The organism is Propionibacterium acidifaciens, from assembly GCF_003798325.1.
GTDB classification, from domain to species: Bacteria; Actinomycetota; Actinomycetes; order Propionibacteriales; family Propionibacteriaceae; genus Propionibacterium; species Propionibacterium acidifaciens.
The window spans coordinates 114,022-229,364 of the sequence record NZ_CP033719.1 but is presented as its reverse complement, the minus strand read 5'-3'; the positions used below and the strand labels follow the sequence as shown (position 1 = coordinate 229,364).

Sequence of the window (115,343 nt, the reverse complement as noted above, 5' to 3'; positions counted from 1 at the left end):
GTCCAGGTCGACGTGCTCGGCGACGAGCCCGCCGGCCCGCTCGACGAGGGCCCCGGCCCGTTCGCCCTGCTCGTCGGCGGTGACCAGGCCCAGATGGCGAGAGCCGACCCGGACCCGGTCCCGGGCGGGGATGCGTCCGAGGACGGGCAGCCCGAAGCGGGCGCAGCCGGCCTCGATCTCGTCGGCGACGCGCGGGCTCATCACCCGGTTGAGGATGACCCCGCCCACCGTGACGCGCTCGTCGAAGGCGGCCATGCCGGCGCAGACCGCGGCGCTCGTGCGCGAGGCGTGCGAGGTGTCGACGACGAGGACCACCGGGGCGCCGAGCTCGCGCGCCACGTGGGCGGTGGAGCCGAAGCCCACCGGGTCGTCGGTGCCGTCCGGCCAGGGGCCGAGCCTGCCGTCGAACATGCCCATGACCCCCTCGACGACCGCCGCGTCGGCCGGGGCCGGGGTCAGCGCGCCGTGCTCGAACAGTGGGACGATCCGCTCGGTGCCGCACAGCCAGGGGTCGAGGTTGCGGCCGGGGCGCCCGCAGGCCAGTGCGTGGTAGCCGGGGTCGATGTAGTCCGGGCCCACCTTGAAGCCGGTCACCGCCGTCCCGCGTGCGGCCAGCGCGGCCATGAGGCCGATCGCCACGGTCGTCTTGCCGGTGCTCGAGGCGGGCGCGCCGATGACGACGCGGGGGATCGCGAGGGTTTCGGGCCGGTTCACCATTCGATGCCCGCCTGGCCTCGTTCACCCTTGTCGTAGGGGTGCTTGAGCTTGTCCATCGAGGTGACCAGGTCGGCCGCGTCGATGATCTGCCGGGGGCAGCGGCGTCCGGTGATGACGACGTGCTGGACGCCCGGGCGCCCGGCGAGGAGGCGCGCGGCCTTGTCCGGGTCGACCCAGCCCTTGTCCAGTACGTGGGCGAACTCGTCGAGGATGTACAGGTCGTGGGCCTGCGCCCCGAGGAGGGCGCGCACGTGCTCCCAGCCGGCGCGCGCCATGGCGGCGTTGTCGGCCGGGTCGGCGCCCCGCAGCCAGCTGCGGCCGCGCCCGAAGCACTCCCATGTGACGGGCCCGCCGACGCCCTCGGCGTCGTGGAGGGCGCCGAGCCGCTCGTAGGCGAGCCGTTCTCCGGTGGGCCACCTGCCGGACTTGATGAACTGGAAGACCCCGATCGACCAGCCGCGCGCCCAGCCCCGCAGGCCCATGCCGAAGGCCGCCGTGGACTTGCCCTTGCCGTCGCCGGTGTTGACGATGAGGCGGGCCCTGCGGCGCAGCTGCGCGGTGCTCGGCCGGGCTGCGGCGCCGGTCCCGGCCGTCGCGTCGCCGGTCGTCGGGCCACCGGTGCCGGTCATCGGGCGCTCTCCTTCGCCAGCGCGAGCAGGGCGTCGACGTCGAGGTGCTCGGTCATCGCGTCGGCGAGCGTCTCGATCATCCGCTCGCGGCGCTGCGCGTAGCCGTCGGCCCGCTCGTCGGGGCTCCAGCCGGAGCCGGTGAGGGCCGCCACCTCGGACAGGAGGGCCCGGCGGAAGTCGTCGTTCTCGAGGCAGCCGTGCAGCATCGTGCCCCACGTGTTGGCGCTGCGCACGCCGTCGAGGAAGGGCTCGCCGCCGTCGATCCGGCACCGGCCGTGGTGGATCTCGTAGCCGGTGACGGCCGTCCCCCGATGGTCGTGGGTGGCCACCCGGACGGTCTTGTCGTCGTCGAAGAGCACCCGCACCGGCAGCAGGCCCAGGCCCGGGACGAGGCCGGAGCGGGACTCGACCCCGTCGTCCAGCTGCTCGGCGAGCATCTCGTAGCCGCCGCAGATGCCCAGCACCGGTCGGCCCTGCGCGTGGCGGCGGACGACGACCTCCCCGAGGCCGCGCCCGGCCAGCCAGGCGAGGTCGTCGACGGCGGCGCGGGAGCCCGGCAGGACGAGCAGATCGGCCCGTTCGGCCACCCGCGGGTCGTCGGTCACCTGCACGTCGACGCCGGGCTCGGCGGCCAGGGCCTCGACGTCGGTGGCGTTGGAGATGCGGGGCAGGCGGACGACCGCCACGTGGAGGGCGCTCCGCCCGGGGTCCTCGTCGCGGGCCCAGCGGTCGACCCGGAGGGAGTCCTCGCCGTCGATCCACACGTCGGGCAGCCAGGGCAGCACGCCGTAGTCCCTCATGCCGGTGCGCCGGTCGATCTCGTCGAGGCCGGGGTCCAGGATCGAGGCGTCGCCGCGGAACTTGTTGATGACGTAGCCGCGCAGCAGGGCCCGGTCGGCCTCCTCGAGCAGGGCCCAGGTGCCGTACAGGCAGGCCAGGACGCCGCCGCGGTCGATGTCCCCGATGATGACGGTGGGCAGGGTGAAGCGCCTCGCCAACCCCATGTTGACGTAGTCCCCGGAGCGCAGGTTGATCTCGGCCGGGCTGCCGGCGCCCTCGCAGAGGACGAGTTCGTGGCGGGCGGCCAGGTCGGCGTAGGCGTCGAAGGCGGCCTCGGCCAGGCGGCGGCGCCCGGTCGCGTACTCGCCGGCGTCGAGCTCGCCGGCGGGCGAGCCCATGAGCACGATGAAACTGCGCCGGTCGGTGCCGGGCTTGAGGAGCACCGGATTCATCCGTGCCTCGGGGACGACGCCCGCGGCGGTCGCCTGCAGGTACTGGGCGCGGCCGATCTCGGCGCCGTCGGGGCAGACCATCGAGTTGTTCGACATGTTCTGCGACTTGAAGGGCACGACGTCGATGCCGCGCCGGGCGGCCACCCGGCACAGGCCCGTGACGAGGGCGGACTTGCCCGCATCCGAGCTCGTCCCGGTCATGAGGAGACCACTCATGGCTGTCCTTTCCGATGACGTGCGCGCCGACGCCGGGTCCGGCCGGAGGCGACGGCACCGAGGCCGGCCAGCGCGCCGGCGGTGCCGCTGACCAGGTGGACGAGCCGGGCGGCGGCGCGCACGGCCGCACCGTCGGGACGGGGCCCGTCGCCGAGCAGGCCGCGGTGCTCGACGCGCCCGCCGGGGTAGACGTTGCGTCCGCCGAGCCGGACGCCGAGCGCGCCGGCCCAGGCCGCCTCGCACCAGCCGCCGTTCGGGCTGGGGTGGTCGGAGGCGTCCCGGACCATGACGCGTCCCGCCCGGCGGGGGTCGCCGCCGACGGCAGGGGCGAGCAGACAGGCCAGGGCCCCGGTGAGACGGGCGGGGACCAGGTCGAGGGCGTCGTCGAGGCGGGCCGAGGCGGTGCCGAAGCGGGCGTGGCGCTCGTCGCGGTGACCGACCATGGCGTCCAGCGTGTTGACGGCGCGGTGGACGAACATCGCGGGGACGCCGCCGACGGCCCCCCAGAACAGCGAGGCGACGGCGGAGTCCGCGGTGTTCTCGGCCATCGACTCGACGGCGGCGCGGGCCAGCTCGGGCCCGTCCAGCGCGCTCGCGAGGCGCCCGCACAGGTGCGGGAGCTGCGCACGGGCCCCCACCAGGTCGTCGTCCTCGAGCCGCTCTGCCATCGTCCGGCCCTCGCGGGCCAGGGAGTCCGCGCCGACGACCGTCCACGTCGCGAGGCCGGTGACGGCGGCGCGCGCGAGGACGCCGCGGCGACCGAGCGCCTCCAGGGCGAGGCCGGCCGCCGCGGCGGGCGCGCAGGAGACGAGGCAGTAGGCGGCGCCGCGGGCCCGGGAGTCGGCCCACATGCGGCGCTCCAGCCAGCCGGCCCAGCGCCCGAACCAGGCCACCGGGTGGCGGGCGTCCGGCGGGTCGGGGACGAGACGGTCGGCGACGACGCCGGCGACCAGCCCCAGCCCCCGGCCCGGACCGCCGAGCGGCGGGGGGAGTTCTCGACGCATCCGCCCGGTCATGGCCGCCACGCTCCGGTTAGGCTGCCGGCATGAGGCGTGGGCGTGTGGAGTTCGCACTGGTGCGGCACGGCGAGTCCGAGGGCAATCTCGGCGGACGCGTGCTCGGCGGGCAGCTGGGGCCCGACCTCACGGCCCGCGGCCGGACCCAGGCGCGTGCGGCGGCGCGGGAGCTCACCGACTGGGGAGCCGACGCCCTGTGGAGCTCCGACATGGTGCGCGCCCGTCGGACAGCCGAGCAGATCGCCCTGCGGACGGGGCTGCCGGTGAGGACGACGGGGCTGCTGCGCGAGCAGAACCACGGGCGCTTCGACGGCGCCGAGCCCGGGACGCTCGTCGCCGAGAAGACACCGCCGGGCCTGGACGTCACGGAGGTGCGCTGGGGCGGAGGGGAGTCGATCGTCGACGTGTACGCGAGGCTGCGCGTCTTCTGCGAGCAGATCGCCGCGGGGGCCGCCGAGCGCGTCATCGTGGTAGGCCACTCCGACATGGGCTGCTGCTTCACCTCGATGCTCGCCGGCCTCGACCACCGCCGGGTGCGCTGGAACCGCCTGCACCACGGCCAGGTGGCCTATCTGAGCTGGGTGCCCGGGCAGCAGGCGCTGCCCGTCTGAGAGGGCCGGCGGCCGCCCGCCCGGGGGCGGGACCGACGGGGGCGCGGGCCGCCTGCGCAGGGCGCCCGCGCATCGGGTGCGATCGTCGATCACCGGGCCGTCCTTCGCACAGCGGGGTCGGGAGGAACGGCTCGGGCCGCTCTCCTCGACCGGGAGTCGATTGCCGCCGCGTTCAGGCGACCGGGCTCGGGGCCCGGGGGCCCCATCACCGTTGCGGGACAGCGCCGGATTCGCACCGGCTTCGCTGGGAACGCGGCATCAGCCGTCGCCGGCTGACCAGACAGACCTTAGTACACCGCGGGCGGGCCACAAGGGCCCGGTCATCCGAGCGGTGCCGGCGGTCTGCGGGCCGTCCCGGGTTGCTCAGGCGCGCTCGGTGGTGACGCCCAGGTCGCGCAGGAAGTTCGAGGCCCACTCCTCGATGTCGTGCGTGAAGACCTGCTTGCGCATCGCCCGCATGCGGCGTGCGTGGTTGGCGAGGTCGTCGCCGCTGGCGCGCAGCAGCTGGTTCTTCATGCCGTTGAGGTCGTAGGGGTTGACGAGATAGGCCTGCTTGAGCTGGATGGCCGCGCCCGCGAACTCGCTGAGCACGAGGGCCCCGGCGTCGGAGTCGTGCGCGGCGATGTACTCCTTGGCCACGAGGTTCATGCCGTCGCGCAGCGGGGTGACGACGGCGACGTCGGCCGCGCGGTACATGGCGGCGAGGGTCGTCTTCGGGTAGCTGGAGTGGCGGTACTCGATGGGGCTGCGGCCGATGCGTCCCACTGAGGAGTTGATGCGCCCGACCATCTCGTCCAGCTGGGAGCGCAGCGCCTTGTACTGCGCGACTTTCTCGCGGGTCGGCGTGGCCACCTGGAGGTAGACGTTGCGCTCGGGGTCGAGCTGGCCGGAGGTGAACAGCTCGCCGAAGGCGCGCACCCTCCGGCGCAGGCCCTTGGTGTAGTCGAGCCGGTCGACGCCGAGGAAGATGTGCTCGGGGTCGCCCAGGTCGGCGCGCAGCTGGGCCGCCTCCTCGCGCACCTGCGGGCTGCGCGACAGGTTGAGCATCTCCTGCGCGTCGATGGAGATCGGGTAGTCGCGGGCGATGACCATGCGCCCGTCGGGCAGGTGGATCTCGCCGCGGCGCGGCCGCCCGCTCGTGATCATGCGGGACAGGCTCGTGAAGTTGTGGGCGGAGTTGGCCTCCTGGAAGCCGATGAGGTCGGCGCCGAGCAGGCCCTGGATCACCTGGGCGCGCCAGGGGAGCTGCCGGAACAGCTCGGACGGCGGGAACGGGATGTGGAGGAAGAAGCCGATGCGCAGGTCGGGGCGCATCTCGCGCAGCAGCTCGGGGACGTTCTGCAGCTGGTAGTCCTGGACCCACACGGTGGCGCCGGGGGCGGCCACCTCGGCGGCCGCGGCGGCGAAGCGCTCGTTGACCCGCATGTACGACTCCCACCACTCGCGGTGGTACTCGGGGTGCGCGACGCAGTCGTGGTAGAGCGGCCAGAAGGTGGTGTTCGACATGCCCTCGTAGTACTCGGCGACCTCCTCGGCGCTCAGCGGCACGGGGTGGACGCCGAAACCGTCGAAGGCGAAGGGCTCGATGGTCTCGTCGGCCGAGCCACCCCAGCCCACCCAGGTGCCGCCGTGCTCCTTCATGACGGGGATGAGGGCGGTCACGAGGCCGCCGGGGGAGGCCGCCCAGCCCTGCGAGCCGTCGTCGTTCGTCCGGCGGTCGACCGGCAGGCGGTTGGCGACGACGACGAACCGGGCGTCACCCCGAACCCCCATGTCGGCCGGACCCGCCGTGGCCGGAGCCGGGGCGCTGCTCACAGGGCTGCTCGTCGGGCCGATTGTCATTGCGAAGACCTCCCTGGCTTCAACCGCTTGGGCCCAGGATACAAGTCCCTCGCCAGATCCCGTTCCCCCGAAGCCCGGACGGACCGGCCGGCGGCGCGTCGGCGCCCTCTCTGGCACAGTGGTGCCATGAGCGCTCAGCAGTTCCCGAATCCCCTTGTTCAGCCTCGGACCGACTGGGCGCGGCGAACTCGGGCGGAGATTCTCGCCTCACCAGGGCGTTCGGTGCTCTGCCTCGACTTCGACGGCACGCTCGCTCCGATCGTCGAGCATCCCGAGGACGCCCGGCCGCTTCCGGCCGCACTGGACGCCGTCGACGCGCTGGCCGCCCGGCTCGGCTGCATCGCCGTCGTCACCGGCCGTCCCGTGCGCACGGTCCTGGAGCTGGGCGGCCTCGACCGCCTCACGAATGCGCGGGGGCTGCGCGTCTACGGCCAGTACGGCGCCGAGCGCTGGGACGGCGCGAGCGGCCGGGTCGTCGCGCCGGATCGGCCGGCGAGCATCGGACAGGCCGTCGAGCGGATCGGCGCCCTCGTCGAGGGGGCGGCCGCCGCCGGCGAGCCGGTCGAGGGCGCGCGCCTGGAGGACAAGGGCCTCGCCGTGGGCGTTCACACCCGCTCGTGCGCCGATCCGGCCGCCGCCCTGGGGGCGCTCGAGCCGGGGCTGCGGGCCCTGGCCGACGAGCTGGGGCTCGTCGTCGAGCCCGGCCGCAACGTCGTCGAGCTGCGCTCCAGCGCCCTGACCAAGGGCGACGCGGTGCGCGGGCTCGTCGGCGAGTTCGAGCCGACGGCGCTGGCCTTCTGCGGCGACGACGCCGGCGACATCGCGGGCTTCGACGCGGTGCGCGCCTGGCGCGGCGAGGGTCGTCCTGGGGCGGTGGTGGTCTCGGGCTCGGTCGAGGTACCCGTCCTGGCCGAGCGGGCCGACGTGCTGTGCGCCGGGCCGGCCGGGATCGCCGCCTGGCTCGGTTCCCTGGCCGACCGGCTGGCGGCCGGCGGACCGTCGTCGATCGGCTAGCCTGTGAACCGCCCGGCCGGGCAGGGGGCGTTAGCTCAGCAGGTCAGAGCAGGGGACTCATAATCCCTGGGTCGTGGGTTCGAGCCCCACACGCCCCACCGCCGCGCGGTCGGTCCGTTCCACGTGCCGTGCCCGCCGGCTCGACCGTCCCCGTGGCGGCAGGTGCCGAGTGACAGCAGGTGCCGGCCGCCGGGGCGGCGTTCGGAGGCGGCCCTCCGGAGAGCGCCCGGCACCCCGGTTCGTCCCCTGAATCCTTCCGGGGCGCCGAGCGCTCCTTAACACGGGGCCCTCCACTGGGTCATGATGGGGCCCGACGATGCACGATCCGATCCCCGGCCGGCCGGTCCGCGGCGACGCCGCCGCGGGCGGCGTTCGGTCGGGGTCGGGATCCCGGGCACCGCCGCCCGGGCCGGATCCACCAGTACCAGGAGGCTCCGATGAGCAGTGGCACGTACGTCCTCGGCATCGACTTCGGCACCCTGTCCGGGCGCGCCGTCGTCGTGGACGCCGCGACCGGCGAACAGCTCGGCACCCACGTCACCGAGTACCCGCACGGTGTCATGGACACCGCTCTCACGGCGGGCGACGGCCGCTCGTTGCCGCCCGAGTTCGCGCTCCAGGACCCCCGCGACTACGTCGAGGTGCTGCGCCGGTCCGTCCCCGCGGCCGTCGGGACGGCCGGCGTCGAGGCGTCCGACATCGTCGGGATCGGCATCGACGCCACCTCGGCGACCGTGCTCCTCACCGACCGGCACGGCACGCCGCTGTGCGAGAAGCCCGGCTTCGAGAACGACATCCACGCCTACGTCAAGCTGTGGAAGCACCACGGCGCCCAGAACCAGGCCACGCGGCTGGTGAAGATCGCCGAGGCCCGCCGCGAGCCGTGGCTCGCCCGCTACGGCGGCGTGCTCTCCTCCGAACTGCTCCTGCCGAAGGTGCTCGAGGTCTTCGAGATGGCTCCGCAGACCTACGCCGCCGCCGACGTCGTTGTCGACCTCGTCGACTGGCTCACTTGGCGCCTGACGGGCACGCTCACGGCAGCCGCCGGCGACTCCGGATACAAACGGATGCTCCAGGACGGCTCGTACCCCTCACGCGAGTACCTCGAGGCGGTCCGACCCGGCTTCGGCTCCGTCTACGAGGACAGGATGGACTACCCGGTCATCCCGCTCGGCGGGCGGGTCGGCGGCCTCACGGCCGAGTTCGCCGAACTCATGGGCCTGCCCGAGGGCATCTCCGTGGCCGCCGGGAACATCGACGCCCATGTCGTCGTGGCCGGCGCCAACGCCGTCCGCCCGGGTCAGCTCACGGCGATCCTCGGCACCTCCTCCTGCTACGTCCTCAACGACCGGCAGTACCACGACTGCCCGGGCGTCTTCGGGATCGTCGACGGCGGCGCCGTCGACGGCTCATGGGGCTTCGAGGCGGGCCAGACGGCCGTCGGCGACATCTTCGCCTGGTTCGTCGACCACTGCGTGCCCGCCGAGTACGAGCGCGAGGCCGCCGCCCGGGGGCTGTCGGCGCACGAGCTCCTCGTCGAGAAGGCGAGCGGCCAGGAGATCGGCGAGCACGGCCTCGTCGCGCTCGACTGGCACAACGGCAACCGGTCGATCCTCGCCGACGCACGGCTGTCGGGCCTCGTCCTGGGCCAGACGCTCGCGACCCGCCCCGAGGACGTCTACCGGGCGCTGCTGGAGGCCACCGCCTTCGGCTGCCGCGTCATCATCGAGAACTTCGAGGAGCACGGCATCGGGGTCGACGAGATCGTCGCCGCCGGGGGCCTGCTGAGGAACACCACCTACATGCAGCTGCTGGCCGACATCACCCGCCGGCCCATCTCCCTCTCGCTCGCCGAGCAGACCGGCGCCCTCGGGGCGGCCGTCTTCGCCGCGGTGGCGGCTGGCGTCCACCCCGACGTGTTCGTCGCGGCCGACGCCATGGCCTCCGTCGAGCGCAACGCCTACGTGCCCCGCGAGACGGTCTCGGAGCAGTACGACGCCCTCTACGACATTTACAAGGAGCTGCACGACCTCTTCGGGCGCTACAACGGAGTCAGCCCGATGCACCGTCTCAAGGAGATCCGCGCCCGCATCTTCCGGGACCGCGCACCGGCCGGCGCATGAGAGCCGCCGCACACGATCGACCACCGCACACGACACGAGAACGACACGACGCGAAGGGACATCACTGACATGGCAAGGATCGCCGCACTGGGCTCGGGAGTCATGGCCACCGCCCTGTCCTTCCCCATCTCCGAGAACGGCCACGACGTCCGTCTCGTCGGGACCTTCCTGGACCGCGAGATCATCGACTCGATCCAGCGGACCGGGGTGCACCCCGACCTGGGGCTCAGGGTCAACGACGGCGTCCGCGCCTTCCAGCTCGAGGACGCCGACGAGGCCATCGCCGACGCCGACGTCGTCCTGTGCGGCGTGAACTCCTTCGGCATCGAGTGGGCCGGCGAGCAGCTGGCACGGCTCATGCGGCCCGGGCAGAAGCTCCTGTGCGTCACGAAGGGCATGCGCGCCGACGAGGACGGCACGCTGCACATCCTGCCCGACGTGCTGCGCTCCTACTTCGACCCCCGGTTGGCCGAGCAGGTCTCGTGGAACGCCGTCGTCGGCCCCTCCATCGCCGGCGAGGTGGCCGTCCACCACGACACCTGCGTCGTCTTCTGCGGCCAGGACAGGGCCGACCTCGAGCAGCTCGCGGGGCTCTTCCGCACCGCCCACTACCACGTGTGGACGTCCACGGACTTCGTCGGGCACGAGACCGGCGCGGCGACGAAGAACGTCTACGCCTTCGCCGCCGGCTTCGCGCAGGGGCTGCTGCGCAGGGCCGGCAAGCAGGACGACCGCTACGTCATGTACAACTACGGCGCCGCCGTCTTCGCCCAGGGGCAGAAGGAGCTGCGCTCCTTCATCGCGCTCATGGGCGGCGACCCCGAGACAGGCGACGGTCTGGGCGGGGTGGGCGACATGTTCGTCACCTCGATGGGCGGGCGCAATGTGCGGGCGGGCGCCTTCGTCGGCGAGGGCATCCCGTTCTCCGAGGTGCGGGAGCAGCGCATGAAGGGCGTGACCCTCGAGGGCGTCGCCGCCATCGGGGTCATCGGCGGGGCCCTCGGGCCGTTGACCGAGCGCGGGGTCATCGGGGCGGACGAGTATCCGCTGTGCCGCTTCCTCCATTCGGTGGTGGCCCGGGACGCGCCGCTGGAGATGCCCTGGGACGAGTTCTTCCGCGACCTGAGGTAGCCGCGGTCCCGGTGCCGCCCCCGCTCTCGGCCGCGGAGCGCGGAGGACACGGGGCAGTGACGAGGACGAGCGGGCGCGCTCAGGGGGCCCTTCGTGCACGGGTGCGACGGGTCCCTCGTGCTGCGCGCGGGTGCGAGCCTCAGACCGTGCGCCGGTAGAAATTGCCGTCGAGGTCCGTCCAGCGCGCGGGTGCAAGATCGGCGACACGGCGATGCCGGGTGGGTGATAGAGGCCCTGGCCGGGCGCCGACGCGCCTGCGGTCCCGGTCTCGGGGCCGCAGGGACTGGCGCCGCCTGCGGTCCGGCTGCGCGTGCGGCCCGGCTGCGGGATCCCGCGACGCTGGACACAACGTCGCCCCGTCCTCCTGCGCGCATGATCGGTGCCGTCGAGCCGAGTGTCCAGGCCGGGAACCGGGGCGATCCCCGTGCGTGCGCGCGGACGGATGGATCGACCTCGGCGCGTCGAGCAGGAGAACGGTGTGCCGCGCGGGGAGTTCGCGGCCGTCCGGTTCCAAGGATGATCACAGCTTCAGTCGGCCGTCCACAGCGAAGTCCCGGTCGCCCACAGCTTCCCCTAGGGGTAGAACGATAGGTTCCCCTAGGGGTAAAGGTGTACCCCCGGTCGTCTACTCGCCCGATCGCAGCGCCAAGCAGCACTAAGGAGTGTGCGCAATGACCGTCAACCAGGGGCCTCAGGACGGGAGCCAGACTCCCGGCAACGGAGATCATTCGGCCCAGCCCGGCGGTATTCCCCCTCAGCCCGGCGGGGTCCCCGCCTACGCCAACGCCTTCCCGGCGCAGGGCGGCGGGGTTCCGCCCTGCAACGGCGGGTATTCGGGTGGGGTTCCGCCGTACCCGCCTCAGCAGGGCGGTTTCCCTCCCCAGCCCCCGCAGAAGAGGCCCGTCTACAAGCGGGTGTGGTTCTGGATCGTCATCGCCGCCGTTGTTCTCGCGCTGATCGGGGCGTTCATGAACGGGCCGGGCTCGGGTTCGAGCAGTAGTGGTACGGTCACCGCCGGTTCGGGTTCCCAGCCCCGTGAGCAGGGCAGGAATGACATTCAGCCTCTGACGGTGGTGGACTCCAACTACTCCCTCTCCAGCGGGTATGTGAAGTACGTGCTTGAGATCCAGAACACCAACACTGACTACAAGGCGCTCTTCGCCCATGTCAACATCGTGGGCAAGACCACCGATGGCTCCATCCGGTTCTCGGACGACTGGACGATCGGTGACATCGAGCCGGGGACCACCACCTTCTGGGCGAGTCAGGCGGGCAACGGGGATTCACTGGAGTCGGACACCGTCGAGATCACGGTGAGCGTTGACGACAGCGACTGGATCAAGAGCGATGGTGTGCCCGAGAACCTCTACACGATCACGAACACGACCGTGAACACCAACCCGTACGGCATGATCACCGCCACCGGGGAGATCACTCTCAATGAGGAGGGCGACACCTATCGCATGCCGATGATCGTCGTCGTGCTCAAGGATGCCGATGGAAAACTCGTCGGCGGGTTCGACGGATTCATCGACTCCGATTTGACCGTGGGTACGCAATCGACGTTCGAGGTCAATGATTTTGCGATGCATGCTGACTACGCCAGCTATGAGGTCTATGCCAATCCTTGGATGTGATCGGATGATTCCTCGTCCATCGTGCGGGAGTTGAGTGTCTCGTTGATCTTCGGGATCGGGTTCTGCGGACGTATTCGATCGCGCCTGCTGTGCCCATCTGCACTCCAGTGAACCAATGAGCAGTTCGTACGCCTCGCAGAACCCCGCCGTGCGCCTATGATGGGCCGGGCCCTGCGCCTCCAGCAGGCGATTCTCGCCTCACCGGGGCGTTCGGTGCTGTGCTTCGACTTCGACGGGGCGCCGGTGCCGATCGTTGAGCATCCCGGGGATGCCAGGCCGCTGCCTGCGGCGCTGGCCTTCTGCGGCGACGACGCCGGCGACATCGCGGGCTTCGACGCGGGCTTCGACGCGGTGCGCGCCTGGCGCGGCGAGGGTCGTCCTGGCGCGGTGGTGGTCTCGGGTTCGGTCGAGGTGCCCGTCCTGGCCGAGCGGGCCGACGTGCTGTGCGCCGGGCCGGCCGGGATCGCCGCCTGGCTCGGTTCCCTGGCCGACCGGCTGGCGGGCGGCGGGACGTCGTCGATCGGCTAGCCTGTGAACCGCCCGGCCGGGCAGGGGGCGTTAACTCAGCAGGTCAGATAACCCTGGATTTTTGTGCGGGTTACCCTGATTTAACCCTGTGCAAATATGGCTGTCATGGAGCAGGATCGTTTCTGGTTTCGCGGGGTGGGAGGTGCTCGAAGTCGTAGTCGACGGTGCGGCCGGCGATGTATGGGGCGGATGCTCCGAGGGTTTCTTCGGGGGTCTCGTGCTGGATGGTGGCGGTGTTGTTCTTGGCCGCGTTCTGGACGTGCTCGGCCGGGTTGTGGTCGGGCGCGTACGGCGGCGGATGGATCGGTGTGATGCGTTCCAGCAGCCGGCCGGGCTCGTGGAGGGCGGTCAATGCTTTCGCGTGGTGGGATCGTGCGTTGTCCGGGACGACCGCGGTCTTGCCGGCCTCGGTTTCTCGTTGGAGCCGGCCCGGTGCGAGGATTGTCTGCCAGGTGTTCTGGTTCTGCTCGGTCGGGTACGGCGTGACTGTTCTGCTGGTCGGGGAGAGCGCGCCGGGGAAGGACTGGGACGTCTTCTGCCGGTCCACGGACGGTCTGGTGCGTTGTCCTTTCGGGGGCTGCATGCGGCGGGTCCGGGCCTCGTGCTCGGGGCGGGCCTCGTCTGCCGTGTAGACCTTCCAGCCGGCGTCCAACAGGGCCTTGACTCGGGTCGTCGCCTCGGCCGCGCGTCTGGTGGTGGCTTTCTCGTTGCGGTGCTTGTCGAACGGGTCGGGCGGTTCGGGGTTCGGCCCGCACAGGGGCGGGAGCAGCCGGTGGGAGGGGTCCGACTGGTGTTCGGCGTCGGACAGGGTCTTCACGACCTCGCGCAGGGCCGGGGCGTCCCGGAACCCGGCGCGGGCACCCGTCCGGGAGGGCGGCCGGGCCAGGATGGCCTTGGGTTCCTGCTTCTGGGCGCGGGCGGGTTCCGCCGCGTCCTGGTTCCCCGGGGCGTGTTCAGTGGTCTGTGTAAGCCTTCGTTGAAGGACTGATACTGATGACTGTGACTGATGAGATGACTGGTCGCTCTGGTGGGCGCAGCGTGGTCGAGGACCTTGCTGCTTCTGGTGGCCTGGATGAGCTGTTTGAGCGGATCGATTCCGGCCAGGTGGAGCTGACGGGCAGCGACGGGCTGTTGCCGGCGCTGCTCAAGGAGACCCTCGAGCGCGGGTTGGCCGCCGAGCTGACCGAGCACCTTGGCTATGAGAAGGGCGAGCCCACCGCGGTGGCCCGTGGCAACGCGCGCAACGGCACCACGGCCAAGACCATCAGCTCCGAGGTCGGCTCGTTCGAGATCGAGGTTCCCCGCGACCGGGCGGGGTCGTTCACGCCCCGCTTGGTCAGGAAGGGGCAGCGGCGAATGGACGGGCTGGACGCGATGATCATCAGCCTGTACGCGGGCGGGATGACGGTGCGCGAGATCCGCCACCACCTGGACTCCACGCTCGGGGTGGAACTATCCGCCGGGACGATCAGCAAGATCACCGATGCCGTGCGCGACGCCGTCCTCGAGTGGCAGGACCGGCCGCTGGAGGAGTTCTACCCGGTGATCTACCTCGACGCGATCCGCGTCAAGATCCGCGACCAGGGGCGGGTGTCCAACCGGGCGGCCCATATCGCAGTCGGGGTGGACATGGAAGGCATCAAGCACGTCCTGGGGATCTGGGTGCAGGCCGACGAGGGCGCTTCCTTCTGGGCGCATGTGTGCGCCGAGCTCGCCAACAGGGGCGTGAATGACGTGCTCATCGTGTGCTGCGACGGGCTGACGGGCCTGGCCGAGGCCGTCGAGGCGACCTGGCCCGACTCGGTGGTCCAGACCTGCGTGGTGCACCTGATCCGCTCCTCCATGCGGTTCGTGGCCTACCAGGATCGCAAGAGGGTCGCCGCCGCCCTCAAGCCGGTCTACACCGCCGCCAGCGAGGACGCCGCTTCATCCGCTCTGGCCGAGTTCGCGGCCTCGCCGCTGGGGGCCCGCTACCCCGACACGGTGGGAGTGTGGGAGAGGGCGTGGGAGCGGTTCACGCCGTTCCTGGCGTTCCCGCCGGCCTTGCGCCGCGTCATCTACACGGCCAACAGTATCGAGTCGCTGAACTACCAACTCCGCAAGGTCTCCAAGAACCGGGGACACTTCCCCAACGACACCGCCGCCGTGAAACTACTGTGGCTGGCGATCTGCAACATCGAGGACAAACGCGCTCTCGAACGCGAACGAGACCGAGGCAAACCCGCCGGCAAGCGCAGGGCCAAGCCCCGCCTCGTCGAGGGCCAGACCACCACCAACTGGAAACAAGCCCTCGCCCAGCTGACCACCGCCTACCCAGACCGCATCAACCCCTACCTCTAACCAACCCCGCTTACACAAAAACATTGACAGGCTCGTTCCCCGCATGCCCGGCCGGGACCCGGCGCATCCTGGTGCCCCGCCACTCGGCCGGCCACTCCTGCACGGTCCTCTCCGTCCGCTCGACCATCCCAGCGATGACGCCCACGTCGACGCCACGGGAGGCGTGCAGGACCGCCTCGGTCTTCATCCGCACCAGCACATGATTGTCGGAACGCTTCCTCCCCCCCGACCAGGACGGCGGTCTCCTTCCGGGGCGACCCCGACCCGCACGCCCCCACCGCATCCGAAACAGCACAGGAAACCCACGAAACATACGATTCCGTTTCATGCCAGCCGTACAAACAGCCTTTTGAATAATCCTCTTGGTCGCAGCACTCTCTGCGAACACAGTGAAGCTTATTCACAGGAGTCGTCCGCAGGAGCGTTTCCCCTTGTCAGGTCTCGCCCTGTCGTGCTGTGAATAAACCTCCATGGATCCGCGGGCACCGTGAGCAGGCCTCGAGGCGTCGGGTGGGGTCGCCCGGCTGGAGCTGCGGGGGGCCCCGCGCATGGTCCCGGTCCGTGTGCTCTCGGGTGTCATCGGTCCGGTTCGGTGAGGACGGAGACGAGCTCGATGACGGTGACGGCACGAGCACCGGCGGGCCGGGTGACGGTGTCGGTCCCGGACCGGCCGGCGGCGGTCCATGAGACGTTCCAGGTACGGGTCGCTGTGACCGTGTACTCGCCGGTGTGTTCCCAGGCGTGCCCGCAGTACGGGGACGGGGCATTGACCCCGTCCGGGTTGCGGTACGGGACCGTACGGCGACAGGCCTGACGGCGGCCGTCGCCGGTGTCCACGGTGAGGATGCCGGGTGTGGCGGTGATGTCGATGGTCAGGCCATCAGCAGTGGCACTGGTGCGGAGAACACCCGGGTCGGGGGCGTGGAACCAGGTGTGGAACCCCACAGCGGTGGCGCCCCACTCGTTGGCGGCGGGGTCCGGGTCGAGAAGAAGACCCGGCTCGGTCAGGGTGAGCGAGGCGATCGCCCGGCGGGCGGCCTCGGCGGGGTCCACGGCCGGGCCGGCGGCCGGGGCGCCACCGGCCGGGGCGTCCGGGCCGGTGGTGCGGAAGACCGGGTAGAGGCAGCTGGTCGTGACGGCCGGGTCGGGATCGGCCACGAGCCGGCGGCACTCCTCGACACGAGCATCCCCACCGCCCCCGGAGCCGGCCGGGGCCCATCCCCCGGCCGCCGCCGGGGCCCACTGCCCGCCCGGCCCCTCGGAGACCACCGGAACGAACCCACCGGCACCGGCGGCATCACCGGCAGACCGATAAGCATCCGACGCCGACACCGAATAATCAGAACCAGAATCAGACGTCGACACAGAACCATCGAACCTGGATCGCGTGTCGTCAGAACATGAGGTAGAATCACACCCGTAGGTGATGGCGGGAAACACGACGTGGGCGAGACTGCACCCCGCTAAAATGATGCTGAAAGTCAGTTTTCTTCGCATGAATCAGTCGTTCCTTCGTTGCTGGAGTAGATCTTTAGTTTGCCGTCGACATCATATTTAAAAAACACTCTGCTCAAGTCGTATCCGCCGGCCACGAAATTCCCGTCGGCGTCGACGAGGGGACTCGCCGTGGAGTCGATGCACACGCTCAGGGAGACGAGGGAATCCGAGGGCGGGTCATCGGGCACCTGCTCCAGGACCGTGTACTGCGACCGCGTCCCTTCCTGCATCCGCACACGACGCTCGGCCATCTGGGCGAGGACCGTGTTCTCCGACTTCGCGTACCAACCCATGATGTACTGGTTCATCTCGACAGGGACACCATTGACCCCGCCCTCGAGAAAAGCCCGCTGCTCCAACTCGAAATACGCCCGGTAGACCCGCTCGGCCTCCGCGTACAACTCGTCCTGAGACAACGACGCCGACACCGACACAGACGACGCCGACGACGCCGGGCCGGCAGACCCCCGCCGGCCGCACGCCGACACCACGACCACCACGCAGAACACACCCAGGACCACAGCCCGGCACCATCGCCGACTCACGGAACAACCTCCACAGGGGGCGGGAAGCACACGACACCGCCATCGTCCCATGCCCGCCCCACCACCGGAAGACCTGTGGAAAACCCCACCGCCCACCAGCCGACCACCCCCGCAGACCCAACCGAACCCGACAACCAGCCTGGAGTGATGCTGCGTCCCGGGTTTGGTGGGGGCAGTGAATGCATGGAGGGGTCACTGTCATGAGTGCGCCCGAGGAAGTGTCCCGCCGGGTTGCGTGGGCGGGCCACGAGGATGGCCGTGCAGGCCCGTCGGGATCCTGACGGGCCCAAGGGGGCGGTCAAGAGGGTCGCCGATGAGCCGGGGGTCCATCCCGAGGCGCTGCGGGCCCGGGTCACCAGGGCCGAGACCGACGCCGGTGAGAGGGCCGGGACCACCACGGCCGATGCCCCGGGCGCATCCGGGCCCTGGAGGCCGGGAACCGCGGGCTGGGGCGGGCCGACGAGATCCTGCGCAAGACGAGCGCGTCTTCCGGCCCGGGCGGAGCCAGGCCGCCGGTAGGGGTCATCGACTCCTCCATCCATGACAGCAGAGCGGATCCCCGGGCCTGGCCGATCCGCGAGCCGCTGACCGGCGCCGGGGTCAGGATCACCCCCGTCCGCCTTCCACGCGGCCCGGTCCCGCCCGCCGTCGGCCAGGAGCGTGCACGACGAGACCCTCAAGACCGGGACCGCAAAGGTCCACGAGGCCGACTGCTCGGCGCCGGGAGCCCGCCAGATGCGCACGGCACTCAACCGCCCCGCCGTCCGCCGCGCGCACGGGCCGGCACGTGACCCGCTGCACCGCGGAGCGGCCCATGCGGGACATGATGGGCCCGCACGGCACCCGCCGCGCGAAGCCGCCCGGACCGGCCCGGACCACTCCACGGGAGCAGCACCCGGCAGACCTGATGGACCAGCACTTCACGACCCCCGGACCGAACGAATCGCGGATGGCGGACATCACCTCCGCGCGCACGTTCACGGAGCGGGTGCACGCCGCCTCCACCCGCCGACGCGCACCCGCGCCGGAACGTGGACCGGCAGGCCCCCACCGGCCTGCGCACCGACCCGGCCCCGGACGCCCCGACCACGGCAATCCGGCAGCACCGACGGCAGGGCGCCGACCCGACCGGGCCGATCCACCACCCCGACCACGGCGCGCAGTACCGGGCCATCCGCCACGAGCAGACCCTGTCCGATCGCGACGCGGTCGCCTCAACGGGATCCGAGGGGCGACTCCCACGACAATGCCCCGGCCCAGGCCCTGAACCCGCCGTACAAGACCGAACCGACCCGCAACCGCCCCCTCCCCCGACGAGCACGACTGGAGTGTTTGGTGTTTTTCGGGCGGTGGGTGGAAGTGATCGAGGTGGGGTTGGGTCGTGTCGGTGCCGGGATGCGGTGCGGGGTTTGAGGGGCGGGTCGTTCTCGGGGTCGTCCCGGGGGTCCGGGCCGGTGGCTGGGGTGGCCGGATCGTACGGTCTTGTGGCGCGGGCGGTCGGGGGCCGGGTCGCAGGATGGCGGAGGGAGTACCCCGGTCTCGGCGTTGATGCCGTGACCGTGGAGGGGCGCGCCGGGATCGGACGTCTGAGGGCGGGGCTCCGGGAGGCCCGCGTGGGGAACGGGTTCCTGGAGGGAGCGGTGGTCTTCTTCGCCCGGGGGTCCGGGTGGGCGTGGGACGCCGCCGCATCCGCCGCGGAGGAGGCGACCGCCCCGTCCGGTCCGTGTGCCGGTGGGTGGAGGTATCCGGGTCCGGCTGCTGCGCCCGGCGGAGCCGTCCCGGGTCCTCGACGGCCCGGCGGGGGAGGACCCGGCGGCCGTCATCGTCGGGTTCTTCGACGAGTCTCTGAACGGGCCTGCGGTTGCCGCCGGGTCCGCGCGGGGCCGGCCCGGAGCGGCGTCGAGGCCTCTCGCTCGGCGTGGTCCGCGGGATCGTGGTGGCGGCGGGTCCGGTTGCCCGTCGGCCTCGGGGACGGGCCGGGACGGATCGTGCCGGCGCCGGATCTTCCGGGCCGGCCGGGCCGGCTGGCCGGGGCGTCGTCGCCGCCGCGCCCGGGATGAGGCGGGTGGGCGGCGTCGCGCATGGTCCGGCCCGGCGGGGATTCGCCTACCTGGCGGTCGTCGTGGATTGCTCCCCGGGGGAGGGGTCGTCGGGGGCGCGATCGCCGGTCGCATGCGCGTCGGGCTCGTCGCCGGGGCCTCGGCCGTGGCCGTGCCGGGCCTGTCCGCCGATCCGTGGTGTTCAGGGTCCTCCGCTCGGGTCGGGGGCTCGATGCGCGTCGGCCGGATGCACGGGATTCATGGCCGGCCGCGGGGTCCTCCCGTCCGTCGGGCGGGCCGGTGGCTGCTGTGGCACTGCCGCCGCCGAATCGTTCACCGCGGTCTCGGGGAAGGAACTCGTGAACCGTGGGGTCCACTCGGCCCGGGACCATGCGATCCGGGACGTGACAGCCCGGACCGGGTCACGATGCGATCACGAGCGTCTCCACTCGGCGATCGACCACCGGACCCCCGACCAAGTCGACACAGAATGGAGACAACAGCACAAGGCAGCAGCCCGAGACCAACCATCAACCACTGCCTGAAAAACCTACATCACTCCAATGGCTGTGTGAGAATTTCCATCATCCAAGGACCTCGGTCCCTGTCACCATCCGGCCCAGCTCCCCAATTTTACACCCTCATCTGAGAAGAGCCGTGAATGCTTTGGAGGGGTCCGCCGCGCTGCGTGCGGCGGACCCCTCCTGCACGTCCGACTCGGGAGCCGAACGCCTCGCCGCTCCTCGGGGTCGGATTCTGCAGGGCCTACTCGATCGAGCCGATCGCTCCCGGGGGAGGGAGGCTGGACAGGTCACCGTCCGCGACGGCGGCGTACCCGGCGCCCCGTCGACGAGCTGTCCGGCGGTCAGCGCCAACGCGTCTGGGTGGCCATGGCACTCGCCCAGGAGACGCCTCTGCTGCTCCTCGACGAGCCCACCACCCAATCTCGACATCGCCCACCAGATCGACCTGCTCGAACTCTTCGCGGAGCTCAACCGGCAGGGCCGGACGATGGTGGCCGTGCTTCACGACCTCTCAACCAGGCCGCCCGCTACGCGGCGACGAGGGGCGGCGCCGTCGTCGCCCAGGGGACCCCGGCCGAGGTCGTCACCGCGCGGATCGTCGAGGAGGTCTTCGGCGTGGCGGTGCTCGTCGTCGACGACCCGGTGACCGGTACCCCGATGCATCGTGCCCTGTGGGCGGGGCCGGGGCGGCGGCCCCGGGGCCGAGGTTCGTCGGGCCCCCGGCGACCGGATGCCCGACGACTCCCCGGAGGCCCGGCGGGGTCGGGTCCGGCAGTGAGAAGGTGAGGCCCTGGGTGTGTCGCGCTCTCCGCGCGAGCGCCCCTGATACATTCCGTGGTGCTGGTCGACCCGCCTCGACACTAGATGTTGTGGTGGGGAGTGAAAAGGGAAGCCGGTGCGAATCCGGGACTGCCCCGCAGCGGTGAGAAGGAACGACATCGGCATGAGCACTGGGCCCCGGCCTGGGAAGCGCCGACCAGGAAGCCCCCTCGGGGAAGCGCCTTCGAGTCCGAAGACCTGCCAGCACCGGGCCGCGGCCCGGCACTCGACACCGCCTCGCGGGCGGCCGGGGGGAGGGTCCTCCCGTCCGCCGCGCGGCACGGGCCACGAGGAGGGGCCCCGTCGATGACGACATCCGTGCATTCCGGTGGCTCGATCACACGCCGCCCGCCCCGCCCCGCCCAGGGCGGCTCGGCCCTCATGGAGTCCCTGCGCGGCATCGCCGCCGCGGACACCGCGGCCAACGACGCCCTGAGGGAGAACGCCAACGTCGACGGCCAGTCCTCGATGGGCGCCATGCTCCGCTACGGCACCGAGAGCGCCAAGCACCTCAACCTCTCCGAGATCATCGCCCCCGAGTACGCGGCCGCCCACCGGCTCGGGGACATCCACATCCACGACCTCGACTTCTACACGCTCACGACGACCTGCTGCCAGATCAGCCTCACCGATCTGTTCCGCGGGGGCTTCTCGACCGGTCACGGCCACCTGCGCGAACCGCAGTCGATCGGTTCCTACGCGGCGCTCGCCTGCATCGCGATCCAGTCGAACCAGAACGACCAGCACGGCGGGCAGGCGATCCCCAACTTCGACGTCGACATGGCCCCCGGGGTCCGCAGGACCCTCGAGAGCCGGTTCCTGGAGAATGCGGACACGGCCGCCCGGCTCCTGGGCGTCGAACCCGTCGCGGTCTACCCGCCGCACGTCGTCCTCGAGCCCTCCGCGGCCCAGCTGCGCGACGAGCGCGCCTATCTGCGCGGCCTGCTCGGCGAGCGCGCCGACCTGGAGGCCCTGCACGCCCGGATCCGCGAGCGCTCCGTGCGCGAGACCGAACGACTCACCTACCAGGCGATGGAGGCCTTCATCGCCAACCTCAACACGATGAACTCTCGCGCCGGGGCGCAGACGCCGTTCTCCTCGATCAATTACGGCACGGACGTCTCGCCCGAGGCGAGGATGGTCGTGCGGCAGCTGCTCCTGGCGACCGAGGCGGGGCTGGGCAACGGCGAGACCGCGATCTTCCCCATCCAGATCTTCCGCGTCCAGAAGGGCGTCAACCTCGACCCCGGCGACCCCAACCACGACCTGCTGCAGCTGGCCTGCCGGGTCACTGCCGGGCGCCTCTTCCCGAACTTCTCGTTCCAGGACGCCCCCTTCAACAGGGTTCATCACGTCCCCGGCCGCCCCGAGACCGAGATCGCGTACATGGGCTGCCGCACGAGGGTCATGGCCAATGTCCACGACCCCGACCGGGCCGTCACCCACGGACGGGGGAACCTCTCCTTCACGACGATCAACCTGCCGCGCCTGGCGATCGAGGCCGACGGCGACGTCGACTGCTTCCTGTGCACGCTCGACGAGCGCATCCAGCTCGTCATCGGCCAGCTCATGGAGCGCTTCACGATCCAGGCCGGCAAGCGGGTGCGCAACTTCCCGTTCCTCATGGGGCAGGGGGTGTGGATCGACTCGGAGCGGCTCGGCGGCCAGGACCGGGTGCGCGAGGTCCTCAAGCACGGCACGCTGTCGGTCGGCTTCATCGGGCTCGCCGAGGCGGTGCACGCCCTCATCGGCGAGCATCACGGTCAGTCCCAGCGGGCGTGGGACCTCGCCTACTCCATCGTCGTGCGCATGCGCTGGCGGATGAACCAGGCCGCCGAGCGGACCGGTCTCAACTTCTCGCTCCTGGCCACCCCGGCCGAGGGCCTCGCCGGGCGCTTCGTGCGGATGGACCAGCGCCTCCACGGCATCATCCCGGGGGTCACCGACAAGGAGTACTACACGAACTCCTTCCACATCCCCGTCGGCTTCGACATCGGCCTCGCCGACAAGATCGCCAAGGAGGCGCCCTTCCACGCCCTGACGAACGCCGGGCACATCACCTACGTCGAGATCGACGGCGACCCCTCGAAGAACGTCGGGGCGATCGAGCAGATCGTCCGCTTCATGGCCGGGTCGGGCATCGGCTACGGCGCGATCAACCACCCCGTCGACCACGACCCGGTGTGCGGGTACACCGGTGTCATCGACGACCGGTGCCCCGGCTGCGGGCGGGCCGAGAGGAGGCGCCCTTTCGACCGGATCCGCCGCATCACCGGCTACCTCGTCGGCACGCTCGAGCGCTTCAACGACGCCAAGCGCGCCGAGGTCCGCGACCGGGTGACGCACGCGCTGTGAGACTGGCCGGGTTCACGACGAGCTCGATCGTCGACGGCCCGGGCGTCCGGGTCACCGTCTTCTGCCAGGGCTGCCCGCTGCGGTGCCCCGGGTGCCACAACCCGTCGACGCACGCCGTGGACGGCGGCCGCGAGGTCGGGGTCGGCGAGCTCGTCGACGTCATCGAGCACGAGCGCCTCGCCTCGGGGCTGACCCTGTCGGGCGGCGAGCCGACGGTCCAGGCTGCTGACTGCGCGGTCCTCGCGCGCGCCGCCAGGGGCCGCGGCTGGTCGGTGTGGTGCTACTCGGGGTACACCTGGCAGGTGCTCGTGCGGAGAGCCGCCCGCGACCCGGGGCTCGCCGAGCTCCTCCTCCTCGTGGACGTCATGGTCGCCGGGCCGTACGTCCGGGCCAGGAGGACCCTGTCCCTGCCCTGGCGGGGCAGCGCCAACCAGGTCCTCGTCGACGTCCCGGCCAGTCTCGGGTCCGGCGAGGAGCGCCGCCTGGACGTCTGAGCCGGCCGGCTCAGGGCCCGCCGAGCACTTCGCGCTCGACGACGGCGCCGACCGCCCCCTCGGTGTTGGCGCCCGCGACGGGGTAGCGCCCGTCGAGCAGGCTCGGGTGCGCGTTCGACATGACGTAGGGGTACCCGACCATGTCGAGCATGTCCGCGTCGTTCGGCATGTCGCCGAAGGCCATCGCCTCGGACGGGTCGACGCCCATCCGCTCCAGCACGTCCGCGAGCATCGCGGCCTTCGTGACGCCCGGGGCGCTGCACTCGACGAGCCCTTGGGCGCGCAGCGTCGAGAAGGTCACGTTGATGCGGCCCCCGGCGGCCCGGCGCGCGGCCTCGGCCAGGGCCTCGGTCGACGTACCGGGCGAGACGACGAGCAACTTCACGGCGGCGTCGAGGCCGAGCAGCTCCTCGAGCGGGGCGATGCTCGCCGGGCGGCGCCGGCCCTCCTCCAGCAGCCGCTCGTAGCGCGGGTCGGTGCCCCACTCGGCGTGCGCGTACTCGACGGCGAAGCAGACGTCGGGCACGCGCTCGGCGAGGGCGGCGGCGAAGCCGAGCGCATCGGCGACGTCGAGGTCGTGGTGGTCGAGCACCTCGTGACGGGCCAGGTCGTAGAGGACGGCGCCGTTGGTCGAGATGACCACCGGTTCGATGTCGGCGAGCGGGTCGAGGACGTCGACCCAGCGGGGCGGGCGGCCGGTCGCGAAGACGACGCCGAGACCGGAGCGGGCGGCGGCGCGGAAGGCCTCGACGCTGCGCGGGTGCAGCTCGGTCGCGCTCTTGAGGAAGGTGCCGTCCAGGTCGGTGACGATCGCGCGGACCGGTCGGCCCTCGGCCCGCGGGGAGCGCCCGGCCATGACTACAGCCTCGTCTGCTGCTGCGTCGGCTGGTCGGTGGCCGTCTGCGTGCCGGACCCGGAGACGTTCATCGACGGCGTCTTCGTCGGCGAGTCGTGCCCGCCGGGGCTCTGCGAGGCGTCGCTCGAGCTGTCGGAGGGGCTCGAGCTGGGCGAGCCCGACCCGGAGGACTCGGACTCGCTGGGGGAGCCGGAGGAGGAGTCGGACTCGCTCGGGGAGCCCGAGCTCGAGTCGCTGGAGTCGCTCGACGAGCTCGACGAGGCCGAACCGGTGACCGGCGCGTTCGGGGACTCCGGCGGCTGGTTCCGGAACAGCAGCACGGCCACGAGCAGGGCCGTCGAGGCCATGAGGACCATGAGCAGCCAGCTCGCCAGCAGCGGCAGCCAGCCGGCGCGGTCGCGGCGTCCGGGCCAGGGCAGCGGCCACAGCCGCCAGGCGCCGGGGCGCGTGTCGGATGACCAGGGGATCGAGAAGTCGGGGCCGCTGCGGGTGCCCAACTGCGGACTCGCCGACAGGTCGACGCTGCGCAGCAGGCGGTCGGCCTCGGCCAGCGCGTTCGGCGAGCCATCCCACACGAGCGCGACCCAGGGGGCCAGCGGGGCATGGTCGGGGCCCACCGGGTCGTCGTCCTCGCTGCGGAAGAGGTGGCCGAGGCGGCCCTCGTCCTGGTCCTGACCGCCGCGGGCGACGACGGTCCGGGAACTCATCTTGTTGACCTCGCCGGCCAACCGGTCGCGGGCGGCGGCGTCACGGGCGGCGCCGTCGGCGAGGATCACGAGCATCACCTGGTGCTCGGCGTCGGCGTGCGCGAGATAGGCGACGCCGGCCTCGGTGGCGGTCAGACGCGCGTCGATCCAGAAGTCGCCGATCTTCGGCGGATCAGTGGACAGCAGCGGAAAGGCCTCGACGCCCATGGGCGCCGAGGCGGGTGACGCGCTCGCGGGCTCGCCCCGCGCTGACTGGTCCTCGGACATCGCGCACCATCTCATCACACATCCGGCGCCCACCGAAGCGCATCGGCCTCCCCGGGCGCCGGTCGTGCACCCCGGATCGGGCCCTCCGGTACGCGCCCGCCGGGCTCCGGGGCCCGCGCACCGGTCCGCGGTAAGGTGGCCCTCGACGCCCTGGGGTGCGCCGCACCCCGTGACGAGCCCCTCAACCGAGCCCTGCAGGAGACACGAGTGAGTGAGAAGACCCAGGCCCCGTCGAGCGCCGAGGAGACGGCGACCCTTCTGGGCAAGGCCATCAGCCAGGTCCAGCAGGTGATCGTCGGCCAGGAGCACATGGTCGAACAGCTCATGGTCGGGCTGCTCGCCCGGGGCCACATCCTCCTCGAGGGCGTTCCCGGCACCGCCAAGACGCTCGCCGTGCGCACCTTCGCCACCGTCGTCGGCGGCACCTTCTCCCGCGTCCAGTTCACCCCCGACCTGGTGCCCTCGGACATCGTCGGCACCCGCGTCTACCAGGCCAGCAAGGAGACCTTCGACGTCGAGCTCGGCCCGGTCTTCACGAACTTCGTCCTCGCCGACGAGATCAACCGCGCCCCGGCCAAGGTGCAGGCCGCCATGCTCGAGCTCATGGCCGAGAAGCAGGTCTCGATCGCCGGCACGACCTACCCGATGAAGGACCCCTTCATCGTCATCGCCACCGAGAACCCGGTCGAGTCCGAGGGCGTCTACCCGCTGCCCGAGGCCCAGCGCGACCGCTTCCTGCTCAAGGTCGACGTGCCCTACCCGAAGGGCAACGAGGAGCTCGAGATCCTGCGCCGCATGTCGGTCAAGGCCCCCACGGCCACGCGGATCCTCGACCCGGAGCTCACCAGGTCGCTCCAGGACAGGGCCTCCAGCATCTTCGTCCACAACCTCGTCGCCGAGTACATCGTCCGCCTCATCCTGGCCACCCGGAACCCGGCCGACTTCAACATGCCCGACCTGGCGCGCGTCATCTCCATCGGCTGCTCCTCGCGGGCCACCCTGGGTCTGGTCGCCGCCGCGCGCGCCGTCGCCCTCATCCACGGCCGCGACTACGTGCTGCCGACCGACGTCCAGGCCATCGCCCCCGACGTCATGGCCCATCGCATCATGCTGAGCTTCGACGCCATCGCCGACGACGTGAGCGCCGCCCAGGTCGTCGAGCGCATCCTCGCTATGGTCCCCGCGCCCACCCCGGTCTGGAACAACCGGGCCCCGGCCGCCCCGAGGCGGCCGGTGGCCTCGGAGGTGCGCTAGCAGTGGATTCCGCCGCGCCGCAGTTCCTGCCGCCGCAGACGGACGCCCCGGCTCCCTCGTCCGGGGCGCAGGCCGTGCTGTCCGTGCTCAAGGAGCCCGCCGGCCCCACCGTGTCGCTGCGCCACCTGGCGCCCGAGGCGGCCCTGCGCCACCTCGAGCTGACGATCGTGCGCCGGCTCGACGGCTACCTGCAGGGCGACCACCTGGGCCTCATGCCGGGGCCCGGGTCCGACCTCAACGACGCCCGTCTCTACATGCCGGGCCAGGACGACGTGCGCCGCATGGACTGGGCGGTCACCGCCCGCACCACCGTGCCGCACGTGCGCGACACCATCGCCGACCGCGAGCTCGAGGTGTGGGCCCTGCTCGACGCCACCCCGTCGATGAACTGGGGCACCGGCGCCGTGACGAAGCGCGACCTGGGCATCGCCGCGGTGGCCACCTTCGGCTTCGTCACCCAGAAGATGGGCGACCGCTTCGGGGGCATGGTGCTGCACGGCGACGGCATCACCCGCATGAGGGCCCGCTCGGGGCGCAACGCCCTGTACGGGCTGCTCCGGAAGATGCTCGAGGACCCGATCGAGACCGACCGCTCCGGCGGCGGGTACGACCTGGCGGCCGGAATCGAGGCGATGGTGCGCACCCAGCAGCGCCGCGGTCTGCGCGTGGTCGTCTCCGACTTCCTCACCGCTGGCGACTCCGAGATCGACCCGGCCCGCCCGCCGGCCTGGGAACGCCCGCTGCGCCGTCTCGGCGTGCGCAGCCAGGTGGTCTGCGTCGAGGTCGTCGACGCCGCCGAGGTCGACTTCCCCGACGTCGGCGAGGTGCTCGTACGCGACCCCGAGTCCGACTTCACGCGGTTCGTCGACACGGGTGACGTCCGGGCCCGCCGCGCCGTGAGCGCCGCCTCGCGGGCCCAGCGCGAGCGCACCGCCGCGGCGATCCGCCGCGCCGGCGCCGGCCACGTCGTGCTGCGCACCGACCGGGACTGGGTCGCCGACATCGCCCGCTTCGTCCTGACCTACCGGCGGACGGCCGCCGTGATCTCCCAGCCGCAGAGGGAGGCGGGCGCATCATGAGCACGACGCACGTGCTGTGGTGGGACTTCTCCCACCCGGGGCGCCTGTGGGCGCTGCTCATCATCCCGGCGCTCGTCATCGCCTATCTCGTCATCATGCGGTTCGCGAGGAACCGCGGCATCCGGTACACGAACACGGGCATCGTCGGCGCCGTCGTGCCGCGCCAGCGCCAGTGGCACCGCCACGTCTGCGTGGCCCTGACGCTGTGCTCGCTCGCGACGATCACCGGCGCCTGGGCGGTCCCCGTCGGAGACACGAAGGTGCCGCGGGAGCGCGCGACGATCGTCCTCGTGCTCGACGTCTCCCAGTCGATGATGGCCGCCGACGTCGATCCGAGCCGTTTCGAGGCCGAGAAGAGCTCCGCGGTGAGCTTCGTCTCGAGCCTGCCGGCCGCCTACAACGTCTCGCTCGTGACCCTGTCGGGCCACCCGAACACGCTCGTGCCGCCCACCGTCGACAGGGGGGTGCTCATCCAGGCGATCAACTCGCTGAGCCTTCAGGACGGCACCGCCATCGCCGACTCGATCACCGACGGCCTCGCCGCGCTGAAGCAGGCCCCCGCCGGTGACGACGGCACCCAGGCGCCCGGCCTCATGGTGCTGCTGTCCGACGGCTCGGAGACCTCGGGCGGCGACCCGGTCGCCGCGGCCCAGCAGGCCGCGGCGGCCTCGGTGCCGATCAACACGATCGCCTTCGGCACCCAGAACGGCTACGTCGACCTGGACGGCGAGCGCTTCAACGTGGCGCCCGACACGAACCTGCTGGCGCAGGTCGCCTCCACCAGCGGGGGCCGGGCCCTCGACGCCTCCAGCTCCGACGAGCTCAACACCGTCTACAAGGACCTCAGCTCCGACATGGGCTACGAGACGCAGAAGACCGAGGTGACCGCCCGCTGGGTGCTCGTCTCGCTCATGTTCGGTGTCGTCGCCGCCTTCGGCGCGGTGGGCATGGCCGCGAGGTGGTCGTGATGATCCCGATGCTCAGCTTCATGAGCCCCCACAGACTGTGGTGGCTCGTCGTGCCGGTGCTCGTCGTGGCGCTCTACGCGGCGCTGCTCGTGCACCGCCGCGCCGCCGGCTCGAGCAGCCTGCTCGCCTCGATCCTGCCGCGCGACACGCGGCTCAGGCGCCACCTCTCGGTCGGTGCCGCGGCCCTGTCGCTCGTCATGCTCGTCATCGCCTACGCGCAGCCGCAGGCGATGACGCGGGTGCCGCGCGACCGCGCGACGGTCGTCGTCGTCATCGACGTGTCGCGCTCGATGATGGCCACCGACGTCACCCCGACGAGGCTCGACGCGGCGAAGGAGGGCGCCAAGGAGTTCGTCGACTCGCTGCCCGAGAGCTTCAACGTCGCGCTCGTGTCCTTCGCCGCGACGGCCGACATCAAGATGCCCCCGACGACCGACCGCTCGGCCCTCGAGAACGCCATCGACGCCCTCGAACTGGCGCCGTCGACGGCCATCGGTGAGGGCGTCTACACGGCCCTCGACGCCCTCAAACTGGCGCCCCAGGACCCGGACCACCCGGACGAGACCGCGCCCGGCGCGATCGTCCTGCTCTCGGACGGCGCGACGAACATGGGCCGCGCCTCCTCGGACGCCGCGACCGAGTCGAAGAAGCAGGGCGTGCCGGTCTACACGATCGCCTACGGCACCTCGAGCGGCTACGTCTACGAGAACGGCCACCGCCAGTCGGTGGCCGTCGACCACGCCGAGCTGTCCGAGGTGGCCAAGGACTCCGGCGGCAAGAAGTACTCCGCGGACTCGCTGAGCAGCCTGCAGGCCGTCTACCAGACGATCTCCCACCAGATCGGCTACGTGGACGAGTACCACGAGATCACCGCGCGCTTCGCCGGGGTCGCCCTCATCTTCGCCGTCCTCGCCTCGGCGGGTGTCATGTCGTTGGCTGCGAGGTGGCCATGATGTCGGATGATGGACCGGTGCCGGTGGACGGTTCGACCCGCGCGCGTGTGCAGCGGATGTGGGAGCGGCTGGGGCGGGCCTGCGAGGCCGCCGGGCGCGACCGCGACGAGGTGCGCCTCCTGCCGGTCAGCAAGCTGCACGACGTCGACGAGATCCGCGCCGTCCACGCCGCCCTGGCCGAGGTGAGCGGCGATGCCGGGCCCCGCAGCTACGGCGAGAACCACGTCCAGGAGATCGTCGCCAAGACCGCCCGGATCGGCCCCGACGAGGGCATCGACTTCACCCTCATCGGCCATCTGCAGACCAACAAGGTCAATGCCGTGCTGCCGCGCATCCGCGAGTTCCAGGCGCTCGACTCCCTGCGGCTGGCCGCCCGCCTCGACCGCCGGCTCACCGAGCTCGGCCGCACCCTGGACGTGCTCGTCGAGGTCAACACCTCGGGCGAGCGGACCAAGCACGGCGTCGGCCTCGACGAGGCCTTCGGCTTCTGCGAGGCCCTGGCCGACTACGAGGCGCTCGACGTGAAGGGCCTCATGACGGTGGCGGTCGACAGCCCCGACACCGCCCGTGTCGCGGCCTGCTTCGATGCGCTCGTCGCGCTGCGCGACCGGCTGCGCGGCCGGGCGGTGCTCGGTTCGACCTGGTGCGAGCTGTCGATGGGCATGAGCGGCGACTTCCCGCTGGCCATCGCCCATGGCGCGACGACGGTGCGCATCGGCACCGCCCTCTTCGGCCCCCGCGCCTACTGAGCGAGGCCCTCCGCCCCGGTCCGCCCGTCCGGGGCCGGCGGGTTCTCGAGCGGGGGCGCCGCGACGTCATCGGCCGGCTCGAAGCCGAAGAGCCGGGCGTAGAAGCCCAGCTCGCACTCCAGCACGCGGCGCCGCGTGGCCGGCAGCCGGAATCCGTGCCCCTCGCCCTCGAAGGTGACGAGTGCCACCGGGAGTCCCCGGGCCCGGAGCGCGTCGGCGAGCGCCTGCGACTGGTCGGGCGGGACGATCGGGTCGTCCAGCCCCTGGAACAGGAGCATCGGGGCGGTGAGCCCGTCGAGGTGGTTGATGGGGGAGCGCTCCTCGTAGCGGGCCCGCGCCTGCGGCCACGGTCCCAGCAGTCCGTCGTTGTAGCGGGCCTCGAACTTGTGGGTCCCGGCCTGCAGCGCGACGAGGTCGGCGACGCCGTAGCGCGAGACGCCCGCCGCGAACACGTCCGAGCGCTCCAGGGCGCTCAGCACGGTGAAGCCGCCGGCGCTGCCGCCGGTGATGACGACCCGGTGCGGGTCGGCCAGCCCGGCCCGCACCGCCCACCGGGCCGCATCGATGCAGTCGTCCACGTCGGCGACGCCCCACTGGCCGCGCAGGCGCTCGCGGACGGCGCGTCCGAAGCCGGCCGAGCCCGAGTAGTTGACCGCCATGACGGCGAAGCCGCGGCTGGTCCAGAACTGGGTGGCGGTCGAGTAGTCGTCGACCGTCATGCCGGTCGGCCCGCCGTGCACGGTGACGATGAGCGGCGGGCGGGACCCCGCCGGTCCCCGGAAGCGGGGGTTGCGCGGCGGCCAGAGGAGGCACTGGAAGCGGCCGTGGCGGTTCTCGTCGACCAGGTGCACCTCGCCGACGCTCGTGAGGGCCGGGTCGGGCGGCGCGGAGGGGCAGCGGAGGACCGCGCCGCCGGCGGCCACGTCGATGATCGCCGGGGGCGCGTCGGCCCGGCGGACGAGCGCCAGCACCCCCTGCTCGGTGGTGACGACCTGCTCCAGGTCGGCCACCGCGCCGAGGCGCCGCGACGGGCCTCCGGTCAGCGGGCAGTCGACCAGCTCGGCCACCCCGTCGACGTAGCGGGCGAACCACAGCCGGTCGTCGTAGACGGCGACGGGGCGGCGGGCCAGCTGCCAGACGGGAAGGTCCGCGTCGTGGGGCTCGGTGCTGACCGGCCGCGGGGCGGCGGGCCCGCCCGTCCAGCGCCACGGGTCCCACCAGCCGTGCGCGTCCGACATGAACAGCAGGGAGCCGTCCGGGGCCCACAGCGGGTGCTGCACGGCGATGCCGGAGGCCGGGTCGGGGCCGGCGCCGTCGACGAGCACCCGCTCCTCGACCAGGTGCGTCCCGTCGTCGTCGAGGCGGGCGACGACGAGCTGGGCCCCGTCCCAGGGCATGGCCGGCTGGTCCCACTGCACCCAGGCGCAGACGCCGTCGGCGCGCACGGCCGGGTCGGCGTAGAAGTCGTGCCCGGCGGCGAGCACGGTTCCCGGGTCGGGCGCGCCGCCGGGCCAGGGCAGGGCGACGAGGCTCGTGACGACGTCCTGCGGGTCGGTGTGGTCCTCGCGCACCGCCAGGACGACGCCGAACGCGGCGCACGGCGCGGGGGCCGCGTAGCGCATCAGGGGATCGGCCGGAGTGAGCGCCACCGGCCCGCGGCCCTCGAGCGTGCCGACCACCTGCTGGGCCGCGGCGTCGACCCAGACGACGATGCCGTCGCCGGCGGCCCAGGAGCCGCCTCCGTACTCGTTGACGCGCGCCCGCACGTCGGCCGGGGCTGGGGTCAGCTCGACGACGGTGTCGCCGGCCCGGCGCAGCAGCGTCATGCGGGAACCCTCCTCGGGGCGCGACTCGAGCCAGAGGGCGTTCCGGCCGTCGCCGCCGAGCTCGCGCATCGCGACCCCGGCGGCCAGCACGTCGTCCAGACCGATGGGGGAGTCCCACGATCCATGGGGGGCGGTGATCATCGCGTCGGAGGCCGGCGAACTCATGCTTCGAGAGTACGCGCGCCCGTCGGCGGGTCGCCCCCGTCGGGCCGGGACGTCCCGATGAGGCGGAGGAGAGCCAGGACGAATTTTCTTGTCAGCCGTGAACATTTAGCTTAGCCTGGCTTTTGTGATCGCATCCCGGGGCATGGATCACGCGCCCGCTGCGACGGCGCTCCCCCCTGCGTGCGAGCGGGCTGACCCTGTCGTGCCGGGGCCCGACGCTGCTGCGCGGGCTGTCCTTCGAGCTGCGATCCGACCGGGTCCTCGTCGTCACCGGAGCCTCGGGCGTCGGCAAGACGACCCTGCTGCGAGCCATCGCGGGTACGGCGGCCGAGGCGATCGCCGCCGCAGCGGTCGAGCGCTCCGGCCGGCTCGGCTACGTCTTCCAGGAGCCAGGAGCCGCGCCTACTGCCCTGATGCACCGCGCACAGGAACGTCGCCCTGCTGGCCGCCGATCGCGAGCACGCCGGTCGCGAGCACGCCGGCCGGGCCGCCGACGAGTGGCTCGGCCGGGCGGGGCTGGGTGATGCGGCCGGGCTGCACGCCGGGCAGCTATGCGCCAGCGGGTGTCCATCGCGCGCGCCATGGTCACCGCGCCCGATCTGCTCCTGGTGGACGAGCCCTTCTCGTCCCTTGACGGGGCGCTTGGCCGCGGAACTCCGCGGGCGGCTCGTGGGGATCATCGCCGTCGAGCACATCGACGCCGTCCGGGTGACGCACGACCCCGGCGAGGCCGAGGCCGTCTCGAGCCTGCGGCTGCGCCTGAGCGGTGATGAGGACGGGGCGTGGACGCTCGCGTGGGAACGAGAGGACCGGGCCCGACCGGCCGTTCCCTCACGGGCCTGGTCGGCCTGGGCTGTCTGATCGGACTGTGGTGGTGGCCTCGGGGAGACAGCCGGCCTATGCGCTGCCCAGCCCCGGGGGCACCTGGCGGGCCCTGGTGTCCATGGCGAGCACGGGGCCGACCGGTCTATGAGGGCGGCGGCCGCGGCGGGCCCTGGTGTCCATGGCGAGCACCGGCAGGCTGTGGGGATCGCTGGGCATCACGCTGCGCCGCACGGTGCTGGGGCTGGGGCTGGCCTGCCTCATCGGCATCGCCTGGGGGCGCTCAGCGCCGTCAGCGGCATCCTCGACGCCTTCACCCGATCGTGGTTGTCGCTGCTCATGGCGGTGCCGCCCATCGTCAGTCGTCATCGGCATGCTCGCCCTCGGTCCGACCGCCGGCGTCGTGCTGCTGGTCGTCGTGCTCGTCTCGGCGCCCCTGATCACCGCCTCGACGCGCGACGCCATCGGCCAGGTCGACCCCGACCTGCTCGAGATGGCCCACGCCTTCGGTCGCGGCCCTGCCTGGCGCGGGCGCCATACGATCCCCTCGAACCGGTCAGGGTTCCCCATCGAAGGAGATGCACCAATGAGAGCATCCCGACGCGACGTCCTGGCCTGGAGCGCCGCGGTGGCCGCCCTGGGGCTGGCCGGCTGCTCGTCCAGGGAGGGCGGGGCGGCCTCGTCGTCCTCGACCTCCAGTGGCCCCATCGACGATCTGCGCGTCTACGTGCCCACGACGCTGGCGTTCATGGCGCCCATGGCGGCGTTCGGCGACGAACTCAAGAGCGAGGGCGCGGTCGAGGAGGTCACGATCCGGAACTGGGCCGGCGTCGACGTGCTCACCTCGCTGCTGCTCGACCACGAGGCGGATGTCGCGGCCGTCCCCTCCTACGTGGGTGCCGATCCTTGCACCAAGGGGGACGATCTGCGGCTGGCGGCGATCACCGTGTGGGGCATGCTCTACGTCCTCGGTCCGAAGGAGGACGAGGGGGCCGACGACATGGGCCTGCTCACGGGCAGGAGGATCGGCGTGCCGCCGCCGAACGACATGCCCGATCTGGTCTTCCGCTATCTGCTCGCGCAGAAGGGCATCGACGCGGCCGGCATCGACATCGTCCCGTACCCCGACGCGCAGGAGCTGCTGAACGCCTTCGTGAGCGGACAGCTCGACTGGGCGGTGTGCCCGAGCGCCCCGCCGCTGTCGCCGTCGCCAAGTCCGCCCAGGCCGGCCGCCAGGTGGGGCGCGTCGTCGACATGCAGAGGATCTGGGCCGAGGTCACCGGCTCGGACGCCCGCTTCCCGATGGCGGGCATCGCCGTGCCGACCGCCGTCGCCGGCGACGAGAGCCTGCTCGGCGGCATCCTGGGCGACATGGAATCGGCCGTGAACACGGTCAACGCCGCCGGAGAGGAGATCATCGGTCGGATCGCCGCCTTCCACGCAGGTGGACGCTGCCATCGTCGGGCAGGTCATCCCTCGTCTGCAGCAGCAGATGGTCCCGGCGGCCCGGTGCAGGGACGGACTGGCCGATTTCTACGAGCGCCTGGCCGTCCTGAACCCCGACGTCATCGGGGGCAGGGTTCCCGACGACGCCTTCTTCCTCGCCGATCCGCGCGGATGAGCGTCAGCCGGAACGGATCCCCGGGACCCTCCCCGGACCGGGGGATCCCGGGGCCGGTGGGCTCCGCTTTGGCATCTCGGGCGGAACTGGTGCACAATCGCACCGACAACACCGGTCGCCGACCGGTCTCATCGCGCCGTGACGATCGTCCCGTGCAGGCTGCTGGGGAAGGCACACCTGAATGACGGGAGGAACCGGCATGGCTCAGAACGCACGTGGCGAGATCTTCATCCACTCGGCCACAGCGGCGCTGTGCCCGCACATCGAATGGGCGATCAGCGCCGTCGTCGGCGCGCCCGTCGCCCTCGAGTGGACGCCCCAAGGGGCCCAGCCCGGCACGATGCGCGCCGAGAGCATCTGGGAGGGCGACGAGGGCGTCTGCGCCCGGATCGTCTCGGCCCTCATGCGCTGCCACCGGCTGCGCTTCGAGGTGACCTCCCAGGCCCGCCCCGGCGGTTTCGGCGAGCGCTACTCCTACACGCCGGCCCTCGGCGTCTTCCACGCCGTCACCGACGAGTTCGGCGACATCCAGGTCAGCGAGAACCGGCTGCGCGCGGCCCTCTCAGAGCGGGGCTCCGGCGGCCGGGACGTCCGCGAGGCCATCGACGCCCTGCTCGGCGCCCCCTGGGACGACGAGCTCGAGATCTTCCGCCACGCCGGGGACGAGGCCCCCGTGCGGTGGCTCCACCGCGCGGTGTGACGGCCCCGAAGGTCCCTCGGACGCGGAGGGCGGGCCTTATGCTCGGGTGATGAACATCACAGCGCAGCAGCACAGCGCCTCCGAACCCCGCATCGAGGTCGGACGCCTCGACCGTCCCGACGGCGAGCGTCTCCTGGTGCGTGCCTGGCTCCCCGTCGGTGAGCCGCTGGCCGTCCTCCAGATCAGCCACGGCATGGCCGAGCACTCCAAGCGCTACGACCGCTTCGCCCGCGCCCTCACCGCGGCCGGCTGGGCCGTCTACGCCGGCGACCACCGGGGCCACGGCGGCACCGCCGGCCACCTCGAACGGGCCGGCATCTGGCCCCGCAACGGCTGGTCGGTCGTCACCGAGGACCTCCACGCGGTCCACGAGCTGGCCGTGCGCCGCCACCCGGGCGCCCCGCAGTTCCTCCTGGGGCACTCGATGGGCTCGGTCCTCGCCCGCGAGTACGCGATGCACTGGTCGCAGGAGCTGTCCGGCCTCATCCTGTCCGGTACGACGCCGAGCATGGGGCGCACCGGGGTGCCCGCCCGAGAGGCGGCCCGTGCCGAGGCCGGGCTGCGCGGCTGGGACAGTCCAAGCCGCCTCGTCCACGCGCTCGGCTTCGCCTCGTACAACCGGGCCTTCCGGCCGGCCCGGACCCCGTTCGACTGGCTCAGCCGCGACGAGGCCGAGGTCGACGCCTACGTCGCCGACCCCTGGTGCGGCTTCACCTGCTCCAACGGCCTCTTCGCGGAGATCATCGAGGGCCAGATCCGCGTCCACTCGCGCAGCCACGTCGCCCTCGTCGGCTGGGAGCTGCCGGTGCTCGTCGTCGGAGGCGGCGCCGACCCCGTCTGCGGCAATGGCCGCGCCGTCGAGGAGGTCGTCGGGGAGTACGGCATCGCCGGCCTCACCGACGTCGTCGGCAGGGTCTGGCCGGGCGCCCGCCACGAGCTGCTCAACGAGACCAACCGGGACGAGGTCACCGCCGGCCTCCTCGACTGGCTCGAGCGCCGCCGCACCGGCAGGATCTTCGACTGACGGGCCCGGGACGACGAGGGGGGCGCGGATCCCACGGCCCGCGCCCCCCTCGTCCCGCACCGGACGGGCCGGGATCACCCGGTGATGTTGTCGTTCGTGACGGCCACGGCGACGTTGTGCCCGCCGAAGCCGAAGGAGTTGTTCAGTGCGGCGAGGCGGCCCTCGGAGGGCAGCCCGACGGCCTCGTTCGCGGCGATGGTCACGCCCAAGTCGTCCTCGGGATCGTCGAGGTTGATCGTCGGAGGGACGATGCGCTCGTGGAGGGCCAGGAGGGTCGCCATGGTCTCGAGGGCGCCCGCGGCGCCCAGCAGGTGGCCGGTCATCGACTTGGTGCCGGTGACGACGACGTGGTCGGCGTCGTCGCCGAGCAGCTCGCGGATGCCGTGGGCCTCGGTGACGTCACCGGCCGGGGTCGAGGTGGCGTGGGCGTTGATGTGGTTGATGTCGGCGGGCGCCAGGTCGGCGTCGGCGAGGGCCTTGCGCATCGCGGCGCGCTGACCCCGGCCGCTCGGGTCGGGCTTGACCATGTCGTAGGAGTCGGCGCTGATGCCGGACCCGGCGATCGTGCCGTGGACGCGGGCGCCGCGGGCCGTGGCGTGCTCGAGGGTCTCGAGGACGAGCATGACCGAGCCCTCGCCCATGACGAAGCCGTCGCGGCCCCGGTCCCACGGGCGGGAGGCCCGTTGCGGCTCGTCGTTGCGCTTGGACAGCGCCTGCATCTGGGCGAACGAGACGATGGGCAGCGGGTGGATGAGCGCCTCGGCGCCGCCGACGAGGGCGATGTCCGCGCGTCCGGCGCGCAGCATGTCGAGGGCCAGGGAGATCGCCTCGTTCGAGGAGGCGCAGGCCGAGACGGTCGTGTGGACCCCGGCGCGGGCGCCGATGCGCAGGCCGACGTTGGCGGCCGGCGCGTTCGACATGAGCATCGGGACGGCGAAGGGGCTCACCCGGCGCTGGCCCTTGGTCTTCAAGATCTCCCACTGGGAGATCGTGCTCCGGAGACCACCGATGCCGGTGCCGACGACCGAGGCGGCCCGGTTCGGATCGATCTCGTTCTCGGGGGAGAAGGTGAGGCCCGCGTCCTCCCAGGCCTGCCGGGCCGCGATGACGGCCAGCTGGCTGGAGCGGTCCATGTGGCGGAGCTCGATGCGGGTCAGCTGGGAGTCGACGTCCACGTCGACCTGCCCGGCGAAGCGCACGGGCAGGTCGGCGGCCCACTCCTGCTCGATCGTGCCGATGCCGCTGCGGCCGCTGCGGAGCCCCTCCCAGGTGCTCGCAACGTCGTTGCCGAGCGGGGTCAGCGCCCCCAGGCCGGTGACGACGATGGTGCTCAATGTGTCCTCCAGTGCGGGTGTTCGAGTGTGGTGGGCGACGTGGAACGGTCGGTCGGGCTCAGGCCTTCTGGGCCTTCTCGACGTAGTCGACGGCGTCGGCGACGGTGCTCAGGCCCTTGACGTCCTCGTCGGGGATGTCGATGTTGAAGGCCTCCTGCAGGGCGTAGACGATCTCGACCATCGACAGGGAGTCGATGTCGAGGTCGTCGATGAAGCTCTTGTCGGGCTGGATGTCCTCGACCGGGACACCGGCGACGTCGTTGACGATCTCGGCGAGCTTGGTCAGGATCTCTTCGTTGGTAGCCATGGTCGGCCCTTTCTTGTTGGTGTTGTTGGGGGACAGGTCGTCAGACGAGGTCCGTTGTCGGCGCCGTGCGCCGGTTCCGTCAGGGTATGACGATGATCTGGCCGGCGTAGGTCAGACCCGCTCCGTAACCGATGATCAGGGCGGTCTGGCCGCTCGTCGCCCGGCCCTGGCGGATCATGTCGTCGAGGGCGATCGGGATGGAGGAGGCCGAGGTGTTGCCCATCTCGGCGATGTCGCGGCAGACCGTCACGTTCTCGGGCAGGTGCAGATGACGCACCAGCGCATCGGTGATGCGGTCGTTGGCCTGGTGGGGGAGGAAGATGTCGAGCTCCTCGGGCCGGATGCCGGCCAGCTCGATGGTGCGGGCGGCGTGCCGGGTGACCTCCGCCAGGGCCCACTTGAAGACCGTGCGGCCGTCCATCGTGATGAAGGGGTAGCCGGTGTCGTGCCCGGCGCCGCTCAGCCAGTGCTCGATCTCGATGGTCTCGACGTTCTCGGGCTTCGTGCCCCAGACGGTCGGGCTCACGCCGGGGGTCTGCGAGGGGCCGACGACGGCCGCGCCGGCGCCGTCCCCGAAGATGAACGCGGTGCCGCGGTCCGCGATGTTGATCATGTCGGACAGCCGCTCGACGCCCACGACGAGGACGAGGCCGTCGTCCCCGGCATGCCCGGCGCGGATGAGCGACTCGGCCAGCGCGACGCCGTAGCAGAAGCCGGCGCAGGCGGCGGAGATGTCGAAGGCCGCCGGATCGGTGCAGCCGAGCTCGCGGGCCAGGTAGTCGGCCAGGGCGGGCGACGGGTGGTGGTGCGAGACGGAGGCCAGGATGATGGCGCCGATCTGCTCGGGGCGCACGCCGGCCATGTCCATGGCGCTGCGGCAGGCCTGCACGGACATCGACAGAGGGGTCTCGCCCTCGACGGCCCAGTGGCGCTCCCGGATGCCGGTGCGCTGCTCGATCCACTCCGGGGTGGAGTCGATCATCGTGCACATCTCCTCATTGGTCACCACGCGGGAGCCGCGGTAGGAGCCGGTGCCGAGGATGCGCGCGTACCGCGCGCCGGTAGAGGTGGCCAGTGTCGTCATGGGTCAGACCTCCTGGGCGGTGGTGCCGGCGTGCCCCTGGCAGAAGGCCAGCGCCTCGTCGATCTGGTCGGGCGTGTTGAGGCTGAACAGCTCGACGCCCTTGAGATTGCGCTTGGCGATGCCCGTGAGGGTCTTGGCCGGGGGCAGTTCGAGCAGACCGGTGGCGCCGAGCCCGCGCATGGTGTCCATGCACAGGTCCCAGCGGACCGGAGTGGTGACCTGGGCGACCAGGCGCTCGAGGTACTCGGCGCCGGAGGCGACGACCTCGCCGTCGCGGTTGCTGAGCAGCCTGGTGATCGGGTCGGAGGTCGTCATCGTGGCCGCGAGCTCGGCCAGCCTCGGCCGGGCGGGGGCCATGTGGGCGGTGTGGAAGGCGCCGGCGACCGACAGCGGGATGACGCGGGCCCGGGCCGGCGGGTCGTCGCGGAGGGCTTGGAGCCGGTCGAGGGTGCCGGCGGCGACGATCTGGCCGGAGCCGTTGTTGTTGGCGGCGGTGAGGCCGCACTGCTCGATGCGGGCGAGGACCTCGTCCGGGTCCCCGGCGACGACGGCCGCCATGCCGGTGGGCTCGACGGCGGAGGCGTCCGCCATGCCGCGGCCGCGCTCGCGGATGAAGACCGCCGCCTGCAGCGGGTCGAGGACGCCCGTGCCGGCGGCGGCGGTGATCTCGCCGACGCTGTGGCCGGCGGCGACGTCGGCCAGCGAGAACAGCCCGTGGTCGAGCCGCGGGGCCGTCACGAGCGCCGCGTGGAGGCCGGCGCCCATGAGCAGCGGCTGCGCCACCGCGGTGTCCCTGATCGTCTCGGCGTCGGCGCCGGTGCCGAGACGGGCCAGGTCGAGGCCGGTGACCTCCGAGAGCCGGGCGAGGCCTTCGGCGAAGGCGTCGATCTCGAGCCAGGGGGCCAGGAATCCTGGCGTCTGAGCGCCCTGTCCAGGGGCAACGATCACAAGCATGGAACCATCCTGCCCCTGCGCGGTGGGGGCCCGTGCGACTTATCCCGACGAAAAACGATACCGGGCCGTTGGAGGAACTCCACAAAACGGGGCGGAGGGAGTACCGCTCGACCGTGCGGGATTTTATCGGGACCGGAGGATCGGCCCCTCACCGGGAGTCGGCGGCGGGGTTCGTCACCGTGAGCCGGCCCAGCGTGATCGCCAGGTGCAGCGCATAGGCCTGACGCGGGTCGAAGGGGCTCATCGCGGTGAGCTCCTCGACCTTGTGCAGGCGGTAGCGCACCGTGTTGGCGTGCACGAACAGGGCCCGCGCCGTGGGCTCGACGGCGCACCCGTTGTCGAGGAAGCCGATGGCCGTTGCGAGCAGCTCACCGCCGGCGGCGGCCAGCGGCCGGTAGACGTCGTCCACGAGCCGGCGGCGCGCGAGCGGATGGCCGGCCAGGGCCCGCTCCGGGAGCAGCTCGAACGAGGCGACGACGCGCGGGGCCTCGGGCCAGGCGTGGGCGACCCGGGCCGCCGACAGGGCGCCCTGGGCCGAGGCGGCGGCCTCGCGCAGGCCGGTGACGAGCGGACCGACGATGACCGTCCCCGAGGCGAAGAGCGCCTCGAGCTCGTGGGCGGCCCGCAGCGCGGCATCGGTGCCGGTCAGCTGCTCCCCGCCGATGATGACGATGATGCGCCCGCCCTGCTCGGAGGCGAGCGCGGCGAGCCCCCGGCCGGCGGCCGCGGCGCGCAGCTCGTCCAGGTCGGGCTCGTCGGGGCGCGGCCCGGCGATGACGCAGACCGGGCCGCGCGTGTTCCAACCGAGTGCCGAGGCGCGCGAGACGACGAGGTCATCGGTCTCGGCGCGCACGATCGCGTCGACGATGAGCGCCTCCATGCGCTCGTCCCAGCCGCCGCGCAGCTCGGCGGCGCGGGCGTAGACCTCGGCGGTCGCGAAGGCGACCTCGCGGGAGAAGTGGACGATCGACAGCTCGAGGACGGGCCGGTCCTGCGGCGGGACGAGCCCGCCGACCCGCTCGGCGACGACGTTGACCGTCGTGCGCACGAGGTCGACCGTCTGGTGCAGGGAGATCTTGCGGGTCAGCGAGCGCGGCGCGGCGTTGAACAGGGTTCCCGGGTCGGCCGCGCGGCCGGCATCGACGAACCACGCCAGGAAGTTGTCGATACCGGCTCGGGCGACGATGGTGATCCAGCTGCGGTCCTCGGCGCCGAGGCTCCGGAACCACCGGTGCCGGTCCTCCATGGCCCCGACCACCCGGGTCGTGAGCGTGCCGACCTGCTCCCTCAGACCGGCGACGATCTCGTCGCGGTGCTCGGGCGAGAGACCGTCCGGGCCCCAGGCGCCCCGCGCGGAGGGCCCGGACGGGGCGCCGTCAGCGCTTGATGCGGGCGTTGCCATTCCAGATGGTCCAGATCTGGTCCTCGTCGACGGGGACCGCGTAGTCGGTGAGGACGGTGGTGGCCAGGGCGCCGGAGGCCCAGCCGAACCGGAGGCAGCGCTCGGCGTCCCAGCCCTTGAGAAGGCCGTAGAGGATGCCGCCCACGGTGGCGTCGCCGCCGCCGATGCGGTCGAGCACCCCGATGGGACGCGGCTCGGCGACGTGGAACTCGCCGTCGTGCCACAGGATGGCGCCCCACAGGTGCTCATTGGCGTTGACGACCTCGCGCAGCGTCGTGGTGAAGTACTCGACGCCGCCGAAGCGCTCGTGGGCCTTCCCGATCATGCCCTTGAAGCCGTCGATCTTGCCGGCCAGGCCCCGGCCGCCGGCCTCGGGACCCTGGAGGCCGAGGGCCAGCTGGAAGTCCTCCTCGTTGCCGACGAGCACGGTGCACAGCTCGGCGATCTCGGTGAAGGCCTCCCGCAGCTCGGCCTCGCGGCCCTCCCAGAAGGAGGCCCGGTGGTTCAGGTCGAAGCTCACCGCGGTGCCGTGCCTCCTGGCGGCGCGGGCGACCTCGAGGCAGAACCGGCAGGTCTCGGGGCTCAACGCCGCGATGAGACCGGACATGTGGACGATCCGGACGCCCTCGTCGCCGAAGATGCGGTCGAGATCGAAGTCCTCGGCGCTCAGCGTGCGGCCGACCTCGCCGGCGCGGTCGTTCCAGACGCGGGCGCCGCGGTTGCCGTAGCCCGAGTCGGCGATGTTGAACTGGTGGCGGTAGCCCCAGGCCCCTCCCTGGGGGACCTCGGGGCCCTCGTAGGCCATGTGGCGTCCGGCCAGGTCGGACTTGATGAGCTGGGCGATGGGGGAGCCCGCGACGAAGTTCGTGAGGATCTTCACGGGCTGGCCGAGGTGGCTGGAGATGGAGCCGACATTGGACTCGGCGCTCGTCACCTGGAGCATGAACTGGTTGGCGACGTGCACCGGCTGACCGGCGGCAGGACTGATGCGCACCCCCATGCTGGTGGGGATGACGAGGCTCCACTGGGCGTCTTCGCGCAGGTGCATGGCGTTGCCTTTCTCGGGTGTCCGTTTCGGCGCCGCTCGCACCGGGGGTCCGCACCGGCGGGGCGCGCGTGCAGCACAGCCTAGTCGGCGCGGCGGCCCCGGGCCCGGGCCGATGCATGCTGTTGCCCGGGCCGGGACGGGTCAGCCCCGGTGGACGGCCGCGATCGCCGACGCGACGTACTCGACGTTGCGGCTGTTCAGGGCCGCCATGCAGATCCTGCCCGTGTCGAGCCCGTAGACGTGGTACTCCTCGCGCAGACGGATCATCTCGTCCCTGCTCAGGCCCGAGAAGCTGAACATGCCCGCCTGCCGGGTGATGAAGCCCATGTCCTCGACCCCCGCGGCCACGAGGGCCGCCAGGAGGGCGGCGCGCATGTCGGTGATGCGGGTGCGCATGGTCGTCACCTCCTCCTCCCAGCCGGCGCGCAGGTCGGGGTCGGTGAGGATCGTCGCGGCGATCGTCGCGCCCTGGAAGGGGGCGTTCGAGTAGAGGCTGCGGACGGTGCGGGCGAGCTGGCTCTTGACGCGGGCGGCCTCGTCGGCGTCGGCGCACACCGCGTGGATGGCGCCGGTGCGGCCGCCGTACATGGCCATGTTCTTGCTGAAGGAGCTCGCGACGAAGAAGCTCAGACCGGCCGCGGCGAATGCGCGGACCATGCCGGCGTCCTCGACGAGGCCGCGCGAGAAGCCCTCGTAGGCCAGGTCGATGAAGGGCATGAGCCCGCGCTCGGCGAGCAGCTCGGCCAGCGGGCCCCAGTGCTCGGGGCCCAGGTCGTAGCCGGTGGGGTTGTGGCAGCAGGCGTGCAGGAGCACGACGGTGCCGGGCTCGGCCGCCCGGATGTCGGCGAACATGCCCTCGACGTCGATGTCCTGGGCGTCCGCGTCATAGTAGCGGTAGCTGCCCGTGCGGTAGCCGGCGTAGCGGAACAGCGAGTGGTGGTTCGCCCACGTGGGATCGGAGGCGATCATCGGCGCGTCCGAGTCGATCTGGTGGCGGTAGAGGTCGGCGCCCAGCAGGAGCGCGCCGGTGCCGGAGAGCGACTGGATGGTCGCGACCCGACCCGAGGCGACGGGCTCGGAGTCGGCGCCGAAGACCAGTTCCTGGGCGGCCTCGTTGAAGGGCTCCCAGCCCCTCATCGGCAGATAGGTCCAGGGATCGGGGTCGTCGGCCATCTGCTTCTGCACCTTCTCGACGGACTTGAGCAGCGGCACCCGGCCGTTGTCGTCCTGGTAGACGCCCACTCCGAGATTCACCTTGCGGGGATCTGTGTCCTGGTTGAACAGATCGGTCAGGTGGAAGATCGGGTCGTTCGGGGCTGCGTCGAGTGAGGCGAAGATGGACATGCCTGTGGTTCCCTTCCTTTTCGCGGCGAACGTTACCGGCGGCCCGCGGATCCTCCCGCCGCCTCGTTCCCCGATGAGATCGGGACCCGACCGGTCGGCCCGGTTGGTCCGACCGGTCGTGGTCGGGCCAATTACGCTGAGGGCTGGTTCCGTTTTCCAACGGGGAGCTCCCCGCCGGTTGGAAGATGGGGGCAGTCCGTCGGCACCGCTCGCCGCCGGACAGCTGAGCTGAAAGGACGACAGCGTGATCCCTCGCGAGGAACCCGGACCCATTCTCAACGGCCAGCCCACGAGCCTGCCCGACACCGACCCCGAGGAGACCCGCGAGTGGGTCGACTCGTTGGACGGGATGATCGACGCTGACGGCCAGAACCGCGCCCGCTATGTGATGCTCAAGCTCAACGAGCGGGCCCGTGAACGTCGTATCGGGGTGCCCTCGTTGGTCTCCACCGACTACGTCAACACGATCCCCGCCGACCAGGAGTCGCCGTACCCCGGCGACGAGGAGCTCGAGCAGCGGATCCGTCACACGCTCCGCTGGAACGCGGCGGTCATGGTGCATCGCCAGCAGCGTCCCGGCGTCGGCGTCGGGGGCCACATCGCCACCTACGCCAGCGCCGTCCACCTGTACGAGGTGGGGCTGAACCACTTCTGGCGCGGCAAGGACTCCGACGACCGGGGTGACCAGGTCTTCTTCCAGGGCCACGCGAGCCCCGGCATGTACGCCCGCGCCTTCGTCGAGGGCCGCCTCACCGAGGCCGATCTCGACGGCTTCCGTCAGGAGTACTCCCGTCCCCGCGGCGGGCGGGGGCTGCCGAGCTATCCGCACCCGCGCCGCATGCCCGACTTCTGGGAGTTCCCGACGGTGTCGATGGGGCTGGGCCCGATCAACGCCATCTACCAGGCGCAGTTCAACCGCTATCTCGAGAACCGGGGCATCAAGGACACCAGCCGTCAGCACGTCTGGGCCTTCCTCGGCGACGGCGAGATGGACGAGGTCGAGTCGCGCGGCGCCCTGCAGCTGGCCTCCAACGAGGGCCTCGACAACCTCACCTTCGTCGTCAACTGCAATCTGCAGCGTCTCGACGGCCCGGTGCGCGGCAACGGCAAGATCATCCAGGAACTCGAGGCCTTCTTCCGCGGCGCCGGCTGGAACGTCATCAAGGTCATCTGGGGCGAGAACTGGGACCCGCTCCTGGCGGCCGACGCCGAGGGCGCACTGGTCGCCATCATGAACGCCACCAATGACGGCGACTACCAGACCATGAAGGCCAACGACGGCGCCTGGGTGCGCGAGCACTTCTTCGGCCAGGACCCCCGCACCGCCGCCATGGTCGCTGAATGGAGCGACGACGAGATCTGGTCGCTGCGCCGCGGCGGCCACGACTACAAGAAGATCTACAACGCCTACAAGGCCGCCACCGAGTTCAACGGCGGCCCGACCGTCATCCTCGTGCACACGATCAAGGGCTACTTCCTCGGCACCCACTTCGCCGGCCGCAATGCGACCCACCAGATGAAGAAGCTGGCCCTGGACGACCTCAAGGGCCTGCGCGACCGCTGCGGGATCCCGATCAGCGACGCCCAGCTCGAGGCCGACCCCTACCAGCCGCCGTACTACAAGGAGCCCGACGACTCGGACGCCATGGCGTACATGTTCGAGCACCGCCGGGCCCTCGGCGGCTTCCTGCCCGAGCGGCGCACCACCGGCAAGGAGCTGCAGCTGCCCGGTGAGAAGGCCTACAGGTCGATCAAGAAGGGCTCCGGCCATCAGAAGATCGCCTCGACGATGGCCTTCGTGCGCATCCTCAAGGACCTCATGCGCGAGAAGAGCTTCGGCCCGTTCGTCGTGCCGATCCTTCCCGACGAGGCCCGCACCTTCGGCATGGACTCGTTCTTCCCGACGAACAAGATCTACAACCCGAACGGTCAGAACTACACACCGGTCGATCACGACCTCATGCTCAGCTACCGCGAGGCTGTCAACGGACAGCTCCTGCACACGGGCATCAACGAGGCCGGCTCGGTCGCCGCCTGGACCGCCGCCGCCACCAGCTACGCCACCCACGGCCAGCCGATGGTCCCGATCTACCTCTTCTACTCGATGTTCGGCTACCAGCGCACCGGCGACGCGATGTGGGCCGCCGCCGACCAGATGGGTCGCGGCTTCTACATCGCGGCCACCGCCGGGCGCACGACGCTCACCGGCGAGGGCACCCAGCACATGGACGGCCACTCGCCGATCCTCGTGAGCACCAACACGGCGCTCGTCAGCTACGACCCGTGCTACGGCTACGAGCTGGCGCACATCGTCGAGGACGGCCTGCGCCGCATGTACGGCGACGAGCCCGAGGACATCGCCTACTACATCACCGCCTACAACGAGCCGATGGAGCAGCCCGCCGAGCCGGCCGACGTCGACGTCGAGGGCATCCTCAAGGGCATGCACCTGCTCTGCGAGGGGTCGATGGAGGGCGTCAACCCGGACGCCCGCCGCGCCCAGCTGCTCGCCTCGGGCGTCGGCGTCCCGTGGGCCCTCCGGGCCCAGGAGCTGCTCAAGGCCGACTGGGGCGTCGTCGCCGACGTGTGGAGCGTCACGAGCTGGGGCGAACTGCGCCGGGACGGTCTCGAGTGCAACGAGCAGTCCTTCCTGCACCCCGAACTGCCGCAGCGCGTGCCCTTCGTCACGCGGTGCCTGTCCGGGCGTCCCGGCCCCGTGATCGCCACGAGCGACTACATGAAGGCCGTGCAGGACCAGATCCGCGAGTGGGTGCCGACCGACTACACAGTGCTCGGCGCCGACGGCTTCGGCTTCTCCGACACCCGCGCCGCAGCCCGCCGCGAGGTGCACATCGACGCCGTGTCGATGGTGGTCGCCACCCTGCAGACCCTCGCCCGCCGCGGCGAGGTGCCCGCCGAGTGGGCCGCCCAGGCCGCCGAGCGGTACGGCCTGCTCGATGTCTCCGCGGCGGCGGCCCCGGTCGAGGAGCACTGATCGGGGAGCGCATGTCGTCGTGCTCCCCCGGCGCGGCAGGGCGGAGCAGGGGCGTCACCGGCCCGTGGGCGCCCCTGCTTCTACGTCCCGGCGGGTGCCGGCGGTGCTCTCGCCTCGTGGGCGTCCCCGCCGGGCGACGTGCGGTCCGCCCGGCGGGGACGCACCCAATCCCTCGCTCTCGGGCGCGCGGGCCGGGACGGCGCCGGATCGGGTGCGTCCCGGTGCGCGCAGACGGACCCGCATGTGGTGAAGTAGTGCCATGGCAGGCAGTACTGACAAGTCATCCACCTCGATGGGGGGAGCCGAACTACTCAAGCTGCGTCCCGGCATGATCGTCCAGGAGCTGGGCTGGGACGATGACGTCGACGAGGAGCTGCGCGCCGACATCATGGACCTCATCGACGCGGATCTCATCGAGGACGTCGTCGAGGCCGTCGATGCGGTCATCCTGTGGCAGCGCGACGACACCGACGTCGCCGATGCGCTGGTCGACGCGCTCCGCGATCTGTCCGATGCGGGGTACATCTGGCTGCTGACGCCCAAGATCGGCCGTCCCGGGTACGTCAAGCCGATCGACATCTCCGAGGGCGCCTCGGTCGCCGGTCTCACGGCGACGAGCGCCGTCGAGGTCTGCCCCGACTGGCAGGCGTGCCGGATCGTCCGTTCGCACAGCGCCCGGCGTTCCTGAGGGGCCCGGCGCGGAGCAGGTGCGACGTCCTCGTGCGGTTCCGTCGGCGACTCCGTGCAGGGACGCGCTCCCGTCGCGCTTTCCCGCGCAGGTGCGTCCTCGTCGGCCCGGTCGCGTCCACCGGCCGGAGCCGGTCGTGGTTCCGCCCCGCCGCCTTGCTGCGCACCCGGAAAATTCTTCGACGAGGGTTGAGCGTGGCCCGCTCAAGGTGGAATAATCAGAGTTGAGTCAAGGTTACTCAAGGTGAACGCGGTGAGACCGGTCGAGGCGCGGCCGGTCGAGGCGCGGGAACCGTGCCCGCACGGGAGACTCCCGGGCGGCGAGGACGCACAAAGGACGGCGCACGATGAGCACCATGCTGTACAACCCCTTCCGCGAGATGGATCGCTTCTTCGACCAGGCGGCCAGGGCCGTGGCCCGCGACGCCAGGCTCATGCCGATGGACCTCTACCGCGATGGCGACAACTTCATCGCGAAGCTGGATCTGCCGGGCGTCGATCCGGCCACCATCGAGGTCGGCATCGACGACCGCACGCTGACCGTCACCGCCGAGCGCAAGCCCGTCGAGATCGAGTCCGGCGACAAGAACCACTGGGTGAGCCGGGAGCGCACCACCGGCAGCTTCGCCCGCCAGCTCACCCTGGGCGGCGGCCTCGACCTGGCGAACGTCAACGCCGACTACGCCGATGGCGTGCTGACGCTGACGATCCCGGTGGCCGAGGAGGCCAAGCCGCGCAAGATCTCCGTCACCGGTACGAGCGTCCCGGCCCAGGTCGAGGGCTCGCCCGAGGAGAAGAAGGAGGCATGAATCCGCAGGCCCGCGCGAGCGCCCCGCCGGGGAGCCCGCGCGGGTGGAGGTGATGCGGACAGTGGCCCCGCCGGGCGTTCGGCGGGGCCACTGCTCCGTCCGGGCGCATCCGCCCGCCCCCGCCCATCGCTACAATCGCTGGACAGGGGCGCATAGCTCAGTTGGTCAGAGCGCATCCCTTACAAGGATGAAGTCGGCGGTTCGAGCCCGTCTGCGCCCACCGGCCCGGGGCGCCCCGGGCCCTCGCCGGGCCTCACTCGGTGTGCGTGAGCACCTTCTGGAGGAACTCCTTGGTGCGGTCCTGCTGCGGGTGGTCGAACAGCTCGGCGGGGGAGCCGGACTCGACGATGAGACCGTCGTCCATGAAGACGGCCAGATCGGAGACCTCGCGGGCGAAGCCCATCTCGTGGGTGACGACCATCATCGTCATGCCCGAGGCCGCCAGGTCCTGCATGACCGCCAGCACCTCGCCGACCAGCTCGGGATCGAGGGCGCTGGTGGGCTCGTCGAAGAGCATGAGGTCGGGTTCCATGGCCAGTGCGCGGGCGATCGCCACGCGCTGCTGCTGACCGCCGGACAACTGCGCCGGGAAGTGGTGGGCGCGGTCGGCCAGACCGACGCGCTCCAGCAGCTCCATGGCCCGGGCGCGGGCCTCGTCCTTCGGCTTGCCGGCCACCCGCACCGGCGCTGCCATGACGTTCCCGAGGGCGGACATGTGGGGGAACAGGTTGAACCGCTGGAAGACCATGCCGATCCTCGACCGCTGCGCCGCCAGCTGCTTGGGCCGCAGCTCGTGGAGCCTGCCCCGCTCGTCCCGCCCGTAGCCCATGAGCGTGCCGTCGACCGTGATCGAACCCGACTGGATCTCCTCGAGCACGTTGACGCAGCGCAGCAGCGTCGACTTGCCCGAGCCCGACGGGCCCAGGATCGTGCAGACCTGGCCGCGCTCGACCTGAAGACTCACGCCCTTGAGGACGTGCAGATCGCCGTAGAACTTGTGCACCGCGTGCACCTCGACCATTGCCATGTCCGTCCTCCTCAGCCGACCCACTCGTTCGGCGCCGCGTCCGGCGTCGTGCGCGCCGCGTTGATCGCGGCCTGGCGCGAGGTGCGCTGCCTGCGCCTGCCGCGCCGCGACAACCGGTCCGGGGCCTGCGAGTCGCTGCGCCCGTAGTAGGCCTCGAGCTTCGACTGGAAGAACATGAGGATCGACGTGATGACCAGGTACCAGATGCCGGCGACCACGAGGAAGGGGATCGGCAGCAGCGTCTGGGAGCCGTAGTCGGTCGCGACCTTGGTGAGCTCCAGGGTGAACGGGACGGCCGTGACCAGCGAGGTGGTCTTGAGCATCGAGATCGTCTCGTTGCCGGTCGGCGGGACGATGACGCGCATGGCCTGCGGCAGGACGATGCGGAGGAGGATCGTGCGCGGACCCATGCCGAGCGCCTGCGCGGCCTCCTCCTGGCCCCTGTCGACCGAGCCGAGCCCCGAGCGGACGATCTCGGACAGGTAGGCGGCCTCGTTCAGGCCCAGGCCCAGGATGGCGCACACACCGGCGGTGAAGACGTCGTAGGTGCGGAAGCTCCAGAACTCCGGCCCGAAGGGGATGCCCAGGCTCAGCCGGGGGTAGAGCACGCCGACGAGGCCCCAGAAGATCAGCTGGGTGTAGATCGGCGTCCCGCGGAAGAACCAGATGTAGAAGGTGGCCACGGCGCGCATCACCGGATTGTCGCTGCGGCGCATGACGGCCAGCGTCACGGCGAGGACGATGCCGATCGCCATGGCGGCGACCGTGAGGATCAGCGTCCAGCAGATGGCCCGGCCGATCTCGTAGGTGAACAGCATGGGCAGCACGAGGCCCCAGTGGTAGTTCTTGTTGGTGACCAAGCCGTGAACCGCCATGGCCGCCAGTACGACGATCACCGCGACGGCGATCCAGCGCCCCCAGTGGCGCAGCGGGACCGCGTGGATCAGCTGGGGGGCGTCCCCGGCGGACGGGGCGTCGGCGCTCGTGGCCGCTGACTCGTTGCTCATCCTTCGACCTCCGGGTTCACGACCGCCTGCTCGGCGACGTTGTCATCGATGCCCCAGGCCGCGAAGATCCGCTTCAGCGTGCCGTCGTTCATGAGGGACTGCAGGGCGGCCTGCATGGCGCTGGTCATGGCCGGGTCGTCCTTCGGGACGACGACGCCGAACGGGGCCATCTCGGTGACCTCGCCGATGGCCGAGATCGTGCCGCCGGTCCTGGAGACCGCGTAGTCGACGACGGGGGAGTCGGCCGACATGGCCTCGATCTTCCCGCCGACGAGGGCCTGCGTCACGGCGTCCTGACTGTCGTAGCGCTGGATGTCGGGCGGCGTCTGGCAGCGCGTGGCCTGCTCGGCGACCGCGTCGTCCTCCATCGTGCCGGTCTGGACGCCGACCGAGCGGCCGCAGACGTTCGTCGGGTCGAAGCCGGTCGGGTTGCCGGTCTGCACGGCCCATGCGATGCCGCCGAAGTAGAACTGGATCATGGTGAAATTGGACTCGCGCTCGCTCGTGATCGTGAAGGACGAGGCGCCCGCCTCGTACTTGGTCCCGATGGCCGGCATGATCGAGTCGAACTCGGCGTTCTCGACGCCCAGTTCCAGTCCCATGCGCCGGGCGACGGCCCCCATCATGTCGATCTCGTAGCCGACCGGGGTGCCGCCCTGCTGGAACTCGGCCGGGGCCCAGTACAGGTTCGAGCCGATGACCAGCCTGCCGTCCGCCGAGACCGATTCGGGAACGAGGGCCTGGACGGCCGGATCCGCCTGCACCGTCGAGGTGTCGTAGCCCGTCGTGCCCGAGTCGTTGTACTCGGCGATGACGGCGTCGGCCGACTGGCAGGCCGTCAATGACACCGCGCACGCCGCCGCCAGAGCGGCGATGGCTCTCCGTGAACGCACGAGCCCTCCTGCTGTGATTCCGGGTGGACCCGGGGCCCTCGGCCCCGGGCACCCACCGATGCGTGCGCACGCGCCGATCGATCGTGCGCATGCACCCATGATTATCGACCGCGGCCCGGCCCCGCGGCGCGCGCGTCCGGCATGTGCTCCCGGCCCGACCCGCGGACGCTCCGGGCGGGGTCCGCGCCGGAGCCCCGGGGCGCCTCCGGCGCGTCCCGCTGCGCGGCCCTGCGCTGCTCCGCGGCATCGCCCGGGGTCCGCACGGGTCTCGCGGGTGCTCCACGCCTGCCGCCCAGGGGCCGTTTCCGCGGCGGGACCCGTCGGTCAGCCGGTGATGGCCCTCTTCACCGCCGCGGCGACGGCCCGTCCCTCGGCGCGGCCGGCGGCGCGGGCGTTGACGGCCCTGACGATGGCGCTCATGCTCCTCATGGTCGGGGCCTCGTCACCGCAGACGGCGCGGATCTCCTCGGCGACCATGGCCGTCACCTCGTCCTCGGACAGCCGGGCGGGAAGATAGCGCGACAGGAGGGCGGCCTCGGCCGACTCCTTCTCGGCCAGTTCGGCGCGACCGGCGTCGGCATAGGTGCGGGCCGAGTCCTCGCGCGTGCGCACCTCGCGAGTGAGGATGCGCAGCTCCTCCTCGTCGCTCAGCTCGTGGGCGGGCCCGGAGACCTCCGCGTTCATGATGGCGGCGATCGCCATGCGGATCGTCGACCTGGCCTGCTCGTCCCTGGCCTTCATGGCCACCACGAGATCGGACTTGAGCTGGTTCTTCAACGCACCCACGGGAACTCCTTGTCGACTGTCGCGTCCCGGACCCGCTCCACGGGCCCGGCGGCCCATCCATCCTCCCACCATTCGCGCGGACCGCCCGTCCATGCCCGCCGGGCTCCGGCGGGCGGTGCCGTAGACTTGCTCGACGTGGCCCTGGATGAATTGAACGAACGGATCTCTCAGCTCGACAAGTCGCTCGCGTCGATCGAGTCGGTCGTCGACGTGCCGGCCAGGAAGGAGCAGATCGCCGAGCTCGAGGTCGAGTCCGCGGCCCCCGATCTGTGGAACGACCAGGAGCACGCCCAGCAGGTGACGAGCAGGCTCTCGCGCCTCCAGTCCGACGTCGAGCGCGTCGAGGGGCTGCGCGGGCGTCTCGATGACGTGCAGGTGCTCGTCGAACTGGCCGCCGAGGAGGGCGACGAGGCCACTGCGGACGAGGCGGACAAGGAGATCGGCTCCCTCGCCGAGGAGATCGAGTCCCTCGAGGTGCGCACCCTGCTGTCCGGCGAGTACGACGAGCGCGACGCCCTCGTGACGATCCGCTCCGAGGCCGGGGGCGTCGACGCGGCGGACTTCGCCGCCATGCTGCTGCGCATGTACGAGCGCTGGTGCGAGCGCCACGAGTACGCCTACGAGGTCTACGACATCAGCTACGCGGAGGAGGCCGGCATCAAGTCGGCGACCTTCACGGTCAAGTGCCCCTACGCCTACGGCACCCTCTCGGTGGAGCAGGGCACCCATCGACTCGTGCGCATCAGCCCCTTCGACAACCAGGGTCGGCGCCAGACGAGCTTCGCCGGCGTCGAGGTGCTGCCGGTCGTCGAGGAGACCGACCACATCGACGTCCCCGAGCAGGACATCCGCGTCGACGTCTTCCACGCCTCGGGCCCCGGCGGCCAGGGCGTCAACACGACCGACTCCGCCGTGCGCGTCACCCACCTGCCCACCGGCATCGTCGTGAGCTGCCAGAACGAGCGCTCCCAGATCCAGAACAAGGCGGCCTGCCTGCGGGTCCTCCAGGCGAAGCTGCTGGAGAGGGCCCGCGCGGAGCGCGAGGCCGAGATGAACGCCCTCAAGTCCGATGGCAACTCATGGGGCTCCCAGATGCGCTCGTACGTCCTGCACCCCTACCAGATGGTCAAGGACCTGCGCACCAACCACGAGTCGGGCAACCCCGACGCCGTCTTCGACGGCGACATCGACGCCTTCATCGACTCGGGCATCCGCTGGCGCCGCAGGGTCGAGCAGGAGAGCTGAGAGGCCCCGTCCGCGCGACACGCCGGGCGCGTCGAGCCGGGCGCCGGAACGGCTCCTCCTAGACTCGTGGGGAACCGTCGAGGGCTTCTGCGGCCGCGGCGGACCCGCCTCAGTCCAGCCGTCAGGAAGCAGCCGTGATCACATTCGAGAACGTCACGAAGGTCTACCAGAACCAGACGGCCCCCGCGCTGTCGCACATCGACGTGAGCGTCGACAGGGGGGAGTTCGCCTTCCTCGTCGGCGCCTCCGGCTCGGGCAAGTCGACCTTCCTGCGCCTCATCGTGCGCGAGATCCGCGCCACCTCCGGACGCGTCCTCGTCGACGGCCGGGACGTCGGTCGGCTCGGCCAGTTCCGCGTGCCGAAGCTGCGCCGCAAGGTCGGCATGGTCTTCCAGGACTTCCGGCTGCTGCCCGGCAAGACGGTCTACGAGAACGTCGCCTTCGGCCTCCAGGTGATCGGCCGCCCCAGCGCCGAGATCCGCCAGCGCGTACCCGCCACCCTCGACCTGGTGGGCCTATCGACCAAGGGCGACCGACTCCCCGAGGAGCTCTCCGGCGGTGAGCAGCAGCGCGTGGCCATCGCCCGGGCCGTCGCCAACGACCCGCTCGTGCTCATCGCCGACGAGCCCACCGGCAACCTCGATCCCGCCACCAGCGTCGGCATCATGAAGCTGCTCGACCGCATCAACCGCCGCGGCACCACGGTGCTCATGGCGACCCATGACGCGATGATCGTCGACCAGATGCGCCGCCGCGTCATCGAACTCGACGCCGGCGAGGTCGTCCGCGACCAGTCCACCGGCGCCTACGGCACCGCATGAGCCCGCGGGCCCCCGGTCGTCCGCGCGGTCAGGACCGTCCGCCCGAGCCCCCGCACACACAGACCTCGTACACACAGACAAGGAGTCCATCGATGCGTCACACCCTGCGTGAGACCTGGTCGGGCCTGCGTCGGAACATGTCGATGACCTTCTCGGTCATCGTCACGATGTGGGTCTCGCTGGCACTGTTCGGCGCGAGCCTCATGACCATCGCCGAGGTCGACGAGCTCAAGGGCGAGTGGTACGACCGGATCGAGATCTCGGTCTTCCTGTGCAACCAGGACTCCGCGGCGAGCGGGGTCGGGGGCAACTGCGTCGAGGGCGGGGGCGTCGCCGACGACCAGCGCGAGGCCATCCGCACCGCGCTCGAGTCCGACCCGAACGTCGAGACGATCTACTACCAGACCAAGCAGGAGGCCTACGACGAGTTCCAGACCACCTACGGCGACAACCCGGTCAAGGACACCCTCACCGTCGAGCAGATGCAGGAGTCCTTCCGCGTCAAGCTCAAGGACCCGCAGAACTATCGGGGCCTCGTCTCCGAGCTCTCGGCGCTGAACGGGGTGCAGAACGTCCAGGACCTGCACCCGATCCTCGACCCCTTCTTCCGCGTCATCAACGCCCTCAAATGGGGCACGATGGGCATCGCCTGCGTGCTCCTGCTGGCCGGCACCCTGCAGATCGCCAACTCGATCCGCATGTCGACATTCACCCGGCGCCGTGAGATCGCCATCATGCGCCTGGCCGGGGCCTCCACCACCTACGTTCTGCTGCCCTTCCTGCTCGAGGCCCTGTTCGCCGGCGTGATCGGCTCACTGCTCGCCTGCGGCGTCATGGCGGGCCTGCAGTACTTCGTCGTCGACCGGCTCTCGCAGGCGGTCACGATCTCGCTCGGGATGATCGGATGGGCCCAGACCGGCCGGGCGATGCTCGCCGTGCTGGCCGTCGGCGTGGCCCTGTCCGTCCTGCCGACCCTCGTCGTCACCCGTCGCCATCTGCGCGTCTGAGCCCCTCGCGCCCGCCCGCGCTCCTGCGGTTGCCGGTAGGGTGGTGCCGCAGACGGGCCGGGCAGGGGCCGGTGGTGCTATGCTTACCTGTTCGGGCGGCACCGGGCCCCGCCCGTTCGGACAGCGACACGGGTCTCGCCCCGATCGGGCGGACGGACATCGATGGAGGGAGCGGGCATGCCGCGCGAGAAGGGCGAGAGGATGATCGCCCGCAACAGGAGGGCGACGCACGACTACTCGATCGGCGAGCGCCTCGAGGCGGGCATCGTCCTCACCGGCACGGAGGTCAAGTCGCTGCGCGACGGGCGCGCCTCGCTGGCCGATGCCTTCGCCACCATCGACGACGGCGAGGTCTGGCTGCACCAGGCCAACATCCCCGAATACTCCATGGGCAGCTGGCGGCGCAGCCACACGGCCCTGCGCAAGCGCAAGCTCCTGCTGCACCGCCAGGAGATCGCACGTCTGGAACGCCAGCTGGCCTCCTCGGGCCGCACGCTCGTGCCATTGGCCATGTACTTCAAGGACGGCCGCGCCAAGGTCGAGCTCGCCGTCGGCACGGGCCGACGCGAGTGGGACAAGCGCCAGGCGATCCGCGAGCGCGACATGAACCGCGAGGCCCAGCGAGAGCTGGCCGACCGCACGAGGAGGGGCCGCCGCTGAGCGCCCGCACGACGAGGAGCACCCCCACTGGCCCCGGACACGCCTCGGGTGATCTCGTCCGTACCCCGAACGCCCCGACGACGGAAGGAACGATGTGAGCAGTTCGAATCATCCCCATGCCGACCGGTCTCGCCGCCGCGACGGCGCCCCGCATGGTTGGTCTGGTCGGGTGGGTGCGGTGTTGGCGGTGGTGGTGCTCGTGGTTGCGGGGGCGCTGGTGCCGGGTACGGCGCAGGCGCAGACGAACGACAGCGTCGATTCGTGGGACACGACGTTCACCGTCGGCACGGATGGCCTGCTCCGCGTGTCGGAGACGATCGTGTGGCGCTTCGGGTCGAACTCGGGGCGGCATGGGATCAAGCGGACGCTGCCGACGCGGGAACCGTTCGGTGACGAGGCCGACAAGAAGGACGCCGTCTACGACATCACGGATGTGTCGGTGACGAGCCCGGACGCGTCGGCGGCGTTCACGACGAGCACTGATTGTGAGCAGGGCGGTCCCAGGGACTGCTCCGAGACGCTCAAGATCGGTGATGCGAACACGAGGATCACCTCGGCCACGGCGACGTACACGATCGGTTACACGGTGTCGGGGGCGTTGCGCAGCTCGGGGGACTACGACGAGCTCTACTGGGATGTCGTCGGCAGTGAGGCGCCCACGATCGACCGGCTCTCGGTGAGTGTCGAGGTGCCGGGCGGTGTGCAGGAGACGCGGTGCTACTCGGGTGCGGCGGGGACGAGCACGGAGTGCACGAGTCAGGCCGTCGTGGACGGCAGGGGGGTCTTCACGCAGGAGCCGAGGACGGCTGGGACGGTGACGACGATCGGGGCGAAGATCGCTCCGGGGCTTGTCTCCGACAACCAGCCCCACCTGGAGAAGGCGCGGATGTCGGAGACCGCCAAGGCGTCGCTCGCCTTTCTGGGCGTGGGCGGCTCCTGCACGATCGCGGCGATCGTCGGACTCCTCCTGTTCTGGCGAAACAGCCGGGATGAGCGTTTCGCCGATGTGCCGCCCGGTATGGTGCCGGCCGGCACCGATGATGCTCCGGTGCGTCCTGACAAGAAGTCCGATCATGAGACGATCCCGGTGCGGGTGGTTCCGCCCGATGTGCCGGTGGCGGTCGGTGGTCTGCTCATCGACGGGCGGATCGGGGCGCGGGAGACCTCGGCTGTGCTCGTGGATCTTGCTGTGCGTGGCGCCATCCAGTTGCGTGCCGAGGATGATGGGGAGAGGGTATATGCGCGGCTCGTGGACGCCTCCCGGGTCGACCAGCCGTTCGAGGAGGAGTTCCTGCGCACGATCTTCTCGAACGAGAAGGCCGAGCCCGGCGCCGAGGTCGCCCTGCACAAGCCGGGCGCGTTGTTGAAGGCCGGCGAGCAACTCAGCTCCGACGTCACCTACTCGGCCACGAAAAGCCGCCTCATGAAAAGCGCCGGAAAGGTCGGCGAGAGAGGCTCGGCCATGCTCTCGACGGTCCTCTGGTGGATGATCGGCCTTCCGATCCTCTTGGGCATGTTCTCCCTCGTGGGCTCCGGGGGCATGCAGTTCACGCCGACGAAGTCCGCCGCAGCGGCGTCAGTTGACCCCAGCGCAGCGGCGATCCTCGGCTTCGTCATACCGGCGGTCGTCTTCGGCATCGGTTGCTGGCAGATCCACTCCCGGGGTCAGCGCACCGCGCTCGGCAGGGCGTTCACCGACCAGGTCGACGGCTTCCATGAGTATCTGGCGACGGCGGAGGCTGACCAGATCCAGTTCGAGGAGGGTCGGGACATCTTCAGCGAGTATCTTCCGTGGGCGATCGCCCTCAACCTGACCAACCGTTGGGCGCAGATCTGTCGGCGACTCGCCGAAGAGGGGCGCCTGCCCGCCACGCCGCCGGCCTGGTACTACGGCGACCCCGCCTCCTTCAACTACGGCTACTTCGCCGGGAACATGGTGCGGTCCATGAGCGCCGGTTCCAGCCCCGCCCCCTCGAGCGGCGGCTCCGGCAGTGGTTTCGGCTCCAGCGGCGGCTCGTCGTTCAGCGGCGGCGGGGGCTTCTCCGGAGGCGGCGGCGGTGGCGGCGGCGCCAGCAGCTGGTGATGACCACCGCGGAGGCCCGTGCGACGCGGTCCGGTCCGCACGCATGATCCGATCCTGTCGGCGGTGTCACGAACACGGCGGGCGGGCCATCAGCCCTCCGAAGAGCGGTGCACAATGAGTGGGCCGCGCCCCGCCCGGGGATCCCCCCGGACGGGGCGCGCGGACCAGGACCCGCACCGAGGACACCCGCATGAACGACCAGACATCCGGCGGCGTCGGCCGCATCGAGACCCGGGGCATCGAACCGGTGCCCGACAACGAGCGCCGCGGCGGCCCCGGGAGCCTGTTCTGGATGTGGTTCGGCGCCAACATGGGCGTGCTCGGCATCACGATGGGCGCAGCCCTCGTCACCCTCTACGGCCTCGACCTCGCGCAGGCGCTGCTCGTGACGATCGCCGGCTCGTGCGGCTCCTTCGCCCTGGTCGGCTGGCTGTCGACCACCGGCAGGCGCAGCGGCGCCCCCGGCCTCACGGCCTCGCGCGCCGTCTTCGGGGTGCGGGGCAACTGGGGGCCGACGATCGTCAGCTGGATCAGCTTCGTCGGCTGGGAGACGACGATGTGCACCACGGCGGGCTTCGCCCTGCTGGCCGTGCTCGGGATCCTCGGCGTTCCCGTCACGACGCCCGTCATCGTCGGGTGCATCCTTCTCGTCGTCACCATTGCGGCGGTCATCGGCCTGCTCGGCCATGCGACGATCATGTGGATCCAGAAGTGGCTCACATGGATCTTCGGCGCCCTCACGCTGGCCGTCGTCGTCCTGCTGGCGGTGACCGTCGACTGGCCGGCCGTCGGCGCCCTGCCCGCCGGCGGCCCCTCGTCCGTGCTCGGCGCCTTGGGCTACATCGCGGCCGGCACCGGCCTGAGCTGGGTCGCCGCCGGCGCCGACTACGCCCGCTATCTGCCCCGCACCGTCTCGTCCGCAGGCCTGATCGCCGCCGTCGTCGGCGGCGCCGGCATCCCGCTCGTCGTCCTCATCACGACCGGCTCGCTCATGGCCGGCTCCGACCCCGGGCTGGCCTCCGCGTCCGACCCCGTCGCCGCCATCGGGGCCAGCCTGCCCGCCTGGATGCTCGTCCCGTATCTGCTCGCCGCTGCCGCCGGCCTCATCGCGGCCGCCGATCTGTCGCTGTACTCCTCGGGGCTCAACCTGCTGACCGGAGGCATCCGGATCACCCGCATGGCCGCCGTGTGCATCGACGGCGTCCTCGTGCTCGCCGGCGGGCTCTACATCACCGTCGTCGCCGAGGACTTCTACGGCCCCTTCACCACCTTCCTCACGCTCCTCGCCGTGGGACTCACCGCCTGGGCCGGCGTCTGCGCCGTCGACCTGGCCACCCGACGGGTCTACGACACGGCGGGCCTCACCGACACCGCCAGGGGCAGCACCTACTGGTACACGGGCGGCGTGAACTGGGCGGCCCTCGGCCCCTGGCTCATCGCCATCGCCGCCGGGCTGTGCTTCACCACGGCCGCCGTCGGCGACGACGTGTGGTTCGCCGGCCCGCTCGCAGGCACCTGGCTGGGTGAGAACTCGATGGGCTGGCTCGTCGCCGGTCTGACGGGCGCGGCGCTCCACGCGGTCGGCCGTCGCCTCGTCGGGCGACCCGTCGAGACGGAGCGACTGTGAGCGGGGCGCGCGCCGGTCGGGTCGTCTCGCTCGAGTCGATCATCGTCGACCTCGGCATCGACGTGCCGAACCTGCCCCCAGCCGGCGGCGACGTCATCGCCTCGGGCTCACGGGCCCGGGTGGGCGGCGGCTTCAACCTGGTCGCCGCGGCGGCCCGGCAGGGGACGCCCACCGTCCACGCCGGACGCATCGGATCGGGCCCCCACGGACGACTCATCGCCGACGCCCTGGCGGGGGAGGGCGTCACGGTCGCCGGGCCCGTCGACACGTGCGAGGACTCGGGCTTCTGCATCGCCTTCCGCGCGCCGGGGGTCGAACCCACCTATGTGACGGTGCCCGGGGCGGAGAGCATGCTGAGGCCGGCGGACCTCGCCGGGATCCGCCCCGGCGCCGGCGACGTGCTCTGCGTCTCCGGCTACGACCTCATGTACGAGATCAGCGGCTCGACGATCACGGGCTGGCTGGGGGAGTGCGGCGCCGCTCCGCTGGTCGTCCTCGACCCCGGCCCGCTCGTGCTCGACATCCCCGTGGCGGCGCTGAGGGCCCTCACCGGTGTGCTCGACGTCCTGACGCTCAGCGCCCGTGAGGCCGTGCTCGTCGCCGGGGCCGGGCCGCCGGACGAGCAGCTGCACCGGACGGTGCGCCGGCGCCTCGGGCTGCGGGACGGGACGGTGCTCGTCGTCCGCGCCGGGGCGGCCGGTTGCACCTCGACCCGCGGCGGCTCGGAGGAGCCCGTCACGACCCCGGGGCGCGCTGTCGAGGCCGTCGACGTGACCGGCGCCGGCGACACCCACACCGGAGTGCTCGCCGCACGGCTCGCCGAGGGCGCCGCCCTCGACGATGCCCTGGCGGCGGCCAACGCGGCAGCGGCGCTCTCCGTCACCCGCCGGGGCCCTGCCACGGCGCCACGCCGCGACGAGACGGAGCAGTGGGGTCTCACCTGATGAACATCAGGGGGAACCCCCACTCATCCCTTGTTTAAAATTCATCTGGTGGCGCCGATGGGGGTTCTCGCGGCGGCGGTCGGGGCGCCACGGCCGCTCCGTCCTCATCCTGAGGGAAAGCGGCGTCACCATGAGTCTTCTCCACGAGCATCCGCTCGCCGTGGCCATCGGCACCGGCATCACGGCCCTGTTCATCGGTGTGCTGGGCGGGGTGAGCAGCGCGGAGCCTGCGTCGTCGGCCCCGTGCTCCCCGGCGGTGACGAGGACGGCCACCGCCACGACGACGGTGATGCCGAGTACGAGCCCCACTCCCGCGCCGACCGTCACGGTGACCGAGCAGGTGACGGCCACGGTGACCGCCCCGGTCCAGTACGCCGGCGCCGGCTCCGGCACCGACCAGGGTGCGGGCGGCGGGACCGCAGACACCGGAACCGGCGGGGGCGGCACCGGTGGAGGCTCGGACGCCGACGGCGGGTACGCCTACTACAAGAACTGCAGCGCGGCCCGCGCGGCGGGGGCGGCTCCGCTGTACCGCGGGGAGCCCGGCTACCGCTCAGAGCTCGACCGGGACGGCGATGGCGTCGCCTGCGAGTGAGCTTCGGTTCGGTGGCCTCGGCGCGTACACTTGCAGTGCAGCCGTTCCGCGTGGTCCGCCACCGGGTCGGTGACAACTCAACAGGGGGTGATCGGTTTCGACTGGAGTGGTAGCTCCAGGAGAAGCGGGCCGAGAATCCAGAGTCGTCTCGTTAATGTCCTCTGGGAACCAACAAGTGCCGATACCAATCGCACTGACTTCGCTCTCGCTGCCTGATCAGTGACCGAAGGGTCAGCCCGGACGTAGCCTTCCGTCCGGTTCCTGGCCTCATTCAGAAGGCTTGCTCAGTGGTCCGTGTCCGGGGGATCGCTGGGGACTCCTCCCGGACTGGGCTTGGCCGCAACTCGTCGACGTGAGTGCGGGGGCCGAGCAGACCGTCAAGTCGACTGCGCCCGGAGAAGACCTGGTCCGCCTCGTCAGGACGCGGGTTCGATTCCCGCCACCTCCACGAAGAGCCTGCTGGCGTTGATGCATTGACGCGCCAGCAGGTCTTTTGTCGTTTGCATGTGCCGTTTTCGGTCTTGCGTGTGAGAGTTGCCGATTTCGGATCAAAACCCCTGGCTGGGGCGTTTTTATGCGCGCGAGAACAAGAAGGACGCCGGAGGTCACGACGGTTGCAGGCGGAGCTCCGTTAAGTCCGGGTGGAAGCCGAGCCCCCGAAGAAAGCGGCGACCCTCGTCCGCTCAGGGGGGGCTTGTGCAAAACCTTGACGCAATCCAAGTGAAACGTCTAGCCGGCGGGCTCATGGAATTGAATTTTGCATAAGCCTCCTCATGCATGGGAACACTACTCTTTATCGGTGTCCGAAAAATGTGAGGCGCTTCAGGAATTGGATTATTTCGCCGGGGGATCGGCCAAGCCGGGAAGGTTGTAGCGGTTGTCCAAAGGGTACTTCTGCGGATTTGTCTTGTGCTTGACCCGGTTCTCCTCGCGGTTCTTGAACCATGTCGTGATGGGGGATATCTCGTCATCTGTGGCGGGACAGTCCGCGTCGGGGTATTGGACGAGCGAATCGTCACTCCATCCGTAGGCGGAGCGGACGAAGGCCCGCACTGCCAGGCTCCTCTCGAAGTCTGCGGGCAGATCCTTGAGGAGCTCTGGGACGGCCGTCTCACTTGGGGCGGTTAGGCCCAGGCATCCCTCCAGGTCCCGATAGGTCTTGGCCAGTTCGACACCGCTGTGAACGATGACGGCGGTGGCCCTGATCTCGACCATCCCGAGGCCGAGGGGCTTGCCGAAGCCGAGCCTGTGATAGCCGACGACGGGAGACCTGCCGGTCCGTCGCTCGCCGTCGGGCACCAGACGCTCGGGGGTCAGCAGCCACACGAGGACGGCGAGCTCCTGCCTGGTCAGCCCCTCGAAGCTGATCGTCGTCGTGAAGGCGGCTCCCGGCGCGAGGTAGGAGCCGACGGCGGTCTCGCTGGGGCCCGGGGAGCCGGTCAGGGGCTTGACGTTCGGGATGGACTCGATCGGCTTATCGATCTGCAAACGGTGAGACGGGTAGACCTTTCGGATGAGGCGCTGGTCGCCCGCGTAGGTCTCGCTCCGGGTCGTCTTTTCCGGGGGTGTCCTACCGTTCTTCCCATGGAGGTACGGCACGCCGGTCGATGGCTTCGGGCTGGCCAGCGTCGGCAGGATCCAGCCCGTGCTGTCGCCCTCCGGCAACCTGAGCCAGTTCTCGCCCTCGGGCTGCAGAGCTGGGGTGATCGGGTGGATCGTGATGCGTCCTCGTACTGCCGCTCCCTGGTCCTGCCCCTCGTCCTTGGTGTCGGCGACGAAGCCCCACATGCGGTCCGCAAGGGAGGCCTCGGCATAGCCCCGCGCTGGGGTGATACCGTCGGCCTCGGCCAGCTCCGCGGGCGTGCGCGCGCCGCTGCTGACGCGTCTGCCCACCTGGGACAGGGAGAGTCCGGTGATCGTGCCCGTGGAGTCGATGGAGGCGAAGAGGGGGACACCAGGGTCGGCGGCGGCCAGCCTTCTCAGGTACTGCTCGATCGCCTCGCGGTCCGCGCTGAGGCCCGGCCCGCCGTGGGACGTGTCGAGAATCGAGTGGATGAGCCAGGTGTTCGGGGCGTCGGAGCGGCGGGTCTTGGACTCGTCCGGTGCGCCGGCCTCATGGCGGCGCGCCTCCTGGCGTTTGAGGGTGCGGATGTTCTCCAGGTAGCTGTGGATGACCTCGACGAGGCCCGCCAGAACCCGTTCGGAGACCTCGCGGTAGGTTCGGTTCTGATCGTTGTCGAAGAAGATGAACTCGTTGTGCTTCGTGTCAATGAGAGGGTCTGAGCCCTCGGGGGTGAGTCGGACGACGTAGCCGGTGTAGGAGCGACCGTTGGTCTTTGAGCCCCGTTTGGTAGCACCGCAGAAGCGCTCGCCGTTGATGGAAGCCACGATGAGACGCTTTGTTTGGTAAAACCTCTCCTCCTGCATGGTGAAGGTGATCCTGCTGAGGTGAGGCGTCGCGGTTCTGAGCAGGCTGAGTCGTGCCGCGACGTCCTCGCGGCTCGTTCCGCCGTGGTATTTTTTCTTCCTATCCTTGACGGCCCCGGAGTACATGAGCCCGCCTGATTGGTTATACAGGGATGTACGGGAGTTCTCCGAGTTAGGCAGGACGACCGCGCACAGATACGGCGGCTCTTCCCACTGCCCCGGCTTGAGCCTTGGGTTCTTTCCGAGCATGATGCGCGCTCGCAGGCCGGTTCCCTTGCGAGCGCCTGGATCTGGGACGAGGAACACGGGGTAGAGAATCGCGGATTCCTGGGTGGTACGGCGGTGCGTGAGCACATGGTCATGGCCCGCGAAGACGCGCATGCGCGAGGCGGTGACCGCCTCGTAGGCGGAGGACAGGACGCCCTTGAGGGTGCTGACCGGGATGGACACATCATCCCAGTTCGTGGTACCGCCAGTAGCTCCGCTGCGCGAGGCGACGATGACCCGCCCGTCCTTGGTGTCCTGACCGGGAACGGTCGGGGACACAACTGTGAGGGATACGCGCAGCTCGCCCGAGAGATCATTCGGCCGGAGGTAGTCGTGCCCGGAAGGCGGGCGGTTGCCGACGAAGCCGTTCCGCCCAACGGCGTGCCAGTCTTTGACCGTTGGAATGCCATTGTATGCGTGATGCCAGGTTGTCATCGATTTGCCCTTACGCGAAGACACGGCTACCGCCGAGCGCCACGTCGCCGCCCGCTTTGTGGATGCTCAGCTCTACCTCGCTGGCGCTCGGTGACGATAATCGGCTTTCCAGAGTCGGTGCCGAACATGTCGCGCGGGGAGAGGCCCTTGCCTGGATGCGGCTCACCGGTCTTGCCGTTGGTCTGGTTGTTCTCCTTGTTCTCGTCCAGGCTCATATGCCTGACCTCCCGGCCATCGGTGTAGCCGAAGGCGGCGCGCTGCATGGCGCGCACCCACGGGGTTTTGAGAAGAACGGCCTCATTCGGAAGGGGGAAGCGAGTCGTGGGCACGGTCGGCTCGGTCAAACCGAGGCAATTGCTCAGGGACGCGTAACCCTCGGCTTGGTCCGTACCGGTGCGCACTCGGAGTCCGTTCGGCGCAATGCGGACCTCGACGGCGCCCAGACCGAGGGGTTTGCCGAGACCCAGGCGCAGACATCCCACGGCATCGGGGCCGGCTACCTCGCGCTCCTCCGAGGGGACGAGCTTCTCCGGCGTGAGAACCCATAGGAGCGCCGCGAGCTCATCTTGGGACAGGTTGGTGAAGGACACGGTGCAGCGCAGGACACTGCCGGCCTCGACCCAGGAGCGGACGGTGAGACGGACCGCGTCATTGGTCTGCTCCCGACCGCCCAGGACCGCGGCTCTCGTCGCTGGCTGTGGAAAACCGTCGGCGTCGAGGTCCTTGCCGTCAAGGAGCCTGCGGTGCACGGGATAGGCCGCAGTGCCAAGCAACTGCCCCTTAGCGAAGTAATCATCGCGCCGGAGGACGCCGCCGTTCTTGTTCTTGGGAGTACCGCCGGAGGCGTCGGTGAGGAACCGCCTGGCCGACGACGGTTTGGGCATCAGAAGAGGCGTGAGTACCTTCTTCTTGGTGCAGATGCGGACTCGCGAACCGTCGACCGGCCCGATGATGATCCGGCCGCGGGCGGCGACGTCCCCGCCCTTGGCGCCATCGGCAGCATCCGGGACCACGTAACCGAAAAGCCGGTCGGCCGCCGACGCCTGCTTCCGCGACGCCAGCGGGAGAACGCCCTGCTTGTCTGCCAGTTCTCGAGGCGAGGCATCGTAGGAGCGTCTGCCGACGATTGTCGGGAAGACGTCGATGACCTGAGCCGTGTCGGGAATCCCGTCCTGGGCGGAGGTGGAGAGCATGTCAAGCCTGACGAAGACCAGGTCGCCTGCAGAGAGCGGCCGAGATGAGCCTGTTGCCCAGGTCGCCGCTGCACGGTTGAGCAGGTGCTTGTCTCCTCCGGGCACCTTCTGCTGCTCGCGGTAGGACCGGAGGACCGTGGCGTACCTGGCCACATGCTCGTCGGTGAGGGGCAGCACGAGGCCGTCAAGGCTGTGGCCATCATGCGCAGACTTGAAGAAGAATCGTTCGTAGGTTTTCTCTTTGAACAGATCGTGCGCGGACTTCGTCTCAGGGGCAGTCCGGCAGGGATATCCCCATACGTTGAAATGCGTCACTTTGCTGCCTTCGACCTGGAAGAACACCTCCAAGTCATCTTCATCCCACACTCCAGTGACCATGAGATGCGGCGTATTCTTACTGTCCTTCCACTGCGTGAGGCGAACTTCGACCTGCTCTCCGTGCCTCGTGAGTTGACGGAAGCGGGCGAAGACCTGCTTGTCGCTCAACGCCCCTCCGGGACCGGCCTGAATACGAGGATGATTTGTGCGGACAATCGTCCCATGACCGTCATTGAGATCGTCCCTGATCAGAGCAACTCGTGCGTTTTTTCCGAATCCGTCGAGAACCTCGACGCCGAGTCGACCGCCATCGATTTCGCAGACGCGTCCGGGAAGGAGCTGGTTCGCTGCGGCCGGATCTGCCCGGTACGTCAGTGGCACGGAGCGATCATCGGCCGTCCGCCGGAACCCGCCCTGGTTCTCCACGTCCCCGAAGACTCGGAAACGCGAGCAGGTGAAGGTTTCGTACGCGCGGGAGATCATGCCCTTGACCATGGTCGGCGGCACGCGGACGGTTCCATCGGCGTCGAGCGGAAGATCGACGACGTGACGTTGCTCTGAGCGGCCCGGCCGGACGGGGACTTCCGTGGTGGTCTGCTCGCCGAAGACCAGCGGTGTGCGCACCGTGATCTCCAGGTCAACCGAGCCGGACCAGCGCTGCGGATCGAGGTGGTCGTGCGACGGTGCGGGTCCGTCGAGGAAGAGGTCACCAGGCAGGACCGTGTGCTGGGCAAGCCTGTGCGCAGAGGCTCGCAGCACTGGAATCCGGTTGACGGAGGAATGGAAGGACGCGAAGTCAGCCATTGGAGGGCCCCCATGTTCCCGTCATGAGCTCGTCGGTGAAGACCGTGTTGCCGTACTCGGAGTCGGTGAAGATCTCGATGCTGGTCATCGTGTCCTCGGGTTTGTTGAAGGGTTCGGTCGCGCCGTGCTGGAGGTATGCGTTCTTGCGGTACCAGCACGACTCGCCTCCCGACCGTCCTTCCGTCATCGCCCAGACGGTGATCTCGGCGGAGCCGGACCCGTTGAGCCAGCGCCATTCGTGGGCGAGGACGGGGCCGTCCGGTGGCGGACACGTCTTCCATATCCTCACTTCGTAGACGGTTCCTTCCTCAACCGCACCATCGGAGGCCCGGAGGCGCCCGTCGGAGACCGAGGTGATGGCGCGCGCCCTCGCCGTCGTGTAGGCGACCCCGGCAAGGGAACCCACGGAGGCAACCTTCGCCAGGAGACCGTCAAGCGTCCCGTTGCCGTCGGACGAGCAGGACCACATCGCTTTCTTCAACGGCGGCATCGTGAGTGTCTCAGCCATTGCGCTTCTCCTCGGTGTCGATGAGGTAGGAGGACCACCCAGCAGCGTCTGCGCCAGCATTCGGCGTAATCGTCGCATTGACGGCCCTCAGGTGCTCCAGCAGCGCCTTGGCGACGTCGCGCCCGCTCCGGCCCGCGCCCGCCTTGAAGCTCTTGGTTCCGCCATCGGGAAGCCCGAGCCATTCCAGGCCCGTCACGGTGAGCCCCTTGACCTCCACCTGCCCCAGTCCGCGGGTTCCCCTGCTGCCCAGAGGAAGCGTGCCGGTGGCCAGCTCGGCCAGAACGAGGCCCAACAGGCACCAGGCGGCACGACGGCGGTTGTCGTCCGCGGGCAGCCTGTTGGGGTCCAGCTCCAGGGTGATCGCGTTCCACTCGACGTCGTGCACCTCCTCGCTGTACAGGGCCCCTTCGGCCACACCGCCGGTCCACCGGTCGCCCGCGTTGTGGGTGATGGTCCGGCACGTGCCCGCCGAAGACGCGAGGGTGTCCAGAACTGACAGGGTTCCGCGCCGCTCGGTGGTGCCGAACAGGTCGCGCACGAGGGAGGGATCGGCCGCGAGCTGATCGTGGACACCGGTCTCCGACCAGTCGTTGACGCCTTCGTCCCGCCGCGCCGCCAGGACCGTACGGGCTATCCGCGATGCCCGCGAGCGCAGCGCTCCGCGGATCGAGGAGCCTGGCAGCACCAGCAGGTCATCGCCGCGAAGGCCTGAGCGCAGTGGCGTCGTCGGCTTGGACTCCCTCCGTGCCTCATCGGAGACCGATTCGCTGTTGGCGACGGGTGGGTCCGTTGGCGACGGATCGGCCTGGGCCTCGCCTGAAGCCTCGGTCTCAGCCGGTGTCTCCGCCACAAGGATCCCGGTCGGGCTGTCCCAGTCGATGCGGATCTGTACCCGCTCCGGCTCGGTGCAGGAGACCGGTGTGACCGTGCTGGTGATGTCTTGGCCTCCGGCGAGCGAGCCCAGGAGGTCTTCTCGAGACCCGAGCGAGAATTTGACGAGCGTCCACGGCCTCGCGCCTTCGGCGAGCCTCACCCGTCCCCAGCCGGCGTTCCGGCGTCCCCCGAAAGCTACTCGCCCGGACTCCAGAAGCCCGATGATCACGGCGAAGAGCTGCTCCACCTGTTGCTCGGTGGCAGGAGGGGACGACGGGGCGGGGAGGGACTCCTCGGAACGGCTTAGGGGCATTGGCCCGGCCTGAGCGGTGACTGTTAGGGTCAGCGATGTGTCCGTCGGCACGTACTCGTGCTCGAAGAGAGCCGTGTCTCCCGCTGCCCCCCAGTAACGGTCGATGGCGATGCCGGTGCGGGTCGGCAGTCCCGGCTCGTCCGGTCCCTCTGCACCGGAGGCGCTGTCGGATGCCGGGGTGAGCTCGATGCTGTGGAAGGTCAGCGTCGCGGCGCGGGACTCCCCGCTCCTCGGGTTGCCCCAAAGGCGGTCGCGGTCCTCGCCTCCTGCACCGAGGTGCTGGAGGACCTCTTGCGGTGGGTCCGCCTTCAGATACCGTTCGCAGGCGGCACGTACGGCTCCCTTAACGGAGCGCCCCGTGAGAACCGGTCGGCCACGACCATCACGGGCGAAGCGCCGAGCCGTGGTCCGGCGCTCCTCCTTGGCGCGCATCCGGTCCGGCACCTCGTCGATCCCGCCTGAGTGCAGCGGCGAGTCGGTGACCAGGCAGACGGTCAGCTCGTAACGGGTGATGCTCATCGTCCCTCCTCCGATGTCGGCACGGTGGTGCTCCGGGTACCCAGCATGTCCCCCTGCTCCAGGCGCGCCAGTGAGAACTCGTTCCGCTCAAGCAGCGGATGTCCGACGACGAAGCGGCCGAATCCCTGAGCTCTCAGTTCGCCGACCCCGGCGATGGACAACCGCGCCAGTGCCGCTATGACGGCGTCCGGGGCTGCGCCCTCGGCCGGGCGCACCCGCAGCACTGAGCCTGCGCTGATGGCCGTGCGCGTGGCGCGCGGTTGGCCGTCGGCCGCCGCCCAGGAGTCGATGCGTCGGTGACGTATCCCGGCGGCGAAGCGGCCGTCGGCCCCGTCGACCAGGCCCACTGACGCCCCCGCCTGGATCAGTGCCGCGATCAGGTCGTCCCTGCGGCCGCCCGGCCCCAGCCGGGGGGAGCGGACCAGGACGTCGGAGGTGAGCCACAGGGTGGTAGCGCCGTCGCGGTCCCACTTGGGCGGATCCGCCTCGGACCCTCGGAACTGTCCGAGCGTGCAGCTGGCTCGGCCGTAGGCTCCGCTCAGGCGGCGGGATCCCAGTCGCTCCGGGAAGCCTCCCGGCGGGAAGATCTCGTCGAGCCTCGATCTCACGTGCTCGTGGAGCGCCTCGCTCATGAGGACGGTGGCCCGCAGGCACAGCCCCGTGGGCAGCGCCTTGACGAGGAACAGCTGCCCCGCGCCGGCGGCGCCCGTGCGCGAGTCGTGTGCCGTCGACTGCCGGCCCACGAGTGCCGGCGCCCCGATCGCCCCGGCCAGACCGTCGGCCGTGGGCTGTCCGGCGAGTGCCAGGTCGTGGCGAGGCAAGACGTACCCGCTGCGCAGGGGCTTGTGCACCTCCTCCGGCTCGCCGGCCAGCAGCCGGTTGAGCACCCGGGTGCGAGAGCCGCCCTCCCCGCCCTCCTGGGCTCGCTCCACCTTGGGGGTCGAGAGCACCAGCGGCACGGCCAGCCCTCGCACGCCATCGACGACGACGGTGGCATCCGAGACGAGGAGACTGCCGTTCACGACGGCGTCGCGCACGACGGCGTCGTTCTGGAAGACCCCGCGCAGTCTGCGGTGGATCAGGGGCAGGAGCATCGTGCCGCGCAAGAAGTCCAAGGAGCGGATCTCGTTGGAGAAGGGCACCTCGTAGGAGATGACCGGAGTGCGCAGCACAATGTCGAGCTCGGCGCAACGGAAGACAGAGGGCTCGTCGTCGGGGCGTGTACCGGATTGCCGCCGTGGGGTGGCGGAGATGACCGGCGCGCTCGCGGATCGTTCGGCCGTGCCGCCCTGTATTGCAGGCGGCTCCGGGGCTTGCCCCGTCCACTGCTCCAGTTGTTCACAGGTGCGGGCGGCGTAACTCGTTCTGTCGCCGACCCCGTCTGCGTCACCGACGAGGACATCGCACAGACCGTCGCCGTCGGAGCGGTTGGAGCCGAGGGCTCGTACGAGCAAGCCCGACAGCGCCAGGACGAGCTCGGTGGCACGGCGCTGCGGATCGGACCATGCGATCGTGTTCCCGTACAGGTCCGTCCCGTGTAGTTCGACGGTACCGGTGAGCGTGCAGGCACTGGCCCGCTCGAAGAACCGCAGATGATCCTTCTTGGCGGTCCCCGTGGCCTCATCGATGGACAGGGAGACGACGTCGTGGACGGTGCTCTCGGGCGGTGCGTCCGCGGGAAGGCGCGCGTCGGAGAAGGAGACGAGCCGCGGGCGCTTGGCTGTGCCGAACAGCGCTTCGACGAAGTGGCGCCATCCGCCCGAGGTACCGCCGTCGAGTGCCTGCGCCGCCAGGAAGGCCTGCTCGCGTACGGCACCCGTGACGACGGTTGCGCGGACCACAGGCAGGCCGTGTTCGTCCTTCTCGACGATGGAGTCGACGCCGCCGGCGATGCCCGTGCCGGTGGAAACGCCCCAGTCGGAGTGGAAGATGATCGTGACGGGAAGCGAGAGGGGGGAGACGGTGCTCATGCGTGGTCCTCGGAGGTGCTCGGGGTTGCGGAGGTGTTCTCGCCGGGAGCGATGGCATCGAGGTAGGACGCGGGGAGGATGTCCGTCAGCTCCATGAGGTCGAAGAGACCCTTGATGTCGCCCAGCAGAGTATCGATCCGTGCATCGACGTTGCTCCTGGCGTCCTCCCACTCCGCCTCGGCCTTGTCTTGCAGCTCCCGGCCGCGCGCGACGTCGCCGGCCAGCGCGGCCTGGGCGGCGTCGGACAGAAGTCTGCGGATGCGGGCGGCCCGCGTCTTGGGGAAGCGCGCGTCGGTCGCCTGGCTGTCCTCCGCGGTCAGGTTCTTGAATCGGCGCACTCGTGCGCAGACCTCGGGCCAGGAGGAGCGTCCGTTCGCCGATGTCGCGCTCTCGCCTGCCGAAGCCGGGGGCGCGTCGTCGGGCCACAGCAGGAAGGGACGGGTGGTGAAGGAGTCGTAGGCGTGGAGGATCTGCGTGGCGTCAAGCACCGTGGAGTCGAACAGGACGTGGTAGCTGATGGTTGAGCGCGCGGGTGTGGACGCCTTGCCGACCTTCTTCGCCTCGGTCACGAGCCGCTCGGCCAGATCGTAGGCGATGTGGAAGGGGTAGCTGTGGCCGACGACGGCGACCCCGGCGGCCGCTGTCATGGGACCAGACTGTCCGTTCGGGTCATCGCTCAGGTGGCTGAGCAGCTGGTCTTCTTCGGTTCGTTGCTCGTAGTCCTTGAGGTAGGCAGTAGCGAAGGGCAGGGCGTAGTCGCCGCTGGTGATGACGGTGACGTCGTCTCCGCCCAGGATGACGGGGACAACGGGGATCGCCGTGTGTTCGCGGCCCGTCGCCTCGGCGTCCTGGCGCGCCCAGTCGGCGACGTCTCTCCAAGCGGTGACGAAGGCCTGGATGACGCTGTTCTCCAGTCGTTCGTTGACCTTCAGGAGGAAGCGGCGCAGAGCGTCGGGGTCGTCCGGCCTGCAGCGGACTTCCTTTTCCTTCCGGAAGTCGCCGTCCGGAACCTTCTTCATCGCCATGTCGAGGTCCCGCATGATGGCGCCGACGCCGTTGCCGTCGATGTGGATGACGGCGATCTTCGACAGGGCGAGTGAGTCGTCATCGCCCAGCGGCTGGAGCATGCGTTCCAGCTTCAGGGGGTCTCGTGCGAGCTCCTCATCCGGAAGGCCGCCTTCGATTCGCGCCCGGTCGAGAAGGCTCTCCCTGGACGCGAGTGCCAGGTGACGTTTAACTCGGGAGGGCAGGGAGAGGGCCGTCCTCGTATCGTCCGTGGCCTCGTCGCGGATTCCCAGGGGCGGGGCCGCGGGGAGGACGGAGTCCTTCGCCCGCGTCAGGAAGGGCATCTGGGAGAAGCGGGCGAGAGCCGGAGGGCGGGAGAGCGCGTACTCAGCGGCCTTGGTGTGCACCTCTTTGAGCGCGGCGGCGTCCACGTATTTCTTGCCACCCATGTCCACGTAGACGCCCGAGACGTCCATACCGGGCGCCTCGGCGAGCGCCCGGCGGGTCACCCGGCCGATGAGGGAGACGGCGTCCGACTCGCCATCGACCATGATGATGACCTTGCCGGAGGAGCGGGAGACCCAGGGATCGGTCGGGTGGCATACGCTGGGCTCGCCGAGCGCCTCCTTGGTCCAAGAGGCGAGACGGGTCAGCTGGAACGAGGCACCGATGCTCTCGCGCAGGCGCGGGGAGGAGAAGATGTAACGCTGGTTCCCGTTGGTCTCGAGCATGACGAGGTACATGGGGGATCCTCTCGGATGGGCGGGACACGCTCAGTGTGCCACCCGACTGGCGACGGTGGACGCATTTCGTGGGTGTGTGACGCGCACGGGTGAGGCGAAGGTCCAGGGCTGGCGCGTTGCTGGCGCAGCAGAGGGGCTGGGTGCACAATCGCAACCGTGACGCCACCGCTGGTTGGTGGCATCGGCGCAGCAGAAGCGAGCAGGAGGCGCGGATGACCATCATCGTCCATCCGGTGGGCCAGGGGGACCTGCGCAACGACATCGTCGGGCTCTCGAGCCTTGAGCGGCAGGATGCCCAGAAGGAGGCGCAGAAGAAGACGAAGGACCTTCTCGACGCGAAGGACGCCGAGGGCCTGCTCGGCCTGTTGCTCGAGCCCCCCGCGAAGGACTCGCGCTTCAGCGCCCCGCCGTTGTCCCTCATCCTGCGCTCGCTCTGCCCGGCTGCGGGTGGGCCGACGCGCATGGTGACAGTCCTGCTCCTCGTCAGCCGGAGCGGCAGTTCCGGGACATGGACCAGCGGGATCGGCGAGCTCCTCGGGAATGCGCTGGGTCTTGAGGGCGTCCATGACGGGCTTCTGCGGAAACTGCGTTTGGATGTCCGCGCGGAGATGCTCAACGCGAACCTCAGCGAGGCCGAGGGAATCAAGAGCCTCACCGAGAGACTCGGCAGCCTCGTGTCCTCGCAGGCTCAGGAGGGAACCGAGCCGGACGTCGTCGTCAATGCGATCTCCGGCGCCTCCATGATCGCGCTCGGCGCGATGGGCGCCGCAGACCGGCTCGGACTGGACTGGCGGGCAGCGGTCGCGCCCGGCGCCGGGAAGGACACGGCCGTCCTGCTCGACCGCACCTCGTACGAGACCGCGCCCTTTCACTGGCTGCGCTCCCTCGGATACATCGAGCAGGCGCGAACATGGGCTGGGGAGTATCAGCCGGAACTCCTTGATGACGACAGTTTCAAGAGACTCTGCGACCTGATGAAACGTCTTGAGAGCAAGCCGGCTGATCTGACGGCCGACGACCTGGCATCCCTGCTGGCGCTCGACATGGCGCGTGCGGACAACGGGGCCGGCCTCGTCGCCCGAGCCTGGGCGCAGAAGCACTATCTGACGCTTCACGAGCAGGAGTCCAAGGACGACAAGGACGCTCCTTGCAATCTTGTTGAGGAAGCGACGAAGAGGGGCAGTGGTAAGCCGCCGCAGCTCGGACATGTTATTGCCCTCGCCCTGGAGCGTGCCAACGAGCTCGGCGACGACTGCCCGGCCTCGGTCCGCTGGCTGCTGGAGCACGGTTGGCTCAACGACATCGGGACGGCGGCGGTCCACGACCTCGCCGCGCCGTCGGCCTCAGAGGTGACGAAGGTGCTCGCCCTCGATGAGATCGCTCCTCGTCTTCCGGACTGGCTTGCGCGACCCGGCCGAGGAGCAGTGCTCTTCATCGTTCCGTGCGGTGTCGGCGCACCGCGCGGCATGCACGTCACCGAGCGGGTCCTCAGCGGGGAACCGGACAAGGAGATCCGCCGAGCGGTCCCCGGCGCCATGCTCGACGGCGCGGGGGCTCTCACGGCCGAGTTCCTCCTCCTGCACTCCTCCAACCCTCGTTCCAAGAAGACGGCCCTCGACGAAGCCGCAGCATCCTTCACCGCCCGAGTGGACGCGGGATGGGAGAGACAGCATACTCCCGTCCTCGTCGACCTGTGCGACTACGGGGGAGACGATGAGAGCGAGTACGTCGCGACACCCTCGATCATGCGGACCGTCAAAGCCCAGATCGCTCTTGCGCTCGGGGCGAAGCGCCCTGCGGCCGTCGTCATCGTCGGCACCGGCCAGAAGGCGGCGGTGCTCGGCGCGCTCCAGGCGGCCCAGGCGTGGTGCGCGGGGCACGCCGCCCCGCTCTTCCTCCAGACCTTCGTCGATGAGAGGAATGAGGGTGCCCGAAAGAGGTCCGTCCCCCAGCTCCACCGGCTCGCATTGCACAACGACGCCGAGCACGCCCTGCGTGAGGCTGCCCTCCACAGCCTGAGGAGTCTCAACCTCCTCAGCGCGACCCGTGTTCTCGCGGCCGGCGACGGGGACATGGACGAGTTGGCGGACAAGTGCAGCGCGCTGCGTCAGAGGCTTCTTGAAGTCGCGAACGACGAGGAGGACCCGGACCGCGGGGTCGGCGTCCTCATCGACCTCCTCAAGACGGTCGCCGACCTGTGGGAGAAGGCCCCCGAACTGACGAGGATGCGTTTGGCGGTCGTCGTCGCCGAGGCGCTGAACTTCAAGACGAGTGGGAGGAAGCTCCTCATCAGGAACAACAACCTCGGGCCTGCGAGCGGCGGAATCGACCTCGGTCGGCCCTGCCCGAAGGACCGCGGTGAGAAGGAGACGAGGGACAAGGGCCCTCATCGCGACCTGCTCGAGGTCCTCTACAGAGTCCGGAACCACCTGGTCGTCACGCACGCAGACGGTCTCGTCAAGCCCGCGCTGCGGGAGGTTCTCAAGGATCTGGAGGGCAGGGGAATTCAGACGGATTCCAGCTCCAAGGAGGTCGTGGAACCGACCTATCCGGACATGCTGCGGCTGACATGCACGAAGCTCGAGGAAGCGGCCTGCGCCCTCGGCGTTGAGCCGGCGCAGTCGACGTGGAAGGACGACGTTGACCGCCTCATGGCTGATCTCGAGTCCCGGGCCCGCGCCCGGGAGCCACGAGCAGGGGATCATGCCGCCTTGCGGGTACCGGCCACGGTTCTGGTCAACCTCACTCCGCACGACGTCGTCATCGACCCTGGTGACGGCACGCCACCGGTCCGGTTCCCCGCGTCCGGCACCGTCCCCCACTTGGTGCTGTCCGAGCCGCAGTGGGAGACGCTCACCGTCGCCGACCCGGCCCGCCCCGACGGCCCGCGCGCCTCGGTCGGGCTGCCGCTCGCCGTCGGGGCGACCTGGCAGGGCGTGGACCCGCCCCTGCCGGAGCCGCGGCCCCACACCCTGTACCTCACGAGCCGCGTGGTGGCCGAGCATTTTCCGCACAGGACGGACCTCGTGTGGCCCGACGATCTTGTCCGTGACGCCGAGGGCCGGGTCATTGCCGCACGCCGCCTCGCATGCCTGGCGAGTGCGGACGACTGCGCTGCTGGGCAGTCAGAACGGTCTTCGACGCCGACCGATCGTGTGCGGGAGAACGCTGAGTGACCTCTTCAGCCAGTGGCCCCGAGGGTTGAGAGACAACGAAGACCGTGTCTCAGCCGTGTCCCGATTCGCCCTCTGCCTCCGGGGGAGGTGGCGGATTCACCCACATTCGTGACGCCAACGAGATGCGAGTGGTGCATCTGTGGGAGGTGGAGGCTCTTGCGGCTGGGTGGAGGCTTTCGGCCGGTGGGACGCGAAGCCTCTCACCTTCCGCAGCAACCGACGTCGCTACGTGACGAATCCCGGTTATCGTGCCGGCCACTTCTTACCCGGAGGTCGCCGACCGCGTCATCGGAGGCGGGGTGCCACGAGACGTTACTGCGGCGCGGGTACCGCAGGAGAACGAGACGGCGCGGTCGCTGAGCGATCGGGTGGGGCGTGAGGGTTCCGTGTCACGCGTCGAACGGCGGGCACGTGTCCGCCTCCGACGGGTTCGAGCGGCACGACTCCGGACGCGGCGGGTCGGCACGGTCGTGCCTTTCGGGACCGGACGGCCTGCCCGCCGATTCTCCTCGAGGACCGGCGCCGCGGGCTCCGGCTCCGGAGGCCGGCCCGCGCGTCGTGCCACACTGGACGTGTGACCAGTCAGCAGCGCGTCAGCGGGGGAGAGCTCCTGGTGAGCACCCAGCCGAGCGGTGCCGGTTTCTTCGACCAGTCGGTCATCCTCATGCTCGAATCCGACGAGGACGGCGCCCTCGGCGTCGCGCTCAACAAGCCGTCCGCGCTGCCCGTCTCGCAGGTGCTGCCCGACTGGGAGCCCCAGCTCAACCCGCCGCAGGTGCTCTTCGCGGGGGGCCCCGTGCTGCCCAACGGGGCCATCTGCCTGGCCAAGGTGCTCGACCCCGGCGAGGACCCGCTCGGCTGGCGCCGGATCATCGGGGACATCGGCGTGCTCCACCTCGACACGCCCGTCGAGCTGACCGCCGGCGCCTTCTCGGACGTGCGCGTCTTCGCCGGCTACTGCGGCTGGGACCCCGGACAGCTCGCCGAGGAGATGCGCCACGGCGCCTGGGTGCGCACGACCCCCCGCGAGGAGGAGATCTTCGGCGCCGATGCCGGAGACCTGTGGCGCAAGGTGCTGCGGCGCCTCGGCGGGCAGGCCGCCCTGCTGAGCGCCTACACGGCCACGCCCGAACTGAACTAGGCGCCGGGCGCGGCCCGCCGAGGCTTGACGCGTGGACGACGCGCACTCGTCCTGCGCGCATCCGTGCGCATCGGATCGAGGCGGCCCCGTGCCGCGCACCATCGGGGCATGAGGGCCGAATGGATGACGGAATGGATGATGGAGCTGGCCGACGCCGGTCTGGACCTGCTGCTCGGCTCCCGGTGCGCGGCGTGCGGGCGGCCCGGAGTCGTGCTGTGCCGCCGTTGCCGCGCCGAGCTCGAGGCCGGACCACTCGTGCGGCGCGCACCGCCCCCGGGTCCCGGCCCGGGCGCCCCGCCGGTCTGGTCGGGTGCCCCCTACCGGCCCGTGGCGGGGCGTCTCGTCATCGCCTACAAGGACAGAGGGGCCTGGACGCTGCGCCGGCCGCTGACGGAGCTGGCCGCGCGGGCGGCCCTGGCCGCCGTCGGCGCCTCGGGGCGCCAGCCCGAGGAGGTGCTCCTCGTCCCGGTTCCCGCGGACCCGGGGCGGGCCCGTGAACGGGGGATCGACCACACGGCCTCGCTGGCCAGGGCCGTGGCGCGCTGGACCGGGATGCGGTACCGGCCGGTGCTCGTGCGCAGCCGATCGGCACCCGACCAGGTCGGGCTCGACTCCGGACGGCGAAGGTCGGCGCAGACGGGGACCATGACGCTGGGTCGTCGCGGGGCGCGCAGGGCCCTTCCGCCGGGTGCGGCCGTCGTGGTGCTCGACGACGTGGTCACGACAGGCGCCACCATGGCCGAGGCGGTGCGGGTGCTGCGCCGGGCCGGCGCGGACGTGCTCGGCTGCGCGACCGCGGCGCAAACCTCCTTGCGGGCCAGCCGGAAACGGGGGTGGACGGAAATAGGGCAAACACAGCCCGTCCGCACCCGCTCCACCGGGAAAGTGAGTAGCTTTGGGGCATGGCACGGCGGGCAGTGACGAGCGGCTTCCGGTCGCGGATCGCGGGCCTCCGTGCCATCGCCGTCCCCGGGTCACGGGCGCAGCACTCCCTGGTGCGCCGCCGTCCCGGACGGGCGGGATGGAGTCCGCAACCGAAAGGGTACTGACATGGATGTCATCGTCACCGGACGTCGCTGCAGCATCAATGACGACACACGCGACGTGGTCGCCCGCAAACTCGAGGAGTCGATCTCCAAGCTGCGCGATCGCGTGATCCGCACCGAGGTCGAGTTCACCGCGCAGGACGCGAAGGGCGACCCGTCCTCCGCCGTCCGCTGCGAGATCACGCTGCGTGCCAAGGGCCCGGTCGTCCGGGCGAGCGGCAGCGCCGAGGACAAGATGCTGGCCTTCGACAAGGCACTCGACAGGTTGCGCTCCCAGTTGCGTCGCGCCGCGGACCGCCGCAAGAACCGTCGCGGCCTGCGTGTCCAGGACCTGCCCGCCGTTGAGCGGCCCGCCGCCCCCGCCGCAGAGCCCGAGCCCGAGGTCCGTCAGGTGGCCGGCCTGACCGTCCAGGGCGACGGCCCGCTCGTCGTCCGTGAGAAGACCTTTGCGACGTCGCCCCTGACGCTCGCCCAGGCCCTCGACGAGATGGAGCTCGTCGGTCACGACTTCTTCCTCTTCCAGGACGCCGCCACCGGCCAGCCGAGCGTGGTCTACCGCCGCAAGGCGTACAACTACGGCGTCATCCACCTCGAGGTGACGTGACCGGCCCCGCGTCCGCCGAGCGTCGGACGCGGACCGCCGCGCCGGCGATCCCTCGGGTCCCGGACCGGACGCGCATAGGATGAGCAGGAATGGGTGCGCGCACGCAGCCCCACGGACGACACGCACGGACGATAGGAAACCGACTCGTGAGCTTCATGGACCGCCTCCTCCACGCCGGTGAAGGCCGAACCCTCAAGCGGCTGGCGCGCATCGCCGACCAGGTGAACAGCATCGAGGAGGACTACCTTGCCATGGATGACGAGGAGCTGCGCGGTCAGACGGCCGACTTCCGGCAGCGCCTCGACAACGGCGAGTCCCTCGACAGCCTTCTGCCCGAGGCCTTCGCCACGGTCCGAGAGGCGACGAACCGCGTGCTCGGCAAGCGTCCCTTCGACGTCCAGGTCATGGGCGGCGCGGCGCTGCACCAGGCCAACATCGCCGAGATGAAGACCGGCGAGGGCAAGACGATCGTCGCCCTGGCCCCGAGCTATCTCAACGCCCTCGAGGGCAAGGGCGTCCACGTCGTCACCGTCAACGACTACCTCGCCCGGTCCCAGTCCGAGCAGATGGGTCGTGTGCACCACTTCCTCGGCCTGAGCACCGGTGTCATCCTGTCGAGCCTGAGGCCGACCGAGCGCCGCAAGGCCTACGGCGCCGACATCACCTACGGCACCAACAACGAGTTCGGCTTCGACTACCTGCGCGACAACATGGCGCTCAAGCTGTCCGACTGCGTCCAGCGGGAGCACCACTTCGCCATCGTCGACGAGGTCGACTCGATTCTCATCGACGAGGCCCGCACGCCGCTCATCATCTCCGGCCCGGCCGCCGAGAACAAGCGCTGGTACCCCGAGTTCGCGCGCCTGGCCCGTCGTCTCCGGCCCGACGTCGACTACGAGGTCGACGAGAAGAAGCGCACCGTCTCGGTCCTGGCCCACGGCATCACGATGACCGAGGACGACCTGGGCATCGAGAACCTCTACGAGTCGGTCAACACCCCGCTCATCGGCTACCTCAACAACGCCATCCGCGCCAAGGAGCTCTTCAAGCGCGACCGCGACTACGTCGTCATCAAGGGCCAGGTGCTCATCGTCGACGAGCACACCGGCCGGGTCCTCGAGGGCCGCCGCTACAACGAGGGCCTGCACCAGGCGCTCGAGGCCAAGGAGGGCGTCGAGATCAAGGACGAGTACCAGACGCTCGCCACGATCACCCTGCAGAACTACTTCCGCATGTACGACAAGCTTTCGGGCATGACCGGCACGGCCAAGACCGAGGAGGACGAGTTCCAGAAGATCTACGGCCTGGGCGTCCTCGTCATCCCGACGAACAAGCCGATGATCCGCACCGACCAGTCCGACCTGATCTACCGCACCGAGAAGGCCAAGTTCGACGCCGTCATCGAGGATGTCGTGGAGCGCCACGAGGAGGGCCAGCCGGTCCTCATCGGCACCGCCTCGGTCGTCAAGTCCGAGGAGCTGTCCCGGCGCCTGCGCGAGGCCGGCGTCCCCCACCAGGTGCTCAACGCCAAGCAGCACGCGCGCGAGGCCGTGGTCGTCGCCCAGGCGGGCCGCAAGGGCGCCGTGACCGTCGCCACGAACATGGCCGGCCGCGGCACCGACATCATGCTCGGCGGCAACCCCGAGTTCATGGCCGACCAGGAACTGCGCACGAAGGGCATCGACCCCGTCTCGGACCCCGACACCTACGAGGTCGAGTGGAACAAGGCCCGCGAGCGCTTCGACGAGCAGGTGGCCGACGAGCACGAGGAGGTCATCGAGGCCGGCGGCCTGTACGTCATCGGCTCCGAGCGCCACGAGTCCCGACGCATCGACAACCAGTTGCGCGGTCGCTCCGGCCGCCAGGGCGACCCGGGGGAGAGCCGCTTCTACCTCTCCCTCGAGGACGACCTGCTGCGCCTGTTCAAGGCCGACACGGTCGAGCGGGTCATGACCTCGATGAGCCTGCCCGAGGACCAGCCCATCGAGATGCGCATGCTGACCAGGTCGATCGAGAGCGCCCAGAAGCAGCTCGAGGGGCAGAACTTCGAGATGCGCAAGAACGTCCTCAAGTACGACGACGTCATGAACCGTCAGCGCCACGTCATCTACGGCGACCGTCGCACGGTGCTCGAGGGCGCGGACGTCGAGGGCATGCTGCGCTCGACCGTCGACCGCGTCGTCACCGCAACCGTCAGGCTCCACACCCAGGGCTTCGCCGACGAGTGGGACCTCGACGCGCTGTGGAACGACATGAGGCAGCTCTACCCGGTCAGCCTCGACCCGGCGGACTACGACGAGGTCGAGGAGGCCTCCGAGCTCATCGACGACTTCAAGGAGGACGCCCAGAAGGCCTACGACACCCGCGAGGAGAACCTCGGCGAAGACGTCATGCGCGAGCTCGAGCGCCAGGTCTGGCTGACCGTCCTCGACCGCAAGTGGCGCGACCACCTGTACGAGATGGACTACCTGCGCGAGGGCATCGGCCTGCGCGCCATGGCCCAGCGCGACCCGCTCGTCGAGTACAAGCGCGAGGGCGCCGACATGTTCGACGCGATGCGCGAGGCCTTCGCCGAGGAGGTCGTCGGCTATCTGTTCAACATCGAGGTCGAGAAGCAGGACTCCCCGGTCGTCGGCGAGCGCCGCGACGGCGACGGGAACGTCGTCGACGCCTCGTCGCTCCTGTCGCACGACGACGAGACGGACGAGGACGAGGAGCGTCCGAGGCCGCGCGCCCTCATCAAGGGCCTCGAGGACCAGCGTCCGAGCAGGATGACCTACTCCGCGCCGAGCGAGGACGGGGACGTCGAGCAGCGCCGCGACGACGACGGCGACGGGTCCGACCCCTACGCCGGGGTCGGCCGCAACCAGCCGTGCCCCTGCGGCTCGGGCAAGAAGTTCAAGCACTGCCACGGCAGGAACCCGAACGCGCGCTGAGTGCGGCGGACCGCGGGCCCGCTGCGCGGTCTCAGCGGCCGAGGTTGGGCACACCGATCGTCAGCTCGCGGCAGGACCACGAGTCGTCGATGCGGGTCATGCGGAAGGCCGTGCACACCAGCCGGACGCCGGCCCCGCCGCCGGGACGCCACCGGTAGCAGGCGACGACCTCGCAGGAGCCGGCCGATGCGGAAGTGCCGATGTGCAGAGAATGGAGGCGGGCGCCGGTGAAGGGCCACTCGGCCTGGACCCGGATGAGCTCGGCGATGCTGCTCGGGCAGCTCAGGGGCATCAGCTGGGAGGCGGGGCGCCGGCCGGCGAGGACCTCGGCGAGAGCCAGGGCGAATCGGGACGCCGCCTCGGCGGCGGGATCCGTGCGCGGGTCCGTGACAGGGCGCGAGGAGGGCTCACTGATGGACAGGACGACGTCGTCGGGATCCACGGCGCCGTCGGGGCGCCGAGCAGTGCAGCGGTCATCGGCCGTCGGGGTGGGAACAGCCATGGGTCAAGCCTGCCCGATGAGCGGGGCGTTGCGCCAGCGTCTCGTCGTCGATTGTGGAAAACTTCGGGAGCGAGGAGGCGACGATGGGTGATCAGCGCCGAGTCGTGCTCGTGCCCGTCGACGGGTCCTGGGCTCGTCTGCTGGCGGTCGAGCACCGGCCGCTGCAGGGCCCGCTGCCCGTCTTCATCGCGAACCGGGCCCTGTGCCGCACCTTCGGCGTCGAGCCGGGCAGTGAGGAGGCCGAGCTCGCGGCCCTGCAGGTGGCGTCCGTGGCGGCGCTGTCGTCCAGCGGGCGCCGGATCGTCCTGTCGGCCCGACTCCCGGACACGCTCCTCGGCGGACCGCTCGGGGCAGCCGAGGCGGCCAACGGCGCCGCCTCGCTCGAGCGGCTCGCGCCCCGCCAGGTCGAGGCGTTCTTCACCGACGACGACCGTGTCGACGTCACCGCCGCGGCGCGGGCCGCGGCCGGCCTGGACGTCGACGGGGCCTGGGGACGGGACGCCGTGCAGGAGCTGCTCGGCGAACCGCTGCTGTGGCACGACATCGGCGAGCTCGCCGGCTGGCTCGACCGGCACCCCGGGCACCAGGGGCGCTGAGCCGGGGCCGGCCCCGCCGGGGGACGAGGACGACCGGGACGACGCGGTGCCGCAGGACCCGAGGGTCCTGCGGCACCGTTCTCCGTACGGTCTCTTGCCCGTACGGTTCCTTCGTCCGGCGGCCGGTCTCAGTCCTTGTGCTCGGCGAGCCAGGCGTCGCCGCTGCGCTTCTGGGCGTCGAGCGCCCTGCGCAGGCGCGGCTCGGCCAGCTTCTCGATCTTCTTGCCGAGCAGGGGGACCGTCACCGAGAAGGCCATGTCGTACTCGACGACGGTGCCGGGGCCTCCGGGTTGCAGGCCCGCCCGCGCGGAGACCTTGGCCGGGAGCTTGAGCTTGGCGACCTCGACGACGCCCCTCCAGCCCTCGCCGTCGCGCTCCCACAGGACGCGGGCGTCGACGCTGAGGGTCTCGCCCACCATGGACCTGACCTGGTCGGGGGCCTTGGCCTGGACGGTCAGCGAACTGACGTCGCCCTCGTTCTCGACGGTGATGGCGGTGTCATGGGCCTGCCCGAGATCGGAGAGGTAGTCGGGGGAGGTGAGCATCGTGTGCACGGCGTCTGGTGAGGCCGCGTACTCGTGACGAACATTCAAATCCATGTCGTCCATTGTGCCGGGCGCCGCGAGCGGTCATGATGAGGGGGAGGGGCGCGATCGGGGCAGAATGAGGGCATGCGAATCGATCTGCACACCCACTCCAACGTCTCCGACGGCACGGACAGCCCGACGATGCTGGTGCGCAGGGCCCAGCACAACGGGGTCGCCGTCGTGGCCCTGTGCGATCACGACTGCTTCGACGGTCTGCCCGAGGCGGAGGAGGCCGGCCGCCGGTTCGGCGTCGCGGTGCTGCCCGGCATCGAGATCAGCACCCACAGCGGGGACGCCCAGATCCACCTGCTCGGCTACGGCTGCGACCCGTGGGTCGAGCCGCTGCGCCAGGAGCTGTCGCGCATGCGCGTCTCACGGGCCATGCGCGTCGACGACATGCTGACGAAACTGGACGCCCTCGGCATGCACCTGACCGAGTCGGAGGTCTTCGAGCAGGCCGGTTCGGCCACCACCATCGGGCGTCCGCACATCGCCGACGCGCTCGTCGCCAAGGGCTGCGTCGCCGATCGGGACGAGGCCTTCGCGAAGTACCTGTACAACGGCGGCCCCGCCTACGTCGAGCGCGAGACGCTCGAGCTGGGCCACGCGATCGACCTCGTCCACGAGGCCCACGGCGTTGCGGTCCTGGCGCACCCGTGGATCCGCGGGGCCGCCGACGCGATGACTCCCGAGGCCGTCTCCCGGCTCGTGCACGAGCACGGCCTCGACGGCATCGAGGTCGACCACCCCGACCATGGCCAGGAGACCCGCCGCATGCTCTTCGACCTGGGCGGGCGGCTGGGCCTCATCCGCACCGGCTCGTCGGACTACCACGGCACGGGCAAGACCGGGCACGACATCGGCTGCGAGACGAGCCGGCCGTCGGCGCTGCACGAGATCGCCGCGCGCATCACCGCCCGCGGAGGCAGCCTGGGCACCGTCGAGCCGATCCTCAACCGGATCTGACCGGTGGGCCGCCCGCCGGTCGGTGCCGGACGCCGGGGCGGCGGGCGGGTAGACTGCGGCCATGCGGATGAGCCCGAGCCTGCCGGCACCGACGGCCCGGTGCCGCTCAGCGGTCCGGGCGCCGGCCGCCCGGTGCTGGTGGCGCCGCTGACGCGGCCATCCCGTACCCCCTCCTTCACGCAACAGTGGTCCCCGAGGCGGCTCTTCGTCATGCTCGGCGGCCGTCCGGGCCCCGGGAAAGGACAACATGCCGGAAGCGACCATGAGTGCGGCGGGCGAGCCCGCCGCGTCGATGCCCGACGGCTCGCTGCGCGCCAGCCAGTTGCGCAGCGACGCGATCGAGGCGGACCTCCCGAAGAACCCGCAGCGCTACCGCCTGCTGACCGGGGACCGTCCCACCGGCAAGCTGCACATCGGCCACTACTTCGGGTCCATCGCCAACCGGGTGCGCCTGCAGGACGCCGGCGTCCCCGCGATGCTCGTCATCGCCGACTACCAGGTGATCTACGACCGCGACGGCGTCGGCGACATCCAGGAGAACGTCTTCAGCGGCATCGCCGACTACCTGGCCAGTGGCATCGACCCGTCGCGGACGACGATCTTCACCCACTCGGCCGTCCCGGCCCTCAACCAGCTGCTGCTGCCCTTCCTCAGCCTCGTCACCGAGCCCGAGCTGCACCGCAATCCCACCGTCAAGGACGAGCTGGAGCACTCGGGGGGCCGGGCGATGAGCGGGCTCATGCTCACCTTCCCCGTCCACCAGGCCGCCGACATCCTGTTCTGCAAGGCCAACCTCGTGCCGGTCGGCAAGGACCAGCTGCCGCACATCGAGGTGACGCGCCTCATAGCCCGCCGTTTCGACGAGCGCTACGGCCGCGCCGTGCCCGAGACCCCCGTCTTCCCGCAGGCCGACGCCCTGCTCAGCCCCTCGCCGGCCATCCTGGGCCTCGACGGGGAGAAGATGAGCAAGTCGCGTCGCAACACCATCGAGATCGGCATGAGCGCCGACGAGACGGCCCGGCTCATCAAGAGGGCCAAGACCGACTCGGACCGCCGCATCACCTACGACCCGCAGAACCGTCCCGAGGTCTCCAACCTCGTGCTGCTCACCTCGTTGGTCAGCGGGCAGAGCCCGCAGGCCGTGGCCGAGCGCATCGGCGACGGCGGCGGTGGCGGCCTGAAGAAGGCCTGTACCGAGGCCCTCAACGACTACTTCGCGCCGATCCGCGCCCGGCGCGCCGAGCTGATGGCCGACCCCGGTCACCTGCGCGAGGTGCTGCACGCCGGCAACGAGCGCGCCAACGAGGTGGCCGAGGCCACGCTCGACGACGTGCGCACCGCGATGCGGATGAACTACTGACGGGCCCGTCGCCCGGCGCGCACCCCGCGGACCGCCATCGGCGTTCTCGCACGCGGCTGCGGAGCCTGCGGGGACTACCGGTGCGAGGAGCGGGGCACGCTCCGGCCACGAGGCCCGGACGTCCTCGACATGCTCGACGGGGCGCCGGCATGCCTCCGGCCCGTGCCTACGGGGCCCGGACCAGCCGTCGCGCGCACATGGCCGTCGCCCCGCCCTCGTGCCGATCCCGGGACGGGGCGTCAGTCCTCGTCGCCCCTCGGGCCGTCGCCCTTGCCCGCCCGCTCGACGGGGCGGCCGTTGCGGGTGCGGCGGCGCTTGCGGTGCGGGTGCTCGGAGCGGCCCCTGCCCTTGGACCGCTCGCCGTCCTTCTCGCGGCGCCTGCCGTCGTGCCTGCCGCGGTGCTTGTCGTCGTGCTTGCCGTGGCGCTTGCCGTCGTGACCGCCCCGGCCGCCGCGGCGCTCGTCCTCGGCGTCGCGCTCGGCGCGGTGCCTGCGCTCGATCTCGGCGCGCGAGGCGGCGCCGGGCAGTCGGCCCTTGACGCCGGCCGGGATGTCGAGGTCCTCGAAGAGGTTCGGGCTGGTCGAGTAGGTCTCGACCGGCTCGTGGAAGTCGAGGTCGAGGGCCTTGTTGATGACCTTCCAGCGGGTGACGTCCTGCCAGTCGACGAGCGTCACGGCGATGCCCTCGTGCCCGGCGCGGCCGGTGCGGCCGATGCGGTGCACGTACTGCTCCGGGCTGTCGGGCACCTCGTAGTTGACGACATGGGTGACGTCGTCGACGTCGATGCCGCGCGCCGCGACGTCCGTGCACACGAGGACGGCGATCCTGTTCTCGCGGAAGCGCTTCATCGTCTTCTCGCGCTGGGCCTGGTTCAGGTCGCCGTGGAGGCCGGCCGCCTCGAAGCCGCGCTCGCGCAGGTCGTCGCACAGGCGCTGGGCGGAGCGCTTGGTGCGGGTGAAGACCATCATCTTGCGCATGCCCTCGGCCTGGAGGACCTTCGCGATGATCTCGGGCTTGTCGAGCTCGTGGGCCTGGTAGACGAACTGGGTCGTCTGCGGGACGGTCATCTGCGCGTTCTGGCTCTCGGCGCGGATGTGCACCGGCTGGTCGAGGCGGCTGCGCGCCAGCGACATGATGACGGCCGGCATGGTGGCGCTGAACATGAGCGTCTGGCGGCTCGCCGGGGCGCGGTCGAGCAGGGCCTCCACGTCGGGCAGGAAGCCCAGGTCGAGCATCTCGTCGGCCTCGTCGAGGACGGCGATGCTCACATGCGACAGGTCGAGGTCGCGGCGGTGCACGAGGTCGAGCAGGCGGCCCGGGGTGCCGACGACGACGTCGACGCCGCGGGCCAGGGCGTCGAGCTGGTCGTCGTAGCCGACGCCGCCGTAGATGGTGACGACGCGTGCGCCGCGCCCGCGCGCCGCCGTGGCCAGGTCGTCGCCGACCTGCATGGCGAGCTCCCTGGTCGGCGTCATGACGAGGGCCTGCGGCCTGCCGTAGGCGGGCAGCTCGTCGAAGCCCTCGTCGCCCGGCAGGACGACGTGCTGGAGGATCGGGATGCCGAAGGCGAGGGTCTTGCCGGTACCGGTGCGGGCCTGGCCGATCATGTCGGCACCGCCCAGGGCGATCGGGATCGCCATCTCCTGGATGGGGAAGGGGTGCTCGATGCCCTCGTCGAGGAGGGCGTCGACGATCGCGGGGGCGACGCCCAGATCGGCGAAGGTGGTCCGCTGCTGCGCGTCCGCGCCGTCGGTGTCGGTGGGATCAGTGCTGGGAAGGGTCATGTACTCGGTTCTCCGCCTCCGCGTCGACGGAGGACACGCTGTCGGTGGCCTGCGCGGGCGCGTCGGGCAGGATCGGGGCCGACCGCGAGCGCGTCGCGCGGAGCCGGAACGGCCGCGAGCGCGTCGCGCGGGACCGAGCGGTTCCGCCGCGGGCCCGGGCGTGCCCGATGTGGAGGATCGGCGCCGCCGGGACGCATCGTGCAGGAGGCGCACGGGTGTGCGCCACGACGAGTCTACCCGGTGGCACCGGCCCAGAGCATCCCGCGCGGGGCCGGTGCCGCTAGTCTGGACCCCGTGAGTCCCACCTCAGACACCCAGCGGAGTGCAGCGGAGCCCCGCCCCGGCGAGGGCCGCGCACCGGCCCCCATCGACCTTCCCGAGGGCGGCGCCCAGCTCCTCGGCCTCACGGCGCAGGCCGACCTCGTCGACTTCGAGATGCTCACGGCGTCGGCGCCCATGGCCCCGAGCCTGTCCCAGCGCATCGACGTGGCGACGCTCGCGGCCGACCAGCTGGGCCGTTTCGAGCGCATCGGCGCCCAGCTCACCGCGCAGGAGCTGGTCGTCCCCGAGGTCCTCGGGCCCTACCGGGAGGCCCTCGACGCCTTCGCCGGGGCCACCCGGGCGGGCGACTGGGCGTCCAGCGTGCTGCGCGCCCTCCTCGTCAACGGGCTGCGCGCGGACTTCGTCACGGCCATCCACGACGGCCTCGACGAGCAGCTCCTCGCCCTCGTCCAGCCGGGCCCCACCGCGTGGCGCATCAGCGACTTCGCCGGGCGCGCCCTCGCCGACGCCCTCGACGCCGATCCCGCCGGGGCCGGCGCCCTGGCCCTGTACGGGCGCCGGTTCGCGGCCGAGGCCGTCGGCCAGATCCAGCGCCTCGTCGCCCGGGAGGTGGAGCTCACCTCCCTCGTCGCCCGCGCGGCCGCCGCCCGGGCGGGCGAGGGGCACGCCGTCGAATCGGCCGGTGACGAGCTGGGCGTCGTGAGCGAGCTCCTCGAGCACCTCATGGCCGAGCACGGCAAGCGGCTGGCGCGCCTGGGGCTCGGCGGCTGAGCGCCGGCGCCCAGATCACCACGAGCCCCCGTGCGGCCGGCATCGTTGCTCCGCAGCCGGGCCTGCCCATGATGATCCGCCCCGTCCTCCCGTGCCGTACGGCCGAGAGGGGCGGCCGCCTGTCGGGGCGCCGGAACGCTGGCGACGAGGGGCTCCGGGCCGGCGGGGAGCGGCCGGAGCCCTCAGACCGCGCCGAAGCCGACCTGGCGGGCGTGCTCCTGGCCGAACTCGACGTAGGCGATGCGCGCCGCGGGAACGATGACCTGACGCCCCTTGGGATCGACGATGGTGAGCAGACCGTTCTCGCTCGCCAGCGCCGTGCCGAGGGCCGCCGTGATGTCCTCGCGAGACTGGTCGGTCTCGATGGACAGCTCGCGGGTGACGTTCTCGATGCCGATCTTGATATCCACGGCACCCACCGTACCCGGCGGCCCGGGCGGGGCCTGCGCTCGCCGTGCCGGCCGGGCTCCCGAACCGTCGTCGATCCCGCGAGCCTCCGCCATGCGCCTCGCTGTCGCTCCCGGGGCGGGGGAGCGCACGGTGCCGGGCGCGCGACGCCCCTCGCGGATGTCGTCTCCGGGGGCGGGGGAGCGTTCAGAGGGGCAGCTCGGGCTGGGGAGGGGAGGCGGCGGGTCTTCGCGTCCCCGTCGTCCCGTCGTCGGCGCCACCACGAGCCCCGTCATCGGCGGCCCGGCGGGTCGGGCCGGCGGCGGGCGCGCGGCTCGGCGGCTCGGAGGGCCCCTGCGGGGGAGCGGACGCCGCCCGGCCTCCGGCGGCGGGAAGGTCCTCCTCGTCGATGCGGATGAGGCCGACGCTGATGTTGTCGTGGCCGCCCTGCTCATTGGCCCAGTCGACGAGCGCGCCGGACAGCCTCTCGGCGCTGGCGTCCGCCTCGACGGGCAGGTGGTCGAAGACGCCGCGGAGCTCGTCGGCGGCGGAGGCGTAGTTCCACAGGCCGTCGGTGCAGACCATGAGCCATCCCGGCCAGGCGACGCGGAAGGCCGAGACGGTGGAGTCGAGGCCCGGGGCGCTGGGGCCGAGCCACTTGGTGATGGCGTGCGCCTGGGCGCTCGCCTCGGCGACCTCGCGCGGCGTGCCGAGCGCGATGCTCAGCTGGGCCATCGAGTCGTCGGTGGTGAGAACCATGTTGGTGCCGTCGTCGCCGAACCAGTAGGCGCGCGAGTCGCCGATGCTGGCGACGATCACCAGTCCGCGGTGGAAGAGCGCGAGGACGAGGGTGCAGGCGTAGCCGTCGGGGTCCCCGCCGGCTCGGGCGACGATCTCGTCCTGCGCCGTGAGGAAGGCCATGCGCATGGTCAGGCACAGGTCGTCGGGGTCGTTGACGCCCGGATGGCGCGTGAGCGCGTCGATGAGGGAGTCGGTCGCCGCGTCGACGGCGATCTGGCTGGCCAGCTCGGAGTGGGCCGAGGTGGAGACGCCGTCGGAGACGGCCGCGATCGCGCTGTGGCGGGCGGCGGTGTTGGTCGCCGCGATGGCCAGCGCGTCCTGGTTGGGGGACCTCTTCGCGCCGACGTTCGACGCGCCGCCCGCCCATGCCACGGGGCCACGGCGCAGATCATCGCGCCCCGTGGCTCGTGGTTCTGTGGTCATCCGGTCTCCCCGATCGGCCTGTGTGCACTCCAGTTCATCACCCGCAGCGCCCGGCGGGGGGCACCGCACCGCGTCGGTGGGGACGCGGGACCGGCGGCTCTGCTCAGGTGGACCCCAGCATCCTATGCGAGACCCGGAGCGGCCCGCCACGAGCACGACAGGAGGCCCCACCGCGGTGTCGGGCAAGGCCTCCTGGATCCGAGGAGTGGTGCTCAGCTGAGCGGCTTGACGTGTTCTGCCTGCTGGCCCTTGGGGCCCTGGGTGACGTCGAACTCGACCTTCTGCCCCTCATCGAGCGAGCGGAAACCGCTGGTCTCGATGACCGAGTAGTGGACGAAGACGTCATCGCTCGAACCGTCGACGGCGATGAAGCCGTAACCCTTCTCAGCGTTGAACCACTTCACAGTTCCGGTGGTCATGTGAACTCCCTGTCGTTTGCTCTCGGACCTCTGTCTGACGGTCCGCTGCTCGTGTCACACACCGTTTCCAATGAGATCAGCCGAAGTGGTTCCGGCTCGAACAGTTCCTCCATCCTTCCACACATTCGGGTCCGGGGGGAAGGCGCGGTGCTCCACGGGCTCGTCGGCGCCGCGGCGATGCCGGCATCCGCAGGGCCCGCGAGCGGATCCCGGAGCGGAAATGTCGGTGGCCGGTGCTTGCATTGTGTCCATGCCGCAGCAGCAGATGGACCGGTGCCAGCGGGCCTTCCTCGAGGCCGCCGCGCAGCCGCGCGCCGCCGTCTTGGCGGTGGGCGGCCCGGGCACCGGCAAGAGCACCGCGCTCGTGCGGTCCGTCGTCGCGGCCGCGGAGGCCGGCGCCGGTCTCGACGGGCTCGTCGTGCTCACATGGTCGCGGCCCGCGGCGCACCGGCTGCGCGCCGAGATCATCGCCCGGCTCGGGCGCACCCAGCGGGCCCCGGCCATGACGACCGTGCCGGGCTGGTGCCTCGCCCTCCAGTCGGCCTACGGGCCCCGCGGCGGCGACGGCGGGATCCCGCGCGTCCTCACCGGCCCCGAGCAGCAGATGCAGGTGCGCGAGCTCCTCGAGGGCGAGGGCGAGTGGTTGTGGCCCGCCGAGGTCCGCCCGGCCGTGCGCACGCGCGCCTTCACGCAGGAGGTCCGCACCGGCATCGCCCGCGCCCGTCAGCACGGCCTCGACCCCGACGACCTCATCGCGATGGGCGAGCGCACCGGTCGGCCGCAGTGGGTCGGGCTCGGCCGGTTCTTCGAGCGCTATCTCGACGTCCTCGACGGGCAGGGCGTCTGGGACTACGCCGAGCTCGTCCACCGTACGCGACTCCTGCTGCTCGACGAGCAGGTCGCCGCCGACGTCGCCGCGCGCCTGCGGGGCGTCCACGTCGACGAGTTCGCCGAGCTCGACCGCTCCCAGATCGGGCTCCTCGCGCAGGTGCACGGGCTCGGCGTCCCGGTGATCGCCGCCGCCGATCCCGCCACCCGCGTCTTCGCCTTCCGCGGGGCCGATCCGAGGGCCGTCGCCGACTTCCCGTGCCGCTTCGCCGCCCCGGGCACCGGGGCGGCGGTGGTCGTCCCCTTCGGGACCAATCACCGCACCGCCCCGGGCGTGCTCGCGGCGGTCGGCGCCGTCCTCGCGCACAACCCGGCCGAGGTCCTGCCCTCCGCCGCCGGTCCTGCGCCCGGCCCGCTTGCGGGCCGGGCGCAGGCGAGCGGGTCGGACGAAGGCCGGCCGGAGGTGAGCGTCCTCCTCCATCCGACCGGGGCGGCCCAGCTCGACGCCGTCGCCCGGTGGCTGCGCGCCCGCCACGCCCACGGCGCCGCCTGGTCCGACATGGCCGTCGTGGGACGCGCCGGCAGGGGCCAGCTGGCGCTCGTCGCGAGAGCGCTCACGGGGCTGGGCGTCCCCGTCGACGTCGACGGCGACGACATCGCCCTGGGCGAACAGCCGTGCGTCCGGCACCTGGTCGGTGCGGCCGAGTGCTGCCTCGCCCTGTCCTCCGGAGATCCGCTCGACCCGGCCCGCGTCCTCGCGCTGGTCGGCGGCCCGCTGTGCCCCGCCGAGCCCAGGGGCCTGCGGCGCCTCGGCAGGCGGCTGCGGCGCGGCAGCGACGCCCCGGACGTCGACGCGCTCCTGTTCGAGCTGGTGCGCCGCCGCGCCGTCGAGGCGATGACCTCCGACCGCGGGGCGGGGGCCCCTCGTGACGGTCGGGACCGGGGCGGTGGGGCCGCCGCGCCGTCCACCGGCCCCGCCCGGTCCGACGACGAGGCCGCCGCGGCCGCGGCGCTGGACCTGCTCGGAGCCGTCCTCGGCGGTGCCGCCCGCCGCGTCCGGCGGGGGGTCGGCGTCTACGAGGTGCTGTGGAGCCTGTGGCAGGGCACCGACTGGCCGGAGCGACTGCGCGAGGAGGCGCTGGCCGGTGGCGAGGGCTCCGCCGCCGCCCACCGCGACCTCGACGCGCTGTGCGCCCTGTTCGACCTTGCCGCCCGCCACGACGATCTCGGGGGCGGCAAGGGACTGCGCACCCTCGTCGCCGAGATCGCGGGCCAGGAGATCTCCGGCGACCAGGCCCGCGAGTCCGACCCGCGCGGCCGGGGCGTCCAGGTCATCACCGCGCACCGGGTCAGGGGCCGCCAGTGGTCCCACGTCGCTCTCGTCGACCTCGTCGAGGGCGAGTGGCCGGGCCGACGCGGCGGTGAGGGCCTCCTGTCGGCCGAGGCCATCGGCGCCGACGGCGACACGGCCCCCACCGACCGGGACGGGCTCGAGGCCGCCATCGAGTGGGTGCGCCGGGAACGGCGGCTGTTCGCCCTGGCAGCCAGCCGCGCCACCCGGTCGCTGCTCGTCACCGCGGTGGCGGGGGAGGGCTCCGAGGGGGGCGAGCCGTCGCGCTTCATCGCCGAGCTCGGCGTCGAGCCGAGGCCCGGCCCGACCCCGGCGGAGCGCCGCGCGAGCACGCTCGACGAGCTCGTCGGCGAGCTGCGCCGCACCGCCCTCGACCCGTCCGGGTCCCCGGCGCTGCGCCGCGCAGCGGCGGAGCGCATCGCGGCGCTCGCCGTCCTCCGCTCGCGTCGGGGGCGCCGGCTCGTCCCGGCCGCCGACGCGTCCACCTGGTGGGGCGTCGGCGGGCTCAGCGGCCGGACCGGGGCGCAGCGGCGCCCTGAGCTGACCGTCAGCGCCACGGGCCTGGAGAAGCTCTCCCGGTGCCCGCGGCGCTGGTTCCTCGATTCCCGGGTCGGGGCCCAGGAGGCCGCCGGCCCGCAGGCCGCGGTCGGCACGCTCGTCCACGCGATGGCCGAGAACTCGATGCGCCTCGGCTGGGGCGCCGCCGAGCAGCACGATCGGGTCGACGCCTCCTGGGGCGCCGTCGGCTACGAGGTCGAATGGCGGAGTGAGGCCGAGCGCGAGGCCGCCCACGCGATGATCGACCGGCTCGACGCCTGGTCGACGGCCGACCGGGGGCGCGAGGTCGTCGGCGTCGAGGTGCCCGTGAGACACCGCTTCGAGCTGCCCGGCGGCACCGTCGTCCTGCGCGGCACCATCGATCGGCTGGAGCGCGAGAGCGCCACCGGGCGCATCCACGTCGTCGACTTCAAGACTGGGCGGCGCGCCCCCACCCGAGGGCAGGCGCAGGCCCACCTGCAGCTCGGCGCCTATCAGCTGGCCGTCGCCGAGGGCGCCTGCTCCGAGCTGACCGGCCCCCGCCCGCGACTCGGCGGCGCCGAGCTCGTCCACCTGCGCATCCCGCAGGGCGCGCGGGCACCCGGGCTGCCCAAGGTGCTCGCCCAGCCGGACATCGAGGACCACCCGTACCCGCCCCGGGTCGAGCCGCGGCCCGGCGGCGGGCCCACCTGGGTGCACGATGTCATGGCCGAGGCCCTCGGGCATGCCGCCGACGGGGACTGGACGGCCGTGGAGGGCGAGCTGTGCCGCACCTGCCCGCACCGGGGCGGCTGCCCCGTCTGGACCCCGGAGGACCCGAGATGAGCGCGCCCCCGCCGAATCCCGCACGCATCCGGACGCCCGGCCAACTGTGCGAGGCCCTGGGCATCCCGCTCTCCGACGAGCAACTGGCGGCCGTCACCGCGGAGCCCGGTCCCGGCGTCATCATCGCCGGCGCCGGCTCGGGGAAGACCACCGTCATGGCGGCGCGCGTCGTCTGGCTCGTCGGCACCGGCGCCGTGCGCGCCGACCAGGTGCTCGGCCTCACCTTCACGCGCAAGGCCGCCGGCGAGCTGTCGGCCCGCATCGGCGCGGCCCTGGAGCGCTCCGGGGCCGTCGACGAGCGGGCCCGGCACGACCTGCAGGGCCAGACCGTCATGACCTACGACGCCTTCGCCGGACGCCTCGTCGCCGAGCACGCGCCGCGCATCGGCGTCGACCCGATCGAGCGGGTGCTCGACGAGTCGACGCGCTACCGGCTCGCCGGGCAGGTCGTCTCGGAGGCCGAGGGCGGCTGGGAGCACCTCGCAGGGCTGTCGCCGGCGGTCCTGGTCGACTGGCTCGTCACGCTCGACGCCGAGCTGAACGGGCATCTCGTCGACCCCGAGCGCCTCGAGGCCTTCACGCCCCCGTTCGTCGCGCGGCTGCTCGACGCCCCGCTGCACCGGGGCAGGCCCTACCGCGACGTCGCCGACGCCGTCGAGACGGCCCGGGCCCGGCTCGAGCTGCTCGGGCTCGTGCGGTCCTACCGCGAGCGCAAGAGACGCCTCGGCTGCGGCGACTTCGGCGACCAGATGGCCCGGTCGGCCCGGATCGCCCGGCGGGCGCCGCAGGTCGCCGAGGCGCTGCGTCGGCAGTTCCGGGTCGTCCTGCTCGACGAGTACCAGGACACCTCCGCGGCCCAGACGACGATGCTGTCCGGGCTGTTCTCCGGCCCCGACGCCGAGCACGGCCTCGGCCATCCGGTCCTGGCGGTCGGCGATCCCTACCAGGGCATCTACGGCTGGCGCGGCGCCGCCATCAGCACCATCGGCGAGTTCCCGCGCACCTTCCGCCGCGGCGACGGCGACCCCGCGAGGGTCTTCTCGCTCACGGTGAACAGACGCAGCGGCCCCGTCATCCTGCGGGGCGCCAACGAGATCCTGGCGCGTCTGGACGAGGATCCGGCCATGCCCGCCGTCGGCGGGGCCGGGCTGCGGCTGAGGGCCGTCGCCGGGGCCGGGCCCGGCAGCGTCACCGTCGGGCGCTTCGACGACGTCGACGAGGAGCTGGCGTGGCTGGCGTCCGACGTCGCCGCGCACGGCTGCCCGGGGCGCTGGGCCTCCCTCGCCGTGCTCTGCCGCACGAACGCCGCCGTCGGGCGCGTCTACGACGAGCTGGTCGAGGCCGACGTGCCGGTCGAGGTCGTCGGCCTCGGCGACCTCGTCTCGCTCAGCCCGGTGCGCGAGATCGTGGCCACCCTGCGCCTGCTCGACGACGAGACCGACAACCCCGCGCTCGTCGAGCTGCTCGCCTCCCGCCGCTGGCGGATCGGGGCGGCCGACCTGGCCGCCCTCGGTGCGGCGGCGCGTCGGGCCGCCGCCGAGGACGCCGGGCCCCGCGCCGCGGACGGGTCGTCCGTCGTCGGCGCCACCGACGACGCCGCGCTCGGCGAGGGCCTCACCGCCCCGCAGCCGTGCCTGCTCGACCTGCTCGACCAGGAGATCCCCGGCATGTCCGCGCAGGGCGCCCGCAGGCTGCGCCGCTTCGCCGGGGAGTTCACCCAGGTGCGCCGCGGGCTCGGCGAGCCGCTCCTCGACCTGGTGCGGCGCATCTGCCTGCTGGGCGGCGTCGACGCCGAGCTCGAGGGCGACCCCGCGTTCTTCCGCCAGGGCCGGCGCGAGCAGCTGCGGCGCTTCCTCGACGTGGTGGCCGAGTTCTCCGACACCGACCCGGGCGTGGGGCTGAGCGCCTTCCTGGCCCGGCTCGACCTGCGGATCGAGCACGAGAACGGCATCGAGCAGGCAGCCGTCTCGGCCGCGGACTCGGTCAAACTGCTCACCGTCCACCGCGCGAAGGGCCTCGAGTGGGACCGCGTCTACCTTCCGTGGCTGGTCGACGGGGTGTTCCCCGCCCACCGCGCCGACAACTGGGTGACCTCGGCCAGGCTCCTGCCGGGGCCGCTGCGCGGCGACGCCGACGCCCTGCCGTCGCTGCCCGAGATCTCGCGCGACGGCCTGCGGGACCACGCCGAGGAACTCCGGGCGGCGGCGGGCTTCGCCGAGGACCGGCTGGCCTACGTCGCGATCACGCGCGCCCGGAACGCACTCGTGGCCACCAGCCACGTCTGGGAGCCCCGGCGGGCGCGGCCCCGCGAGGCCTCCCCCTACTACCTGGTCCTCGCCGGGCAGGCGCAGGAGGTGGTCGCCGAGCCCGGCCCGGTCGCCGACGAGAACCCGCTCGGCGACGGACGGCGGCGCGCCGCCTGGCCCCGCGGCGACGGACGGGGGCAGGAGCGCCTCGACGCGCTGGCGGCGTTCGTCCGCGATCGCGCCGGGGCGCGGCTCGCGGGGCCGTCCGGGCCCGCCGGGGAGGCGGGGGAGTTCGGCTCCGTCGAGCCGCTCGACCTCGACGAGCAGGCGCTCGTCGACCGGTGGGCGCGCGAGGCCGAGCTGCTCGTCGCCCAGGCGCTGCGCCGTCAGGACGAGGGGACCGGCGTCGCCGTGCCCGAGTCCCTGTCGGCCACGGCGCTCATGCAGTCCCAGCGCGACCGGGCCGGGTTCATGGCGGCCCTCGCCAGGCCGATGCCGCGGCGGGCGAGCACCGGGGCGGGCGCCGGCACCCTCTTCCACGAATGGGTCGAGGCCAGGTTCCGCCGGGCCGAGAGCCCACTCCTCGGCGCCGACGAGCCGTTCGGCGAGTACGGCGCCGGCCGCTCGGACGGGGCCCGGGCCCGGCTCCGTCGACTCGTCGAGCGCTTCGAGGCGGGCCCCTACGCCCGGCGCGCGCCGTGCGCCGTCGAGGAGCCCTTCGTCCTCGTGGTCGACGGCCAGCAGATCCGCGGCCGCATCGACGCGGTCTTCCCCCTCGACGACGACCCCGAGCACGACGTCCGGGTCGTCGACTGGAAGACCTTCGACGGGCCGGGTGACGCCCTCCAGCTGGCCCTCTACCGGCTGGCCTGGTCCGACATCACCGGGACCGACCCCGGCCGCATCGACGCGGTCTTCCACCACGTCATGAGCGGCACCGACGAGCGCCCCGCCGACCTCGTCGACCGCGAGGGCCTGCGGAGGATGATCGCCGGGCTGCGCGCCCCGGCGCCCCGGCGGGGCCGTCCCGCGGCCGGCGGCCCGGCGTCCGCACCGCGTCCGGCGCGTTAGTTTGGGCCCATGACCTCGAGCCCGGACCTCAGTCGCGACCCCTACGCCTGGGACATCGCCGCGTGGGGCGGCCCGCCGAGGCTGGACCACGCCTCGAGCCTGCGCGAGGAGGACCGCTCCGTCGAGCGGGCCTGGCGCGAGCCGGGCGCCCGCATCGTCTGCCTCGACGAGGCGGGCCGCTTCGACGACGACCCCTTCGGCCGGCCCATCACGGCGGACGACGGGGGGAGCCCCCGCGCCGAGGACGTCTTCCTCGGCCGCTTCGAGGGGCACCCGTGGTTCGCCCGGCGCGACGCCGGCCCGTACCCGGCGGTGCTGCGCAGCGCCCGGCTCACCCCGGGCGAGCGCGAAGTCGCCAGCAGCGCCCAGGCCGTCCTCAACTGGGCCCGCACGACGCGCCGCTGCGTCAGCTGCGGCGGCGAGCTCGTGCGCACCCGCGGCGGCTTCTCCGCCGAGTGCACCCGGTGCGGCCGCGAGACCTTCCCCCGCACCGATCCGGCCGTCATCTGCGCCGTGCTCGACCACGACGACCGCCTCTTCCTCGCCCACCAGGGACGCTGGGAGCGCGGCCGCGTCTCGGTGCTCGCCGGGTTCGTCGAGGCCGGCGAAACCGCCGAGCAGGCCGTGCACCGGGAGATCGCCGAGGAGGCGGGGTTGCGCATCGCCGCCCTGCGCTATCTCGGCAGCCAGCCGTGGCCGATGCCCCGCTCGCTCATGCTGAGCTTCGTCGCGCGCAGCGACTCCGTCGGACGGGTCGACGGGCTGGAGCTCTCGTGGGGCGGCTGGTACCGCCGCGACGAGGTGAACCGTCTCGTGGACGGCGGCTCCCTGGTGCTGCCGCCCGGCGCCTCGGTCGGCCACCGGCTCATCGAGGCATGGCTGGACGGGCGCCTGCCCCTTCCCGAGCCCTGAGCGGGCGGCCTCGGGGTGCGCCCGGCGGGCGGTCGAGGGCCCTGCCCAGCCGTTCGGTCAGCCCCGAGGCGCGCTGGGCCTCCGTCGTGACGGCCGCGCGCACCGAGCTCGCCGGGCCGATGATGCGCACACCGGTCCTCGCCCTGGTCACGGCCGTGTAGAGCAGGCCCCTCGTGAGCAGCGGCGAGCCGGGCGGGGGCAGGACGAGGGTGACCCGCTCGAACTGGCTGCCCTGCGACTTGTGCACCGTCATGGCGTACATCGTCTCGACGCCCTCCAGCGCGTACGCCGGGTAGGTGCGGTGGTTGCTCATCGCGGCTCGCCGGCCCCGCCCGGTGGCGATGACGACGCCGGTGTCGCCGTTGCTGATGCCCAGCTCGGGGAGGTTCCGGGTGGCCAGCAGCGGCCGTCCGCTGTACCACTCGTCGCCGGAGAGCTGGCCGGCCGCGGCGCGCTGGAGGCGCTCGACGGCGGCGCCCCAGGTGGTGACCCCGTAGGGGCCGGTGCGGTGTGCGCACAGCAGGCGGTGGGCGCCGAGCGCCTCGATGGCCTCCTCGGCCCTGCCCAGCCGGGCGGCCCGCTCGGTGGCGCGGGCCTGACGCACCAGGGCGTCGCGCAGCCCCAGCGAGGCCTCCAGATCGAGGTCGGCGGCGTCCTGGTCGTGGAACTCGACGGCCTCGGTGGTGGCCAGCAGCTCCAGGGTGCGGTCCGCGTCGCCGTCGCGGATCGCCCGGGCGACGTCGGAGATGCCGCTCGTGAAGCGGTAGCCGTGGTCGAGGACGACGACGGCCGACCGGCCCGGCTCCGGGCCGGGCAACCCGGCGGCGGTGATGTCGGCGAGCACGGCCCCGGCGTCGACCGGGGTGAGCTGGTCGGGGTCGCCCACCATGACCAGGCGCGTGTCGGGGCCGAGCGCCTCGAGCAGGCGGGCCATGAGCGGCAGGGAGACCATCGACATCTCGTCGACGACCACGGCGTCGAACGGCAGCCGGTGCCCGGCCCCGTGGCGGGGGGCCCGGTCGGGGCGGGCCCCGAGCAGGCGGTGCAGCGTCGTCGCCGCGCCGACGCCGGGCCCGACGGCGTGCTCGTCGAGCGACTCGGTCAGCCGGGCGGCGGCCTTGCCGGTCGGCGCGGCGAGCGCGATGCGCATCGGGACGCCCCGGGCCTCCGCCTGGTCGGCGAGCGCGGCGACGACGCGGGAGATCGTCGTCGTCTTGCCCGTGCCCGGGCCGCCGCAGATGACGGCCGTGCGTGCCCGCACCGCCGTGCGCACGGCGGTGCGCTGCGCCTCGTCGCGCCGGTCGGCCGCGGCGGGCGATGCGGCCAGGCTCCGTTCGAGCCGTGCCTCGTCGACGTCGGGGAACGGGCCGCAGCGCCCGAGCAGGGCCGCGGTGATCGACTCCTCGTCGTGCCAGTAGCGCTCGAGGTAGAGGGCCTCGTCGACGAGGCGGAGCGGATGCTCGTTGGGCCCGGAGTGCTCGTCTCCCACGAGCGACGAGGCGGCCAGTGCCGCCAGCCACCGGTCGGGATCCGGCCAGCCGAGCTCGTCGAGCTGCGGGGCGAGGCCCGCCTGGGCGTCGTCGTCGCGGACGAAGAACTGGGCCAGTCGACGGACCCGGCGGATCGGCAGGCAGACCGAGCCGGCACGCAGCGCGCGCATCGTGAGCGCGGCGCCGAGCAGCACCGCCGGGTCGTGCTCGCCCGCGGTGCGGGCGACGAGCTGGGCGGTGTGGACGTCGGGCGCCTCGAGGATGCCCGCCTCGTTGAATCGGGCGAGCACGCCCTGCGCCGAGACGACGCGGCCGGTGACGCCGCTCATCGGGCACCTCCCGTCCGGGAGCCGGAGAGGACCCGTGAGGCGGCCTCGACGAGGCCGATGCGCGGGTGCCAGGTGAAGACGCCCGGCGGCATCGCGGTCCCGGCCGGGCCGTCGGGGCCGGCCATGCCCCTGACGAACAGATAGCCGACGCCGGCGAACTGCCGCTCGGGGTCGTAGTCGGGCAGGCGCCAGCGCAGGTAGCGGTGCAGGCCCACGCAGTACAGCAGCGCCTGGAGGGGGTAGTGGGCCTCGATCATCGCCCGCGTCATCGCCGCGGGCGTGTAGACGTGCGGGCCGAGCGACTCGTGCGGGCGGGTGGGGATGCGGTTCGTCTTGTAGTCGATGAGCGCGTAGCGGGCCGTGCCGCTCGGGACCGGTCGCCCCGGCTCCCCGGCCGCGCCGGGCCCCGGGAGCCTCAGCACGGCGTCGATCGAGCCGGTGAGGAAGCCGCGGAGGGCCGCGTGGGCGGCGCCGCTGGCCGCCAGGGCCCCGCCGTAGTCGACGAGCGGGTCGTCGGACGGTACGAGCGAGCGGTCGCCCCACAGCTCGGCGATCGCCCCGAGCTCCCGCGAACCCGAGGCCGAGCCGAGGGGCAGGTCGAAGTCGAGCTCGGCGAGGCGGTTCGCGGCGCCGATGCGGCGCAGGCTCGCCCACGCCGTGAGCTCGCCCAGCGGCGTGTCCATGACGGCCAGCAGGCCCCGGGCCAGCCGCTCGGCGGGCACCCCGGCCATCGGCCAGCGGGTGAGCATCCGGGTGACCGCGGCGGTGGTGCGCTCGGCCAGCCGCGGCCCTGCCGGGTCGACGACTTCGAGGACCGAGTGCACCAGCGAGCCGAACTGGGTGCCACCGGGCAGCGTCGACAGCGGCGTGGCGTCGTCGTGCGGGTCCGGCGCGGCCGTCCGCGGCCCCGCGGGGGCCCCCTCCAGCGGCGGTTCGTCGTCGGTGCCGCGCTCGTCGAGGCCGGGCAGGGGCCCCGCCGTCCCATGCAGCCCGGCGGTGAGCCCCGAGTACGAGGTGCGCGACCACGTGCGGTCGATCGTGTCGGCGAGCTCGCGCCCGACGAGGCGCGCCGGGCCGTCGACGGGCGGCGGCGCGGGCGCCGCCGGGGCCCCGGTCGGGCGGGGCACGACGACCAGCTGCACATGCTCGCGGCCGGCGGCTGCCCGCTCGACGTCGGCGCCGACGGGCAAGGACGGGGCCGGCGCCGGGTCGCCCGGGGGATTCATCAGCAGGCGGTGCAGCGCCGAGCGCGAGGTGTTGCGCTTCGTGCGGGCCCACCAGAGGACGAGGCGGCTCTGCGCGCGGGTGGCCGCCACGTAGAGCAGGCGCAGGTCCTCGGCCTGCTCCTCGGCGAGCTTCGCCCGGTGACGCGCGGCGGAGCGGTCGCCGAACAGGTCGAGGCCGAGCTCGCCGCCCTCGTGGACGAGGACGCGGCCCAGCCGGTCGGCCGGCCTGTCGCCGATGTACTTGTCCGCCATGTCGGGCAGCGCCACCACCGGGAACTGCAGGCCCTTCGCCCGGTGGATCGTCATGACGGTGACGGCGCTGCGGTCGGTCTCGAGGCGGCGCACGGCGTCGTCGTCCGCCCGTCCGGCCGCCTCGCGGATCGACTGGGCGAGCCAGTCGCGCAGGCCCGCCAGGTCGCGTCCCGAGCGGCGGCGCTCGCGCTCGAGCAGCTCGGTGACGTGTCGCAGGTCGGTGCACCGTCGCTCGCCGTCGCGCGCGTCGGCGAGCAGCCGGGCCATGAGGCCGGGCCCTCCGTCGTCCTGCTGGGCGCACAGGCGCTCGAGGATCCCGGACGGGCCCGCGTCGGCCATCGTCCCGCGCAGCGACTTCACGAGGACGAGCAGCTGGTTGCGGGCCTCGTCGTCGGCGCGCGCCAGACGCCCGGGGCTCCATCCGACCAGCTCGGTCAGGGACAGCCGGAACAGCAGCGGCGGGCGGGGATCGCACATGGCGTCGAGCAGCCGCTGCCAGGCGAGGGCGCCGTCGGAGGCGAAGATGCCCGCCCCGCCGGTGAAGACGGCCGGGATGCCGGCCCCGGTGAGCGCGCGGCGCAGCTGCTCACCGACCCGCCTGGTGCGCACGAGGACCGCCAGGTCGTCCGCCCGCAGCGGGCGGACGGTCCCGCCGTCGTCGAGGTGGCCGCGGGCGAGCAGCTCGCCGAACTCGCGCACCAGGTCGGCGGCGATCGTCTCGCGGGCCCCGGCCGCGGTCTGCTCCTCACCGGGGGCGATGGCCCGCACCTGGACGGCGGGCGCGCCGTCGGCCCGGTCGATCCGCAGACGGGCCCGCGTGTGGGTGCTCGTGACCGGCGCCAGGGCGATGGCCTGGTCGGGCCGCCCGAGCGAGGCCCGTCCGAAGAGCTGCGCGATGCCCTCGACGACGGGGGCGTCGCTGCGGTGGTTGCGGTCGAGGGTGAAGCACTGGTCGGCCGTGGCCCGCGCGTCGAGGTAGGCCTGCAGATCGGCGCCGCGGAAGCCGTAGATCGCCTGCTTCGGATCACCGATGACGACCAGGCTCGTGCGGTGGTGGAAGGCGCGTTCGAGGATGCGCCACTGCAGCGGGTCGGTGTCCTGGAACTCGTCGACCATCACGAGGTCGAAGCGCGCGGCGAGCGTCCGCGCGGCGAGCTCGCCGGTGACCGGGTCCCCGAGGGCCTCGTCGACGCGTCGGATCATGTCGTCGTATCCGTAGACGCCCATCTGACGCGTGCGGTGCGCCATGCGGGTCCGCACGTCGGCGGCGAAGGCCAGGCGGCCCTGCTCGTCGTCGGCGTCGTCGGGCACGGGCAGGAGCCTCGGCTCGGCGTGCTCCAGCACCGCCCGGCCGATGATGCCCGCCTGCTCGTGGCCCATGCCCGCCGTCCCGGCGGTGGCGCGCGCAAGATAGGCGTCGTCGACGACCTGGGATCGCACCTCGTCCAGGTCGTCGACGAAGCGCATGGTGGTGTCGTGGTCGACGAGCACGCCCAGCTCGGCCAGCAACCGGGAGCAGAACTCGTGGGTCGTCGCGATGACGGCGCGGTCGAAGTCGGCGAGCGCCCTCCGCAGCCTGCCCAGGCGCTCGATCAGCTCGTCGGCCCGACCGCCGCACAGCTGCGCGTCGACCGGGTCGAGGCCGTCGGGGGTCCCGCCCGCGGCGGCCCGCTCGAGGACGCGGGCGCTCGAGGCCAGCCGTTCGTGGACGCGCGAGCGCAGCTCGAGGGACGCCGTGCGGGCGAAGGTGACGAGCATGACGCGGTCGATGCGGCAGCGGCCGAGGGCGACGAGGCGCGCGGTCGTCGCGGCGATGGCGTGGGTCTTGCCGGTGCCGGCGCTGGCCTCGAGGACGGTGGTGCCCTCCGGCAGGTCGGCCGTGGGGTCGAAGACCGGGCCCGGGGCGAGCGGATCGGTCGACGGATCAGTGGTCATGACGCGCTCCGGGGGTCCACAGATGCAGGGCTTCGACGAGGGGGCCGTAGAACCAGCGGGCGAGGTTGAGGATGCGGCTGCTGGAGGCGGTCAGCGGGTCCTCGGGCTCGGAGCCGATGGCCTCGATGTCGCGCCAGGAGGCGCCCACCCACTGGAGCACCGGAGAGAAGGCGACCTCCCGGGAGTAGTCGCGGGCCAGGAAGGCGCCGGCGCCGCGTCGGCCGCCGGCGGTGCGGCGGGCGTACTCGAGGCAGGTGTCGGGCGGCATGGGCGGGAACCGACTGAGCCCGTCCAGACGCAGCCGGCACATCTGGCCCAGCAGGGTGCGCGCCGTCGCCGCGTCCGGGGCGACGAGCCGGAAGCAGTCGCCCTTGCCGAGCAGGAGGGCCTCGCGGACGTCCGCGCCGCCCGCCGCGGCGCAGACGAGCTCGACCCAGGCGGCCCCCAGGTGCCTGGCCCGCAGCCTCGCGCAGCGGTGCCGCACGAGACGGCCCGCATGGGACTCGAGAGTGCCCGAGACCGACCAGGGGCCGTCGTGCCAGAGCACGTCGTGCTCGGCGGGCTCGACGAGCAGGGCCCGCACAGCCGTGGCGTGCGCCTCGAGCGCAGGAAGCCGGGCGCCGAGCAGATCGGTGCCGAGCCGGCCGGGGGGCAGCCGGCCTCCGAGCAGCGCGGCGTCGGAGACGGTCGTGACGGGCTGGCCGGCGATGAGCGCCGCGGTGATCGCCTCGTCGACCGCCCAGTTCTCGAGGCCGTCGAGGACGATCGGCAGCCCGGTGGGCGGCTCGTCGTCGCCGTCGTCGGGCAGGAAGCCGAAGGTGCGGCCCGCCCAGGCCCGGATGGGGTCCCGGAAGAAGGCGACGAGCTCGTCGATGCTCATCACCCGGGCCTCCTCGCCCGGCGCCGGACCCTGGACCGACCAGATGCTGCGCCGGTGCGCGGGTCCGGGCGGGGCGGCGCCGGCGCGGGCGCCCGCGAGCGCCATCGGGTCGAAGCTGAGGAGGCCGCCGGGGGCGTCGGGGTCGAAGTTGCTCGCCGCATGGGGCTGGAGGGGGTGCACGCGCAGCACTGTCGGCGCCCCGCCGTTCGCCGCGCCCTCGTGCGCCCGCTCCCACACGGCGCCCGGCTCGAGGCCGGTGCACGCCTCGATGATGTCGGCCATGGCGACCGGCTGTGGCAGCGCCTCCCCGGTGCGCGGGTCGGCGCCGGCGCCGACGATGATGAGCCGCTCTCCGGCGCTCATGATCGCGTCGAGCAGCTGCTGACGGGCGGCCCGTGCGGCGTTGGGGACGGGCAGTTCGTCCCGGACGCCGGGGCGGGCGAGCAGATCGTCGCCCGCCGCGGCGGTGCGCGGCGGGACGTGGGCGTCGTCGACGCCCAGGACGGCCACCACGCGGTGCTCGATGGCCTGCATCTCGCCCAGCCCGCAGATGATCATCGAGCCGGCGCCGTAGTTGGGGCGCCCACGCCGCGGTGCGACGAGTCGACGCAGCACCGCGGCGATGTCGCCCGCGTCGAGCAGCGCGCCGTCGGCGCCGGCGCCGTCGAGCCCGGTCAGGGCGCTGCTGAGGTGGTTGAGCATCCACTGGTCGTCCGGCCCGGGTGCGGTCAGGTCGGCGGCCGCGTCGAGCAGGCGCGCGCGCCAGGCGGCGATGCCGGCGGGCTCGGCGAAGCGCAGCAGGTGCATGCGCACCCGCGAGACGAGTTCGGCGAGCGCGCCGACGAGCCCGGCGTCGGAGCCGTCGACGTGGTCGAGCGGGACGACCGTGCCGAGACGGGCGAGGGGGCTGTCGGCCAGGGCGAGGCCGGCGAGCAGCCGGTCGACGCCGGCGATCCAGGTGCTCCGGCGGATCCCGGGCAGCCCGTGCTCGGCGCGGTGGCCCGCGTCGATGCCCCAGCGGATCTGCGCGCGCTCGACGAGGCGGCCGAGCCGTTCGAGGCCCTCGGCGTCGAGGCCGAGGGCGCGCGCGACCGGTTCGCGCGAGGCCAGCGCGATCAGGTCGGCTCCGGTGGCGCGCGAGGCCGGCAGGGCGAGGAGGACGAGGAGGACGTCGATCACCTGGTTCGGCCGCGCCAGAGAGGGGCCCGCGATGCCGGCCCGCAGGTCGTGGCCCGGATGGTGTCCGGGGGCGTCGGTGGCCCCGAGGTCGGCCTCGAGCAGCGGCGCGTAGGCGGCGATGTCGGTGCACAGCACGGCGACCTCTCGCGGCTGCAGGGTCGGGTCGGAGGCGAAGGCGTCGCACAGGGCCTCGCGCAGCACCTCCACCTGGCGGTCGGGGCCGTGGCTCGCGTGGATGGTCACCGTGCCGTCGGCCGGGACCGGTGCGTCGGCCGTACGGCCCTCGCGGATGCGGCGCTGGAGGAGCCCGAGCATGGTCCCGACGCCGACGGTCGGCCCGTCGGCGCGGGGCCCGGCGCCGTCCGCGACGTCGACCGGGGCCTGCTCCCAGCGCCTCCAGCTCTCGGCGCGGGCCGCCCCGTAGCGCTCCCGCAGCGGGCAGCCGACGGCGCCGGCCTCCTCGGGCGGGCCGAGCTGCCAGATCTGGACGGGGAGCCGCTCGGCCAGGGCGGCCAGCAGCTCGATGTCGGCCGCTGGGGGCGCCTCGACGCAGGCCGCCCCCAGCGCGACCGGCAGTGCCGCGGGATCGGCCCCGCGCACCCCCTCCAGGAGCTGCTCGTGGCGCAGCCCCGGGTGGGGCCAGCCGGCGAGGGCCGTCGTGAGGCGCTGCCACAGGAGCGCCTGCCACCGGTCGCGGTCGGCCAGCGGGGCGCCGAGCGGGTCGACGGGGGAGCCCTGGGACCAGGCGGCGAGCATGCCGGGGCAGTGCCGCAGGTAGCCGCGCAGGATCCCGGCCCAGCCCTCGGCGGTGGCGACCAGGCGCCCCGGGGCGGGGCGCGGGGGCTCCTCGGGGGCCGGGTGGCCGTCGAGGTGGCGCCGGACGAGCGCGAGCCACGGCTCGTCGGCGCACTCGCGCAGGAGGGAGGCGATGCGGAGGGTGAGGGCGCCGGTGCGCCAGGGGTCCTCGTCGGGGTCGAGGCCGAGCAGCGCGTGCTCGAGCTCGGTTCGCAGCCCGCCCATCGTCGGGGTCCTGACGCCGGCGAAGACCTGCGGCCCGCCGGGGGAGGCCGCGAACCCCTGCGCGATGCTGCGCCGGTGCGCGGGGCCGGGCGTGACGAGTACCGGCAGGACGAAGGGGTCGGCGGCGTGCTCGGAGAGGAAGGCGCCGGCCCGGGCGCGGATCTCGGACCAGGTGCGGCAGCCCGTCACGACGGTCCGGCCCGACGCGCCCACGGCGCGCCCGGCCGGCTCCTGCCGGACCGATCGCGTGTTCACCATGCCCCTCACCTTAGGCAGCGCCACCGACAGAGGACCCGGACCCGTCCGCCGCCCGGTTCGGGCCCCGTCGGCGGGGCCCGCCTAAGGTTGCCATCATGACCAGCCAGTCGTCCGCCAGCGCATCCCCGTCCGCCGAGCTCGACGAGTCCGTCCTGGCCGGCCTCGACCCGGAGCAGCGCCTCGTCGCCACGACGGTCGGCGGGCCGGTCGCCGTCATCGCCGGCGCCGGCACCGGCAAGACGCGCGCCATCACTCACCGCATCGTGCACGCCGTGCTCACCGGGCAGCAGCGGGCCGGCGCGATCCTGGCCGTCACCTTCACCACGCGCGCCGCCGGCGAGATGCGGGCCCGGCTCCGCAGTCTCGGTGCGCCGCGCGTACAGGCCCGCACCTTCCACTCGGCGGCCCTGCGCCAGCTCCGCTACTTCTGGCCGCGCGTGACCGGCGCCGAGCTGCCCGAGATCGCCGGCTCCACTTACGGCCTGGTCGCCGAGGCCGCCTCGCGCGAACGCCTCAGGAGCGCCGACACGGCCCTCGTCCGCGACCTGGCGGGCGAGATCGGCTGGGCCAAGTCCACCAATGTCCTGCCGGCCGACTACCCCGTGCTGGCGGCCCGGGCGGGGCGCGCCGTGGCGGGCGCCGATCCCGAGACGGTCGCGCGCGTCGCAGCCGAGTACGAGCGGGTGAAGTCCCGCCGCGGCGTCATGGACTACGACGACATCCTGCTGTGCGCCGTCGCCCTCATGCACGAGCACCCCGAGGTCGCCCAGGAGTTCCGCTCCGGCTACCGGCACTTCGTCGTCGACGAGTACCAGGACGTCAGCCCGCTCCAGCACGCGATGCTCACCCAGTGGCTGGGCGAGGGCCGGGACCTGTGCGTCGTCGGCGACCCAGACCAGGCGATCCACTCGTTCGCCGGGGCGGATCCGCGCTTCCTCACGGGCTTCGCGCGGGAGTTCCCCGGCGCGACGGTGCTGCGCCTCGACCGCAACTACCGCTCCACCCCGCAGATCATCGGGGTGGCCAACGATCTGCTCCACCCGCCCGGGCGGGCCGCCGTCGGGCGCGGGGTCGTGCTGCGCCCGATGCGGCCCGAGGGCCCGGCCGTCGGGACGGCCGAGTGCGCCGACGAGGACGAGGAGGCCTCGCGGCTGTCGGCCTGGCTCGTCGACCGGCACCGCGCCGGGGCGCCCTGGTCTCAGATGGCGGTCCTCTACCGCGTCAACGCCCAGTCGCCGGCCGTCGAGGCGGCGCTCGCGCAGGCCCGCGTCCCGTACCAGGTGCGGGGCGCCGAGCGCTTTTACGAGAGGGCCGAGATCCGCGCCGCCCTCACCGGGCTGCGCGCCGCGGCCGGGTCCGATCCGCAGACGCCGGCCCTCGAGGCCTCCGACCGGGTGCTCGGCTCCCTCGGCTGGGCGCCCGAACCGCCCGCCGGTCAGGGCCGAGTCCGCGAGCGCTGGGAGTCCTGGCAGGCGCTGCACGACCTCGTGGCCGACCTCGTCGAGGCGGGCGCCGCCACCATGGCGCAGGCCGTCGCCGGCCTCGAGCAGCGCGTCGCCGACCAGCAGGCCCCGGTGGCCGACGGGGTCACTCTCTCGACCCTGCACTCGGCCAAGGGCCTGGAGTGGGACGCCGTCGCCCTCATCGGCGTGCAGGAGGGCCTGCTGCCCTTCTCCCTCGCAAGGAGCCCGCGCGAGATCGCCGAGGAGCGCCGTCTCCTCTACGTCGGCATCACCCGCGCCCGGCACGACCTGCGACTGAGCTGGGCGACCGGCGCGACCGGCAGGCGGGGCCGGCGCCGCCCCTCGCGCTTCCTCGGCGGCCTGGCCGGGACGGGCGAGCGCGCCGACCGGGCCGCAGAACCGGCCCCCGGCCCGCGCCGCCGCCGGGTCGTCCACTGCGTGGTCTGCGGCGGGGCGCTGGGCCGGGCCGTTGAGATCAAGCTCGGCCACCACGCCGAGTGCGAGGTGCCCTTCGACGAGGGGCTGCTCGAACGGCTCAAGGCTTGGCGGTTGGGCGTCGCCAAGCGCCAGTCGGTGCCTGCCTTCGTCGTCTTCACCGATGCGACGCTCATGGCGCTGGCCCAGGCCGAGCCGTCCGACGAGCGCGGGCTGCTCGAGATCCGCGGCATCGGGCGTTCCAAGGCCCGACGCTACGGGCAGGACGTGCTGGCCATCATCGGGGGCCTCGATGTCGACGAGGTGCTCGCCGGGGCGCGGGCCCCCGGCGACGACCAGCCGTCGGGCGGCTGAGACCCGCCGCCGCGTCCGGCGACCGTCGGGGCCCGCGGCGGCGCGGTCGGCAGCTGCGTCGAACGGGTGCACAGCGGGCAGTCCGGGCGCGGGCGCCTGCTCGGCCAGATGCCGCCGCCGAACTCCACGGTGGGCGGGACGATCCGCTCGTCGAGGTAGGCGGCGCACACCGAGTTGGTGATCGCCGCCGCCCAGTCGAGCGCCGACGGGGTCGGGGCCGCCACCGCGCAGTGCCGGTGTCCGCGCCCGATGGGGGATCCGGCCGCGCAGAAGGCGCAGCTCGTGATGCCCGGCTGCACCAGCGGCCCGACGCAGGCGTCGTGGCGGTGCACGCCGACGATGAGATGCGCCAGCCCCAGACGGCTCAGCAGCCACGGTACGACCGGGTCAGGCGCCGTCCGGGAGCCGGCGACCACGACGAGGTCGAGCCGGGCGTCGTCGACGGACAACCAGTGCTCGAGACGATCGGTGGCCGGTGCGGCGCTGTACCTCGGGGGCCGGGCCCGTTCGCCCCGGGGCGGCAGCGGCTCGGTGAAGCCCCGCACCCGGTGGTCGGCGGTCAAGATGGCCCGGAGACGCTCGGCGCTCGCGCCCTCGCCGATGACGCCGATGCGCGCCGGGGCGGGCAGGTAGGGCAGCTTGTGGACCATGCCCAGCCTCCGCAGCCTCGTCAGGAGGTTCTCGAGGAGCCGCTGCTCGTCGGGGAGCAGCCCCCGGCAGGCGTCGTCGAGGGTGACGGTGCCGTCGAGTCGGCGCAACGCCCCGACGAGGCGCTCGGCGAACCGGCCGGACAGCTCGACGCAGGTGCGCCCGGGGCCGTACAGGCGGTACGAGTCGGGGCAGTGGCGGACGATGTCGGCGTCCATGCGCAGGGTCCGGGGCGGCACGCGGCGCCTCGGCGCGGCGCCCGACGGGGTCCGCGTGGTCGCCCCGCCGTACCGGCCGGGTGGGACGGGGGTGGTTCGCATGTCTCCAGCGTCCTCCTCGGGCGGGACGATCGCCAGGGATTCCCCGAGAAGGACAACAACCGGCCCTGCGCGGACAACATGTCGGGCGGCCGGGACAACAACCCTGTGGCCCCGGCGCTCCCCGCCCGCCTGGGCCGGCGGGGCGCTTCGGGGTCCGGAGACGATCGAAGGGGTCGGAGCGTTGCGCTCCGACCCCTTCGGCCCAGGTCCGGACGGCGGACCGGGTGAAGTCTCAGGCCCTGCCGAGGATGCGATTCAGGTTGGTGCCGCATTCGGGGCACTTCGCCTTGGCCATGCGGGTGCCCTTGTCGTTCACGACGACGGCGCCCTTGGCGTGACGCTTCGCCTTGCACTTGACGCAGTAGTACTCGCCCTCGTAGGTCTCCTCTGCCATGTCTTCCTCCTCGTTGTTGTCGTGCCGGCCTGCCCCAGACGGAGCATTGAGGGCCGACGTGCGAGCATAACTGTAGCCACAGCGGTGGGACCGATCCGCCGTGCAGAACCCCGGTCAGGGAAGGGCACGGGATCATTCGGGGTCGTCGAAATTTCACTCAGAGAAGATCCATCCACTCCGACAAGGGATTCCACTGGATCCTCCCGGCATCGCCGTCGGGCGCGCCCGACGGCCTGGAAGGGGCCCGGGCCGGGGTGCGTTGCGGCGGGGAGACCCTCGGGGGACGGCTCCGCCGCGAGGGGTCCGATGCGCGCGGGCCCGGGGCGGGGCCGACGGCGGTGACGGCGCCCCGGGGATGCGCGGGCTCGTGGGCCGGGCGCCGAGGGCCCCGGGCGCGGAAGAACCCCCGGCGAGCTCTCATCTGCCTTCCCCTGCAGAGAGCGCCGAACCGGGGGTTCGGTGTGAACCATACCGGGCTCCTCGTCAGAGCGTCAAGCCGGCGGCGGGGACGCGGCCGCCGACAGCAGGCTCCCAGGTCCCGTCCCGGCCGTCCGGTCCCGCCCGGGCCGACCGTTGCGGGCGTGACCGCCGCGATCGGCTACCATGGACGCGTCATCCCGGGCCCGGGGCGTCAGGCGCTCCCCGCCTGGGCATCCCTCGTTCTCCGGAGAACGCTTTTCCACGATCGATCCAGAGCAGATCCTCGATGCCCTCGGCGGCGACGCCGATGTCATGGGCCTCGAGCCGTGCATCGTCCGTGCATCGTCCGGCTGCGCGCGGTGCTGGCCGACCCGGAACGGGTGGACGAGTCGGCGCTGAGGGATGCCGGGGCGAGCACCGTGATGAGGATCGGCCGGGTGGTTCACGTGGTCGTCGGCCCCGAGGGCGGCAGGATCGCCGGGAGGATCCGGGCCAGTCTCGGCGGACGCGTCTGAGGCGGGGCGTCCCCGACGATCCGGCGACTCCCCGCGCCTCAGCGGCGGCGACGGCGAGGAAGGTCGACTGCGACGCGTGGTTGCCGGTCGCGGCGACGGCCCGTTCCGTGCGCCTGCCCGAGTACTTGTTGAAGTAGTAGCTCAGGACGTCGTTGTCCCATGCGACGGCGAGACCGCAGGCCCTGCCGCGGTCATCCATGGGGACGGCGACAGGGCAGTGGACGTCGATGCCGACGCCGACGGCCCCGGCCAGTGCGGGCCCGAGATCGCTGCAGGCCCGGCGGATCGATTCGGTCCATGCCCGCGGGTCCTCGCGACCGGCCCCGGCGGACCGGGAGCCCGGATGGGAGCACCGGGCCCGCGCGATCACCTCCCCGTCCTGGCCGACGGCGATCGCCTTCGTGGCGGACGTGCCCAGGTCGATGCCGATGAAGACGCTCATCCTCGAACCCCCGGTCCCATGAGTTCCCGCGGGGGCTCAGCTCAGCAGTGCGACGGCCCGCGAGGGCGTCATCCCATCGTGGACCACCGCCTTGAGCGCCCGGACCATCTTCGTCGGATCCTCGGCCCGCCAGATGTTGCGGCCGCAGGTCATGCCGGCGCCGCCGGCCTCCATGACCGCCGCCTGCTCGAGGATGTTGATCGGCGCGGGTGCGGGTGCGCCGCCGGCGGCGACGACGGGCGTGGGGACGGCCTCGACGATCCTCCTGAACTCCTCGGCGGAGCCCGTGTACCAGGTCTTGACGATGTCGGTTCCGCACTCGGCGGCGGCCCGTGCCGTGCACATGACCGATTCCGTCGATCCCTCGCGGTCGCCCCACAGCTCGCCGGAGGGGTAGGAGTGGCGGATCACCGGCATGCCCCATGTGTGGGCCTCCTCGGTCACCGCCGACAGCATCTCGAGCATGGCCGCCTGGTGACTCGATCCTCCCGGGATCCCGATGGCCAGCGCGTCCGCCCCGAGCCTCATGGCGTCGCGAACCGTGGCCACGGTGGCGTCGTAGGTCGGGTGGAAGTCGACGTGGGAGAAGTGCTCTGTCGGGCCCGGACGTCGACGCCGACGCGCGTGTCCGAGCCGGAGGCGGCCAGTCGGATGGCGTCGGCGGCCCGCTCCAGCGGCAGCTGGGTGCCGATGAGATCCTTCACGACGAGTCGGCCCGAGTCGATCATCGGGGCGATCCGCTGGAGGTTCTCGAGTCGGCAGGAGGAGGCCCCGACGATCTTGTACTCGTTGTCGTGGATGTCGTTCGCGACGAACCGGAGCGTCGCCTCGGAGTTGAATCCCGCGAACACGGACACGCGGGCTCCCGGGGCGAGGATCCCGAGGTAGGGGGTCAGGGCCTCGGGGCGTCCGATCGCCATGATGACGACGTCGATCCCCTCCGGGGCGATGTCCCTGATCCGGTCCGCGATGTCGCCGCTCGGGGCCGGGACGGCGTCGGCGCCGGACGCCCGGGCGATCGCGTGCCTGGCCGGGTTCGGTTCGACCGGGACGACCGTGGGGACCCCTGGACCCGGGCGAGCCTCATGCGGATGAGACCGAGGGGGCCCGGCCCCTGCGACGAGGATCGTCCGCGCACCCGCCACCTCTGCGAGGTTCTGGCCGTTCAGGGCGCAGGAGACCGGTTCGACGATGGCCGCTTCGAGGGGCGGGACGTTGTTGACCGGTACGAGGTTCCGCCGGGCGTCGGCCGATGCGGACGTGCTGGGGGAGGCCGCCGTCGAGCTGGTAGCCGAAGGCCGTTCGGTGGCGGCAGATGTTCGGGTGCCCCCTGGTGCAGGCCGGGTGGGCGCCCGCCTCGCCGATGCCGAGCCCCAGGCGAAGACCGAAGAGGGTACCGAAGCCGCTCGCGAGGAAGGTCAACCCGGTGCAGATCGACCAGAGGCACGCGGATGCGCCGACCATGCGGATGCGCCGACCATGATGCGCTCGCCGAATCCGTCGATGAGCGAGCCGGCGGGGATCTGCATGAGGGCGTAGGACCACGAGAACGCCGAGAGGACGAGTCCCCGCTGCGTCGCGCTCACGGTGAAGTCCGCCGTCATGTACGGCAGGAGACGGAGATCGCCGATCGGTCGATGTGGTTGATGGCCAGACCGAGCGCTCAGACCGCGGCGACCGCCCATCGCCACCCGGTCCTGCCCGATCCGGGGGCCCTGGTGCTGCCTGTCGTGACCATGGCGCCTCCTCGTGCTCCGTACTCACAATGTAATCAAATAATCAATCAATATTGATCAGTTCGATCCTGTACCACGGTCAGAACGATTACTTCGATCAGCAGGAGATGCCGAGCCATCGTCAGGATGCTGTGCGGGCTCCGCCGGGAGGACCCGCCGAGCCCGCGCCCGCCGCGCCGGGCGCGGCGGAACCCGACCGATCGACCGGGCCGGCCGCCGCGAGGATGCCCGGGGGCGACCGGGGATCGCCCCCGGGCGTCGGCTCCGGTTAGGCTGGCCCGCGTGAGCAGCAGCCGAGCGCCGGGGGCCCGGGTCGGGGCCGGTGCCGCCGACACCGTCGTCCCGACGCCGCGCGGGCTGGAGCTGCCGCCGGGCGCCGACGAGATCGTCGTGCGCCGCAGCACCCGTCGGCGCCGCAGCGTGGCGGCACGCCTGGACGGGCGCCGGATCGTCGTCATGATCCCGGCCCTCATGGGGGAGGCCGACCAGGACCGGTGGGTGCGCGAGATGGTCCGGCGCCTCGCCGGGCGTGAGGGGCGCAGGGCCGGCGCCACCGGCGACGGCGCGCTCATGGTCCGCGCCGCCGGGCTCCGTCGCGCCTACGTCCCGGAGGCCCCCGAGCCGGCGAGCGTCCGCTGGGTCCCGAACCAGCGCTCACGCTGGGGCTCGTGCACCGCGTCCGAGCGGACGATCAGGCTCTCGGACCGGCTGCGCGCCATGCCCGACTGGGTCATCGACGCGGTCCTCGTCCATGAGCTGGCCCACCTCGTGCACCCCGACCACGGCCCGGCCTTCCGGCGCATCGAGCGCCGCTATGGGCCCGCCGAGCGGGCCGGCGGTTTCCTCGAGGGCTGGGACGCCGCCACCGCCGCCTTCGAGCGGTGCGGCGGCTGAGGGCCCGGCCGGTTCAGTCGGCCCCGGGGCCCTCGTCCCGGCCCCGGTCCTCGTCGCCGCGGTCGCCCTGCTCGAGGAGCCTGGTCAGCTCCGAGTCCCAGTCGGCGTCGGTCTCCTCGTGCTGCTCGCCCCGGACGAAGCCGATCGGGTCCTCGACGTCGGCGGATGAGGGCATGAGGTCGGGGTGGCTCCACAGGCCGTCGCGTCCCGCCACGCCGCGGTCGGCGAGCACGACCTGCCAGAAGCGGGCGCTCTCGCGCACGAGTCGGGGGTGCAGCTGGAGGCCCAGCAGGGCGCTGGTGATCTTCCCGGTGGGCCCGCCCGCCGCGCGGCGTCGGTGCACGGCCTCGAGCAGCGCCGGCTCGTGGGTGAGCCACTGCGCGCAGGCCTCGTGGGCGACGGCGTCGACCCAGCCCTCGACGAGGGCGAGGAGCGTCTCGAGACGCGCGAGGATGCTCTCCTGCTCGGGCGTGCGGGTCGGCTTGAAGAGCCTGCCCTGCAGCTGCTCGGAGACCTCGGCGAGCCTGGCCGGGGTCATCTCCGAGACGTCGCCGATGTCGATGGCGTCGCCGAGGGCCGTCGTGTCGATCGTGATCTCGCGGGCGTAGTGCTCGATGAGCGCCAGCATCTGCGGGCCGAGCCACTTCACGGCCGAGAACAGCCGCTGACGGGCGGCCTCCCGCACGACGACGTACATGAGCGTGTCCTCGTCGGGCAGGCCCAGCCCCTTGACGAAGGCCTCGGCGTTGGTCGGCAGGAGCACGACGCGCGGGCTCGACAGGAGCTGGAGGCCGAGCTCGTCGCCGCTGACGACCTCGGCGGAGATCTCGCCGATGGCCTGTGCCAGCTGGGCGGTGTACATCTGGCCGGCCGCCATGCGCATGACGGGCGCGAGCATGCCGGTGAGCTGGGCGATCTCGGGCAGTTCGGCGGCGGCCTCGCCCCCCAGCCCGGTGCTCATGGCCTCGGCGATCGCCGTGACGACGGGCTCGACGATCGCGTGCCACGAGTCCATCGTGTCCTCGACCCACTGGGCACGGCTCCAGGCCTGCGCCTGGGCGGGGCAGGCCTCGAAGGAGACGGCCGGGCCGAGCCAGGACTCGGCCAGGCGGTGCGAGTCGGCCAGCTGCGCACGCTGGGTCGGGGACGGCACGGGGTCGGGGCCGAGCGAGGCGGCGACCTGCCGTGCGGTCCGCCGAGCCATCGCCCAGTCGATGCCCGTCGCCGAGTCGGCGCCGGCCTGTGCCTGGGCCATCATCGCCTGGATC

General features: G+C 72.0%; 89 protein-coding genes, 2 tRNA genes, 1 other RNA gene, 3 pseudogenes and 2 riboswitches (2 of these 97 only partly in view). Of the genes and pseudogenes, 50 read left to right on the top strand and 45 right to left on the bottom strand.

Going from position 1 to position 115,343, the window contains the following annotated elements; genetic code table 11:
* The 4 genes in view from EGX94_RS00965 to cbiB are tightly spaced (each overlapping or abutting the next) and all read right to left on the bottom strand, a layout consistent with a single transcriptional unit that may run on beyond the window.
* Positions 1 to 717: the beginning of a cobyrinate a,c-diamide synthase gene (locus EGX94_RS00965; protein ID WP_123825783.1), read on the bottom strand. It extends 1,848 nt beyond the left edge of the window; only the first 717 of its 2,565 coding nucleotides appear in the window; its start codon is at positions 715 to 717; the stop codon falls past the left edge of the window.
* Entirely contained in the window at positions 711 to 1,346 is a 636-nt protein-coding gene (gene cobO, locus EGX94_RS00960; RefSeq protein WP_021796928.1) for a cob(I)yrinic acid a,c-diamide adenosyltransferase, read from the bottom strand. The genes EGX94_RS00965 and cobO overlap by 7 nt, the downstream gene beginning before the upstream one ends.
* Positions 1,343 to 2,794, bottom strand: a complete 1,452-nt coding sequence (locus EGX94_RS00955) for a cobyric acid synthase (RefSeq protein ID WP_028706607.1) — start codon at positions 2,792 to 2,794, stop codon at positions 1,343 to 1,345. Before EGX94_RS00955 ends, cobO begins: the two co-directional genes overlap by 4 nt.
* Positions 2,791 to 3,798 (bottom strand): adenosylcobinamide-phosphate synthase CbiB, encoded by a 1,008-nt coding sequence (cbiB, locus tag EGX94_RS00950; RefSeq protein WP_051245487.1) that lies wholly within the window; start codon positions 3,796 to 3,798, stop codon positions 2,791 to 2,793. Before cbiB ends, EGX94_RS00955 begins: the two co-directional genes overlap by 4 nt.
* A 41-nt stretch (positions 3,799 to 3,839) precedes the next feature.
* Here cbiB and EGX94_RS00945 point away from each other — a divergent pair, with 41 nt between their 5' ends.
* Positions 3,840 to 4,421, top strand: a complete 582-nt coding sequence (locus EGX94_RS00945; protein ID WP_081707256.1) for a histidine phosphatase family protein — start codon at positions 3,840 to 3,842, stop codon at positions 4,419 to 4,421.
* 117 nt (positions 4,422 to 4,538) lie between these two features.
* Positions 4,539 to 4,716: riboswitch (cobalamin riboswitch) on the bottom strand.
* Positions 4,717 to 4,784: 68 nt separating this feature from the next.
* Here EGX94_RS00945 and EGX94_RS00940 read toward each other — a convergent pair.
* Positions 4,785 to 6,194 carry an alpha,alpha-trehalose-phosphate synthase (UDP-forming) gene (locus EGX94_RS00940; RefSeq protein WP_043119901.1) on the bottom strand — a complete coding sequence of 470 codons (1,410 nt, stop codon included), beginning with the start codon at positions 6,192 to 6,194 and terminating at the stop codon, positions 4,785 to 4,787.
* A gap of 195 nt (positions 6,195 to 6,389) precedes the next feature.
* Between EGX94_RS00940 and otsB the strand changes: the two genes are divergently transcribed.
* From otsB to EGX94_RS00910, 6 genes are all read left to right on the top strand, one after another.
* Complete coding sequence (gene otsB, locus EGX94_RS00935) at positions 6,390 to 7,277, top strand: trehalose-phosphatase (protein ID WP_043119897.1); 888 nt, start codon at positions 6,390 to 6,392, stop codon at positions 7,275 to 7,277.
* Positions 7,278 to 7,301: 24 nt separating this feature from the next.
* Positions 7,302 to 7,375: transfer RNA gene (locus EGX94_RS00930), tRNA-Ile, on the top strand.
* Between the two features lie 339 nt (positions 7,376 to 7,714).
* Positions 7,715 to 9,400 (top strand): ribulokinase, encoded by a 1,686-nt coding sequence (locus EGX94_RS00925; RefSeq protein ID WP_021796109.1) that lies wholly within the window; start codon positions 7,715 to 7,717, stop codon positions 9,398 to 9,400.
* 69 nt (positions 9,401 to 9,469) lie between these two features.
* A complete protein-coding gene (locus tag EGX94_RS00920; RefSeq protein ID WP_021796113.1) occupies positions 9,470 to 10,531 on the top strand; it encodes an NAD(P)H-dependent glycerol-3-phosphate dehydrogenase in 1,062 nt (353 codons plus the stop codon).
* Between the two features lie 671 nt (positions 10,532 to 11,202).
* Positions 11,203 to 12,168, top strand: coding sequence for a hypothetical protein (locus EGX94_RS00915; protein WP_123825781.1), 966 nt, complete (start codon positions 11,203 to 11,205; stop codon positions 12,166 to 12,168).
* A 156-nt stretch (positions 12,169 to 12,324) separates the two neighbouring features.
* Positions 12,325 to 12,696, top strand: coding sequence for an HAD family hydrolase (locus EGX94_RS00910; RefSeq protein ID WP_021796112.1), 372 nt, complete (start codon positions 12,325 to 12,327; stop codon positions 12,694 to 12,696).
* Positions 12,697 to 12,799: 103 nt separating this feature from the next.
* Here the strand turns inward: EGX94_RS00910 and EGX94_RS00905 are convergent, their stop codons facing one another.
* Positions 12,800 to 13,513, bottom strand: a complete 714-nt coding sequence (locus EGX94_RS00905; RefSeq protein WP_021796115.1) for a transposase — start codon at positions 13,511 to 13,513, stop codon at positions 12,800 to 12,802.
* Between the two features lie 194 nt (positions 13,514 to 13,707).
* Between EGX94_RS00905 and EGX94_RS00900 the strand changes: the two genes are divergently transcribed.
* On the top strand, positions 13,708 to 15,036 hold the full coding sequence (locus EGX94_RS00900) for an IS256 family transposase (protein WP_123826409.1): 1,329 nt from the start codon (positions 13,708 to 13,710) through the stop codon (positions 15,034 to 15,036).
* Positions 15,037 to 15,046: 10 nt separating this feature from the next.
* On the opposite strand, the gene EGX94_RS00895 is transcribed toward EGX94_RS00900, so the two are convergent.
* The 3 genes from EGX94_RS00895 to EGX94_RS00885 all read right to left on the bottom strand — a co-directional run bounded on the left by EGX94_RS00895 (position 15,047) and on the right by EGX94_RS00885 (position 16,961).
* The gene (locus EGX94_RS00895; RefSeq protein ID WP_123825779.1) at positions 15,047 to 15,229 is read right to left on the bottom strand and encodes a hypothetical protein; all 183 of its coding nucleotides are present in this window, start codon (positions 15,227 to 15,229) and stop codon (positions 15,047 to 15,049) included.
* Positions 15,230 to 15,612: 383 nt separating this feature from the next.
* Positions 15,613 to 16,194, bottom strand: a complete 582-nt coding sequence (locus tag EGX94_RS00890) for a hypothetical protein (protein WP_051383756.1) — start codon at positions 16,192 to 16,194, stop codon at positions 15,613 to 15,615.
* A 323-nt stretch (positions 16,195 to 16,517) separates the two neighbouring features.
* Positions 16,518 to 16,961, bottom strand: coding sequence for a hypothetical protein (locus EGX94_RS00885; protein ID WP_123825777.1), 444 nt, complete (start codon positions 16,959 to 16,961; stop codon positions 16,518 to 16,520).
* A gap of 2,995 nt (positions 16,962 to 19,956) precedes the next feature.
* On the opposite strand from EGX94_RS00885, the pseudogene EGX94_RS00880 reads away from it, so the two are divergent.
* The 3 genes and pseudogenes from EGX94_RS00880 to EGX94_RS00870 form a co-directional block, all read left to right on the top strand.
* Positions 19,957 to 20,419, top strand: a pseudogene (locus EGX94_RS00880) (ABC transporter ATP-binding protein); the annotation flags it as partial.
* Between the two features lie 46 nt (positions 20,420 to 20,465).
* Positions 20,466 to 20,680, top strand: a riboswitch (cobalamin riboswitch).
* 152 nt (positions 20,681 to 20,832) lie between these two features.
* Positions 20,833 to 22,815: pseudogene (locus EGX94_RS00875) on the top strand (anaerobic ribonucleoside triphosphate reductase); the annotation flags it as partial.
* On the top strand, positions 22,812 to 23,309 hold the full coding sequence (locus tag EGX94_RS00870) for a 4Fe-4S single cluster domain-containing protein (protein ID WP_021797400.1): 498 nt from the start codon (positions 22,812 to 22,814) through the stop codon (positions 23,307 to 23,309). The pseudogene EGX94_RS00875 and the gene EGX94_RS00870, both read left to right, overlap by 4 nt.
* Positions 23,310 to 23,319: 10 nt before the next feature.
* Here EGX94_RS00870 and EGX94_RS00865 read toward each other — a convergent pair whose 3' ends face one another.
* Both EGX94_RS00865 and EGX94_RS00860 read right to left on the bottom strand, forming a co-directional pair.
* Positions 23,320 to 24,165, bottom strand: a complete 846-nt coding sequence (locus EGX94_RS00865; protein WP_021797392.1) for an HAD family hydrolase — start codon at positions 24,163 to 24,165, stop codon at positions 23,320 to 23,322.
* A gap of 2 nt (positions 24,166 to 24,167) precedes the next feature.
* Entirely contained in the window at positions 24,168 to 25,139 is a 972-nt protein-coding gene (locus tag EGX94_RS00860) for a hypothetical protein (protein WP_021797393.1), read from the bottom strand.
* Between the two features lie 207 nt (positions 25,140 to 25,346).
* Between EGX94_RS00860 and EGX94_RS00855 the strand changes: the two genes are divergently transcribed.
* From EGX94_RS00855 to EGX94_RS00835, 5 genes are read left to right on the top strand one after another with little or no spacing between them, the layout of a single operon-like run.
* Positions 25,347 to 26,393: an AAA family ATPase gene (locus EGX94_RS00855; RefSeq protein WP_021797403.1), complete on the top strand. Its 1,047-nt coding sequence runs from the start codon at positions 25,347 to 25,349 to the stop codon at positions 26,391 to 26,393.
* Between the two features lie 26 nt (positions 26,394 to 26,419).
* Positions 26,420 to 27,472: a DUF58 domain-containing protein gene (locus EGX94_RS00850; RefSeq protein WP_028705970.1), complete on the top strand. Its 1,053-nt coding sequence runs from the start codon at positions 26,420 to 26,422 to the stop codon at positions 27,470 to 27,472.
* Positions 27,469 to 28,440: a VWA domain-containing protein gene (locus EGX94_RS00845; protein ID WP_021797404.1), complete on the top strand. Its 972-nt coding sequence runs from the start codon at positions 27,469 to 27,471 to the stop codon at positions 28,438 to 28,440. Before EGX94_RS00850 ends, EGX94_RS00845 begins: the two co-directional genes overlap by 4 nt.
* Positions 28,440 to 29,393: a VWA domain-containing protein gene (locus EGX94_RS00840; RefSeq protein WP_043121371.1), complete on the top strand. Its 954-nt coding sequence runs from the start codon at positions 28,440 to 28,442 to the stop codon at positions 29,391 to 29,393. The genes EGX94_RS00845 and EGX94_RS00840 overlap by 1 nt, the downstream gene beginning before the upstream one ends.
* Positions 29,390 to 30,142 (top strand): YggS family pyridoxal phosphate-dependent enzyme, encoded by a 753-nt coding sequence (locus EGX94_RS00835; protein WP_043121364.1) that lies wholly within the window; start codon positions 29,390 to 29,392, stop codon positions 30,140 to 30,142. Before EGX94_RS00840 ends, EGX94_RS00835 begins: the two co-directional genes overlap by 4 nt.
* On the opposite strand, the gene EGX94_RS00830 is transcribed toward EGX94_RS00835, so the two are convergent.
* On the bottom strand, positions 30,136 to 32,133 hold the full coding sequence (locus tag EGX94_RS00830) for a dipeptidyl-peptidase 5 (protein WP_021797408.1): 1,998 nt from the start codon (positions 32,131 to 32,133) through the stop codon (positions 30,136 to 30,138). The two genes, EGX94_RS00835 and EGX94_RS00830, sit on opposite strands and share 7 nt — an antisense overlap.
* Positions 32,134 to 32,279: 146 nt before the next feature.
* On the opposite strand from EGX94_RS00830, the pseudogene EGX94_RS14185 reads away from it, so the two are divergent.
* Both EGX94_RS14185 and EGX94_RS13560 read left to right on the top strand, forming a co-directional pair.
* Positions 32,280 to 32,699 (top strand): annotated as a pseudogene (locus tag EGX94_RS14185) (ATP-binding cassette domain-containing protein); the annotation flags it as partial.
* A gap of 76 nt (positions 32,700 to 32,775) precedes the next feature.
* Complete coding sequence (locus EGX94_RS13560) at positions 32,776 to 32,994, top strand: hypothetical protein (protein ID WP_028705974.1); 219 nt, start codon at positions 32,776 to 32,778, stop codon at positions 32,992 to 32,994.
* A gap of 36 nt (positions 32,995 to 33,030) precedes the next feature.
* On the opposite strand, the gene EGX94_RS00815 is transcribed toward EGX94_RS13560, so the two are convergent.
* Positions 33,031 to 33,219, bottom strand: a complete 189-nt coding sequence (locus EGX94_RS00815) for a hypothetical protein (RefSeq protein WP_123825773.1) — start codon at positions 33,217 to 33,219, stop codon at positions 33,031 to 33,033.
* Between the two features lie 109 nt (positions 33,220 to 33,328).
* Here EGX94_RS00815 and EGX94_RS00810 point away from each other — a divergent pair, with 109 nt between their 5' ends.
* The 4 genes from EGX94_RS00810 (at position 33,329) to EGX94_RS00800 (ending at position 36,300) form a co-directional block, all read left to right on the top strand.
* The gene (locus EGX94_RS00810) at positions 33,329 to 34,342 is read left to right on the top strand and encodes a substrate-binding domain-containing protein (protein ID WP_051383782.1); all 1,014 of its coding nucleotides are present in this window, start codon (positions 33,329 to 33,331) and stop codon (positions 34,340 to 34,342) included.
* A 57-nt stretch (positions 34,343 to 34,399) separates the two neighbouring features.
* Positions 34,400 to 34,576, top strand: coding sequence for a hypothetical protein (locus tag EGX94_RS13555; protein WP_021797394.1), 177 nt, complete (start codon positions 34,400 to 34,402; stop codon positions 34,574 to 34,576).
* Positions 34,577 to 34,775: 199 nt separating this feature from the next.
* Positions 34,776 to 35,276 (top strand): DUF3145 domain-containing protein, encoded by a 501-nt coding sequence (locus tag EGX94_RS00805; RefSeq protein WP_021797395.1) that lies wholly within the window; start codon positions 34,776 to 34,778, stop codon positions 35,274 to 35,276.
* Between the two features lie 49 nt (positions 35,277 to 35,325).
* Positions 35,326 to 36,300 carry an alpha/beta hydrolase gene (locus EGX94_RS00800; protein ID WP_081707381.1) on the top strand — a complete coding sequence of 325 codons (975 nt, stop codon included), beginning with the start codon at positions 35,326 to 35,328 and terminating at the stop codon, positions 36,298 to 36,300.
* A gap of 74 nt (positions 36,301 to 36,374) precedes the next feature.
* Here the strand turns inward: EGX94_RS00800 and EGX94_RS00795 are convergent, their stop codons facing one another.
* The 7 genes from EGX94_RS00795 to EGX94_RS00765 all read right to left on the bottom strand — a co-directional run bounded on the left by EGX94_RS00795 (position 36,375) and on the right by EGX94_RS00765 (position 43,773).
* Positions 36,375 to 37,634 (bottom strand): beta-ketoacyl-[acyl-carrier-protein] synthase family protein, encoded by a 1,260-nt coding sequence (locus EGX94_RS00795; protein ID WP_021797405.1) that lies wholly within the window; start codon positions 37,632 to 37,634, stop codon positions 36,375 to 36,377.
* A 58-nt stretch (positions 37,635 to 37,692) separates the two neighbouring features.
* Entirely contained in the window at positions 37,693 to 37,941 is a 249-nt protein-coding gene (locus EGX94_RS00790) for an acyl carrier protein (protein ID WP_021797397.1), read from the bottom strand.
* A gap of 79 nt (positions 37,942 to 38,020) precedes the next feature.
* Complete coding sequence (locus tag EGX94_RS00785; protein ID WP_021797399.1) at positions 38,021 to 39,025, bottom strand: beta-ketoacyl-ACP synthase III; 1,005 nt, start codon at positions 39,023 to 39,025, stop codon at positions 38,021 to 38,023.
* Positions 39,026 to 39,028: 3 nt separating this feature from the next.
* A complete protein-coding gene (locus EGX94_RS00780; RefSeq protein WP_021797406.1) occupies positions 39,029 to 39,979 on the bottom strand; it encodes an ACP S-malonyltransferase in 951 nt (316 codons plus the stop codon).
* A 148-nt stretch (positions 39,980 to 40,127) separates the two neighbouring features.
* Positions 40,128 to 41,225, bottom strand: a complete 1,098-nt coding sequence (locus EGX94_RS00775) for a PucR family transcriptional regulator (RefSeq protein ID WP_123826407.1) — start codon at positions 41,223 to 41,225, stop codon at positions 40,128 to 40,130.
* A gap of 130 nt (positions 41,226 to 41,355) precedes the next feature.
* A complete protein-coding gene (locus EGX94_RS00770; protein ID WP_021797188.1) occupies positions 41,356 to 42,429 on the bottom strand; it encodes a sugar kinase in 1,074 nt (357 codons plus the stop codon).
* Positions 42,430 to 42,570: 141 nt separating this feature from the next.
* The gene (locus EGX94_RS00765) at positions 42,571 to 43,773 is read right to left on the bottom strand and encodes an amino acid aminotransferase (protein WP_021797182.1); all 1,203 of its coding nucleotides are present in this window, start codon (positions 43,771 to 43,773) and stop codon (positions 42,571 to 42,573) included.
* Positions 43,774 to 44,017: 244 nt separating this feature from the next.
* Between EGX94_RS00765 and aceE the strand changes: the two genes are divergently transcribed.
* From aceE to EGX94_RS00745, 4 genes are all read left to right on the top strand, one after another.
* Positions 44,018 to 46,768 carry a pyruvate dehydrogenase (acetyl-transferring), homodimeric type gene (gene aceE / locus EGX94_RS00760; protein ID WP_021797191.1) on the top strand — a complete coding sequence of 917 codons (2,751 nt, stop codon included), beginning with the start codon at positions 44,018 to 44,020 and terminating at the stop codon, positions 46,766 to 46,768.
* A gap of 259 nt (positions 46,769 to 47,027) precedes the next feature.
* Positions 47,028 to 47,456, top strand: a complete 429-nt coding sequence (locus EGX94_RS00755) for a DUF3052 domain-containing protein (RefSeq protein WP_021797184.1) — start codon at positions 47,028 to 47,030, stop codon at positions 47,454 to 47,456.
* Between the two features lie 346 nt (positions 47,457 to 47,802).
* Complete coding sequence (locus EGX94_RS00750; protein WP_028705980.1) at positions 47,803 to 48,264, top strand: Hsp20/alpha crystallin family protein; 462 nt, start codon at positions 47,803 to 47,805, stop codon at positions 48,262 to 48,264.
* 146 nt (positions 48,265 to 48,410) lie between these two features.
* Positions 48,411 to 48,484 (top strand) — tRNA-Val (locus EGX94_RS00745).
* A 33-nt stretch (positions 48,485 to 48,517) separates the two neighbouring features.
* Here the strand turns inward: EGX94_RS00745 and EGX94_RS00740 are convergent.
* The 4 genes from EGX94_RS00740 to EGX94_RS00725 all read right to left on the bottom strand — a co-directional run bounded on the left by EGX94_RS00740 (position 48,518) and on the right by EGX94_RS00725 (position 51,977).
* A complete protein-coding gene (locus tag EGX94_RS00740; RefSeq protein WP_148083280.1) occupies positions 48,518 to 49,285 on the bottom strand; it encodes an amino acid ABC transporter ATP-binding protein in 768 nt (255 codons plus the stop codon).
* A gap of 17 nt (positions 49,286 to 49,302) precedes the next feature.
* Positions 49,303 to 50,046 carry an amino acid ABC transporter permease gene (locus EGX94_RS00735; protein WP_233418687.1) on the bottom strand — a complete coding sequence of 248 codons (744 nt, stop codon included), beginning with the start codon at positions 50,044 to 50,046 and terminating at the stop codon, positions 49,303 to 49,305.
* A 248-nt stretch (positions 50,047 to 50,294) separates the two neighbouring features.
* Entirely contained in the window at positions 50,295 to 51,191 is an 897-nt protein-coding gene (locus tag EGX94_RS00730) for a transporter substrate-binding domain-containing protein (protein ID WP_021797187.1), read from the bottom strand.
* A 324-nt stretch (positions 51,192 to 51,515) separates the two neighbouring features.
* Entirely contained in the window at positions 51,516 to 51,977 is a 462-nt protein-coding gene (locus EGX94_RS00725; RefSeq protein WP_028705982.1) for a GatB/YqeY domain-containing protein, read from the bottom strand.
* Between the two features lie 126 nt (positions 51,978 to 52,103).
* Between EGX94_RS00725 and prfB the strand changes: the two genes are divergently transcribed.
* The 9 genes from prfB (at position 52,104) to ssrA (ending at position 61,410) form a co-directional block, all read left to right on the top strand.
* Positions 52,104 to 53,222: a peptide chain release factor 2 gene (gene prfB / locus EGX94_RS00720; RefSeq protein WP_028705983.1), complete on the top strand. Its 1,119-nt coding sequence runs from the start codon at positions 52,104 to 52,106 to the stop codon at positions 53,220 to 53,222.
* Between the two features lie 134 nt (positions 53,223 to 53,356).
* Complete coding sequence (gene ftsE / locus EGX94_RS00715) at positions 53,357 to 54,043, top strand: cell division ATP-binding protein FtsE (RefSeq protein ID WP_021796942.1); 687 nt, start codon at positions 53,357 to 53,359, stop codon at positions 54,041 to 54,043.
* A 92-nt stretch (positions 54,044 to 54,135) separates the two neighbouring features.
* Positions 54,136 to 55,050, top strand: coding sequence for a permease-like cell division protein FtsX (gene ftsX / locus EGX94_RS00710; RefSeq protein WP_021796939.1), 915 nt, complete (start codon positions 54,136 to 54,138; stop codon positions 55,048 to 55,050).
* A gap of 177 nt (positions 55,051 to 55,227) precedes the next feature.
* Complete coding sequence (gene smpB, locus EGX94_RS00705) at positions 55,228 to 55,710, top strand: SsrA-binding protein SmpB (RefSeq protein WP_021796943.1); 483 nt, start codon at positions 55,228 to 55,230, stop codon at positions 55,708 to 55,710.
* Positions 55,711 to 55,879: 169 nt separating this feature from the next.
* The gene (locus EGX94_RS00700; RefSeq protein WP_043120678.1) at positions 55,880 to 57,793 is read left to right on the top strand and encodes a DUF2207 domain-containing protein; all 1,914 of its coding nucleotides are present in this window, start codon (positions 55,880 to 55,882) and stop codon (positions 57,791 to 57,793) included.
* A 190-nt stretch (positions 57,794 to 57,983) separates the two neighbouring features.
* A complete protein-coding gene (locus EGX94_RS00695) occupies positions 57,984 to 59,420 on the top strand; it encodes a purine-cytosine permease family protein (protein WP_043120676.1) in 1,437 nt (478 codons plus the stop codon).
* Positions 59,417 to 60,364 carry a PfkB family carbohydrate kinase gene (locus EGX94_RS00690; protein ID WP_021796951.1) on the top strand — a complete coding sequence of 316 codons (948 nt, stop codon included), beginning with the start codon at positions 59,417 to 59,419 and terminating at the stop codon, positions 60,362 to 60,364. The genes EGX94_RS00695 and EGX94_RS00690 overlap by 4 nt, the downstream gene beginning before the upstream one ends.
* A gap of 130 nt (positions 60,365 to 60,494) precedes the next feature.
* Positions 60,495 to 60,959 carry an excalibur calcium-binding domain-containing protein gene (locus EGX94_RS00685; protein WP_021796944.1) on the top strand — a complete coding sequence of 155 codons (465 nt, stop codon included), beginning with the start codon at positions 60,495 to 60,497 and terminating at the stop codon, positions 60,957 to 60,959.
* 83 nt (positions 60,960 to 61,042) lie between these two features.
* Positions 61,043 to 61,410, top strand: a transfer-messenger RNA (tmRNA) gene (ssrA, locus tag EGX94_RS00680).
* A gap of 383 nt (positions 61,411 to 61,793) precedes the next feature.
* On the opposite strand, the gene EGX94_RS00675 is transcribed toward ssrA, so the two are convergent.
* From EGX94_RS00675 to EGX94_RS00650, 6 genes are all read right to left on the bottom strand, one after another.
* A complete protein-coding gene (locus EGX94_RS00675) occupies positions 61,794 to 63,932 on the bottom strand; it encodes a hypothetical protein (RefSeq protein ID WP_123825771.1) in 2,139 nt (712 codons plus the stop codon).
* Between the two features lie 182 nt (positions 63,933 to 64,114).
* On the bottom strand, positions 64,115 to 66,403 hold the full coding sequence (locus EGX94_RS00670) for a hypothetical protein (RefSeq protein WP_021796941.1): 2,289 nt from the start codon (positions 66,401 to 66,403) through the stop codon (positions 64,115 to 64,117).
* Positions 66,396 to 66,911, bottom strand: coding sequence for a hypothetical protein (locus EGX94_RS00665; RefSeq protein WP_021796953.1), 516 nt, complete (start codon positions 66,909 to 66,911; stop codon positions 66,396 to 66,398). The genes EGX94_RS00670 and EGX94_RS00665 overlap by 8 nt, the downstream gene beginning before the upstream one ends.
* Positions 66,904 to 68,616, bottom strand: a complete 1,713-nt coding sequence (locus EGX94_RS00660) for an RAMP superfamily CRISPR-associated protein (RefSeq protein WP_021796946.1) — start codon at positions 68,614 to 68,616, stop codon at positions 66,904 to 66,906. The genes EGX94_RS00665 and EGX94_RS00660 overlap by 8 nt, the downstream gene beginning before the upstream one ends.
* Complete coding sequence (locus EGX94_RS00655) at positions 68,613 to 70,586, bottom strand: RAMP superfamily CRISPR-associated protein (RefSeq protein WP_021796945.1); 1,974 nt, start codon at positions 70,584 to 70,586, stop codon at positions 68,613 to 68,615. Before EGX94_RS00655 ends, EGX94_RS00660 begins: the two co-directional genes overlap by 4 nt.
* Positions 70,583 to 72,334 carry a Cas10/Cmr2 second palm domain-containing protein gene (locus tag EGX94_RS00650; RefSeq protein WP_021796952.1) on the bottom strand — a complete coding sequence of 584 codons (1,752 nt, stop codon included), beginning with the start codon at positions 72,332 to 72,334 and terminating at the stop codon, positions 70,583 to 70,585. The genes EGX94_RS00655 and EGX94_RS00650 overlap by 4 nt, the downstream gene beginning before the upstream one ends.
* A 212-nt stretch (positions 72,335 to 72,546) precedes the next feature.
* Between EGX94_RS00650 and EGX94_RS13245 the strand changes: the two genes are divergently transcribed.
* The 5 genes from EGX94_RS13245 to secA all read left to right on the top strand — a co-directional run bounded on the left by EGX94_RS13245 (position 72,547) and on the right by secA (position 81,237).
* Positions 72,547 to 75,510, top strand: a complete 2,964-nt coding sequence (locus EGX94_RS13245; protein ID WP_021796948.1) for a hypothetical protein — start codon at positions 72,547 to 72,549, stop codon at positions 75,508 to 75,510.
* Positions 75,511 to 76,084: 574 nt separating this feature from the next.
* Positions 76,085 to 76,651, top strand: coding sequence for a YqgE/AlgH family protein (locus EGX94_RS00640; protein WP_021796950.1), 567 nt, complete (start codon positions 76,085 to 76,087; stop codon positions 76,649 to 76,651).
* A 108-nt stretch (positions 76,652 to 76,759) separates the two neighbouring features.
* Positions 76,760 to 77,572 carry a ComF family protein gene (locus tag EGX94_RS00635; RefSeq protein WP_081660440.1) on the top strand — a complete coding sequence of 271 codons (813 nt, stop codon included), beginning with the start codon at positions 76,760 to 76,762 and terminating at the stop codon, positions 77,570 to 77,572.
* Between the two features lie 129 nt (positions 77,573 to 77,701).
* Positions 77,702 to 78,301, top strand: coding sequence for a ribosome hibernation-promoting factor, HPF/YfiA family (gene hpf / locus EGX94_RS00630; protein ID WP_021797519.1), 600 nt, complete (start codon positions 77,702 to 77,704; stop codon positions 78,299 to 78,301).
* Between the two features lie 146 nt (positions 78,302 to 78,447).
* Positions 78,448 to 81,237 (top strand): preprotein translocase subunit SecA, encoded by a 2,790-nt coding sequence (secA, locus tag EGX94_RS00625; RefSeq protein WP_021797522.1) that lies wholly within the window; start codon positions 78,448 to 78,450, stop codon positions 81,235 to 81,237.
* 31 nt (positions 81,238 to 81,268) lie between these two features.
* Here secA and EGX94_RS00620 read toward each other — a convergent pair whose 3' ends face one another.
* Positions 81,269 to 81,739 (bottom strand): Rv3235 family protein, encoded by a 471-nt coding sequence (locus EGX94_RS00620; RefSeq protein WP_123825769.1) that lies wholly within the window; start codon positions 81,737 to 81,739, stop codon positions 81,269 to 81,271.
* An 83-nt stretch (positions 81,740 to 81,822) separates the two neighbouring features.
* On the opposite strand from EGX94_RS00620, the gene EGX94_RS13240 reads away from it, so the two are divergent.
* The gene (locus EGX94_RS13240; RefSeq protein ID WP_021797524.1) at positions 81,823 to 82,335 is read left to right on the top strand and encodes a DUF6912 family protein; all 513 of its coding nucleotides are present in this window, start codon (positions 81,823 to 81,825) and stop codon (positions 82,333 to 82,335) included.
* A 128-nt stretch (positions 82,336 to 82,463) separates the two neighbouring features.
* Here EGX94_RS13240 and EGX94_RS00610 read toward each other — a convergent pair whose 3' ends face one another.
* The gene (locus EGX94_RS00610; RefSeq protein WP_162142539.1) at positions 82,464 to 82,934 is read right to left on the bottom strand and encodes a DUF2505 domain-containing protein; all 471 of its coding nucleotides are present in this window, start codon (positions 82,932 to 82,934) and stop codon (positions 82,464 to 82,466) included.
* Positions 82,935 to 83,069: 135 nt separating this feature from the next.
* On the opposite strand from EGX94_RS00610, the gene EGX94_RS00605 reads away from it, so the two are divergent.
* Positions 83,070 to 83,888: a PHP domain-containing protein gene (locus EGX94_RS00605; RefSeq protein ID WP_028705995.1), complete on the top strand. Its 819-nt coding sequence runs from the start codon at positions 83,070 to 83,072 to the stop codon at positions 83,886 to 83,888.
* Positions 83,889 to 84,135: 247 nt separating this feature from the next.
* The gene (trpS, locus tag EGX94_RS00600; RefSeq protein ID WP_021797380.1) at positions 84,136 to 85,248 is read left to right on the top strand and encodes a tryptophan--tRNA ligase; all 1,113 of its coding nucleotides are present in this window, start codon (positions 84,136 to 84,138) and stop codon (positions 85,246 to 85,248) included.
* A gap of 239 nt (positions 85,249 to 85,487) precedes the next feature.
* On the opposite strand, the gene EGX94_RS00595 is transcribed toward trpS, so the two are convergent.
* Positions 85,488 to 87,032, bottom strand: coding sequence for a DEAD/DEAH box helicase (locus tag EGX94_RS00595; protein WP_021797377.1), 1,545 nt, complete (start codon positions 87,030 to 87,032; stop codon positions 85,488 to 85,490).
* Between the two features lie 294 nt (positions 87,033 to 87,326).
* On the opposite strand from EGX94_RS00595, the gene EGX94_RS13235 reads away from it, so the two are divergent.
* Positions 87,327 to 88,085: a ferritin-like fold-containing protein gene (locus tag EGX94_RS13235; protein WP_021797376.1), complete on the top strand. Its 759-nt coding sequence runs from the start codon at positions 87,327 to 87,329 to the stop codon at positions 88,083 to 88,085.
* A 182-nt stretch (positions 88,086 to 88,267) separates the two neighbouring features.
* Here EGX94_RS13235 and EGX94_RS00585 read toward each other — a convergent pair whose 3' ends face one another.
* From EGX94_RS00585 to EGX94_RS00575, 3 genes are all read right to left on the bottom strand, one after another.
* On the bottom strand, positions 88,268 to 88,495 hold the full coding sequence (locus EGX94_RS00585) for a DUF3107 domain-containing protein (RefSeq protein ID WP_021797379.1): 228 nt from the start codon (positions 88,493 to 88,495) through the stop codon (positions 88,268 to 88,270).
* A 184-nt stretch (positions 88,496 to 88,679) separates the two neighbouring features.
* Entirely contained in the window at positions 88,680 to 89,696 is a 1,017-nt protein-coding gene (locus tag EGX94_RS00580; RefSeq protein ID WP_081660444.1) for a PP2C family protein-serine/threonine phosphatase, read from the bottom strand.
* A gap of 212 nt (positions 89,697 to 89,908) precedes the next feature.
* Complete coding sequence (locus EGX94_RS00575; RefSeq protein ID WP_021796612.1) at positions 89,909 to 90,115, bottom strand: cold-shock protein; 207 nt, start codon at positions 90,113 to 90,115, stop codon at positions 89,909 to 89,911.
* Between the two features lie 250 nt (positions 90,116 to 90,365).
* Between EGX94_RS00575 and EGX94_RS00570 the strand changes: the two genes are divergently transcribed.
* The 3 genes from EGX94_RS00570 to nudC are packed head-to-tail and all read left to right on the top strand — an operon-like array spanning position 90,366 to position 97,885.
* Positions 90,366 to 93,656 carry an ATP-dependent DNA helicase gene (locus EGX94_RS00570; protein ID WP_192962666.1) on the top strand — a complete coding sequence of 1,097 codons (3,291 nt, stop codon included), beginning with the start codon at positions 90,366 to 90,368 and terminating at the stop codon, positions 93,654 to 93,656.
* Positions 93,653 to 96,973: an ATP-dependent DNA helicase gene (locus EGX94_RS00565; protein ID WP_123825763.1), complete on the top strand. Its 3,321-nt coding sequence runs from the start codon at positions 93,653 to 93,655 to the stop codon at positions 96,971 to 96,973. Before EGX94_RS00570 ends, EGX94_RS00565 begins: the two co-directional genes overlap by 4 nt.
* A 9-nt stretch (positions 96,974 to 96,982) precedes the next feature.
* On the top strand, positions 96,983 to 97,885 hold the full coding sequence (nudC, locus tag EGX94_RS00560) for an NAD(+) diphosphatase (protein WP_021798857.1): 903 nt from the start codon (positions 96,983 to 96,985) through the stop codon (positions 97,883 to 97,885).
* Here nudC and recD read toward each other — a convergent pair.
* Genes recD through EGX94_RS00545 form a run of 3 tightly spaced genes read right to left on the bottom strand, consistent with a single transcriptional unit; the run spans position 97,839 to position 106,454 of the window.
* Positions 97,839 to 99,704 carry an exodeoxyribonuclease V subunit alpha gene (gene recD, locus EGX94_RS00555; RefSeq protein WP_051245259.1) on the bottom strand — a complete coding sequence of 622 codons (1,866 nt, stop codon included), beginning with the start codon at positions 99,702 to 99,704 and terminating at the stop codon, positions 97,839 to 97,841. The genes nudC and recD overlap by 47 nt on opposite strands.
* Positions 99,701 to 103,117, bottom strand: a complete 3,417-nt coding sequence (locus EGX94_RS00550; protein ID WP_123825761.1) for a UvrD-helicase domain-containing protein — start codon at positions 103,115 to 103,117, stop codon at positions 99,701 to 99,703. The genes recD and EGX94_RS00550 overlap by 4 nt, the downstream gene beginning before the upstream one ends.
* Positions 103,107 to 106,454 carry an exodeoxyribonuclease V subunit gamma gene (locus EGX94_RS00545; protein WP_123825759.1) on the bottom strand — a complete coding sequence of 1,116 codons (3,348 nt, stop codon included), beginning with the start codon at positions 106,452 to 106,454 and terminating at the stop codon, positions 103,107 to 103,109. Before EGX94_RS00545 ends, EGX94_RS00550 begins: the two co-directional genes overlap by 11 nt.
* A 95-nt stretch (positions 106,455 to 106,549) precedes the next feature.
* Between EGX94_RS00545 and EGX94_RS00540 the strand changes: the two genes are divergently transcribed.
* Positions 106,550 to 108,706, top strand: a complete 2,157-nt coding sequence (locus EGX94_RS00540) for an ATP-dependent DNA helicase UvrD2 (protein WP_021797442.1) — start codon at positions 106,550 to 106,552, stop codon at positions 108,704 to 108,706.
* On the opposite strand, the gene EGX94_RS00535 is transcribed toward EGX94_RS00540, so the two are convergent.
* Together EGX94_RS00535 and EGX94_RS13230 are read right to left on the bottom strand one after the other, a co-directional pair.
* Positions 108,607 to 109,674: a hypothetical protein gene (locus EGX94_RS00535; protein ID WP_123825757.1), complete on the bottom strand. Its 1,068-nt coding sequence runs from the start codon at positions 109,672 to 109,674 to the stop codon at positions 108,607 to 108,609. The genes EGX94_RS00540 and EGX94_RS00535 overlap by 100 nt on opposite strands.
* 232 nt (positions 109,675 to 109,906) lie before the next feature.
* Positions 109,907 to 110,068 carry a DUF5679 domain-containing protein gene (locus EGX94_RS13230; protein WP_021797446.1) on the bottom strand — a complete coding sequence of 54 codons (162 nt, stop codon included), beginning with the start codon at positions 110,066 to 110,068 and terminating at the stop codon, positions 109,907 to 109,909.
* A 746-nt stretch (positions 110,069 to 110,814) separates the two neighbouring features.
* Between EGX94_RS13230 and EGX94_RS00525 the strand changes: the two genes are divergently transcribed.
* The gene (locus EGX94_RS00525) at positions 110,815 to 111,003 is read left to right on the top strand and encodes a hypothetical protein (protein ID WP_226906035.1); all 189 of its coding nucleotides are present in this window, start codon (positions 110,815 to 110,817) and stop codon (positions 111,001 to 111,003) included.
* A gap of 478 nt (positions 111,004 to 111,481) precedes the next feature.
* On the opposite strand, the gene EGX94_RS00515 is transcribed toward EGX94_RS00525, so the two are convergent.
* From EGX94_RS00515 to EGX94_RS13550, 3 genes are all read right to left on the bottom strand, one after another.
* Entirely contained in the window at positions 111,482 to 111,994 is a 513-nt protein-coding gene (locus EGX94_RS00515) for a class I fructose-bisphosphate aldolase (RefSeq protein WP_021797447.1), read from the bottom strand.
* A complete protein-coding gene (locus EGX94_RS00510) occupies positions 111,970 to 112,590 on the bottom strand; it encodes a zinc-binding dehydrogenase (RefSeq protein WP_021797444.1) in 621 nt (206 codons plus the stop codon). Before EGX94_RS00510 ends, EGX94_RS00515 begins: the two co-directional genes overlap by 25 nt.
* A gap of 273 nt (positions 112,591 to 112,863) precedes the next feature.
* Positions 112,864 to 113,049, bottom strand: a complete 186-nt coding sequence (locus EGX94_RS13550; protein WP_051245264.1) for a hypothetical protein — start codon at positions 113,047 to 113,049, stop codon at positions 112,864 to 112,866.
* A 414-nt stretch (positions 113,050 to 113,463) separates the two neighbouring features.
* On the opposite strand from EGX94_RS13550, the gene EGX94_RS00500 reads away from it, so the two are divergent.
* Positions 113,464 to 114,075: a M48 metallopeptidase family protein gene (locus tag EGX94_RS00500; protein ID WP_021797576.1), complete on the top strand. Its 612-nt coding sequence runs from the start codon at positions 113,464 to 113,466 to the stop codon at positions 114,073 to 114,075.
* Positions 114,076 to 114,088: 13 nt separating this feature from the next.
* On the opposite strand, the gene EGX94_RS00495 is transcribed toward EGX94_RS00500, so the two are convergent.
* Positions 114,089 to 115,343 carry the 3' portion of a zinc-dependent metalloprotease gene (locus tag EGX94_RS00495; protein ID WP_043121631.1) on the bottom strand. It continues 125 nt past the right edge of the window, so the window shows 1,255 of its 1,380 coding nt (coding positions 126–1,380); its start codon lies off the right edge, out of view — the gene reads right to left on this strand; the stop codon is at positions 114,089 to 114,091.

Coding starts and splice junctions, on each gene's coding strand:
- cobO (WP_021796928.1), bottom strand. CDS start 1,346: ATGACCGGCACCGGTGGCCCGACGACCGGCGACGCGACGGCCGGGACC.
- EGX94_RS00955 (WP_028706607.1), bottom strand. CDS start 2,794: ATGAGTGGTCTCCTCATGACCGGGACGAGCTCGGATGCGGGCAAGTCC.
- cbiB (WP_051245487.1), bottom strand. CDS start 3,798: ATGCGTCGAGAACTCCCCCCGCCGCTCGGCGGTCCGGGCCGGGGGCTG.
- EGX94_RS00945 (WP_081707256.1), top strand. CDS start 3,840: ATGAGGCGTGGGCGTGTGGAGTTCGCACTGGTGCGGCACGGCGAGTCC.
- EGX94_RS00940 (WP_043119901.1), bottom strand. CDS start 6,194: ATGGGGGTTCGGGGTGACGCCCGGTTCGTCGTCGTCGCCAACCGCCTG.
- otsB (WP_043119897.1), top strand. CDS start 6,390: ATGAGCGCTCAGCAGTTCCCGAATCCCCTTGTTCAGCCTCGGACCGAC.
- EGX94_RS00925 (WP_021796109.1), top strand. CDS start 7,715: ATGAGCAGTGGCACGTACGTCCTCGGCATCGACTTCGGCACCCTGTCC.
- EGX94_RS00920 (WP_021796113.1), top strand. CDS start 9,470: ATGGCAAGGATCGCCGCACTGGGCTCGGGAGTCATGGCCACCGCCCTG.
- EGX94_RS00915 (WP_123825781.1), top strand. CDS start 11,203: ATGACCGTCAACCAGGGGCCTCAGGACGGGAGCCAGACTCCCGGCAAC.
- EGX94_RS00910 (WP_021796112.1), top strand. CDS start 12,325: ATGATGGGCCGGGCCCTGCGCCTCCAGCAGGCGATTCTCGCCTCACCG.
- EGX94_RS00900 (WP_123826409.1), top strand. CDS start 13,708: ATGACTGGTCGCTCTGGTGGGCGCAGCGTGGTCGAGGACCTTGCTGCT.
- EGX94_RS00865 (WP_021797392.1), bottom strand. CDS start 24,165: ATGGCCGGGCGCTCCCCGCGGGCCGAGGGCCGACCGGTCCGCGCGATC.
- EGX94_RS00860 (WP_021797393.1), bottom strand. CDS start 25,139: ATGTCCGAGGACCAGTCAGCGCGGGGCGAGCCCGCGAGCGCGTCACCC.
- EGX94_RS00845 (WP_021797404.1), top strand. CDS start 27,469: ATGAGCACGACGCACGTGCTGTGGTGGGACTTCTCCCACCCGGGGCGC.
- EGX94_RS00840 (WP_043121371.1), top strand. CDS start 28,440: ATGATCCCGATGCTCAGCTTCATGAGCCCCCACAGACTGTGGTGGCTC.
- EGX94_RS00835 (WP_043121364.1), top strand. CDS start 29,390: ATGATGTCGGATGATGGACCGGTGCCGGTGGACGGTTCGACCCGCGCG.
- EGX94_RS00830 (WP_021797408.1), bottom strand. CDS start 32,133: ATGAGTTCGCCGGCCTCCGACGCGATGATCACCGCCCCCCATGGATCG.
- EGX94_RS00815 (WP_123825773.1), bottom strand. CDS start 33,219: ATGAGGCAGGCCAGCCCCAGCCCCAGCACCGTGCGGCGCAGCGTGATG.
- EGX94_RS00810 (WP_051383782.1), top strand. CDS start 33,329: ATGCTCGCCCTCGGTCCGACCGCCGGCGTCGTGCTGCTGGTCGTCGTG.
- EGX94_RS00805 (WP_021797395.1), top strand. CDS start 34,776: ATGGCTCAGAACGCACGTGGCGAGATCTTCATCCACTCGGCCACAGCG.
- EGX94_RS00800 (WP_081707381.1), top strand. CDS start 35,326: ATGAACATCACAGCGCAGCAGCACAGCGCCTCCGAACCCCGCATCGAG.
- EGX94_RS00790 (WP_021797397.1), bottom strand. CDS start 37,941: ATGGCTACCAACGAAGAGATCCTGACCAAGCTCGCCGAGATCGTCAAC.
- EGX94_RS00785 (WP_021797399.1), bottom strand. CDS start 39,025: ATGACGACACTGGCCACCTCTACCGGCGCGCGGTACGCGCGCATCCTC.
- EGX94_RS00780 (WP_021797406.1), bottom strand. CDS start 39,979: ATGCTTGTGATCGTTGCCCCTGGACAGGGCGCTCAGACGCCAGGATTC.
- EGX94_RS00775 (WP_123826407.1), bottom strand. CDS start 41,225: ATGGAGGACCGGCACCGGTGGTTCCGGAGCCTCGGCGCCGAGGACCGC.
- EGX94_RS00770 (WP_021797188.1), bottom strand. CDS start 42,429: ATGCACCTGCGCGAAGACGCCCAGTGGAGCCTCGTCATCCCCACCAGC.
- EGX94_RS00765 (WP_021797182.1), bottom strand. CDS start 43,773: ATGTCCATCTTCGCCTCACTCGACGCAGCCCCGAACGACCCGATCTTC.
- EGX94_RS00755 (WP_021797184.1), top strand. CDS start 47,028: ATGGCAGGCAGTACTGACAAGTCATCCACCTCGATGGGGGGAGCCGAA.
- EGX94_RS00750 (WP_028705980.1), top strand. CDS start 47,803: ATGAGCACCATGCTGTACAACCCCTTCCGCGAGATGGATCGCTTCTTC.
- EGX94_RS00740 (WP_148083280.1), bottom strand. CDS start 49,285: ATGGTCGAGGTGCACGCGGTGCACAAGTTCTACGGCGATCTGCACGTC.
- EGX94_RS00735 (WP_233418687.1), bottom strand. CDS start 50,046: ATGGCGATCGGCATCGTCCTCGCCGTGACGCTGGCCGTCATGCGCCGC.
- ftsX (WP_021796939.1), top strand. CDS start 54,136: ATGCGTCACACCCTGCGTGAGACCTGGTCGGGCCTGCGTCGGAACATG.
- smpB (WP_021796943.1), top strand. CDS start 55,228: ATGCCGCGCGAGAAGGGCGAGAGGATGATCGCCCGCAACAGGAGGGCG.
- EGX94_RS00695 (WP_043120676.1), top strand. CDS start 57,984: ATGAACGACCAGACATCCGGCGGCGTCGGCCGCATCGAGACCCGGGGC.
- EGX94_RS00685 (WP_021796944.1), top strand. CDS start 60,495: ATGAGTCTTCTCCACGAGCATCCGCTCGCCGTGGCCATCGGCACCGGC.
- EGX94_RS00670 (WP_021796941.1), bottom strand. CDS start 66,403: ATGGCTGACTTCGCGTCCTTCCATTCCTCCGTCAACCGGATTCCAGTG.
- EGX94_RS00665 (WP_021796953.1), bottom strand. CDS start 66,911: ATGGCTGAGACACTCACGATGCCGCCGTTGAAGAAAGCGATGTGGTCC.
- EGX94_RS00660 (WP_021796946.1), bottom strand. CDS start 68,616: ATGAGCATCACCCGTTACGAGCTGACCGTCTGCCTGGTCACCGACTCG.
- EGX94_RS00655 (WP_021796945.1), bottom strand. CDS start 70,586: ATGAGCACCGTCTCCCCCCTCTCGCTTCCCGTCACGATCATCTTCCAC.
- EGX94_RS00650 (WP_021796952.1), bottom strand. CDS start 72,334: ATGTACCTCGTCATGCTCGAGACCAACGGGAACCAGCGTTACATCTTC.
- EGX94_RS13245 (WP_021796948.1), top strand. CDS start 72,547: ATGACCATCATCGTCCATCCGGTGGGCCAGGGGGACCTGCGCAACGAC.
- EGX94_RS00635 (WP_081660440.1), top strand. CDS start 76,760: ATGAGGGCCGAATGGATGACGGAATGGATGATGGAGCTGGCCGACGCC.
- hpf (WP_021797519.1), top strand. CDS start 77,702: ATGGATGTCATCGTCACCGGACGTCGCTGCAGCATCAATGACGACACA.
- EGX94_RS00620 (WP_123825769.1), bottom strand. CDS start 81,739: ATGGCTGTTCCCACCCCGACGGCCGATGACCGCTGCACTGCTCGGCGC.
- EGX94_RS13240 (WP_021797524.1), top strand. CDS start 81,823: ATGGGTGATCAGCGCCGAGTCGTGCTCGTGCCCGTCGACGGGTCCTGG.
- EGX94_RS00610 (WP_162142539.1), bottom strand. CDS start 82,934: ATGGATTTGAATGTTCGTCACGAGTACGCGGCCTCACCAGACGCCGTG.
- trpS (WP_021797380.1), top strand. CDS start 84,136: ATGCCGGAAGCGACCATGAGTGCGGCGGGCGAGCCCGCCGCGTCGATG.
- EGX94_RS00595 (WP_021797377.1), bottom strand. CDS start 87,032: ATGACCCTTCCCAGCACTGATCCCACCGACACCGACGGCGCGGACGCG.
- EGX94_RS00580 (WP_081660444.1), bottom strand. CDS start 89,696: ATGACCACAGAACCACGAGCCACGGGGCGCGATGATCTGCGCCGTGGC.
- EGX94_RS00575 (WP_021796612.1), bottom strand. CDS start 90,115: ATGACCACCGGAACTGTGAAGTGGTTCAACGCTGAGAAGGGTTACGGC.
- EGX94_RS00570 (WP_192962666.1), top strand. CDS start 90,366: ATGCCGCAGCAGCAGATGGACCGGTGCCAGCGGGCCTTCCTCGAGGCC.
- EGX94_RS00565 (WP_123825763.1), top strand. CDS start 93,653: ATGAGCGCGCCCCCGCCGAATCCCGCACGCATCCGGACGCCCGGCCAA.
- nudC (WP_021798857.1), top strand. CDS start 96,983: ATGACCTCGAGCCCGGACCTCAGTCGCGACCCCTACGCCTGGGACATC.
- recD (WP_051245259.1), bottom strand. CDS start 99,704: ATGAGCGGCGTCACCGGCCGCGTCGTCTCGGCGCAGGGCGTGCTCGCC.
- EGX94_RS00550 (WP_123825761.1), bottom strand. CDS start 103,117: ATGACCACTGATCCGTCGACCGATCCGCTCGCCCCGGGCCCGGTCTTC.
- EGX94_RS00545 (WP_123825759.1), bottom strand. CDS start 106,454: ATGGTGAACACGCGATCGGTCCGGCAGGAGCCGGCCGGGCGCGCCGTG.
- EGX94_RS00540 (WP_021797442.1), top strand. CDS start 106,550: ATGACCAGCCAGTCGTCCGCCAGCGCATCCCCGTCCGCCGAGCTCGAC.
- EGX94_RS00535 (WP_123825757.1), bottom strand. CDS start 109,674: ATGCGAACCACCCCCGTCCCACCCGGCCGGTACGGCGGGGCGACCACG.
- EGX94_RS13230 (WP_021797446.1), bottom strand. CDS start 110,068: ATGGCAGAGGAGACCTACGAGGGCGAGTACTACTGCGTCAAGTGCAAG.
- EGX94_RS13550 (WP_051245264.1), bottom strand. CDS start 113,049: ATGACGGCGGACTTCACCGTGAGCGCGACGCAGCGGGGACTCGTCCTC.